Annotated in this window: 117 protein-coding genes and 3 tRNA genes (2 of these 120 only partly in view); 94 read left to right on the forward strand and 26 right to left on the reverse strand. The window is 63.8% G+C overall.

Going from position 1 to position 110,014, the window contains the following annotated elements:
• The 4 genes in view from rapZ to ACK8OU_RS05170 are tightly spaced (at most 23 nt apart) and all read left to right on the forward strand, a layout consistent with a single transcriptional unit that may run on beyond the window.
• A protein-coding gene (gene rapZ, locus ACK8OU_RS05155; RefSeq protein ID WP_410302316.1) for an RNase adapter RapZ crosses the window boundary here: on the forward strand, positions 1 to 503 show its 3' portion. 421 nt of this gene lie to the left of the window's left edge; 503 of the gene's 924 nt are visible here — the last part of the coding sequence; its start codon lies off the left edge, out of view; the stop codon is at positions 501 to 503.
• Positions 500 to 901 (forward strand): PTS sugar transporter subunit IIA, encoded by a 402-nt coding sequence (locus tag ACK8OU_RS05160; protein WP_250041494.1) that lies wholly within the window; start codon positions 500 to 502, stop codon positions 899 to 901. Before rapZ ends, ACK8OU_RS05160 begins: the two co-directional genes overlap by 4 nt.
• Complete coding sequence (locus ACK8OU_RS05165; protein ID WP_250041496.1) at positions 901 to 1,170, forward strand: HPr family phosphocarrier protein; 270 nt, start codon at positions 901 to 903, stop codon at positions 1,168 to 1,170. The genes ACK8OU_RS05160 and ACK8OU_RS05165 overlap by 1 nt, the downstream gene beginning before the upstream one ends.
• A gap of 23 nt (positions 1,171 to 1,193) precedes the next feature.
• Complete coding sequence (locus ACK8OU_RS05170) at positions 1,194 to 2,054, forward strand: lysophospholipid acyltransferase family protein (protein WP_410302317.1); 861 nt, start codon at positions 1,194 to 1,196, stop codon at positions 2,052 to 2,054.
• Positions 2,055 to 2,069: 15 nt separating this feature from the next.
• Here ACK8OU_RS05170 and ACK8OU_RS05175 read toward each other — a convergent pair whose 3' ends face one another.
• A complete protein-coding gene (locus ACK8OU_RS05175) occupies positions 2,070 to 2,945 on the reverse strand; it encodes a 3-hydroxybutyryl-CoA dehydrogenase (RefSeq protein WP_410302318.1) in 876 nt (291 codons plus the stop codon).
• A 154-nt stretch (positions 2,946 to 3,099) separates the two neighbouring features.
• Here ACK8OU_RS05175 and ACK8OU_RS05180 point away from each other — a divergent pair, with 154 nt between their 5' ends.
• The gene (locus ACK8OU_RS05180; RefSeq protein ID WP_410302319.1) at positions 3,100 to 3,939 is read left to right on the forward strand and encodes a DUF6473 family protein; all 840 of its coding nucleotides are present in this window, start codon (positions 3,100 to 3,102) and stop codon (positions 3,937 to 3,939) included.
• A 72-nt stretch (positions 3,940 to 4,011) separates the two neighbouring features.
• Here the strand turns inward: ACK8OU_RS05180 and ACK8OU_RS05185 are convergent, their stop codons facing one another.
• From ACK8OU_RS05185 to ACK8OU_RS05210, 6 genes are all read right to left on the reverse strand, one after another.
• A complete protein-coding gene (locus ACK8OU_RS05185) occupies positions 4,012 to 4,938 on the reverse strand; it encodes an electron transfer flavoprotein subunit alpha/FixB family protein (protein WP_410302320.1) in 927 nt (308 codons plus the stop codon).
• A complete protein-coding gene (locus ACK8OU_RS05190) occupies positions 4,938 to 5,696 on the reverse strand; it encodes an electron transfer flavoprotein subunit beta/FixA family protein (RefSeq protein WP_410302321.1) in 759 nt (252 codons plus the stop codon). The genes ACK8OU_RS05185 and ACK8OU_RS05190 overlap by 1 nt, the downstream gene beginning before the upstream one ends.
• A 170-nt stretch (positions 5,697 to 5,866) precedes the next feature.
• Positions 5,867 to 6,439 carry a cob(I)yrinic acid a,c-diamide adenosyltransferase gene (locus ACK8OU_RS05195; protein ID WP_410302322.1) on the reverse strand — a complete coding sequence of 191 codons (573 nt, stop codon included), beginning with the start codon at positions 6,437 to 6,439 and terminating at the stop codon, positions 5,867 to 5,869.
• 3 nt (positions 6,440 to 6,442) lie between these two features.
• Positions 6,443 to 6,646 (reverse strand): twin transmembrane helix small protein, encoded by a 204-nt coding sequence (locus ACK8OU_RS05200; protein ID WP_250041512.1) that lies wholly within the window; start codon positions 6,644 to 6,646, stop codon positions 6,443 to 6,445.
• Between the two features lie 63 nt (positions 6,647 to 6,709).
• Positions 6,710 to 7,537, reverse strand: coding sequence for an SDR family NAD(P)-dependent oxidoreductase (locus ACK8OU_RS05205; protein ID WP_410302323.1), 828 nt, complete (start codon positions 7,535 to 7,537; stop codon positions 6,710 to 6,712).
• Between the two features lie 75 nt (positions 7,538 to 7,612).
• The gene (locus tag ACK8OU_RS05210; protein ID WP_410302324.1) at positions 7,613 to 8,110 is read right to left on the reverse strand and encodes an SH3 domain-containing protein; all 498 of its coding nucleotides are present in this window, start codon (positions 8,108 to 8,110) and stop codon (positions 7,613 to 7,615) included.
• Between the two features lie 145 nt (positions 8,111 to 8,255).
• On the opposite strand from ACK8OU_RS05210, the gene parC reads away from it, so the two are divergent.
• A complete protein-coding gene (gene parC, locus ACK8OU_RS05215; RefSeq protein ID WP_410302325.1) occupies positions 8,256 to 10,514 on the forward strand; it encodes a DNA topoisomerase IV subunit A in 2,259 nt (752 codons plus the stop codon).
• Positions 10,515 to 10,518: 4 nt separating this feature from the next.
• On the opposite strand, the gene ACK8OU_RS05220 is transcribed toward parC, so the two are convergent.
• The gene (locus tag ACK8OU_RS05220) at positions 10,519 to 11,886 is read right to left on the reverse strand and encodes a cytochrome P450 (protein ID WP_410302326.1); all 1,368 of its coding nucleotides are present in this window, start codon (positions 11,884 to 11,886) and stop codon (positions 10,519 to 10,521) included.
• Positions 11,887 to 12,028: 142 nt separating this feature from the next.
• Here ACK8OU_RS05220 and tuf (ACK8OU_RS05225) point away from each other — a divergent pair, with 142 nt between their 5' ends.
• The 56 genes from tuf (ACK8OU_RS05225) (at position 12,029) to ACK8OU_RS05500 (ending at position 58,492) form a co-directional block, all read left to right on the forward strand.
• A complete protein-coding gene (tuf, locus tag ACK8OU_RS05225) occupies positions 12,029 to 13,204 on the forward strand; it encodes an elongation factor Tu (RefSeq protein WP_410302327.1) in 1,176 nt (391 codons plus the stop codon).
• A 195-nt stretch (positions 13,205 to 13,399) separates the two neighbouring features.
• A tRNA-Trp gene (locus tag ACK8OU_RS05230) sits at positions 13,400 to 13,475 on the forward strand.
• A 106-nt stretch (positions 13,476 to 13,581) separates the two neighbouring features.
• Entirely contained in the window at positions 13,582 to 13,764 is a 183-nt protein-coding gene (gene secE / locus ACK8OU_RS05235; RefSeq protein WP_250046514.1) for a preprotein translocase subunit SecE, read from the forward strand.
• A 208-nt stretch (positions 13,765 to 13,972) separates the two neighbouring features.
• Entirely contained in the window at positions 13,973 to 14,509 is a 537-nt protein-coding gene (gene nusG / locus ACK8OU_RS05240; RefSeq protein WP_410302328.1) for a transcription termination/antitermination protein NusG, read from the forward strand.
• Positions 14,510 to 14,598: 89 nt separating this feature from the next.
• Complete coding sequence (gene rplK, locus ACK8OU_RS05245) at positions 14,599 to 15,051, forward strand: 50S ribosomal protein L11 (protein WP_410302329.1); 453 nt, start codon at positions 14,599 to 14,601, stop codon at positions 15,049 to 15,051.
• A 3-nt stretch (positions 15,052 to 15,054) separates the two neighbouring features.
• The gene (rplA, locus tag ACK8OU_RS05250) at positions 15,055 to 15,753 is read left to right on the forward strand and encodes a 50S ribosomal protein L1 (protein WP_410302330.1); all 699 of its coding nucleotides are present in this window, start codon (positions 15,055 to 15,057) and stop codon (positions 15,751 to 15,753) included.
• 54 nt (positions 15,754 to 15,807) lie between these two features.
• Positions 15,808 to 16,740, forward strand: a complete 933-nt coding sequence (locus ACK8OU_RS05255) for a glycosyltransferase family 2 protein (protein ID WP_410302331.1) — start codon at positions 15,808 to 15,810, stop codon at positions 16,738 to 16,740.
• A gap of 277 nt (positions 16,741 to 17,017) precedes the next feature.
• Positions 17,018 to 17,533 (forward strand): 50S ribosomal protein L10, encoded by a 516-nt coding sequence (gene rplJ, locus ACK8OU_RS05260; RefSeq protein WP_410302332.1) that lies wholly within the window; start codon positions 17,018 to 17,020, stop codon positions 17,531 to 17,533.
• A 67-nt stretch (positions 17,534 to 17,600) separates the two neighbouring features.
• Positions 17,601 to 17,975: a 50S ribosomal protein L7/L12 gene (gene rplL / locus ACK8OU_RS05265; protein ID WP_250046519.1), complete on the forward strand. Its 375-nt coding sequence runs from the start codon at positions 17,601 to 17,603 to the stop codon at positions 17,973 to 17,975.
• Between the two features lie 242 nt (positions 17,976 to 18,217).
• Positions 18,218 to 22,354, forward strand: a complete 4,137-nt coding sequence (gene rpoB, locus ACK8OU_RS05270; RefSeq protein WP_410302333.1) for a DNA-directed RNA polymerase subunit beta — start codon at positions 18,218 to 18,220, stop codon at positions 22,352 to 22,354.
• Between the two features lie 50 nt (positions 22,355 to 22,404).
• Positions 22,405 to 26,643, forward strand: a complete 4,239-nt coding sequence (gene rpoC, locus ACK8OU_RS05275; RefSeq protein WP_410302334.1) for a DNA-directed RNA polymerase subunit beta' — start codon at positions 22,405 to 22,407, stop codon at positions 26,641 to 26,643.
• 63 nt (positions 26,644 to 26,706) lie between these two features.
• Entirely contained in the window at positions 26,707 to 27,579 is an 873-nt protein-coding gene (locus tag ACK8OU_RS05280) for a DMT family transporter (protein WP_410302335.1), read from the forward strand.
• A gap of 261 nt (positions 27,580 to 27,840) precedes the next feature.
• Positions 27,841 to 28,212, forward strand: a complete 372-nt coding sequence (gene rpsL, locus ACK8OU_RS05285; RefSeq protein WP_010399029.1) for a 30S ribosomal protein S12 — start codon at positions 27,841 to 27,843, stop codon at positions 28,210 to 28,212.
• Positions 28,213 to 28,224: 12 nt separating this feature from the next.
• Positions 28,225 to 28,695 carry a 30S ribosomal protein S7 gene (gene rpsG / locus ACK8OU_RS05290; protein ID WP_250046523.1) on the forward strand — a complete coding sequence of 157 codons (471 nt, stop codon included), beginning with the start codon at positions 28,225 to 28,227 and terminating at the stop codon, positions 28,693 to 28,695.
• Between the two features lie 9 nt (positions 28,696 to 28,704).
• Complete coding sequence (fusA, locus tag ACK8OU_RS05295; RefSeq protein ID WP_410302336.1) at positions 28,705 to 30,822, forward strand: elongation factor G; 2,118 nt, start codon at positions 28,705 to 28,707, stop codon at positions 30,820 to 30,822.
• Positions 30,823 to 30,900: 78 nt separating this feature from the next.
• Positions 30,901 to 32,076 carry an elongation factor Tu gene (gene tuf / locus ACK8OU_RS05300; RefSeq protein ID WP_410302327.1) on the forward strand — a complete coding sequence of 392 codons (1,176 nt, stop codon included), beginning with the start codon at positions 30,901 to 30,903 and terminating at the stop codon, positions 32,074 to 32,076.
• Positions 32,077 to 32,278: 202 nt separating this feature from the next.
• Positions 32,279 to 32,587, forward strand: coding sequence for a 30S ribosomal protein S10 (gene rpsJ / locus ACK8OU_RS05305; protein WP_036639457.1), 309 nt, complete (start codon positions 32,279 to 32,281; stop codon positions 32,585 to 32,587).
• Positions 32,588 to 32,597: 10 nt separating this feature from the next.
• Positions 32,598 to 33,323 (forward strand): 50S ribosomal protein L3, encoded by a 726-nt coding sequence (rplC, locus tag ACK8OU_RS05310; RefSeq protein ID WP_250042344.1) that lies wholly within the window; start codon positions 32,598 to 32,600, stop codon positions 33,321 to 33,323.
• The gene (gene rplD / locus ACK8OU_RS05315) at positions 33,320 to 33,940 is read left to right on the forward strand and encodes a 50S ribosomal protein L4 (protein WP_410302337.1); all 621 of its coding nucleotides are present in this window, start codon (positions 33,320 to 33,322) and stop codon (positions 33,938 to 33,940) included. Before rplC ends, rplD begins: the two co-directional genes overlap by 4 nt.
• Positions 33,937 to 34,233: a 50S ribosomal protein L23 gene (locus ACK8OU_RS05320; protein WP_410302338.1), complete on the forward strand. Its 297-nt coding sequence runs from the start codon at positions 33,937 to 33,939 to the stop codon at positions 34,231 to 34,233. The genes rplD and ACK8OU_RS05320 overlap by 4 nt, the downstream gene beginning before the upstream one ends.
• 143 nt (positions 34,234 to 34,376) lie before the next feature.
• Positions 34,377 to 35,213, forward strand: coding sequence for a 50S ribosomal protein L2 (gene rplB / locus ACK8OU_RS05325; RefSeq protein WP_410302339.1), 837 nt, complete (start codon positions 34,377 to 34,379; stop codon positions 35,211 to 35,213).
• A gap of 3 nt (positions 35,214 to 35,216) precedes the next feature.
• Positions 35,217 to 35,495 carry a 30S ribosomal protein S19 gene (rpsS, locus tag ACK8OU_RS05330; protein ID WP_250042336.1) on the forward strand — a complete coding sequence of 93 codons (279 nt, stop codon included), beginning with the start codon at positions 35,217 to 35,219 and terminating at the stop codon, positions 35,493 to 35,495.
• Between the two features lie 5 nt (positions 35,496 to 35,500).
• Positions 35,501 to 35,881, forward strand: coding sequence for a 50S ribosomal protein L22 (rplV, locus tag ACK8OU_RS05335; RefSeq protein ID WP_250042334.1), 381 nt, complete (start codon positions 35,501 to 35,503; stop codon positions 35,879 to 35,881).
• Positions 35,881 to 36,591 (forward strand): 30S ribosomal protein S3, encoded by a 711-nt coding sequence (rpsC, locus tag ACK8OU_RS05340; RefSeq protein ID WP_250042332.1) that lies wholly within the window; start codon positions 35,881 to 35,883, stop codon positions 36,589 to 36,591. The genes rplV and rpsC overlap by 1 nt, the downstream gene beginning before the upstream one ends.
• 13 nt (positions 36,592 to 36,604) lie before the next feature.
• Positions 36,605 to 37,018 carry a 50S ribosomal protein L16 gene (rplP, locus tag ACK8OU_RS05345; RefSeq protein ID WP_410302340.1) on the forward strand — a complete coding sequence of 138 codons (414 nt, stop codon included), beginning with the start codon at positions 36,605 to 36,607 and terminating at the stop codon, positions 37,016 to 37,018.
• Between the two features lie 182 nt (positions 37,019 to 37,200).
• Positions 37,201 to 37,401 carry a 50S ribosomal protein L29 gene (gene rpmC / locus ACK8OU_RS05350; protein ID WP_250042327.1) on the forward strand — a complete coding sequence of 67 codons (201 nt, stop codon included), beginning with the start codon at positions 37,201 to 37,203 and terminating at the stop codon, positions 37,399 to 37,401.
• A gap of 13 nt (positions 37,402 to 37,414) precedes the next feature.
• Positions 37,415 to 37,648: a 30S ribosomal protein S17 gene (rpsQ, locus tag ACK8OU_RS05355; RefSeq protein ID WP_410302341.1), complete on the forward strand. Its 234-nt coding sequence runs from the start codon at positions 37,415 to 37,417 to the stop codon at positions 37,646 to 37,648.
• An 80-nt stretch (positions 37,649 to 37,728) separates the two neighbouring features.
• Positions 37,729 to 38,097, forward strand: coding sequence for a 50S ribosomal protein L14 (rplN, locus tag ACK8OU_RS05360; RefSeq protein ID WP_035714274.1), 369 nt, complete (start codon positions 37,729 to 37,731; stop codon positions 38,095 to 38,097).
• Entirely contained in the window at positions 38,097 to 38,402 is a 306-nt protein-coding gene (rplX, locus tag ACK8OU_RS05365) for a 50S ribosomal protein L24 (protein ID WP_410302342.1), read from the forward strand. Before rplN ends, rplX begins: the two co-directional genes overlap by 1 nt.
• Positions 38,402 to 38,962, forward strand: a complete 561-nt coding sequence (gene rplE, locus ACK8OU_RS05370; RefSeq protein WP_410302343.1) for a 50S ribosomal protein L5 — start codon at positions 38,402 to 38,404, stop codon at positions 38,960 to 38,962. Before rplX ends, rplE begins: the two co-directional genes overlap by 1 nt.
• 16 nt (positions 38,963 to 38,978) lie before the next feature.
• Positions 38,979 to 39,284, forward strand: coding sequence for a 30S ribosomal protein S14 (gene rpsN, locus ACK8OU_RS05375; protein ID WP_250042320.1), 306 nt, complete (start codon positions 38,979 to 38,981; stop codon positions 39,282 to 39,284).
• A 12-nt stretch (positions 39,285 to 39,296) separates the two neighbouring features.
• A complete protein-coding gene (rpsH, locus tag ACK8OU_RS05380; protein ID WP_250042317.1) occupies positions 39,297 to 39,695 on the forward strand; it encodes a 30S ribosomal protein S8 in 399 nt (132 codons plus the stop codon).
• 10 nt (positions 39,696 to 39,705) lie between these two features.
• The gene (rplF, locus tag ACK8OU_RS05385) at positions 39,706 to 40,239 is read left to right on the forward strand and encodes a 50S ribosomal protein L6 (protein WP_410302344.1); all 534 of its coding nucleotides are present in this window, start codon (positions 39,706 to 39,708) and stop codon (positions 40,237 to 40,239) included.
• 11 nt (positions 40,240 to 40,250) lie between these two features.
• Positions 40,251 to 40,610, forward strand: a complete 360-nt coding sequence (gene rplR / locus ACK8OU_RS05390; RefSeq protein ID WP_410302345.1) for a 50S ribosomal protein L18 — start codon at positions 40,251 to 40,253, stop codon at positions 40,608 to 40,610.
• Positions 40,611 to 40,620: 10 nt separating this feature from the next.
• Positions 40,621 to 41,184 (forward strand): 30S ribosomal protein S5, encoded by a 564-nt coding sequence (rpsE, locus tag ACK8OU_RS05395; protein WP_250042310.1) that lies wholly within the window; start codon positions 40,621 to 40,623, stop codon positions 41,182 to 41,184.
• Positions 41,185 to 41,196: 12 nt separating this feature from the next.
• Entirely contained in the window at positions 41,197 to 41,388 is a 192-nt protein-coding gene (gene rpmD / locus ACK8OU_RS05400; RefSeq protein WP_250042308.1) for a 50S ribosomal protein L30, read from the forward strand.
• A 159-nt stretch (positions 41,389 to 41,547) separates the two neighbouring features.
• Positions 41,548 to 42,018, forward strand: coding sequence for a 50S ribosomal protein L15 (gene rplO / locus ACK8OU_RS05405; RefSeq protein WP_410302346.1), 471 nt, complete (start codon positions 41,548 to 41,550; stop codon positions 42,016 to 42,018).
• A 103-nt stretch (positions 42,019 to 42,121) separates the two neighbouring features.
• Entirely contained in the window at positions 42,122 to 43,483 is a 1,362-nt protein-coding gene (secY, locus tag ACK8OU_RS05410; protein WP_410302347.1) for a preprotein translocase subunit SecY, read from the forward strand.
• Positions 43,484 to 43,504: 21 nt separating this feature from the next.
• Positions 43,505 to 44,161 carry an adenylate kinase gene (locus tag ACK8OU_RS05415; protein ID WP_410302348.1) on the forward strand — a complete coding sequence of 219 codons (657 nt, stop codon included), beginning with the start codon at positions 43,505 to 43,507 and terminating at the stop codon, positions 44,159 to 44,161.
• 184 nt (positions 44,162 to 44,345) lie between these two features.
• Positions 44,346 to 44,714, forward strand: coding sequence for a 30S ribosomal protein S13 (rpsM, locus tag ACK8OU_RS05420; protein WP_410302349.1), 369 nt, complete (start codon positions 44,346 to 44,348; stop codon positions 44,712 to 44,714).
• A gap of 15 nt (positions 44,715 to 44,729) precedes the next feature.
• A complete protein-coding gene (gene rpsK, locus ACK8OU_RS05425) occupies positions 44,730 to 45,119 on the forward strand; it encodes a 30S ribosomal protein S11 (protein ID WP_410302350.1) in 390 nt (129 codons plus the stop codon).
• A 116-nt stretch (positions 45,120 to 45,235) separates the two neighbouring features.
• Positions 45,236 to 46,252: a DNA-directed RNA polymerase subunit alpha gene (locus tag ACK8OU_RS05430; protein ID WP_410302351.1), complete on the forward strand. Its 1,017-nt coding sequence runs from the start codon at positions 45,236 to 45,238 to the stop codon at positions 46,250 to 46,252.
• A gap of 136 nt (positions 46,253 to 46,388) precedes the next feature.
• Positions 46,389 to 46,805 carry a 50S ribosomal protein L17 gene (gene rplQ / locus ACK8OU_RS05435; RefSeq protein WP_250042298.1) on the forward strand — a complete coding sequence of 139 codons (417 nt, stop codon included), beginning with the start codon at positions 46,389 to 46,391 and terminating at the stop codon, positions 46,803 to 46,805.
• A gap of 133 nt (positions 46,806 to 46,938) precedes the next feature.
• Complete coding sequence (locus tag ACK8OU_RS05440; protein ID WP_410302352.1) at positions 46,939 to 47,550, forward strand: autoinducer binding domain-containing protein; 612 nt, start codon at positions 46,939 to 46,941, stop codon at positions 47,548 to 47,550.
• Between the two features lie 55 nt (positions 47,551 to 47,605).
• Positions 47,606 to 48,196: an acyl-homoserine-lactone synthase gene (locus ACK8OU_RS05445; protein WP_250042294.1), complete on the forward strand. Its 591-nt coding sequence runs from the start codon at positions 47,606 to 47,608 to the stop codon at positions 48,194 to 48,196.
• A complete protein-coding gene (locus tag ACK8OU_RS05450) occupies positions 48,193 to 48,906 on the forward strand; it encodes a helix-turn-helix transcriptional regulator (protein WP_410302353.1) in 714 nt (237 codons plus the stop codon). The genes ACK8OU_RS05445 and ACK8OU_RS05450 overlap by 4 nt, the downstream gene beginning before the upstream one ends.
• Positions 48,907 to 48,958: 52 nt before the next feature.
• Entirely contained in the window at positions 48,959 to 49,546 is a 588-nt protein-coding gene (locus tag ACK8OU_RS05455) for an acyl-homoserine-lactone synthase (RefSeq protein ID WP_410302354.1), read from the forward strand.
• A 44-nt stretch (positions 49,547 to 49,590) separates the two neighbouring features.
• Entirely contained in the window at positions 49,591 to 50,901 is a 1,311-nt protein-coding gene (locus ACK8OU_RS05460; protein ID WP_410302355.1) for a replication-associated recombination protein A, read from the forward strand.
• A gap of 31 nt (positions 50,902 to 50,932) precedes the next feature.
• Positions 50,933 to 51,310, forward strand: coding sequence for a fluoride efflux transporter CrcB (gene crcB, locus ACK8OU_RS05465; RefSeq protein ID WP_410302356.1), 378 nt, complete (start codon positions 50,933 to 50,935; stop codon positions 51,308 to 51,310).
• The gene (locus tag ACK8OU_RS05470) at positions 51,307 to 52,371 is read left to right on the forward strand and encodes an RluA family pseudouridine synthase (protein WP_410302357.1); all 1,065 of its coding nucleotides are present in this window, start codon (positions 51,307 to 51,309) and stop codon (positions 52,369 to 52,371) included. Before crcB ends, ACK8OU_RS05470 begins: the two co-directional genes overlap by 4 nt.
• Entirely contained in the window at positions 52,371 to 53,036 is a 666-nt protein-coding gene (locus ACK8OU_RS05475; RefSeq protein WP_410302358.1) for an HAD-IA family hydrolase, read from the forward strand. Before ACK8OU_RS05470 ends, ACK8OU_RS05475 begins: the two co-directional genes overlap by 1 nt.
• A complete protein-coding gene (locus tag ACK8OU_RS05480) occupies positions 53,033 to 53,743 on the forward strand; it encodes an ATP12 family chaperone protein (RefSeq protein ID WP_410302359.1) in 711 nt (236 codons plus the stop codon). Before ACK8OU_RS05475 ends, ACK8OU_RS05480 begins: the two co-directional genes overlap by 4 nt.
• A 214-nt stretch (positions 53,744 to 53,957) precedes the next feature.
• Entirely contained in the window at positions 53,958 to 54,974 is a 1,017-nt protein-coding gene (locus ACK8OU_RS05485) for an amino acid ABC transporter substrate-binding protein (RefSeq protein ID WP_410302360.1), read from the forward strand.
• A 135-nt stretch (positions 54,975 to 55,109) separates the two neighbouring features.
• Complete coding sequence (locus ACK8OU_RS05490; protein WP_410302361.1) at positions 55,110 to 56,372, forward strand: amino acid ABC transporter permease; 1,263 nt, start codon at positions 55,110 to 55,112, stop codon at positions 56,370 to 56,372.
• Between the two features lies 1 nt (position 56,373).
• Positions 56,374 to 57,690, forward strand: coding sequence for an amino acid ABC transporter permease (locus ACK8OU_RS05495; RefSeq protein ID WP_410302362.1), 1,317 nt, complete (start codon positions 56,374 to 56,376; stop codon positions 57,688 to 57,690).
• 10 nt (positions 57,691 to 57,700) lie between these two features.
• A complete protein-coding gene (locus tag ACK8OU_RS05500; protein ID WP_410302363.1) occupies positions 57,701 to 58,492 on the forward strand; it encodes an amino acid ABC transporter ATP-binding protein in 792 nt (263 codons plus the stop codon).
• A gap of 61 nt (positions 58,493 to 58,553) precedes the next feature.
• Here ACK8OU_RS05500 and ccrA read toward each other — a convergent pair whose 3' ends face one another.
• On the reverse strand, positions 58,554 to 59,846 hold the full coding sequence (gene ccrA, locus ACK8OU_RS05505) for a crotonyl-CoA carboxylase/reductase (RefSeq protein ID WP_410302364.1): 1,293 nt from the start codon (positions 59,844 to 59,846) through the stop codon (positions 58,554 to 58,556).
• A gap of 169 nt (positions 59,847 to 60,015) precedes the next feature.
• The gene (locus ACK8OU_RS05510; protein WP_410302365.1) at positions 60,016 to 60,306 is read right to left on the reverse strand and encodes a hypothetical protein; all 291 of its coding nucleotides are present in this window, start codon (positions 60,304 to 60,306) and stop codon (positions 60,016 to 60,018) included.
• 230 nt (positions 60,307 to 60,536) lie between these two features.
• Between ACK8OU_RS05510 and ACK8OU_RS05515 the strand changes: the two genes are divergently transcribed.
• From ACK8OU_RS05515 to ACK8OU_RS05580, 14 genes are all read left to right on the forward strand, one after another.
• Complete coding sequence (locus ACK8OU_RS05515) at positions 60,537 to 62,510, forward strand: protein meaA (RefSeq protein WP_410302366.1); 1,974 nt, start codon at positions 60,537 to 60,539, stop codon at positions 62,508 to 62,510.
• 148 nt (positions 62,511 to 62,658) lie between these two features.
• Positions 62,659 to 64,194, forward strand: a complete 1,536-nt coding sequence (locus tag ACK8OU_RS05520; protein WP_410302367.1) for an ATP-dependent DNA helicase — start codon at positions 62,659 to 62,661, stop codon at positions 64,192 to 64,194.
• Between the two features lie 105 nt (positions 64,195 to 64,299).
• The gene (locus ACK8OU_RS05525) at positions 64,300 to 65,166 is read left to right on the forward strand and encodes a branched-chain amino acid aminotransferase (RefSeq protein WP_410302368.1); all 867 of its coding nucleotides are present in this window, start codon (positions 64,300 to 64,302) and stop codon (positions 65,164 to 65,166) included.
• Between the two features lie 97 nt (positions 65,167 to 65,263).
• Positions 65,264 to 65,719, forward strand: a complete 456-nt coding sequence (locus tag ACK8OU_RS05530; RefSeq protein ID WP_410302369.1) for a universal stress protein — start codon at positions 65,264 to 65,266, stop codon at positions 65,717 to 65,719.
• Between the two features lie 81 nt (positions 65,720 to 65,800).
• On the forward strand, positions 65,801 to 66,364 hold the full coding sequence (locus ACK8OU_RS05535) for a NifU family protein (protein ID WP_410302370.1): 564 nt from the start codon (positions 65,801 to 65,803) through the stop codon (positions 66,362 to 66,364).
• Positions 66,354 to 67,007: a tRNA (adenosine(37)-N6)-threonylcarbamoyltransferase complex dimerization subunit type 1 TsaB gene (gene tsaB / locus ACK8OU_RS05540; RefSeq protein WP_410302371.1), complete on the forward strand. Its 654-nt coding sequence runs from the start codon at positions 66,354 to 66,356 to the stop codon at positions 67,005 to 67,007. The genes ACK8OU_RS05535 and tsaB overlap by 11 nt, the downstream gene beginning before the upstream one ends.
• Before the next feature lies 1 nt (position 67,008).
• The gene (locus ACK8OU_RS05545; protein WP_410302372.1) at positions 67,009 to 67,434 is read left to right on the forward strand and encodes a GNAT family N-acetyltransferase; all 426 of its coding nucleotides are present in this window, start codon (positions 67,009 to 67,011) and stop codon (positions 67,432 to 67,434) included.
• 153 nt (positions 67,435 to 67,587) lie between these two features.
• Entirely contained in the window at positions 67,588 to 68,577 is a 990-nt protein-coding gene (locus ACK8OU_RS05550; protein ID WP_410302373.1) for a BMP family lipoprotein, read from the forward strand.
• 7 nt (positions 68,578 to 68,584) lie between these two features.
• Positions 68,585 to 70,150: an ABC transporter ATP-binding protein gene (locus ACK8OU_RS05555; RefSeq protein ID WP_410302374.1), complete on the forward strand. Its 1,566-nt coding sequence runs from the start codon at positions 68,585 to 68,587 to the stop codon at positions 70,148 to 70,150.
• Positions 70,150 to 71,235 (forward strand): ABC transporter permease, encoded by a 1,086-nt coding sequence (locus tag ACK8OU_RS05560; RefSeq protein ID WP_410302375.1) that lies wholly within the window; start codon positions 70,150 to 70,152, stop codon positions 71,233 to 71,235. The genes ACK8OU_RS05555 and ACK8OU_RS05560 overlap by 1 nt, the downstream gene beginning before the upstream one ends.
• A complete protein-coding gene (locus ACK8OU_RS05565; RefSeq protein WP_410302376.1) occupies positions 71,235 to 72,200 on the forward strand; it encodes an ABC transporter permease in 966 nt (321 codons plus the stop codon). Before ACK8OU_RS05560 ends, ACK8OU_RS05565 begins: the two co-directional genes overlap by 1 nt.
• On the forward strand, positions 72,184 to 72,984 hold the full coding sequence (locus ACK8OU_RS05570) for a purine-nucleoside phosphorylase (protein WP_410302377.1): 801 nt from the start codon (positions 72,184 to 72,186) through the stop codon (positions 72,982 to 72,984). The genes ACK8OU_RS05565 and ACK8OU_RS05570 overlap by 17 nt, the downstream gene beginning before the upstream one ends.
• A gap of 93 nt (positions 72,985 to 73,077) precedes the next feature.
• Positions 73,078 to 73,995 (forward strand): sulfite exporter TauE/SafE family protein, encoded by a 918-nt coding sequence (locus ACK8OU_RS05575; protein WP_410302378.1) that lies wholly within the window; start codon positions 73,078 to 73,080, stop codon positions 73,993 to 73,995.
• The gene (locus ACK8OU_RS05580; RefSeq protein WP_410302379.1) at positions 73,992 to 74,747 is read left to right on the forward strand and encodes a TIGR02186 family protein; all 756 of its coding nucleotides are present in this window, start codon (positions 73,992 to 73,994) and stop codon (positions 74,745 to 74,747) included. The genes ACK8OU_RS05575 and ACK8OU_RS05580 overlap by 4 nt, the downstream gene beginning before the upstream one ends.
• On the opposite strand, the gene ACK8OU_RS05585 is transcribed toward ACK8OU_RS05580, so the two are convergent.
• Both ACK8OU_RS05585 and ACK8OU_RS05590 read right to left on the reverse strand, forming a co-directional pair.
• On the reverse strand, positions 74,744 to 75,475 hold the full coding sequence (locus tag ACK8OU_RS05585) for an SDR family oxidoreductase (RefSeq protein WP_410302380.1): 732 nt from the start codon (positions 75,473 to 75,475) through the stop codon (positions 74,744 to 74,746). The two genes, ACK8OU_RS05580 and ACK8OU_RS05585, sit on opposite strands and share 4 nt — an antisense overlap.
• Before the next feature lie 13 nt (positions 75,476 to 75,488).
• Positions 75,489 to 75,725 carry an Lrp/AsnC family transcriptional regulator gene (locus ACK8OU_RS05590; protein ID WP_250042231.1) on the reverse strand — a complete coding sequence of 79 codons (237 nt, stop codon included), beginning with the start codon at positions 75,723 to 75,725 and terminating at the stop codon, positions 75,489 to 75,491.
• A 125-nt stretch (positions 75,726 to 75,850) separates the two neighbouring features.
• Here ACK8OU_RS05590 and ACK8OU_RS05595 point away from each other — a divergent pair, with 125 nt between their 5' ends.
• From ACK8OU_RS05595 to ACK8OU_RS05605, 3 genes are all read left to right on the forward strand, one after another.
• Entirely contained in the window at positions 75,851 to 76,762 is a 912-nt protein-coding gene (locus ACK8OU_RS05595; protein WP_410302381.1) for an NAD-dependent epimerase/dehydratase family protein, read from the forward strand.
• Complete coding sequence (locus ACK8OU_RS05600) at positions 76,759 to 77,364, forward strand: sugar transferase (RefSeq protein ID WP_410302382.1); 606 nt, start codon at positions 76,759 to 76,761, stop codon at positions 77,362 to 77,364. Before ACK8OU_RS05595 ends, ACK8OU_RS05600 begins: the two co-directional genes overlap by 4 nt.
• A gap of 113 nt (positions 77,365 to 77,477) precedes the next feature.
• Positions 77,478 to 79,433: a polysaccharide biosynthesis protein gene (locus ACK8OU_RS05605; protein WP_410302383.1), complete on the forward strand. Its 1,956-nt coding sequence runs from the start codon at positions 77,478 to 77,480 to the stop codon at positions 79,431 to 79,433.
• Here the strand turns inward: ACK8OU_RS05605 and truA are convergent.
• Entirely contained in the window at positions 79,397 to 80,176 is a 780-nt protein-coding gene (gene truA / locus ACK8OU_RS05610) for a tRNA pseudouridine(38-40) synthase TruA (RefSeq protein WP_410302384.1), read from the reverse strand. The genes ACK8OU_RS05605 and truA overlap by 37 nt on opposite strands.
• 146 nt (positions 80,177 to 80,322) lie before the next feature.
• Between truA and ACK8OU_RS05615 the strand changes: the two genes are divergently transcribed.
• Both ACK8OU_RS05615 and ACK8OU_RS05620 read left to right on the forward strand, forming a co-directional pair.
• Positions 80,323 to 81,732, forward strand: a complete 1,410-nt coding sequence (locus tag ACK8OU_RS05615) for a YcjX family GTP-binding protein (protein ID WP_410302385.1) — start codon at positions 80,323 to 80,325, stop codon at positions 81,730 to 81,732.
• Positions 81,729 to 82,739 (forward strand): YcjF family protein, encoded by a 1,011-nt coding sequence (locus tag ACK8OU_RS05620; protein WP_410302386.1) that lies wholly within the window; start codon positions 81,729 to 81,731, stop codon positions 82,737 to 82,739. Before ACK8OU_RS05615 ends, ACK8OU_RS05620 begins: the two co-directional genes overlap by 4 nt.
• A gap of 8 nt (positions 82,740 to 82,747) precedes the next feature.
• Here the strand turns inward: ACK8OU_RS05620 and ACK8OU_RS05625 are convergent, their stop codons facing one another.
• The 3 genes from ACK8OU_RS05625 to ACK8OU_RS05635 all read right to left on the reverse strand — a co-directional run bounded on the left by ACK8OU_RS05625 (position 82,748) and on the right by ACK8OU_RS05635 (position 85,806).
• On the reverse strand, positions 82,748 to 83,155 hold the full coding sequence (locus ACK8OU_RS05625; protein WP_410302387.1) for a group III truncated hemoglobin: 408 nt from the start codon (positions 83,153 to 83,155) through the stop codon (positions 82,748 to 82,750).
• A gap of 80 nt (positions 83,156 to 83,235) precedes the next feature.
• Positions 83,236 to 84,966, reverse strand: coding sequence for a methionine--tRNA ligase (gene metG, locus ACK8OU_RS05630; protein ID WP_410302388.1), 1,731 nt, complete (start codon positions 84,964 to 84,966; stop codon positions 83,236 to 83,238).
• An 84-nt stretch (positions 84,967 to 85,050) separates the two neighbouring features.
• Positions 85,051 to 85,806: an SDR family NAD(P)-dependent oxidoreductase gene (locus ACK8OU_RS05635; RefSeq protein ID WP_410302389.1), complete on the reverse strand. Its 756-nt coding sequence runs from the start codon at positions 85,804 to 85,806 to the stop codon at positions 85,051 to 85,053.
• A 120-nt stretch (positions 85,807 to 85,926) separates the two neighbouring features.
• Between ACK8OU_RS05635 and ACK8OU_RS05640 the strand changes: the two genes are divergently transcribed.
• From ACK8OU_RS05640 to ACK8OU_RS05655, 4 genes are all read left to right on the forward strand, one after another.
• Positions 85,927 to 86,012: transfer RNA gene (locus ACK8OU_RS05640), tRNA-Leu, on the forward strand.
• Between the two features lie 110 nt (positions 86,013 to 86,122).
• Positions 86,123 to 87,910 carry an ABC transporter transmembrane domain-containing protein gene (locus tag ACK8OU_RS05645; protein ID WP_410302390.1) on the forward strand — a complete coding sequence of 596 codons (1,788 nt, stop codon included), beginning with the start codon at positions 86,123 to 86,125 and terminating at the stop codon, positions 87,908 to 87,910.
• A gap of 173 nt (positions 87,911 to 88,083) precedes the next feature.
• A complete protein-coding gene (locus tag ACK8OU_RS05650) occupies positions 88,084 to 89,973 on the forward strand; it encodes an acyl-CoA synthetase (protein WP_410302391.1) in 1,890 nt (629 codons plus the stop codon).
• Between the two features lie 301 nt (positions 89,974 to 90,274).
• Complete coding sequence (locus ACK8OU_RS05655) at positions 90,275 to 90,445, forward strand: hypothetical protein (protein ID WP_250042187.1); 171 nt, start codon at positions 90,275 to 90,277, stop codon at positions 90,443 to 90,445.
• A gap of 57 nt (positions 90,446 to 90,502) precedes the next feature.
• Here the strand turns inward: ACK8OU_RS05655 and ettA are convergent, their stop codons facing one another.
• A complete protein-coding gene (gene ettA / locus ACK8OU_RS05660; protein WP_410302392.1) occupies positions 90,503 to 92,158 on the reverse strand; it encodes an energy-dependent translational throttle protein EttA in 1,656 nt (551 codons plus the stop codon).
• 144 nt (positions 92,159 to 92,302) lie between these two features.
• Positions 92,303 to 92,376, reverse strand: a tRNA-Cys gene (locus ACK8OU_RS05665).
• Positions 92,377 to 92,553: 177 nt separating this feature from the next.
• Here ACK8OU_RS05665 and ACK8OU_RS05670 point away from each other — a divergent pair.
• The 3 genes from ACK8OU_RS05670 to ACK8OU_RS05680 all read left to right on the forward strand — a co-directional run bounded on the left by ACK8OU_RS05670 (position 92,554) and on the right by ACK8OU_RS05680 (position 95,868).
• Positions 92,554 to 93,204: a protein-L-isoaspartate O-methyltransferase family protein gene (locus ACK8OU_RS05670; protein WP_410302393.1), complete on the forward strand. Its 651-nt coding sequence runs from the start codon at positions 92,554 to 92,556 to the stop codon at positions 93,202 to 93,204.
• Positions 93,205 to 93,313: 109 nt separating this feature from the next.
• On the forward strand, positions 93,314 to 94,693 hold the full coding sequence (locus ACK8OU_RS05675; RefSeq protein ID WP_410302394.1) for a TolC family outer membrane protein: 1,380 nt from the start codon (positions 93,314 to 93,316) through the stop codon (positions 94,691 to 94,693).
• 59 nt (positions 94,694 to 94,752) lie between these two features.
• Positions 94,753 to 95,868, forward strand: coding sequence for a hypothetical protein (locus ACK8OU_RS05680; protein ID WP_410302395.1), 1,116 nt, complete (start codon positions 94,753 to 94,755; stop codon positions 95,866 to 95,868).
• Between the two features lie 207 nt (positions 95,869 to 96,075).
• Here ACK8OU_RS05680 and ACK8OU_RS05685 read toward each other — a convergent pair whose 3' ends face one another.
• From ACK8OU_RS05685 to ACK8OU_RS05695, 3 genes are all read right to left on the reverse strand, one after another.
• On the reverse strand, positions 96,076 to 96,396 hold the full coding sequence (locus ACK8OU_RS05685; protein ID WP_096429996.1) for a DUF6280 family protein: 321 nt from the start codon (positions 96,394 to 96,396) through the stop codon (positions 96,076 to 96,078).
• A gap of 322 nt (positions 96,397 to 96,718) precedes the next feature.
• Positions 96,719 to 97,450 carry a CAF17-like 4Fe-4S cluster assembly/insertion protein YgfZ gene (gene ygfZ / locus ACK8OU_RS05690; protein WP_410302396.1) on the reverse strand — a complete coding sequence of 244 codons (732 nt, stop codon included), beginning with the start codon at positions 97,448 to 97,450 and terminating at the stop codon, positions 96,719 to 96,721.
• Positions 97,451 to 97,466: 16 nt separating this feature from the next.
• Positions 97,467 to 99,230, reverse strand: a complete 1,764-nt coding sequence (locus ACK8OU_RS05695; RefSeq protein WP_410302468.1) for an ABC transporter ATP-binding protein — start codon at positions 99,228 to 99,230, stop codon at positions 97,467 to 97,469.
• Between the two features lie 130 nt (positions 99,231 to 99,360).
• Between ACK8OU_RS05695 and ACK8OU_RS05700 the strand changes: the two genes are divergently transcribed.
• Positions 99,361 to 100,560, forward strand: coding sequence for a pyridoxal-phosphate-dependent aminotransferase family protein (locus ACK8OU_RS05700; protein ID WP_410302397.1), 1,200 nt, complete (start codon positions 99,361 to 99,363; stop codon positions 100,558 to 100,560).
• 5 nt (positions 100,561 to 100,565) lie between these two features.
• Here the strand turns inward: ACK8OU_RS05700 and ACK8OU_RS05705 are convergent, their stop codons facing one another.
• From ACK8OU_RS05705 to ACK8OU_RS05715, 3 genes are all read right to left on the reverse strand, one after another.
• Positions 100,566 to 101,672, reverse strand: coding sequence for a pyridoxal phosphate-dependent aminotransferase (locus ACK8OU_RS05705; protein ID WP_410302398.1), 1,107 nt, complete (start codon positions 101,670 to 101,672; stop codon positions 100,566 to 100,568).
• A gap of 118 nt (positions 101,673 to 101,790) precedes the next feature.
• Positions 101,791 to 104,838 (reverse strand): valine--tRNA ligase, encoded by a 3,048-nt coding sequence (locus ACK8OU_RS05710; protein ID WP_410302399.1) that lies wholly within the window; start codon positions 104,836 to 104,838, stop codon positions 101,791 to 101,793.
• Between the two features lie 132 nt (positions 104,839 to 104,970).
• A complete protein-coding gene (locus ACK8OU_RS05715; RefSeq protein ID WP_410302400.1) occupies positions 104,971 to 105,402 on the reverse strand; it encodes an Lrp/AsnC family transcriptional regulator in 432 nt (143 codons plus the stop codon).
• A gap of 223 nt (positions 105,403 to 105,625) precedes the next feature.
• Here ACK8OU_RS05715 and ACK8OU_RS05720 point away from each other — a divergent pair, with 223 nt between their 5' ends.
• Complete coding sequence (locus ACK8OU_RS05720; protein ID WP_410302401.1) at positions 105,626 to 106,771, forward strand: type III PLP-dependent enzyme; 1,146 nt, start codon at positions 105,626 to 105,628, stop codon at positions 106,769 to 106,771.
• A gap of 81 nt (positions 106,772 to 106,852) precedes the next feature.
• Positions 106,853 to 108,079 (forward strand): DUF2235 domain-containing protein, encoded by a 1,227-nt coding sequence (locus ACK8OU_RS05725; RefSeq protein WP_410302402.1) that lies wholly within the window; start codon positions 106,853 to 106,855, stop codon positions 108,077 to 108,079.
• A gap of 40 nt (positions 108,080 to 108,119) precedes the next feature.
• On the opposite strand, the gene ACK8OU_RS05730 is transcribed toward ACK8OU_RS05725, so the two are convergent.
• Entirely contained in the window at positions 108,120 to 108,272 is a 153-nt protein-coding gene (locus ACK8OU_RS05730) for an entericidin EcnAB (protein ID WP_410302403.1), read from the reverse strand.
• A 156-nt stretch (positions 108,273 to 108,428) separates the two neighbouring features.
• On the opposite strand from ACK8OU_RS05730, the gene ACK8OU_RS05735 reads away from it, so the two are divergent.
• The 3 genes from ACK8OU_RS05735 to ACK8OU_RS05745 all read left to right on the forward strand — a co-directional run bounded on the left by ACK8OU_RS05735 (position 108,429) and on the right by ACK8OU_RS05745 (position 109,573).
• Positions 108,429 to 108,749, forward strand: a complete 321-nt coding sequence (locus tag ACK8OU_RS05735) for a YajG family lipoprotein (RefSeq protein WP_410302404.1) — start codon at positions 108,429 to 108,431, stop codon at positions 108,747 to 108,749.
• An 80-nt stretch (positions 108,750 to 108,829) separates the two neighbouring features.
• Entirely contained in the window at positions 108,830 to 109,015 is a 186-nt protein-coding gene (locus ACK8OU_RS05740; RefSeq protein WP_410302405.1) for a hypothetical protein, read from the forward strand.
• Positions 109,016 to 109,081: 66 nt separating this feature from the next.
• A complete protein-coding gene (locus ACK8OU_RS05745) occupies positions 109,082 to 109,573 on the forward strand; it encodes a cytochrome b (RefSeq protein ID WP_410302406.1) in 492 nt (163 codons plus the stop codon).
• 18 nt (positions 109,574 to 109,591) lie between these two features.
• On the opposite strand, the gene ACK8OU_RS05750 is transcribed toward ACK8OU_RS05745, so the two are convergent.
• On the reverse strand, positions 109,592 to 110,014 hold the 3' portion of the coding sequence (locus tag ACK8OU_RS05750; RefSeq protein ID WP_410302407.1) for an alpha/beta fold hydrolase. It continues 339 nt past the right edge of the window; only the last 423 of its 762 coding nucleotides appear in the window; its start codon lies beyond the right edge, outside the window; the stop codon is at positions 109,592 to 109,594.

The raw sequence follows: 110,014 nt of genomic DNA on the forward strand, positions 1-110,014 counted from the left end.
GCGCCGACGTTCTGATCGATACATCCGGCATGACCCCGCATGACCTGCGCGCGGACCTGGCGCGGTGGTTCGATCCGGGCCGGGTCGCGCGGCTTACGGTGTCGCTGCACAGCTTTTCCTACAAGCGCGGGGTGCCGCGCGGGCTCGACATGATGTTTGACTGTCGTTTCCTGGCCAATCCGCATTGGGTCGATGGCTTGCGTGCGCTGGATGGCCGGGATGATGCCGTGGCCGCCTATGTGGCCGCCGATCCGCGTCATGACACCTTTTTCACCATGGTTCGCGATCTGCTGCTGTTCGTGTTGCCCGCGCATGTCGAAGAGGGCAAAAGCCATCTGTCCGTCGGTTTTGGCTGCACCGGGGGACAACACAGATCTGTTGCCGTGGCGGAAAACATGGCCAAAGCGCTTGCAGAGGCTGGGTGGCAGGTGTCTAAGCGGCATCGGGAACTTGAGCGTCGGGGGATCACCCCGACCGCTGTAAACACGGGAAGCACTGCGTGATCGGGATCGTGATCGTGGCACATGGGGGATTGGCGCGCGAATATCTCGCCGCGGTTGAACATGTGGTGGGGCCGCAGACCGGAATCCGCGCGATCACGATCGAGGATGATCACGACCGTGCCGCGAAGCAGGATGAAATCCGCGCTGCGGCCGATGCGGTGGATGTCGGCGATGGCGTGGTGGTGGTGACGGACATGTTCGGCGGCTCGCCCTCGAATCTCAGTCTGCTGGCCTGCGAATCGCGCGAACGCGAGATCATCTATGGCGCCAACCTGCCGTTGTTGATCAAGCTTGCGAAATCGCGGTCGCTTGGGGTTCATGCGGCGGTGGCCGCGGCGCTGGACGCGGGGCGCAAATACATAAACAGCTATTCCGTTTGCGGCACGGGTGGGAAATGATGGCGTCGTCCGTTCTGAAAATTGTCAATGAAAAAGGTCTGCATGCGCGCGCCTCGGCCCGCTTTGTCGAGGTGGTCGAGGCGCATGACGCCGAGGCCCAGGTCGAGAAGGACGGCATGCGGGTTTCGGGTGATTCGATCATGGGGTTGCTGATGCTGGCGGCCTCAAAGGGAACCTCGATCGCCGTCACCACAACCGGCGCCGAGGCCGAGAAGTTGGCCGAGGCGCTGGCGGCCCTGGTGGCGAACCGCTTTGGTGAGGATTATTGACCCAAACCAGGGGGGCGCTGCCCGTGGATACTGAACAGCATCCGGCAAGTCTGCATGCGCCCGCCAGGCCCTATGACAAGGCGCGCCTGTCCTATGCCGGAACCTTCACTGATCCGTGGAAGGCCAACACGATCCGGGCCATTGAATGGGCTACCGCCAAGATCACCCTGCTGCGGCTGATCCGTAAATTCGAACGCCGGGGTGCGCCCTTTGGTCAGCCGTTCTGGCCCCAGGCGCTTGAGGTGATGGGCATCAAGGTGCTGACACCGCCCGAACAGGTGGCGCGCATCCCGGCTACCGGACCTCTGGTTGTTGTGGCGAACCATCCTCATGGCCTGGTTGATGGCATGGTGCTGGCCGAACTGATTGGCCGGGTTCGGACGGACTATAAGATTCTGACCAGATCCTTGCTGACCGGTATTCCCGAAATTGCCGATTTCCTGATCCCCGTGCCATTTCCGCATGAACCGAACGCCCGCGAGGCTGGCCTTGCGATGCGTGAGACCAGCATGCGCCATCTGCGCGATGGTGGTACCATTGTGCTGTTTCCGGCTGGCCGGGTCGCCCATTCCGAAACCTGGTTCGGCCCCGCGATTGAGGGGGACTGGAACCCCTTCACCGCAAAAATGGTCGCGCGATCGGGGGCCACGATCCTTCCCGTGCGCTTCACCGGCCACAATACCCGGATCTATCAGATCGCCAACCAGGTTTCTGCAACGCTGCGGCAAGGGCTTTTGCTATATGAAATCAAGGCCGCGCTGCATAAACCGCAGGCACCCGTCATCGGGCATCCGATGACCCCCGATGAAATCCGGCAGAAGCTGCAGAATCCGCGCGACTTTCTGGACTGGTTGCGCAACCACACCCTGTCTTTGACCAGGTGATCAGACCCGTCCCTGTCAGCGCGTCGGCACCGGCGGTTCAACACGATAGTCGTAAAAGCCGCGGCCCGTCTTGCGGCCAAGCCAGCCTGCTTCGACATATTTCGTCAAAAGCGGACAGGGCCGGTATTTCGTATCGGCCAGCCCGTCGTGCAGAACGTTCATGATTGCAAGGCAGGTATCCAGACCGATGAAATCGGCCAGCTCCAGCGGCCCCATCGGATGGTTCGCGCCCAGTTTCATCGATTCATCGATGGACCGGACGTTGCCCACGCCTTCATAAAGCGTATAGACCGCCTCGTTGATCATTGGCATCAGGATGCGGTTTACGATGAAGGCCGGGAAATCCTCGGCCGAGGCGGCTGTCTTGCCGATCTTTTCCACCACCGCCAGAAGCGTGCGATAGGTTTCCTCATCCGTGGCGATGCCGCGAATCAGTTCCACCAGCTGCATCACCGGGACCGGGTTCATGAAATGGAAGCCCATGAACTTCTCTGGCCGATCGGTGCGGCTGGCCAGCCGCGTGATCGAGATCGATGAGGTGTTGGAGGTCAGGATCGTCGTTGGTTTCAGATGGGGCAGAAGATCCTCGAAGATCGCCTGTTTCACCGTTTCGCGTTCGGTCGCCGCTTCGATGATCAGGTCGCAGGGCCCCAGATCGGGCAGCTGGGTCGTGGTGCGAATACGCCCCATCGCCGCCGCCTTGTCCTCGGCCGGGATCTTGCCGCGTGCCACCTGACGTTCCAGATTGCGCCCGATCAGGGCGACCGCCTTGTCAAGGTTGTCCTGGCTGATGTCGTTAAGCACCACGTCATAGCCCGCCAGCGCGAACACATGCGCGATCCCGTTGCCCATCTGCCCCGCGCCAACAATGCCAACCGACTGGATCGTCATGGATTCATCTCCTGCTTTCGTCGTTGCGGAGCATAGGCGGCACACCGCGCCCCGGCAAGCGGTGCACTGATTTGGATCGAATTTTCCCTTTAGTGCTTTGGAAAGGGTCGGCGTGCATTCTCACTGCGGGTGAACCGAACATGAGGTGGGATGAATGGCTTTCGAAAACGCGGGGTGTGGAACCCTGGACTATCTTCCATGCCGCTACGGCAAATCAAAACTTCTGTTCCGGGGCCCCCGTCGCAGGCTGGATGGTGTTTTTTGTGCGGCCATGGGGGGAACCGAAACCTATGGCAAGTTCGTGCGGGATCCATGGCCTGCGTTGTTAGAGGCGCGGATCGGCCTGCCCGTGGTGAACTTTGGTTATCTGAACGCGGGGATAGATGTTTTCGCGCATGAACCGCAGGTGGCCGAGGTGTCGCGCAGGGCGTGCCTGTCGATTATTCAACTGATGGACGCGCATAACATGTCCAATCGGTTCTACGCGGTGCATCCGCGTCGCAATGACCGGCTTTTGCACGCCTCCAGCCTCATGCGCGGTATCTTTCCGGAAATCGACTTTACCGAGTTCAACTTTACTCGCCACATGCTCAACGCTTTGCGCCTGCGCGCGCCGGATCGTTATGACCTGCTGGTGGAAGAACTTCGCACTGCCTGGGTCGCCCGGATGGGTATGCTTCTGAACCGGGTTGAGGGGCGGAAAATCCTGTTATGGATTGGTGACTATACCCGCCCGTCAGTCGGGGTTGGGGCCGGGGCCGAGGGGGTGCCGCAGTTGCTCCTCACCAGGGATTTGGTTGAACAGGTCCGACCGAATGCGGATGACATCATCTTCGTTCAGCCCTCAGACAGCGCCCGTGCCACAGGCGTCGAAGGCATGTATTTCGGGCCGTTGGAGGCTGCCGCCGCGGCGGAAATGCCAGGGCCGTGGGTCCATGAGGAAATCGCGGCAGTGCTGGAACCCGCGGTGCGCGCAATGATTCCTGCAGCTTAGGAAAAAGCCCCACCGGTTGGCGGGGCTTTCCGATCTGTGTGCGTCGGCTGGGGGAAACCCCGGCCTGATAACTCACACCTTTGCGGTCATTTCCGGCACTGCTGCGAACAGATCGGCGACCAGGCCATAGTCGGCGACCTGGAAGATCGGGGCCTCTTCGTCCTTGTTGATCGCAACGATAACTTTGCTGTCCTTCATGCCGGCCAGGTGCTGGATCGCGCCGGAAATGCCGACCGCGATATACAGGTCCGGCGCCACGACCTTGCCGGTCTGGCCGACCTGCCAGTCGTTCGGGGCAAAGCCGGAATCCACCGCCGCGCGGGATGCGCCCACCGCCGCGCCCAGCTTGTCGGCCAGCGCGCCGATCAGGGCAAAATCCGCCTCGGACCCGACGCCGCGACCGCCCGACACGACGATCTTGGCGCTGGTCAGTTCGGGGCGGTCCGATGCCGCGACCCTGTCTTCGACCCAGGCCGACAGGCCCTTGTCGCCGGCCGTTGACACCGTCTCAACCGGGGCCGCGCCGCCGGTGCCCGCCGCCTCGAACGACGCGGTGCGCACCGTCAGAACCTTGACCGGGTCGGCCGATTTCACCGTCTGGATCGCGTTGCCGGCATAGATCGGGCGTTCGAACGTGTCGGCATCGACGACCCCGGTTACATCCGACAAAATCATCACATCGAGAAGTGCCGCGATCCGCGGCAGGGCATTTTTCGCCGCCGCGGTCGAGGGCGCGACGATATGCGTGACACCCCCGGCCAGCGACAGGACCAGATCGGCCAGCGGCTCGGCCAGGGCATGGGCATGGGCCGCGTCGTCGGCCACAAGCACCCTGGCCACGCCATCCAGACCGGCCGCCGCAGACGCCGCCGCATCCACGCCCGACCCCGCGACCAGAACCGTCACCGGACCCAGCGCCTTCGCCGCCGACAGCGCCTTGGCCGTCGCGTCCAGCGCCAGATCGCCGCCATTCACCTCTGCAATCAGAAGAACCGACATCAGATCACCCCCGCGTCTTTCAATTTGCCCACCAGCTCATCGACCGAGGCCACCCTGATCCCCGCCGACCGGCCCGCCGGTTCCGCCGTTTTCACGACGGTCAGCCGCGGCGAAACGTCCACGCCGTAATCGGCCGCGGTCTTTTCTTCGAGCGGTTTCTTCTTTGCCTTCATGATGTTGGGCAGGCTGGCATAGCGCGGCTCATTCAGCCGCAGGTCCGCCGTCACGATCGCCGGCAGCTTGACCGAAATGGTCTGCAGACCGCCATCCACCTCACGCGTCACCTTCGCCGCATCGCCCTCGACCATCAGTTCCGAGGCAAAGGTCGCCTGGCCCCAGCCCAGCAGCGCCGCCAGCATCTGGCCCGTCGCGTTCATGTCATTGTCGATCGCCTGCTTGCCCGCAATCACCAGGCCGGGCTGTTCCTCGGCCACGACCTTGGCCAGGATCCTGGCCACCGCCAGCGGTTCGATGTCCTGATGCACGTCATCGGCCGCAACCACCAGGATCGCCCGGTCCGCCCCCATCGCAAGCGCCGTGCGCAGCGTTTCCGCCGCCTGCTTCACGCCCACCGAAACCACCACGATTTCAGACGCCGCGCCCTTCTCCTTCAGACGGATCGCCTCTTCCACCGCAATCTCGTCGAACGGGTTCATCGACATTTTCACATTGGCAAGATCAACCCCGCTACCGTCCGCCTTCACACGAACCTTAACGTTGTAGTCAATCACGCGTTTGACCGGTACCAAGACCTTCATCGGCGAGTGTCTCCCTTTGTTCCAGATTCCGCCCCTTGGGGCGGGATGACCAGCTCTCGCAGGGTTGTTAGCGGGTTGGACGGATCAAGGACAGTCCAAAATCGCCCTCGCCACACCTTGCGACGTTACGTTGCGGCATCCGTTTGCGATAACGGTGCCGCGTTGCGGCGTCAGCGGTTCGCGCCGGGCACCCAGAGCACGTCGGCGCGGCCCTCATCATTGGCAATGCGTGCGGCGACGAAGAACCAGTCGGACAGGCGGTTGAGGAATTTCACCGCCGCATCGTTGACCGATTCCATCGTGGCCAGTTCAACCGCCTCGCGTTCGGCACGCCGGGCGACGGTGCGGCACAGGTGCAGATGCGCCGCGAGCGCCGAGCCGCCGGGCAGGATGAAGCTGCGCAGGGGTTCGAGCCGCGCGATCATGGCATCAATTTCGGTTTCGAGGCGGGCAACCTGGGTTTCGGCGATGCGCAGAACGGGATAGCCGGCCTCATGGTCGCGTTCCATGTCGGGGCGGGCCAGATCCGCCCCCAGATCGAACAGGTCATTCTGGATGCGGCCAAGGGCGGCGTCCATCTCGCCCGTGGCATGCAGGCGCGCAAGACCCAGCGTTGCGTTGGTTTCATCGACTGTGCCATAGGCGGTGACGCGCATCGAATGTTTGGCGACCCGCGACCCGTTGGCAAGCGCGGTTTCCCCGGCATCGCCGGTTTTGGTATAGATCCGGTTCAGAACGACCATGTATCAGCCCCCTTGACGCAGCCAGACGAACAGAACGATCAGCGCGATGGCGACGGCCTGTGCGATGACGCGCAGCCGCATGATGCGGTTCGCGTGCTTGCGGTTGAAATCGCCGCCCCTGGCAAAGCCGCCGATGCCGATCATCAGAATGACCAGAACCGCCAGCGTTGCCGCCGCGACGATGTAAAATAGCGGATCGTTGCGCATCATGCCCCCTCGGTTCGCCTGCTAGACATAGCGGGGCGGTCTGGAAAAGCGAATGGAAAATGCTCAACCCCTGGCGGCCAGCCAATCAAGCGCGCGGCCCGGCAGAATGCGCCGGGCGATGCCCATCAGATAGGTGGGCGCAGTGACGTAATAGCGCGGCCGGGGGGTCGCACTTTCCAGTGCGCGCAGGATTTTGGCTGTAACGGCAGACGGCGGAAGTTCCCAGCGATCAGGTCCGCGCTTTTCGTAAAGCCGCTTCAGCAGGCTGGCTTCGTATTGCGCCCGGCGGGCGGAATTGCGCCAGTCGATCCAGCGTTCGAAATGCGGGATCGAATTGGCCCGGATCTTCGAGGTCACGGGGCCAGGTTCGATCAGCACCACCTTGATCGGCGTGTCGGCCAGTTCCAGCCGCAGTACGTCGGTCAGCCCTTCCAGCGCGAATTTCGTGGCGACATAGGCGCCGCGCCACTTGATGCCCACCAGGCCAAGCACCGAGGAGCATTGGATGATCCGCCCGTGGCCCTGCGCGCGCATCACCGTGATCGCGCGGCAGGTCAGGTCATGCAGGCCAAAGAGGTTGGTTTCAAAGATTTCGCGCAGGGCGCCGGGGGGGATGTCTTCGACCGCGCCGGGGCAGGCGAAGGCGGCGTTGTTGTAAAGCGCGTCCAGCGTGCCGCCGGTGCGGGCCATGGCCTCGGCAAAGCCCGCCGCGATCGAGGCGGGGTCGGAAACATCCAGGGGAAAGCTTTCCAGCCCCTCGGCCTGCAGGCGCGCGCAGTCGGCAGGGCTGCGGCAGGTGGCCAGAACGCGCCAGCCTGCGGCGGCAAGGCGATGGGCGGCATCATGGCCGATGCCTGATGAACAGCCGGTGATCAGGATCGTTTTCGCCATGCCATGCCCTGCCCTTGAAACCCAGTGGCGGGGATAGGGGCGACCGTGCGAAAGCGCAAGGCATGGGATCCGCGTTCAGCGCGCGGGCCGCAGCAGGCTGCGCGCGACCCAGCCTTCGATGCCGTCGCCTTCCACACGGATGCGCACCCAGGCAGCGGCCGGGTCAGACAGGACCAGCACATCCTCGCCGCGGGTGATCTGGCCAAGGATGCCGTCCCCCGTCGAGGGGCCTGCGCGCACGTTCAGCCGGTTCGCGGTCACGGTAAAGAGCGCGCCGGTGCCGATGGCCTGCATCTGGGCCGGTGCGCGATGTTCGGGCGAAGGACGCAGCGCGGGGCCGGGCATGCGGGGTTGCGGGGCAGGCGTGGCCGCGGGCACGGGCTGATCGGACAGGGGCGCAGCGGCGGGGATGATCCGGGTATCCGGGGCCTGCGCCGTGGCGGGTTCAGTCAGGGGCAGGGCGGTGGCAATGGCCGCGCTGTCCTGCGGCGCCGGGGCATTCGTATCGGGCCGTCCGGCGATCAACATCGTCAGGAAAATGACAATCAGCGTGTTCAAAACAAGTTTTGACATCAAAAAGCCTCCCGCGGGGGCGTGATCAAAGCCTAGCACATTTTTGTGCCCCTGCGTGGACGAATGTCGCTGGCGGGCATCCGGTTCCCTGGCAGGCCGCGTTTCGTGCTGGACCGGGGCGGGCCGTGGCTTTACATGCCAAAGGATGAGCGAGAATGACGAACCCGAGCCCCTGAACACCGTGTCCGAGCCCCTCAGCCGCGCGATCGGCGAGCGGTATCTGACCTACGCGCTGTCCACGATCATGCACCGCGCGCTGCCCGATGCGCGTGATGGGCTGAAGCCCGTGCACCGGCGCATCCTGTTCGCGATGCGCGAACTGAAACTGTCGCCCACGGGGGGGTTCCGCAAATCGGCCAAGATCTCGGGCGATGTGATGGGGAACTATCACCCGCACGGTGATGCCGCGATCTATGACGCGATGGCGCGATTGGCGCAGGATTTCGCGATGCGCTATCCGTTGGTGGACGGGCAGGGCAATTATGGCAACATCGACGGCGACGGTCCCGCCGCCAGCCGCTATACCGAGGCCCGCCTGGCCTTTCCGTCCGACGCGTTGCTGGAGGGTCTGGCCGAAAACGCGGTCGATTTCCGTCCGAACTATGACGGCACGCTGGAAGAGCCCGTGGTGCTGCCCGCGGCTTTCCCGAACCTGCTGGCCAATGGGTCCAGCGGTATCGCCGTGGGCATGGCCACGAACATTCCGCCGCATAACCTGCACGAACTGGTGGATGCCTGTCAGGCGATGATCCGCCAGCCCGACATTTCCGACGAGGCGCTGGTTAATCTGGTTCCCGGCCCCGATTTCCCCACCGGCGGCATTCTGGTCGAGCCGCGCGAGAATATCCTTGATGCCTATCGCACCGGGCGCGGGGCCTTCCGGTTGCGGGCGCGCTGGGAAAAAGAGGATCTGGGCCGGGGCGGCTGGCAGATCGTTGTGACCGAGATTCCCTATCAGGTCGCCAAATCCAAGCTGATCGAACGGCTGGCCGAACTGATCCAGACCAAGAAAATCCCCGCGCTGGCAGATGTGCGCGACGAATCGGCCGATGACGTCCGCATCGTGCTGGAGCCGAAGTCGCGGACCGTCGAGCCAGAGATGCTGATGGGGATGCTGTTCCGCAACTCGGACCTGGAAATCCGGTTCAGTCTGAACATGAACGTGCTGATCGACGGCAAGGTGCCGAAGGTCTGTTCGCTCAAGGAGGTGCTGCGCGCCTTTCTGGACCACCGTCGGGACGTGCTGTGCCGCCGCGCGGGCCACCGGCTGGAAAAGATCGCGCACCGGCTTGAGGTGCTGAACGGCTACATCATCGCCTACCTCAACCTGGACCGGGTGATCGAGATCATCCGCACCGAGGATGAGCCGAAGGCCGCCCTGATGGCGGAAAACTGGGCGGTGATGGATGGCGACCGCGCCTTCCTGACCGATGTTCAGGCCGAGGCGATCCTGAACATGCGCCTGCGCAGCCTGCGCAAGCTTGAGGAAATGGAGCTGCGCGCCGAGCGGGACCAGCTGCTGGCCGAACGCGAGGATCTGACCGGGCTTCTGGCCTCGGACAAGGAACAGTGGAAGCGGATATCGGCCCAGCTGAAGGACATTCAGAAGCAGTTTGGCAAGGCCGCGCCGGGTGGCGCGCGCCGCACCGGCTTTGCCGAGGCCGGTGAGGTCGAGGATGTGCCGATCGAGGCCATGATCGAGCGTGAGCCGATCACCGTGATCCTGTCGAAAATGGGCTGGGTGCGCGCGATGAAGGGCCATCAGCCGCTGGACGCCGAGGTCAAGTTCAAGGATGGCGACGGCCCGCAGTTTACGCTGCATGCCGAAACCACCGACCGGATCGTTCTGATGGGATCGAACGGGCGGGCCTATACGCTTCTGGGTGCCAACCTGCCCGGCGGGCGCGGCATGGGCGAACCCGTGCGTCTGATGGTCGATTTGCCGAATGAGGCCGAGGTGACGCATCTGCTGATCCCCAGGGCGGGCGAGAAATTCCTGATTGCTTCGTCCGACGGCGACGGCTTTGTCGTCCCGGCCGAGGAACTGGTGGCCCAGACCCGCGCGGGCAAGCAGGTGCTGAACCTGCGCGAAGGCGCGCGCACGCAGGTTTGCCGGATCGTCTCGGGCGATCACGTTGCCTGTGTCGGCGAAAACCGCAAGCTTCTGGTCTTTGCGCTGGAAGAACTGCCCGAAATGGCGCGCGGCAAAGGGGTGCGGCTGCAGAAATACAAGGATGGCGGGCTGTCCGATGCGATCACCTTCAGGTTGGCTGACGGCCTGACCTGGAAGGATCCGGCCGGGCGCACCCGAAGCGAACCCGACCTGTCCGAATGGCTGGCCAAGCGCGCCAGCGCGGGCCGCATGGCCCCACGCGGCTTCCCGCGCGACAACTGCTTTACCTGATCCGTCAGGCGGGGGTGATGGTCAGCCACACCCCGCCCGCCGGGCGCAGGGTCAGGATCATCTCAGGCCGCGGATCGCGGCCCCGGATTGCCGTGAACCGATGGCGCGCCAGCAGCGTGGCAAGGATGATCACCGCCTCTTGCAGGGCAAAGCCCGCGCCGATGCAGATCCGCGGCCCCGCGCCGAAAGGCAGGAATGCAAAGCGGTCGATGGTTTCGGGGGGCAGGAACCGGTCCGGGTCAAAGCGGTCGGGCGCCTGCCACAGGGCATGATGACGGTGCAGTGCATAGATCGGCAGCATGACCGTGTCGCCCGCACGGATTTCGCGGCCCAGAATCGTATCGGGTCGACGTGCGGTGCGCGACAATAACCCCGCCGGGGGATAGAGGCGCAGCGATTCCTCGATGATGCGGCGGTTCAGGCGCAGGGCGGGCAGATCCTGCGCCGTTGCGGCGCGTGTGCCCAGGGTGGCCTGCGCCTCGGCCCGGGCGCGGTCCTGGACAGAGGGGTCGAAGGCGCAAAGATACAAGGCCCAGGCCAGCGTCAGCGCCGTGGTTTCGTGCCCTGCCACGATAAAGGTCAGCAGGTTGTCGCGTAGTTCCGCAGGGGTCATCCGGCGGCCGGTTTCGGGGTCTTGCGCCGCGGCCAGCAGGTCCAGAAGATCCGGCAGGGGGCGGGCCCCGGCCCGCATCCGCGCCGCGATCGCGGCATCGGCATGCTGCTTTAATCCGCGCACCACCGGCCCTGACACGATCCGCGACGGCCGCGGCACCCAACCTGGCAGGCCGAACAGGTCCAGCAGCGACAGCTTGGCCGATTGCGCTATATAAGCGTCGATGGCGCGGTGGATCGCGGTGCGGTCAAGCCCCTCATCGCCTGAAAAGGTGACCTCGGAAATCACCTCGAAGGTGGCAGCGACCATCGCATCATGCAGGTCGACCGCACGCCCGGTCGCCGCCGACAGCCGCGCGCTGGCCGTCTCGGCGGTGGCGGTCATCACAGGGGCCAGCGCCTCGACATGGCGCGGGGCAAAGACGGGGGCCGCGGCGCGGCGCTGCCAGCGCCAGTCGGCGCCTTCGGCCACGAACAGCCCCTTGCCCACGGCGGGGCCCAGGATCAGCTTGGTCACTTCGGACTTGGGGTAATCATCGACCCGGTCCTTCAGGATGCGCCGCAGCGCATCGGGGTCCATCACCATGTGCCAGCGCGCGCCGGTCCAGCCCGAGATCATCGGCGCATGGGTGGCGATTTCGGGAATGAGGCGCAGCAGATTCTGCCGCGCGACCCGCAGCGACCCCAGCACCCCCAGCGGGCGCGTCGCCAGCGGCACGCGGGCAGGCAGCGGGGCATCAGGGCGCGCGGTGTGATCCATGCCCCAAGTTTAGCGCGCCGCGGGGGCGGTCCAAGGGTCTTGCGCGCAAAGCGGGCTTGATTTTTTGCAGCCGACCCAATAGGGAACCCGCGAAGTTGACTCGGGCCTTGACACGGCCCCCCAAATCAGAGGCGCCCGCATCATGGCAAAGGCAAAGTTTGAACGGACGAAACCGCACGTCAACATCGGGACCATTGGTCACGTTGACCACGGCAAGACGACGCTGACGGCTGCGATCACGAAGTATTTTGGCGAATTCAAGGCCTACGACGCGATTGACGGTGCGCCGGAAGAGCGTGCGCGCGGGATCACGATCTCGACGGCGCATGTGGAATATGAATCCGAGAGCCGCCACTACGCGCACGTCGACTGCCCCGGCCACGCGGACTATGTGAAGAACATGATCACGGGTGCTGCGCAGATGGACGGCGCGATCCTTGTGGTGAACGCGGCCGACGGCCCGATGCCGCAGACGCGCGAGCACATTCTGCTCGGCCGTCAGGTGGGCATCCCCTACATGGTCGTCTACATGAACAAGGTCGACCAGGTTGACGACCCGGAACTGCTGGAACTGGTCGAGATGGAAGTGCGTGAACTTCTGTCGTCCTACGACTACCCCGGCGACGACATTCCGATCGTCAAGGGCTCGGCGCTGGCGGCGCTGGAAGGCCGTGACCCGGAGATCGGCGAGAATTCGATCCGCGAACTGATCAAGGCGGTTGACGACTACATCCCGACGCCGGCGCGTGCGGTTGACCAGCCGTTCCTGATGCCGATCGAAGACGTTTTCTCGATCTCGGGGCGCGGCACGGTTGTGACCGGCCGTGTGGAACGTGGCGTGATCAACGTGGGCGACGAAGTCGAGATCGTGGGCATCCGCGACACGAAGAAGTCGGTCTGCACCGGCGTTGAAATGTTCCGCAAGCTGCTGGACCGCGGCGAGGCGGGCGACAACATCGGCGCGCTGCTGCGCGGCGTGGACCGTGACGGCGTGGAACGTGGTCAGGTGCTGTGCAAGCCGGGTTCGGTGAAGCCGCACACCCAGTTCGAGGCCGAGGCCTACATCCTGACCAAGGAAGAAGGCGGCCGCCACACGCCGTTCTTCGCGAACTATCGCCCGCAGTTCTACTTCCGCACCACCGACGTGACCGGCACCGTGAAGCTGCCGGAAGGCACCGAGATGGTGATGCCGGGCGACAACCTGAAGTTCGAGGTCGAGCTGATCGCCCCGATCGCGATGGAAGAAAAACTGCGCTTCGCCATCCGTGAAGGCGGCCGCACCGTCGGCGCAGGCGTCGTGTCGAAAATCATCAAGTGATGGCATTCGCATCCTGATGGAAGGGCCGCCTTTGGGCGGCCCTTTTCATTTGTGGCGCCGGGTTTGGGGCGTGCGGTGCCATTCGGCGCAGATGCCTGGTGCGCCACTTTGCACGGCACGGCCGCAGAACATCACGCCCATGCGAAAAGCCCCTTGATTTCACCCGAAAGGTGCCGTAGCACCCGCGCACGGCCTAGGGGTATAGCTCAGTTGGTAGAGCATCGGTCTCCAAAACCGAGGGTCGGGGGTTCGAGTCCCTCTGCCCCTGCCAGGCCGTTCCCGAACACAGACGTGTAGCGACGCTCGGCGCTTGAAATCGGCGCCGGATGCGCGTATCTGACCCCCGGCGCAATCGGCGCGAGGAAAGAGGACGGACGATGGCAAACCCCCTTCAGTTCATGCAGCAGGTGCGCTCGGAAGTGGCGAAGGTCGTCTGGCCGACGCGGCGCGAGGTGATGCTGACCACGGCGATGGTCTTTGTGATGGCGGCCCTGACGGCGGCGTTCTTCGCGCTGGTGGACTGGGTCATCCGCTTCGGGGTCGGCGCAATCATCGGCTGACGGGGGGGCGGCCCCGCCGGGGTGATTTCTGGCCGGTTGGACTTGAAATCAAAGACCTTGGGCGCTAAAGGGGCGGGACTTTCCAGAGGTCGGCGCGCATCGATTCGGGTCATGCGCGCTGTTTTGTGTTCTGGGCTGGCGGGGAAACCTGCCGAACATGCGGAATTTTCGACGGTTATCCGTCGGTGGAAAAGAGGCACGGGCAAGCATGGCGAAGCGGTGGTATTCGGTTAGCGTCCTCTCGAACTTTGAGAAGAAGGTTGCCGAGCAGATCAAGCAGGCCGTTGCGGAACAGGGCCTTGAGGATCAGATCGAGGAAGTTCTGGTCCCCACCGAAGAGGTGATCGAGATCCGCCGCGGTAAAAAGGTCACTTCGGAACGGCGCTTCATGCCCGGCTATGTGCTGGTGCGCATGGACATGTCGGACAAGGGCTATCACCTGATCAACTCGATCAATCGCGTGACCGGGTTCCTGGGGCCGCAGGGCAAGCCGCAGCCGATGCGCGATGCCGAGGTCAATCAGATGCTCAAGCGCACCGGCGAGGGCCAGGAGGCGCAGCCGCGCAACCTGATCCGCTTTGAGGTGGGCGAGAATGTCAGCGTGACCGATGGCCCGTTCGAAGGCTTTTCCGGCATGGTCGAGGAAGTGGATGATATCTCGGGCCGCCTGAAGGTGACCGTGTCGATCTTTGGCCGGCCCACGCCGGTCGAACTGGAATTCACCCAGGTGTCGAAAGTCGCCTGACGTGAGAGCCGTGGAAGGCGAGGGGCTGGCCCCGGACCATACCACTAAACTTCGCCCCAAGGGGTGACAGTGATGAAGGAGAAGGCCAGATGGCCAAGAAAGTCGTCGGGCAGCTGAAGCTGCAAGTCAAGGCGGGGCAGGCGAACCCCTCTCCGCCGATCGGTCCTGCGCTGGGTCAGCGCGGCATCAACATCATGGAATTCTGCAAGGCGTTCAACGCCAAGACGCAGGAAATGGAAGCCGGCTCGCCGGTTCCGGTGATCATCACCTATTATGCCGACAAGTCGTTCACGTTTGAAACGAAGACGCCGCCGGCCTCGTTCCTGCTGAAGAAGGCCGCGGGCCTGAAGCCGGTGGGCAAGCGTAACCGCCCGAAGGGGTCGACCAAGCCGGGCCGCGAAGTCGCTGGAACCGTGACCGTGGCGCAGGTGCGCGCGATTGCGGAACAGAAGATGAAAGACCTGTCCGCGAACGACATCGAAGCCGCGATGCAGATCATCCTCGGCTCCGCCAAGTCGGTCGGTATCGAGGTGAAAGGGTAAGCCATGGCCAAGATCGGTAAACGTTCGGTCGCCGCGCGCGCCGCTTTCGAAGGCAAGGACAATCTCTCGGTTGAAGAGGCTGTCAAGCTGATCAAGTCCGCTGCTTCGGCGAAGTTCGACGAGACGCTGGAAATCGCGATGAACCTGGGCGTCGACCCGCGTCACGCCGACCAGATGGTCCGCGGCGTGGTGCAGCTGCCCAACGGCACGGGCAAGACCGTGCGCGTGGCCGTGTTCGCCCGCGGCGCCAAGGCTGACGAAGCCAAGGCCGCCGGTGCCGATATTGTCGGCGCCGAGGACCTGATGGAAACCATCCAGTCCGGCAAGATCGAATTTGATCGCTGCATCGCCACCCCGGACATGATGCCGCTGGTCGGTCGTCTGGGCAAGATCCTGGGCCCGCGCAACCTGATGCCGAACCCGAAGGTCGGCACCGTGACGATGGACGTGAAGGCGGCTGTCGACGCTGCGAAGGGCGGCGAAGTCCAGTTCAAAGTGGAAAAGGCCGGCGTGATTCACGGCGGTATCGGTAAGGTATCGTTCACCGAGGAAGCACTGGCGCAGAACGTCCGCGCCTTTGTGGACGCCGTGTCGCGTGCCAAGCCCTCGGGGGCCAAGGGTGCCTACCTCAAGAAGGTGTCGCTCTCTTCGACGATGGGGCCGGGCGTCTCGGTCGACATCACCTCGGCGACAGCGAACTGATGAAAAGCAAAACCGCCGGGTCATCTCCGGCGGTTTTGTCATGGGGCGTGCAGCATGAGTACAGATCCGGGCACGTTGACGATTGCGACGATCTGCCGGGAACCTGTCTTGAACGTCCTGCGCTTTGTCGCGTGGCACCGACAGCATGGGGCTGATCGGATTGTCATTTATTTCGATGATCCCGCAGATCCCGCGATTGCGCATATTACAAAGCTCGACTTTGTTGAGGCGATACCGTGTTGCCCTGATTTCTGGCGTGATTTGGGTGTTGATCCAGAGGTCCGCTTTGTCACGCGCCAGAATGCGGCGATGACGGCGGCCTACCGTCGCGCCGCGACCGGATGGGTCGGGGTTCTGGACGGCGATGAATTGTTTTATGCGCCCGAAGGGCTTAAGCCGGTGCTGCGACGACTGGGGCCAGACATCCGGTCGATCCGCATCCAGACATCCGAGAAAATTTCCGCGCCTGATGGTCCTTGGTTTCGTGATCCAATCGACAAACACGGCCTGCGGGCGCTGTATGGTGATCTGACACCGCTGATGCGGCGCAATCGGGGTTTGGTAGGGCATGCTATCGGCAAATCCTTGACGCGCAGCGGTCTGGATTTGCGCCTGATCCGTCAACACTTTCCGGTAGGTTCTGACAGAAAAGAGCTGACCGATCTTGTTCTTGGTCCTGCCGACGGTCTTCGGCTGCTCCATTTTTTTGAACAGGGCTGGGAAAGCTGGCGCCGCAAGCTTGACTGGCGGCTTGGAAGCTGGGGCTTTGCGCCACGTATGGCGGCGCATTTGCAAAACCTTGCGGCGCAGGCAGATGACCCGGAAGCGGTCTGGCGATGGGTATACGCGTTGCTCCACGAATTTGACGAGCTTCGCCTGGACAAGCTTGCCCAATTCGGCGGCTTGTTTCGGCCTGAACTTGATTTGCTTGCCCCGGCGCGCGCGATGTTCGGGGCCGATCTTGTTGATGCCCTTGCCGCCACATGAGGCCAGTACCCGTGTGCGCCTGACAGATTTTCTCTTGGCAAGGCCGGTCGCACCGCCTATACCCGCGGCCTGTATCGGGCTTGCGATTCTCGCGGGCTGGATGCGTCGTCCGAGATAGCGGGTGCCTTCTGGCTTAATTTCCTGCTTGAGATGGGAAACGAGACGAATTCCGGGGTAGGCCTCGGGCGATCTTCTCGGGAACCGATCGGACCCGAACCCCGGCGCAAGCCGGGGCCAATGAGAGCCGGGGGGAAACCCCCACACTTGGAGTGAAACCGTGGATAGAGCCCAAAAAGAGAAGGTGGTCGAGGAACTCGGCCAGATCTTCGAAAGCTCTGGCGTTGTGGTGGTTGCCCACTACGAAGGCATGACGGTTGCACAGATGCAGGACCTTCGGGCGCGCATGCGCGAAACCGGTGGGTCCGTCCGCGTTGCCAAGAACACGCTCGCCAAGATCGCCCTGGAAGGCAAACCCTGCGAAAGCATGGCCAAACTTCTCACGGGCATGACCGTTCTTGCCTATTCCGAAGATCCTGTCGCTGCAGCGAAGGTCGCGGATGCCTATGCCAAGACGAACGACAAGTTCGTGATTCTTGGCGGCGCCATGGGCAAGGACGCTCTGGACCCCGCCGGTGTCAAAGCCGTGGCCCAGATGCCGTCGCGCGAAGAGCTTATCGCTCAGATCGCGTCCTGCATCGGTGCCCCGGCCTCCAACATCGCCGGTGCCATTGGCGCGCCTGCTTCCAACATCGCGGGCATCCTCAAGACGCTTGAGGAGCGGGAAGCCGCCTGACGCAATCTTTGCCTTCGTCGGGACAGACCTGACGTTGGAAAACCCTATATGAGAATGGAACGGAAAAATGGCCGATCTTAAAGCACTCGCCGAGCAAATCGTGAACCTCACGCTGCTGCAGGCGCAAGAACTGAAGCAAATCCTGAAAGACGACTACGGCATCGAGCCGGCCGCCGGTGGCGCCGTCATGATGGCTGGCCCGGCTGCTGGCCCGGCTGAAGCCGCGGAAGAAAAGACCGAATTCGACGTGGTTCTGGTCGACGCTGGCGCGAACAAGATCAACGTGATCAAGGAAGTCCGCGCGATCACCGGTCTGGGCCTGAAAGAAGCCAAGGACCTGGTCGAAGCCGGTGGCAAGGTCAAGGAAGGCGCCGCCAAGGGCGAAGCCGAAGAAATGAAGAAAAAGCTCGAAGAAGCCGGCGCGAAGGTCGAGCTGAAGTAATCGGGCCGGATGCCTTTGCATCCGATCATGTGATTGGGCTGGGTCCGGGGCAATCCCGGGCCCAGCCGAACCTGTCTTGGCGAGGGCTTCGCGCGTAAGCCTTCCCCAAGGCGGTGTTCCCGGTTCGGGAGCCTTCCGGTGGGACGGGGGGCATGAATGGAACCGGCCCCCTTCATTCGCATGCGGCGCGTGCCGGGCCCCGACGGCGCGCACCCGCGAAGAGACGAAAGGTCACGACGAGCATGGCTCAAGCTTACGTTGGTCAGAAGCGCATCCGCCGCTACTACGGCAAAATCCGCGAAGTCCTCGAAATGCCGAACCTCATTGAGGTTCAGAAATCCTCCTACGACCTGTTCCTGCGCTCGGGCGATGCTGACAAGCCGCTTGATGGCGAGGGGATTCAGGGGGTTTTCCAGTCGGTTTTCCCGATCAAGGATTTCAACGACAACGCCACCCTCGAATTCGTCAAGTATGAGCTGGAAAAGCCGAAATACGACGTCGAGGAATGCCAGCAGCGCGACATGACCTATTCGGCCCCGCTGAAGGTGACGCTGCGCCTGATCGTATTTGATGTCGATGAAACCACCGGGGCGCGTTCGGTCAAGGACATCAAGGAACAGGACGTATTCATGGGCGACATGCCGCTCATGACCTCAAACGGTACGTTCATCGTGAACGGGACCGAGCGTGTCATCGTGAGCCAGATGCACCGCTCGCCCGGCGTGTTCTTTGACCATGACCGCGGCAAGACCCATTCCTCGGGGAAACTGCTGTTCGCCTGCCGCATCATCCCCTACCGCGGCAGCTGGCTGGACTTTGAGTTCGACGCCAAGGACCTGGTTTTCGCGCGCATCGACCGCCGCCGCAAGCTGCCGGTGACCACGTTGCTTTACGCGATGGGGCTGGATCAGGAAGGCATCATGGATGCCTATTACAACACGGTAACCTTCCGCGCCGAGGGCAAGCGCGGCTGGGTCAGCAAGTTCTTCCCCGAACGTGTGCGTGGCACCCGCCCGACCTATGATCTGGTCGATGCGGCCACCGGCGAAGTCATCCTGAAGGCGGGTGACAAGGCCACCCCGCGCATGGTCAAGAAGTGGATCGACGACGGCAAGATCACCGATCTTCTGCTGCCGTTCGAGCATATCCTTGGCCGCTTCGTCGCCAAGGACATCATCAACGAGGATACCGGCTACATCTATGTCGAGGCGGGCGATGAACTGACCGCCGAATACGACCGCGACGGCCAGCTGGTGGGCGGCACGGTCAAGGCGTTGCTGGACAATGGCATCACCGACATTCCGGTGCTGGACATCGACAACATCAACGTCGGCCCCTACATCCGCAACACCATGGCCGCGGACAAGAACATGAACCGCGATCAGGCGTTGATGGACATCTATCGCGTCATGCGCCCGGGTGAGCCGCCGACGGTCGAGGCCGCCTCGTCCCTGTTCGACAGCCTGTTCTTTGATTCCGAACGCTACGATCTGAGCGCGGTGGGCCGCGTCAAGATGAACATGCGCCTTGATCTGGACGCCCCCGATACCCAGCGTACGCTGCGCCGTGAAGACATCATCGCCTGTATCAAGGGTCTGGTGGAACTGCGCGACGGCAAGGGCGAGATCGACGATATCGACCATCTTGGCAACCGCCGCGTGCGGTCCGTCGGCGAGCTGATGGAAAACCAGTATCGCGTGGGTCTGCTGCGGATGGAACGCGCGATCAAAGAGCGCATGTCCAGCGTCGAGATCGACACGGTCATGCCGCAGGACCTGATCAACGCCAAGCCGGCCGCGGCTGCGGTGCGCGAATTCTTTGGCTCCAGCCAGCTGTCGCAGTTCATGGACCAGACCAACCCGCTGTCCGAAGTGACGCACAAGCGCCGCCTGTCGGCGCTTGGCCCGGGTGGCCTGACCCGCGAACGCGCCGGCTTTGAAGTGCGCGACGTTCACCCGACGCACTATGGCCGGATGTGCCCGATTGAAACGCCCGAAGGCCAGAACATCGGCCTGATCAACTCGTTGGCCACCTTCGCCCGTGTCAACAAATACGGCTTTATCGAGACCCCGTACCGCAAGGTCGAGGATGGCAAGGTGACCGACGATGTCGTTTACCTGTCGGCCACCGAGGAAATGCGCCACACCGTGGCGCAGGCCAACGCCCAGCTGGACGCCGAGGGCCGGTTCGTCAACGATCTGGTCTCGACCCGTCAGGGCGGCGAATTCATGCTGAATCCGTCCGAGGCCGTGGATCTGATCGACGTGTCGCCGAAACAGCTGGTCTCGGTTGCTGCGGCGCTGATCCCCTTCCTGGAAAATGACGACGCCAACCGCGCGCTGATGGGGTCTAACATGCAGCGGCAGGCCGTGCCGCTGCTGCGGTCCGAAGCGCCGTTCGTCGGCACCGGCATGGAAGCCGTGGTGGCCCGCGATTCCGGCGCGGCGATCATGGCCAGGCGCGGCGGCGTCATTGACCAGGTCGATGCGCAGCGGATCGTTATCCGCGCCAACGAAGACCTGGGCATGGGCGATGCGGGCGTCGATATCTATCGCCTGCGCAAGTTCAAGCGGTCGAACCAGTCCTCGACCATCAACCAGCGCCCGCTGGTCAAGGTGGGGGATGTGGTGTCCAAGGGTCAGGTCATCGCAGATGGTCCCTCGACCGATCAGGGCGAACTGGCTATCGGCCGGAACGTGATCGTGGCCTTCATGCCGTGGAACGGCTATAATTACGAAGACTCGATCCTGATCTCGGAACGTATCCACCGCGACGACGTGTTCACCTCGATCCACATCGATGAATACGAAGTGGCGGCCCGCGATACCAAGCTCGGCCCCGAGGAAATCACCCGCGACATCCCGAACGTCGGCGAGGAAGCGTTGCGCAACCTTGACGAGGCCGGGATCGTCTATATCGGCGCCGAAGTGGGGCCGGGCGATATTCTGGTGGGCAAGATCACCCCCAAGGGTGAAAGCCCGATGACGCCGGAAGAGAAACTTCTGCGTGCCATCTTCGGCGAAAAGGCATCCGACGTGCGCGATACCTCGCTGCGTCTGCCGCCGGGGGCCTATGGCACGATCGTCGAAGTGCGCGTGTTCAACCGCCACGGCGTCGACAAGGACGAACGCGCCCTGCAGATCGAGCGCGAGGAAGTCGAGCGTCTGGCCCGCGACCGTGACGACGAGCTGGCGATTCTGGAACGCAACATCTATGCGCGCCTGAAGACCCTGATCCTGGGCAAGATCGCCGTGAAAGGCCCGAAAACCGTCAAGGCCGGGTCCGAGATCACCGAAGAACTGCTGGGCACGCTGAGCCGTGGCCAGTGGTGGCAGCTTGCCCTTGAAAACGAGAACGATGCCAAGGAAGTCGAGGCGCTGAACGACCAGTTCGACGCGCAGAAGCGTGCCCTGGATCATCGTTTCGAGGACAAGGTTGAAAAGGTCCGTCAGGGCGACGATCTGCCCCCGGGCGTGATGAAGATGGTCAAGGTGTTCGTGGCGGTGAAGCGCAAGCTTCAGGCCGGGGACAAGATGGCCGGTCGTCACGGCAACAAGGGTGTTGTGTCGAAGGTTGTCCCGATGGAGGACATGCCCTTCCTGGCCGATGGCACCCCGGTTGACCTGGTGCTGAACCCGCTGGGCGTGCCCTCGCGGATGAACGTCGGGCAGATCCTGGAAACGCACATGGGCTGGGCCGCGCGCGGCCTGGGCCTGCGGATCGACGAGGCGCTGCGCGACTATCGCCGTTCGGGCGACATGACCCCGGTGCGCGAGGCGATGCGTCATGGCTATGGCGATGACACCTATGAAGAAGCCTTCGCCAATGTTTCGGACGATCAGCTGGTCGAACATGCGGAAACCGTCCGTGGTGGCGTTCCGATTGCGACGCCGGTGTTCGACGGGGCGAAAGGGGCCGATGTGAACGACGCGCTGCGCCGTGCGGGCTTTGATACCTCGGGGCAGTCGATCGTGTTCGACGGCCGCACCGGCGAGCAGTTTGCCCGCCCGGTTACCGTGGGGGTCAAATACGTTCTGAAGCTGCACCACCTGGTCGACGACAAGATGCACGCGCGTTCGACCGGGCCGTACTCGCTTGTGACCCAGCAGCCGCTGGGGGGCAAGGCGCAGTTCGGTGGCCAGCGTCTTGGGGAGATGGAGGTCTGGGCACTGGAAGCCTATGGCGCCGCCTACACCCTTCAGGAAATGCTGACCGTGAAGTCGGACGACGTGGCGGGCCGCACCAAGGTCTATGAGTCGATCGTCAAGGGCGAGGACAATTTCGAAGCCGGCGTGCCGGAATCGTTCAACGTTCTCGTCAAAGAGGTCCGGGGCCTCGGCCTCAACATGGAACTCCTGGATGCGGAGGACGAGGAGTGAGGGGCTGACCCCTCACGCCATCCCCTCTGCCCGTATTCAAGGAATATCAGATGAACCAGGAACTCACCCAGAACCCGTTCAACCCGCTGGCCGCGCCCAAGCAGTTCGACGAGATCAAGATCTCGCTGGCCTCGCCCGAGCGCATCCTGTCGTGGTCCTACGGGGAAATCAAAAAGCCCGAGACCATCAACTATCGCACGTTCAAGCCCGAACGTGACGGGCTGTTCTGTGCGCGTATCTTTGGCCCGATCAAGGATTACGAATGCCTGTGCGGCAAGTACAAGCGCATGAAATATCGCGGCGTCGTCTGCGAAAAGTGCGGCGTCGAAGTCACCCTGCAGAAGGTCCGGCGCGAGCGTATGGGCCATATCGAACTGGCCTCGCCGGTTGCGCATATCTGGTTCCTCAAGTCGCTGCCGTCGCGCATCGGCCTGATGCTGGACATGACCCTGCGCGATCTGGAACGCATCCTTTACTTTGAAAACTATGTCGTGATCGAGCCGGGTCTGACGGACCTTTCCTATGGCCAGCTGCTGACCGAGGAAGAATATCTCGACGCGCAGGATCAGTATGGCGCCGATGCCTTCACCGCCAATATCGGCGCCGAGGCGATCCGCGAAATGCTGTCGGCGATCGACCTGGAGGCCACAGCCGAACAGCTGCGCGACGAGCTGAAGGAAGCCACCGGCGAGCTGAAGCCGAAGAAGATCATCAAGCGGCTGAAGATCGTGGAATCGTTCCTGGAATCGGGCAACCGGCCGGAATGGATGGTGCTGACCGTGCTGCCGGTGATCCCGCCGGAACTGCGCCCGCTGGTGCCGCTGGATGGTGGCCGGTTTGCGACCTCGGACCTGAACGACCTGTATCGCCGGGTCATCAACCGGAACAACCGTCTCAAGCGACTGATCGAACTGCGCGCGCCCGACATCATTGTGCGCAACGAAAAGCGGATGCTGCAGGAATCGGTTGATGCGCTCTTTGACAACGGCCGCCGCGGTCGCGTGATCACGGGCACCAACAAGCGCCCGCTGAAATCGCTGTCCGACATGCTCAAGGGCAAGCAGGGCCGGTTCCGCCAGAACCTTCTGGGCAAGCGGGTCGACTTCTCGGGCCGTTCGGTTATCGTGACCGGCCCGGAACTGAAACTGCACCAGTGCGGCCTGCCGAAGAAGATGGCGTTGGAACTGTTCAAGCCGTTCATCTATTCGCGGCTGGAAGCCAAGGGCCTGTCCAGCACCGTGAAGCAGGCGAAGAAGCTGGTGGAAAAGGAACGTCCCGAGGTCTGGGATATTCTGGACGAGGTGATCCGCGAGCATCCGGTTCTGCTGAACCGTGCGCCCACGCTGCACCGTCTGGGCATCCAGGCGTTCGAGCCGATCCTGATCGAAGGCAAGGCGATCCAGTTGCACCCGCTGGTCTGCTCGGCGTTCAACGCCGACTTCGACGGCGACCAGATGGCCGTTCACGTTCCGCTGAGCCTTGAGGCGCAGCTGGAAGCCCGCGTGTTGATGATGTCGACGAACAACGTTCTGTCGCCGGCCAACGGCGCGCCGATCATCGTTCCGTCGCAGGACATGGTTCTGGGGCTTTATTACACCACGATGGAACGCAAGGGCATGCCGGGCGAAGGCATGGTCTTTGGTTCGGTCGAGGAAGTCGAACATGCGCTGAACGCCGGTGCGGTGCACCTGCATTCCAGGATCCAGTGCCGCGTGAAGCAGATCGACGATGAGGGCAACGAAGTCCTCAAGCGGTTTGAAACCACCCCCGGCCGGGTCCGTCTGGGGGCGCTGCTGCCGCTGAACACCAAGGCGCCGTTCGAGCTTGTGAACCGCCTGCTGCGCAAGAAGGACGTGCAGCATGTGATCGACACCGTCTACCGCTACTGCGGCCAGAAGGAATCGGTCATCTTCTGCGACCAGATCATGGGCATGGGCTTCCGCGAGGCGTTCAAGGCCGGCATTTCCTTCGGCAAGGACGACATGGTCATCCCCGATACCAAGTGGGATATCGTGAATGGTGTCCGCGATCAGGTAAAGGAATTCGAACAGCAATACATGGACGGCCTGATCACTCAGGGTGAAAAGTACAACAAGGTCGTCGATGCCTGGTCGAAATGTTCCGATGCCGTCGCAGCCGAGATGATGAAGGAAATTTCGGCGGTTCGCGTAGATGACGCGGGCGCCGAAATGGAACCGAATTCGGTCTACATGATGTCGCATTCCGGGGCGCGGGGGTCGCCGGCCCAGATGAAGCAGCTGGGCGGGATGCGCGGCCTGATGGCCAAGCCGTCGGGCGAGATCATCGAGACGCCGATCATCTCGAACTTCAAGGAAGGCCTGACCGTTCTTGAATACTTCAACTCGACCCACGGTGCCCGGAAGGGTCTGGCCGATACCGCGTTGAAAACGGCGAACTCGGGTTATCTGACCCGCCGTCTGGTCGACGTGGCGCAGGATTGCATCGTGCGCAGCCATGACTGCGGCACCGAACGTGCGATCACCGCAACCGCGGCGGTCAACGATGGTGAGGTGGTCGCGCCGCTGTCCGAACGTGTGCTGGGCCGTGTCGCCGCCGATGACATTCTTGTTCCCGGCACCGAAGAGGTGCTGGTGCGCAAGAACGAACTGATCGACGAACGCAAGGCCGATGCGATCGAGGGGGCGGGCATCCAGTCGGTGCGTATCCGTTCGGCGCTGACCTGCGAGGCCGAGGAAGGCGTCTGCGCGCTGTGCTACGGTCGCGATCTTGCGCGCGGCACGCTGGTCAACATCGGTGAAGCTGTCGGCATCATCGCCGCGCAGTCGATCGGGGAGCCGGGCACGCAGCTGACGATGCGGACCTTCCACATTGGCGGTATCGCGCAGGGTGGCCAGCAATCCTTCCTTGAGGCAAGCCAGGAAGGCCGGATCGAGTTCCGCAACGCTTCGTTGCTGAAAAACGCTTCGGGCGATCAGATCGTCATGGGCCGGAACATGCAGGTCCTGATCGTTGACGATCAGGGCGAAGAGCGGGCCAGCCACAAGCTGTCCTACGGCTCGAAGCTGTTCGTCAAGGAAGGCGATGCGGTCAAACGCGGCACCAAGCTGTTCGAATGGGATCCCTATACCCTGCCGATCATCGCCGAAAAGGCGGGTGTGGCGCGGTTTGTGGACCTGGTTTCGGGCATCTCGGTGCGGGACGAAACCGACGATGCCACCGGCATGACCCAGAAGATCGTGACCGATTGGCGCAACGCGCCGAAAGGCAACGACCTGAAGCCCGAGATCATCCTGGTGAGCGCCGATGGCGAGCCGGTACGCAATGAGGCCGGTAACCCGATCACCTACCCGATGTCGGTCGACGCGATTCTGTCGATCGAGGAGGGGCAAGAGATCAAGGCCGGTGACGTGGTCGCCCGGATCCCGCGCGAAGGTGCCAAGACCAAGGACATCACCGGGGGTCTGCCCCGCGTGGCGGAACTGTTCGAGGCCCGTCGTCCCAAGGATCACGCCATCATCGCCGAGATCGACGGCTATGTGCGCTTTGGCAAAGACTACAAGAACAAGCGCCGCATCGCCATCGAACCGACGCAGGAAGGGCTGGAACCTGTCGAATACATGGTGCCGAAAGGCAAGCACATCCCGGTGCAGGAAGGCGACTTCGTGCAGAAGGGTGACTACATCATGGACGGCAATCCGGCCCCGCATGACATCCTGCGGATCATGGGGATCGAGGCCCTGACCGACTACCTGATCGACGAGGTGCAGGACGTCTACCGACTGCAGGGCGTGAAGATCAACGACAAGCACATCGAGGTGATCGTTCGCCAGATGCTGCAGAAGATCGAGATCCTCGATTCGGGCGATACGACGCTGCTCAAGGGTGAGCATGTCGACAAGGCCGAATTCGACGAGGAGAATGCCAAGGTCGAAGCGCGTGGCGGTCGGCCCGCGCATGGTGAGCCGGTGCTGCTGGGCATCACCAAGGCAAGCCTGCAGACCCGCTCGTTCATCTCGGCGGCATCCTTCCAGGAAACCACCCGCGTGCTGACCGAGTCCTCGGTTCAGGGCAAGCGCGACAAGCTGGTGGGGCTGAAGGAAAACGTCATCGTCGGCCGCCTGATCCCGGCGGGCACGGGCGGGGCAACGACCCGTGTGCGCAAGATCGCGGCCGAACGCGACCACACGGTCATCGAAGCCCGTCGGGCCGAGGCCGAAGCCGCGGCCGCGCTGGTTGCGCCGTTGGATGTGGCCGAAGCCACCGAGCCGGACTTTGGCCCGGTGGAAACCCCGGAAAGCCGAGACTGATCCGAAGACCAGATGGAAAGGCCCCGCATCCAGCGGGGCCTTTTTTCACGGGATGGGCAAGGCATGACCAACAATCTGCGTGGAATAATCCTGATGACGCTGGCGGCGGCCGGATTCGTCTGCAACGACGCGATCATGAAATACCTCAGCCAGCAGATGCCTTTGGCGCAGGCGATCTTTCTGCGCGGGGTTCCGACGACGGTGGCGCTTGCGGCGCTGGCCGCCCATCAGCGGGTGCTTGGTTTCTGCCCCGACCTGCGTGACCTGCGCCTGATTGGCTGGCGCACCTTTGGCGAGGTGGCAGCCAGTATCACCTTTCTGGTCGCGTTGGTCACGATGCCGTTGGCCACGCTGACGGCAATCATGCAATCCGTGCCGCTTGCGGTGACGCTGGCAGCGGCCTTGTTCCTGCGTGCCCCGATCGGCGTGCGCCGGTTGGCCGCCATCATCATCGGCTTCGCCGGGGTGATGCTGATCGTCAGGCCCGGTGCTGGTGCCTTCGGGGTCGAGTCGATCCTTGGACTGCTGACCGTTGGCTTTGTGGTGGTGCGGGACCTGACCACGCGCCAGCTGGACCGCGCGGTTCCTTCGGTCATTGTCGCGCTTGTTGCATCGGTCGCGGTGATGGGGATGGGGGCGATCTGGATGGGCTTCGTCGGGGGCTGGGTGCCTGTCTCGGCGGGGCAGTGGGCGCTGGTCTGTCTTTGCGCGGCCTTCCTGATCACGGGTTATCTGGGCGTGATCGCGGCGATGCGGGTCGGGGATGTGGACGTGGTCGCGCCGCTGCGCTATGTCGGCCTGATCTTTGCCCTGGTTCTGGGCTGGGTCGTGTTCGGCGACTGGCCGGATCTTGCGACCTTTGCCGGCGCGGCCATTGTTGTCGCCACCGGCATCTACACCTTCCACCGTGAACGCAAGCTGGCGCGGGCGCGATAAGGGCCAGTGTTGACAAGCATCCCGACTCCCCCTATACGCCGCGCTACCCGACGGGCGCAGTCTGTCTGGCGGGCCCCATATTCTATGTGGTCAAGATCCGGGCCTGGCCCCGATCCTCTGAAACTGGGCCGCACCGTCCCCGCAAGGGGGCGTTTGCGGTTATGGCGATTTGCGGACGCGCAAGGCGCCGATGATGTGAAATGCCCCCGAAAGTCGCTGACGGGCGATGATTAAACGGGTTGCAAATATAGGGCGAACCTAATGCCGACGATCCAACAGCTGATCCGCAAACCGCGGCAGCCCAAGGTGCAGCGTTCAAAGTCGCAGCACCTCCAGTCCTGCCCGCAAAAGCGTGGCGTTTGCACGCGCGTCTACACGACGACGCCGAAAAAGCCGAACTCCGCCATGCGGAAAGTTGCCAAGGTCCGTCTGACCAACGGCTTTGAAGTGATCAGCTACATCCCCGGTGAAAAGCACAACCTTCAGGAACACTCGGTGGTTCTGATCCGTGGCGGCCGGGTGAAGGACCTTCCGGGCGTTCGTTACCACATCCTGCGCGGTGTTCTCGATACGCAGGGCGTCAAAGACCGTCGTCAGCGTCGTTCGAAATACGGCGCGAAGCGTCCGAAGTAAGGAGATCTACAGATGTCTCGTCGTCACGCCGCTGAGAAGCGCGAAGTTCTGCCGGACGCCAAGTATGGTGACCGCGTTCTGACCAAATTCATGAATAACCTGATGATCGACGGCAAGAAATCCGTTGCCGAACGTATCGTCTATTCCGCGCTGGAGCGGGTCGAGGGCAAGCTGAAGCGCGAGCCGATCGAAGTGTTCCACGAAGCGCTGGACAATGTGAAACCCTCCGTCGAGGTGCGTTCGCGCCGCGTCGGTGGTGCGACCTACCAGGTCCCGGTCGAGGTCCGTCCGACCCGCCGTGAGGCCCTGGCGATCCGCTGGCTGATTACCGCCGCGAAGAACCGTAACGAAAACACCATGGAAGAGCGCCTTGCCGGCGAACTTCTGGATGCGGTGAATTCGCGTGGTTCGGCCGTGAAGAAGCGTGAAGACACCCACAAGATGGCCGACGCGAACAAAGCGTTCAGCCATTATCGCTGGTAAGGGGGCATCATGGCACGCGAATATCCGCTGAACCTTTACCGCAACTTCGGGATCATGGCCCACATCGACGCGGGCAAGACCACCACGACCGAGCGGATCCTGTTCTACACCGGCAAGTCCCACAAGATGGGCGAGACGCACGATGGCGCCTCGACCATGGACTGGATGGAGCAGGAACAGGAACGCGGGATCACCATCACCTCGGCCGCGACCACGACGTTCTGGGAAAAGACCTACGACGGTCAAAGCCCGGATTCGCCCAAGCACCGCTTCAACATCATCGACACCCCCGGCCACGTGGACTTTACCATCGAGGTGGAACGTTCGCTGGCGGTTCTGGACGGTGCCGTCTGCCTGCTGGACGGCAACGCCGGCGTGGAACCGCAGACTGAAACGGTGTGGCGTCAGGCTGACCGCTACGGTGTGCCGCGGATTGTGTTCGTCAACAAGATGGACAAGATCGGCGCCGACTTCCAGAAGTGCCTGCACATGATCAAGGACCGCACCGGCGCCACCCCGGCCCCGATCGCGTTCCCGATCGGCGCGGAAGACAAGCTGGAAGGCATCGTTGATCTGGTCACCATGGAAGAATGGGTCTGGGAAGGCGATGACGTCGGCGCCACTTGGGTCCACCGTCCGATCCGTGACGATCTGAAGGGCGAAGCCGAAGAGCGGCGCGCGACCCTGATCGAGCTTGCCGTTGAGCAGGACGATGCCGCGATGGAAGCCTACCTGGAGGGCACCGAGCCCGACGTGGACACGCTGCGCGCGCTGATCCGCAAGGGCACGCTGGCGATGGCCTTCGTTCCGGTTCTGGGCGGCTCGGCCTTCAAGAACAAGGGTGTGCAGGCGCTGCTGAACGCGGTTGTCGACTATCTGCCCAGCCCGCTGGACATCCCGCCCTACATGGGCTTTGCCCCGGGTGACGAGACCGAAACGCGCAACATCGCGCGCAAGCCCGAAGATACCGAACCCTTCTCGGGTCTGGCGTTCAAGATCATGAACGACCCCTTCGTCGGCTCGCTGACCTTCACGCGGATTTATTCGGGCGTCCTCAAGAAGGGCGACCAGATGCTGAACGCGACCAAGGGCAAGCGGGAACGCGTCGGCCGCATGATGATGATGCACGCCGTCCAGCGTGAGGAAATCGACGAAGCCTTCGCGGGCGACATCATCGCGCTGGCCGGTCTGAAAGAGACCACCACCGGTGACACCCTGTGCGATCCGACGAAGCCGGTTGTTCTGGAAACGATGACCTTCCCCGAGCCGGTGATCGAGATCGCCGTGGAACCGAAGTCGAAGGCCGACCAGGAAAAAATGGGCCTTGCGCTGGCCCGTCTGGCCGCCGAAGACCCGTCGTTCCGCGTCGAGACCGATTTCGAATCGGGTCAGACCATCATGAAGGGCATGGGTGAACTTCACCTCGACATCCTCGTCGACCGCATGCGGCGCGAGTTCAAGGTCGAGGCGAATATCGGTGCCCCGCAGGTGGCCTATCGCGAAACCATCTCGCGCGAAGCCGAGATCGACTATACGCACAAGAAGCAGACCGGCGGTACCGGCCAGTTCGCGCGCATCAAGCTGGTGATCACCCCGACCGAACCGGGCGAAGGCTACTCCTTCGAATCGAAGATCGTTGGTGGTTCGGTGCCGAAGGAATATATTCCCGGCGTCGAAAAGGGCATCAAGTCGGTCATGGACTCCGGTCCGCTGGCGGGTTTCCCGGTGATCGACTTCAAGGTGGCGCTGATCGACGGTGCTTTCCACGATGTCGACTCGTCCGTGCTGGCGTTCGAAATCGCGTCCCGCGCGGCGATGCGCGAAGGCCTGAAGAAGGCCGGTGCGAAGCTGCTTGAACCGATCATGAAAGTCGAAGTGGTGACCCCGGAAGAATATACCGGCGGCATTATCGGCGACCTGACCTCGCGTCGGGGCATGGTCCAGGGGCAGGACAGCCGCGGCAACGCCAACGTGATCACCGCGATGGTGCCGCTGGCGAACATGTTCGGCTACATCAACAACCTGCGCTCGATGTCCTCGGGTCGTGCGGTGTTCACGATGATCTTCGATCACTACGACGCCGTGCCGCAGAACATCTCGGACGAAATCCAGAAGAAATACGCATAAGAGCGGTGGGCAGACCTGCCCACCCTACCCCCGTAGGGTGCGCCAACGTGCGCACCGCCATCGAACCAGGAGGCCATCATGGCAAAGGCAAAGTTTGAACGGACGAAACCGCACGTCAACATCGGGACCATTGGTCACGTTGACCACGGCAAGACGACGCTGACGGCTGCGATCACGAAGTATTTTGGCGAATTCAAGGCCTACGACGCGATTGACGGTGCGCCGGAAGAGCGTGCGCGCGGGATCACGATCTCGACGGCGCATGTGGAATATGAATCCGAGAGCCGCCACTACGCGCACGTCGACTGCCCCGGCCACGCGGACTATGTGAAGAACATGATCACGGGTGCTGCGCAGATGGACGGCGCGATCCTTGTGGTGAACGCGGCCGACGGCCCGATGCCGCAGACGCGCGAGCACATTCTGCTTGGCCGTCAGGTGGGCATCCCCTACATGGTCGTCTACATGAACAAGGTCGACCAGGTTGACGACCCGGAACTGCTGGAACTGGTCGAGATGGAAGTGCGTGAACTTCTGTCGTCCTACGACTACCCCGGCGACGACATTCCGATCGTCAAGGGCTCGGCGCTGGCGGCGCTGGAAGGCCGTGACCCGGAGATCGGCGAGAATTCGATCCGCGAACTGATCAAGGCGGTTGACGACTACATCCCGACGCCGGCGCGTGCGGTTGACCAGCCGTTCCTGATGCCGATCGAAGACGTTTTCTCGATCTCGGGGCGCGGCACGGTTGTGACCGGCCGTGTGGAACGTGGCGTGATCAACGTGGGCGACGAAGTCGAGATCGTGGGCATCCGCGACACGAAGAAGTCGGTCTGCACCGGCGTTGAAATGTTCCGCAAGCTGCTGGACCGCGGCGAGGCGGGCGACAACATCGGCGCGCTGCTGCGCGGCGTGGACCGTGACGGCGTGGAACGTGGTCAGGTGCTGTGCAAGCCGGGTTCGGTGAAGCCGCACACCCAGTTCGAGGCCGAGGCCTACATCCTGACCAAGGAAGAAGGCGGCCGCCACACGCCGTTCTTCGCGAACTATCGCCCGCAGTTCTATTTCCGCACCACCGACGTGACCGGCACCGTGAAGCTGCCGGAAGGCACCGAGATGGTGATGCCGGGCGACAACCTGAAGTTCGAGGTCGAGCTGATCGCCCCGATCGCGATGGAAGAAAAATTGCGCTTCGCCATCCGTGAAGGCGGCCGCACCGTCGGCGCAGGCGTCGTGTCGAAAATCATCAAGTGATGGCGCGGACGGGCCATGTGGCCCGTTCCGTCCTTGCTAGGAAATGGATTGGTGCGCCGAAAGGCGCGCCAATTGCTCTTGACAGACCGGGCAATGCGCCGTAGGACGCGCGCCTGATCTCCAAGAGATTGCGGTTCGAAGCAGGCGTCGCATGCGGCGGTGTCTGCCTCTCAACCTGAAAGCCCTGCGAAAAGGGAATACCATGACTGGTCAAAACATTCGCATCCGGCTCAAGGCGTTCGATTACCGCGTGCTGGACGCCAGCACCCAGGAAATCGTGAACACCGCCAAGCGCACCGGTGCACAGGTTCGCGGCCCGATTCCGCTGCCGAACAAGATTGAGAAATTCACTGTTCTGCGTGGCCCGCACATCGACAAGAAGTCGCGCGACCAGTGGGAGATCCGCACGCACAAGCGTCTTCTCGACATCGTCGATCCGACCCCGCAAACCGTGGACGCGCTGATGAAGCTCGACCTGGCCGCCGGTGTCGACGTCGAGATCAAGGTCTGAGGAGGGGCTCATGCGTTCTGGTGTTATCGCCAAGAAGCTGGGCATGACCCGGCTGTTCCTTGAAGACGGCAAGCAGGTTCCTGTGACCGTTCTTCAGCTCGACAATCTGCAGGTCGTCGCGCAGCGCACCGCCGACAAGGATGGCTACACCGCCGTTCAGCTGGGCGCGGGCAATGCCAAGGCCAAGCGCACCACCGCCGCACTGCGCGGCCATTTCGCCAAGGCGAACGTGGCCCCGAAGCGCAAGGTTGCGGAGTTCCGTGTGTCGCCGGAAAACCTGATCGAAGTGGGCGCCGAAATCTCGGCCGAACACTACAATGCCGGTCAGTTCGTCGACATCGCCGGCACCTCGATCGGTAAAGGCTTCGCGGGCGTCATGAAGCGGCACAACTTCGGCGGTCTGCGGGCCTCGCACGGCGTGTCGATTTCGCACCGTTCGCACGGTTCGACCGGCCAGTGCCAGGACCCGGGCAAGGTGTTCAAGGGTAAGAAGATGGCCGGCCATCTGGGCGCGGTGCGTGTCACCACCCAGAACATCCAGGTTGTCAAGACGGATGCCGACCGCGGCCTGATCCTGGTCAAGGGCTCGGTTCCGGGCGCCAAGGGCGGCTGGGTCACGATCAAGGATGCGGTCAAGAAGCCGCTGCCGAAGGACGTTCCGATGCCTGCGGCCCTGAAGGGTTCGGCCTCGGCTGCTCCGGCGGAAGAAGTTGCCGCCGAAGGGGGTGAAGCATGAAACTCGATGTGATCAAGCTCGACGCCGGCAAGGCCGGTTCGATCGAACTGTCCGATGACATCTTCGGGCTGGAGCCGCGTGCGGACATCCTGCACCGCGTCGTGCGCTGGCAGCGTGCAAAGGCGCAGCAGGGCACCCACTCGGTTCTGACCAAGTCGGAAGTGTCCTACTCGACCAAGAAGATCTACCGCCAGAAGGGTACCGGTGGCGCACGTCACGGGTCCAAGAAGGCACCGATCTTCCGTCACGGTGGTGTCTACAAGGGCCCGACCCCGCGCAGCCACGCCCACGACCTGCCCAAGAAGTTCCGGGCGCTGGGTCTGAAGCACGCGCTGTCGTCGAAGGCCGCGACCGGCAATCTGGTCGTTCTGGAAGATGTCGTGATGCCCGAAGCCAAGACCGCGATTCTGGCCAAAGCCGCGAAGGAACTGGGCTGGAAGCGCGTCCTGATCATCGACGGGGCCGACGTGAACGAGAATTTTGCCCGCGCCGCGCGCAACATCGAAGGCATCGATATCCTGCCGTCGATGGGCGCCAACGTCTATGACATCCTGAAGCGTGACACGCTGGTGATCACGAAGGCGGGTGTCGAAGCTCTGGAGGCTCGTCTGAAATGAGCGCGAAAGCTGAACATTACGACGTGATCGTCAAGCCGATCATCACCGAGAAAGCCACGATGGCGTCCGAAAACGGCGCCGTGGTGTTCCAGGTGGCGAAGGATGCCAACAAGCCGCAGATCAAGGAAGCGGTCGAGGCCCTGTTTGGCGTCAAGGTGAAGGCGGTCAACACCACCATCACCAAGGGCAAGGTCAAGCGCTTCCGCGGCCAGCTGGGTTCGCGCAGCGACGTGAAAAAGGCCTATGTCACGCTGGAAGACGGAAACACTATCGACGTCTCCACCGGCCTCTGATAGAAGCCAGACGAATCTCGCGGCCCCGGGTTCCGGGGCCGTTGAGTTTTATGTTTCCGGGCGACCGGAGGACATGAGCGGGGCCGTGCACGCGACCCCATACGAAACGGACCTATGGTCCAAAGCAACGGAAGACAGAGAGCATGGCACTCAAGTCGTATAAGCCGACGACGCCTGGCCAGCGTGGGCTGGTTCTGATCGACCGTTCGGAGCTTTGGAAAGGCCGCCCCGTCAAAGCCCTCACCGAGGGTCTGACCAAGACGGGTGGCCGGAACAATACCGGGCGCGTCACCATGTGGCACAAGGGCGGTGGGGCGAAGCGCCTGTACCGCATCGTTGATTTCAAACGCCGCAAGTTCGATGTGGCCGCGACGGTCGAGCGGATTGAATACGATCCCAACCGCACCGCGTTCATCGCGCTGGTCAAATACGAAGATGGCGAGCAGGCCTATGTCCTGGCGCCCCAGCGCCTTGCGGTGGGTGACAAGATCATTGCCGGCGCCAAGTGCGACATCAAGCCGGGCAACGCGATGCCGTTTTCGGGCATGCCGATCGGTACGATCGTCCACAACGTCGAGCTGAAACCCGGCAAGGGTGGCCAGCTGGCGCGTGCCGCGGGGACCTATGCCCAGTTCGTCGGCCGCGATGGTGGCTATGCCCAGATCCGCCTGTCTTCGGGCGAGCTGCGCATGGTGCGCCAGGAATGCATGGCGACCGTGGGTGCGGTGTCGAATGCCGATCACTCGAACCAGAACCTCGGCAAGGCCGGCCGCAAGCGGCACATGGGCGTACGCCCGACCGTTCGTGGTGTTGCCATGAACCCGATTGACCACCCGCACGGCGGTGGTGAGGGCCGGACCTCGGGTGGTCGTCACCCGGTGACGCCCTGGGGCAAGGGCACCAAGGGCAATCGGACCCGCAAGAACAAGTCGACGGACAAATACATCGTCCGCTCGCGTCACGCTAAGAAGGGTCGTTAAGATATGGCACGTTCTGTTTGGAAAGGCCCTTTCGTTGACGCCTATCTGCTGAAGAAAGCGGAAAAAGCGCGCGCGTCGGGCAAAAGCGAAGTGATCAAGATCTGGTCGCGCCGTTCCACCATCCTGCCGCAGTTCGTCGGCCTCACCTTCGGGGTCTACAACGGTCAGAAGCACATCCCGGTCAACGTGACCGAAGAGATGATCGGTCAGAAGTTCGGTGAATATTCGCCGACCCGGACCTATTACGGTCACGCTGCCGACAAGAAAGCCAAGAGGAAGTAAGCGCCATGGGTAAGGAACAGAATCCGCGCCGCGTGGCGGATAACGAGGCGATGGCGAAGACGCGCATGCTTCGCACCTCGCCGCAGAAACTCAACCTCGTCGCCGCGCTGATCCGCGGCAAGAAGGTGGACAAGGCTCTGGCCGATCTGACCTTCTCGAAGAAGCGGATCGCGGGCGACGTGAAGAAGTGCCTGCAGTCGGCGATCGCCAATGCGGAAAACAACCACGGTCTGGATGTCGACAACCTGGTGGTTGCGGAAGCCTGGGTCGGCAAGAACCTGGTGATGAAGCGCGGCCGTCCGCGGGCGCGTGGCCGGTTCGGCAAGATCATGAAGCCGTTTTCGGAAATCACCATCAAGGTGCGTCAAGTCGAGGAGCGTGCGTAATGGGACAGAAGGTTAACCCCATTGGGATGCGTCTCCAGGTCAACCGCACCTGGGACAGTCGCTGGTTCGCCGAATCGAAAGACTACGGCAACCTGCTGCTTGAAGACCTCAAGATGCGTGATTTCATTCACGAAGAGGCCAAGCAGGCGGGTATCAGCCGCGTGATCATCGAGCGTCCGCACAAGAAGTGCCGCGTGACCATTCATGCCGCGCGCCCGGGTGTGATCATCGGCAAGAAAGGCGCCGATATCGAAACCCTGCGCAAGAAGCTGGCGAACTTCACCAAGTCGGAACTGCACCTTAACATCGTTGAGGTTCGCAAGCCCGAACTGGACGCCCAGCTGGTCGCCGAATCGATCGCACAGCAGCTTGAGCGCCGCGTGTCCTTCCGTCGTGCGATGAAGCGCGCGGTTCAGAACGCGATGCGCATGGGTGCCCTTGGCATCCGTGTCAATGTCGCGGGTCGTCTGGGTGGTGCGGAAATCGCGCGGACCGAATGGTATCGTGAAGGTCGTGTGCCGCTGCATACGCTGCGCGCCGACATCGATTACGCGCTGGACGAAGCCTCGACCCCTTATGGGATCATCGGGGTGAAAGTCTGGATCTTCAAAGGCGAGATCATGGAACATGATCCGCAAGCGCGCGACCGCAAGGCTGCCGAGGCCCAGGAAGGCCCGGCTCCGCGTGGCCCGCGCCGTGACGCCCGCTGAGGAGTAACACAAGATGCTGCAACCGAAACGGACCAAGTTCCGCAAACAGCACAAGGGCCGGATTCACGGCGAAGCCAAAGGTGGTTTCAACCTGAACTTCGGGTCCTTTGCACTCAAGGCGACCGAGCCTGAGCGCGTCACCGCGCGGCAGATCGAAGCGGCCCGCCGCGCGATCACCCGTCATATGAAGCGTCAGGGCCGGGTCTGGATCCGCGTGTTCCCGGACGTGCCGGTCTCCTCGAAGCCCACCGAAGTTCGGATGGGTAAGGGTAAGGGCTCTGTCGATTATTGGGCGGCCAAGGTGAAACCGGGTCGAATCATGTTCGAAATCGACGGTGTGGCCGAATCCATTGCGCGTGAGGCGCTGCGCCTTGGTGCGAACAAGCTGCCGGTCATGACGCGTATTGTCGCGCGCGAAGACTGGTAAGCAGACGCAAATGAACGCGGTCCCCCGGGAATATCCCCGGGGGACCGCTTTTTCTTTCGGCTTGCCATTGCCAGTTGGGAAAGCCGGTGATATATCGCGCCGATCCTGGAGACGGGATGGACATAACCCATCAGATGCAGGGTCACCCGCCAGGGGCCCTCTGATGCAAGAAAGGACCTGGGATGAACGCCCAAGAACTCAAGGCGAAGACGCCTGACCAGCTTCGTGACGAACTGGTCGCCCTGAAGAAGGAAGCCTTCAACCTTCGCTTCCAGCAGGCCACCGGTCAGCTTGAGAACACCGCCCGCATGCGTGCCGTTCGTCGTGACGTCGCCCGCATCAAGACGGTGCTGAACCAAAAAGCCGCTGAAGCCGCGAACTGAGGAGTTTCCGAGAATGCCCAAACGTATCCTGCAAGGCACCGTGACCTCGGACAAGAACGATCAGACGATCACGGTTCTTGTCGAACGCCGCTTCAAGCACCCGCTGCTGCAGAAAACCGTTCGTAAGTCCAAGAAATACCGGGCTCACGACGCCAACAACCAATTCAAGGTCGGCGATACCGTTCGTATTGAGGAATGCGCGCCGATTTCGAAGACGAAACGCTGGACGGTTGTCGTCGAGGCCTGAGGCCCCGCGTCATCCGACAGTTTGTCGAAACCCTGGGGCCCTGACTGCATCAGGCGTCCCCAAAGGTCGGGAGAAACCAAATGATCCAGATGCAGACCAATCTGGATGTTGCTGACAACTCCGGCGCTCGCCGGGTGCAGTGCATCAAGGTCCTGGGTGGTTCGCACCGTCGCTATGCGTCGGTGGGCGACATCATTGTCGTTTCCGTTAAGGAAGCCATCCCGCGCGGCCGCGTGAAGAAAGGTGACGTCCGCAAGGCCGTCGTCGTGCGCACCGCCAAAGAAGTCCGTCGTGAAGACGGCACGTCGATTCGCTTCGACCGCAACGCCGCCGTCATCCTGAACAACCAGGGTGAGCCGGTCGGTACCCGTATCTTCGGGCCGGTCGTGCGCGAGCTGCGCGCCAAGAACTTCATGAAGATCATCTCGCTCGCTCCGGAGGTGCTGTGATGGCTGCGAAGCTTCGCAAGGGCGACAAGGTCGTCGTGCTCGCCGGCAAGGACAAGGGCAAGCAGGGTGAGATCACCACGGTTCTTCCGAAAGAGAACAAGGCGATCGTTGATGGCGTGAACATGGCCATCCGTCACCAGCGTCAGACGCAGACCGCACAGGGCGGCCGCGTGGCGAAAGCCATGCCGATCGACCTGTCGAACCTTGCGCTGATGGACAAGGAAGGCAAGGCCACCCGCGTCGGCTTCCGTATGGAAGACGGCAAGAAGGTGCGTTTCGCCAAGACCACCGGGGAGGCCATCTGATGCTGGACCAAGCCACCTATACGCCGCGCCTGAAGACGGTCTACAAGGATCAGATCCGGGCCGCGATGAAGGAAGAATTCGGCTACAAGAACGACATGCAGATCCCGCGTCTGGACAAGATCGTCCTGAACATGGGTGTCGGCGAAGCCGTGAAAGACACCAAGAAGGTCAAGCAGGCCGCCGAGGAGCTTTCGCAGATCGCCGGCCAGAAGGCTGTCATCACCAAGGCCAAGAAGTCGATCGCCGGCTTCCGCGTCCGTGAGGAGATGCCGCTGGGCTGCAAGGTCACGCTGCGCGGTGACCGGATGTATGAATTCCTCGATCGCCTGATCAACATCGCGCTGCCGCGCGTCCGCGACTTCCGCGGCGTCAAGGGCACCTCGTTCGATGGTCGTGGCAACTACGCGATGGGCCTGAAAGAGCAGATCGTGTTCCCGGAAATCGACTTCGACAAGGTCGATGAGGTTCTGGGCATGGACATCATCATCTGCACCACCGCTTCGCAAGACGCGGAAGCGAAGGCGCTGTTGAAGCATTTCAACATGCCGTTCAACAGCTGATCGCGGGAGAGAAGATATGGCAAAAGTCTCTATGGTCGAGCGCGAGAAAAAGCGCGCCAAACTGGTCAAGCAATACGCTGCCAAGCGCGCCGCGCTGAAGGAAGTGGTCGCCGATCAGTCCCGCCCGATGGAAGAGCGTTTCAAGGCGTCTCTGAAGCTCGCGGAACTTCCCCGTAATTCGTCGGCGACCCGGCTGCACAACCGTTGCCAGCTGACCGGCCGTCCCCATGCTTACTACCGTAAGCTCAAACTCTCGCGGATCATGCTGCGCGAACTGGCCTCGTTCGGCCAGATCCCGGGCATGGTGAAGTCGAGCTGGTAAGGAGATCGGGATATGTCGATGAACGATCCTCTCGGCGATATGCTGACCCGCATCCGCAACGCGCAGATGCGCGGCAAGTCCACGGTTCGCACGCCGGCGTCCAAGCTGCGTGCCTGGGTCCTGGATGTGCTGGCTTCGGAAGGTTATATCCGCGGGTATGAAAAAGTGACCGGGGCTGACGGCCATCCGGCGCTGGAAATCAGCCTGAAGTATTTCGAGGGCACCCCGGTGATCCGCGAACTCAAGCGCGTTTCGACCCCTGGTCGTCGTGTTTATGCTTCGGTCAAGGAAATCCCCTCGGTCCGCAACGGCCTTGGCGTTTCCATCGTCTCCACGCCGAAAGGCGTCATGTCGGACGCGGCCGCACGCACAGCCAATGTCGGCGGTGAAGTGCTCTGCACCGTGTTCTAAGGAGGGCAGGATGTCTCGGATTGGGAAGAAGCCCGTTGAACTGCCGAAGGGCGTGACTGCCACGGTGTCCGGTCAGACGGTTGAAGTGAAGGGCCCGAAGGGGACCCGTTCGTTCACCGCGACCGACGACGTGACCATCGCACTGGATGGCAATGCGGTCACCGTCACGCCGCGCGGCACCTCGAAGCGGGCCCGCCAGCAGTGGGGCATGACCCGCTCGATGGTTGAAAATCTGGCAACCGGCGTTTCGCAGGGTTTCAAGAAAGAGCTTGAGATCCAGGGCGTTGGTTACCGTGCCGCGATGCAGGGCAACGTTCTGAAACTGTCGCTGGGCTATAGCCACGAAGTGAACTTCGAGGTTCCGGCCGGTGTGACCGTTTCGGCACCGAAGCAGACCGAAATCGTTGTGGAAGGGATCGACCAGCAGCTTGTTGGCCAGGTCGCCGCGAACATCCGCGATTGGAAGCGTCCCGAGCCCTACAAGGGCAAAGGGATCCGCTACAAGGGCGAGTTCGTCTTCCGCAAGGAAGGCAAGAAGAAGTAAGGGGCGCAAAAATGGCGAACAACAAACGAGAGCTGTTCCTCAAGCGCCGCCTGCGCGTACGGAACAAACTGCGGGCGATGGCCAATGGCCGTCTGCGCCTGTCGGTTCACCGGTCTTCGAAGAATATCAGCGTGCAGCTGATCGACGACGTCAAGGGCGTGACCCTTGCCGCGGCCTCGACCCTCGAAAAGGATCTTGGCGTCGTGGGCAAGAACAACGTCGAAGCGGCGGCGAAGGTGGGCGCGGCAATTGCCGAGCGTGCCAAGAAGGCCGGCATCGAAGAGTGCTACTTTGACCGTGGCGGTTTCCTCTTTCATGGGAAGATCAAGGCTTTGGCCGATGCTGCCCGTGAAGGCGGCCTGAAGTTCTAAGGAGACGAACATGGCAGAACGTGAACAACGCCGGGATCGTCGCGAGGACCGTCGCGAACGTGAGGAAACCCCGGAATTCGCCGATCGTCTCGTGGCGATCAACCGCGTGTCGAAAACCGTGAAGGGCGGCAAACGCTTTGGCTTTGCGGCGCTTGTGGTTGTCGGCGACCAGCGCGGGCGTGTGGGCTTCGGCAAGGGCAAGGCGAAAGAAGTGCCCGAGGCGATCCGCAAGGCGACCGAACAGGCAAAGCGTAGCCTGGTGCGTGTACCGCTGCGCGATGGCCGCACGCTGCATCACGACATCGAGGGCCGTCATGGCGCTGGCAAGGTCGTGATGCGGACCGCGGTTCCCGGGACCGGGATCATCGCCGGTGGTCCGATGCGCGCTGTGTTCGAGATGCTGGGCGTTCAGGATGTCGTGGCGAAATCGCTCGGCTCGCAGAACCCCTACAACATGATCCGCGCCACCATCGATGGTCTGAAAAAGGAAGCCAGCCCCCGCAACGTCGCGCAGCGCCGCGGCAAGAAGGTGGCCGACATCCTGGGCAAGACCGCCGAAACGGCAGAAGCGTAAGGAGCTGTGGGCATGGCCAAGAAAACCATCGTCGTGAAGCAGATCGCTTCGCCCGCGCGCCGTCCCGCGGTGCAGGCCGCGACCCTGAAGGGTCTGGGTCTGGGCAAGATCAACCGCACCCGCGAGCTGGAGGATACGCCTTCGGTGCGCGGCATGGTCAACAAGATCCCGCATCTTGTCGCCATCGTGGAAGAGCGCGGCTGATCGCGTTGAACAATGATGGGGCGCGCGGGCTTGATCCGCGCGCCCTTTCCTTTTATTAGGCGCGGGTGGAATGCCATCGCGCGTTTCGAAACCAAGAAGAAATGCCGTGTTTGCCCCCTCCGTCGCTGGTGGGGCAGTTCCGGCCAAGGAGTAAGCGACATGAAACTGCATGAACTACGCGACAACGAAGGCGCCGCCCGCAAGAAAAAGCGCGTTGCGCGCGGCCCGGGTTCGGGCAAGGGTAAGACCGCCGGTCGCGGTATCAAGGGTCAGAAATCCCGTTCGGGTGTGGCTATCGGTGGCTACGAAGGTGGTCAGATGCCGCTGTATCGCCGCCTGCCGAAGCGCGGCTTCACCAAGCCGAACGCCAAGTCTTTCGCGGTGATCAACCTGGGCCTGATCGAGAAATTCATTTCCGAAGGCAAGCTGGACGCGAAGGCCGAGATCAATGAGGACGCGCTGGTCGCCTCGGGTCTGGTGCGCCGCAAGCTGGATGGCGTGCGCGTTCTGGCGAAGGGCGAAATCACCTCGAAAGTCACGCTGAATGTGACCGGTGCGTCGAAGGCGGCGATCGAAGCCGTTGAGAAGGCCGGTGGCAAACTGACGGTGGCTGCTGCCGCAGCTGAATAAGCGGTTGTGGGCGGCTCTCGCGCCGCTTACATAGGCAGAAGTTTTCCAAGCGCCGCCGACCGGGAAACGGTTCGGCGGCGCTGACATGAAAGAGACAGGGCAAATGGCATCTGCTGCAGAGCAAATGGCGGCGAACCTCAGCTGGGGCGCCCTTGGCAAGGCGACCGAGCTTCGCCAGCGAATCTTCTTCACGATCGGCTTGCTGATCATCTACCGGCTGGGGACCTATATCCCGGTGCCGGGGATCGATGCCGCCGCGTTGCGGGAATTCATGGATGGCGCCGCGGCGGGGTTGGGGGGCATCCTGTCGATGTTCACCGGCGGCGCGCTTGGCCGGATGGGCATCTTCGCGCTTGGCATCATGCCCTATATCTCGGCCTCGATCATCGTTCAGCTGCTGACGGCGATGGTTCCCGCGCTGGAACAGCTGAAGAAGGAAGGCGAACAAGGCCGCAAGAAGATCAACCAGATCACGCGCTACGGCACCGTGGCGCTGGCGCTGTTCCAGGCCTGGGGACTTGCTGTCAGCCTTGAAGCCGGCGATCTGGCGCATGATCCCGGCCTGTTCTTCAAGATGTCTGTGGTGATCACGCTGGTCGGCGGCACGATGTTCCTGATGTGGCTGGGTGAACAGATCACCGCCCGCGGTATCGGCAACGGGATTTCGCTGATCATCTTCGTGGGTATCGTCGCCGAAATTCCCGCCGCGCTGGCGCAGTTCTTTGCGCAGGGCCGGGCCGGTGCGATTTCGACGCCGGTGATTCTGGGCGTGATTGTCATGGTTGTCGCGGTGATCGGGTTTGTCGTGTTCATGGAACGCGCGCTCCGCAAGATCCACATCCAATATCCGCGCCGCCAGGTCGGGATGAAGATCTATGACGGCGGGTCAAGCCATCTGCCGATCAAGGTGAACCCCGCAGGCGTGATTCCGGCCATCTTTGCCTCATCGCTGCTGCTGCTGCCGACGACGATCTCGACCTTCTCGGGGGCGCAGACCGGGCCGGTGATGTCTACGATCCTGGCCTATTTCGGGCCGGGGCAGCCGCTTTACCTGTTGTTCTTCACGGCGATGATCGTGTTCTTCGCCTATTTCTACACGGCGAACGTGTCGTTCAAGTCCGATGAGGTTGCGGACAACCTCAAGAATCAGGGCGGGTTCATTCCGGGTATCCGGCCCGGCAAGAAGACCGAGGATTACCTTGATTATGTCGTTGCCCGTATTCTGGTTCTGGGGTCGGCCTATCTTGCCGCCGTCTGTCTGCTGCCCGAAATCCTGCGCGCGCAGCTGGCGATTCCGTTCTATTTCGGCGGCACGTCGGTGTTGATCGTGGTGTCGGTGACGATGGACACGATCAACCAGGTGCAATCGCATCTGCTGGCGCATCAATACGAAGGGCTGATCGAGAAATCGCAACTTCGCGGCAAGAAGAAGTCGGGGGCAAAGAAAGCCCCGGCGCGTCGCTGATTCCGAAGGAAAGGGTCGTCGATGACCAACATCATTCTTCTGGGGCCGCCCGGCGCCGGCAAGGGCACGCAGGCGCGCAAACTGGTGGAAGAACGGGGAATGACCCAACTGTCCACCGGCGACATGCTGCGCGAGGCGATGGCCGCAGGAACCGAGATGGGCAAGCGCGTCGCCGATGTCATGAGCCGGGGGGAGCTTGTGACCGATGACATCGTGATCGGTCTGATCGAAGAAAAGATGGCTGGCGCCGATGGGGCCGGGTTCATCTTCGATGGCTTTCCCCGGACGCTGCCGCAGGCGGACGCCCTTGGGAAGCTTCTGGTGCGCAAGGGGCAAAAGCTGGATGCCGTGATCGAGATGCGGGTGGATGATGCGGCGCTTGTCGCGCGGATCACCGGCCGCTTCACCTGCGGCAATTGCGGTGAGGTGTATCACGATGTCACCAAGCCCACCGCCAGGCCCGGCGTCTGTGATTGCTGTGGGTCCACCGATCTGAAACGGCGGGCCGATGACAATGAAGACAGCCTGAAGCAGCGGTTGATGGAATATTACAAGAAGACCTCGCCGCTGATCGGTTATTACTATGCCTTGGGTGACCTTTTCACGATCGACGGCCTGGCCGAGATCGATGAGGTCGCGGGGGAGATTTCGCGAATCCTGGATCAGGGCGACGCGTAAGCCGGGATGGTATTGACCTTGGGGGGAAATCCCTCTAGGTCACGGCGTCTCGGAAGAGAATCGTGTTGGATCACGGGTTTTCCCGCCCGCCCGCACGATGAGCGGCCCGAAGCCATGCTGTCGGGCCTTCTGTTGTGAAAAAAGGTTCTGGGGTTACGGAACCGCAACGAAAAGGAACATACGCGTGGCACGTATTGCTGGCGTCAACATCCCGACGGGGAAACGCGTCCCCATCGCCCTGACCTACATCACCGGGATCGGGTCCCACATCGCTGAACAAATCTGCGAGGCCGTGGGCATCGACCGTACCCGTCGCGTGAATGAGCTTTCGGATGCCGAAGTGCTTGCGATCCGCGAACATATCGACGCCAACTACACCGTCGAAGGCGACCTGCGCCGTGAAACGCAGATGAACATCAAGCGCCTGATGGACCTTGGCTGCTACCGTGGCCTGCGTCACCGTCGCAACCTGCCCGTCCGCGGTCAGCGGACCCACACCAACGCCCGCACCCGCAAGGGCCCGGCGAAGCCGATCGCCGGCAAGAAGAAGTAAGGGGAGGGTTGAGATATGGCTCGTGACAAGACCCGCATGAAGCGTAAGGAACGCAAGAATATCGCCGCCGGCGTCGTTCATGTGAACTCTTCCTTCAACAACACCAAGATCCTGATTTCGGACGTTCAGGGCAACGCCATTTCCTGGTCGTCCTCGGGCACCATGGGCTTCAAGGGTTCGCGCAAGTCGACCCCTTATGCCGCGCAGATGGCGGCCGAGGATGCTGCCCGCAAGGCGCAGGAACACGGCATGAAGACCGTCGAGGTTGAGGTTCAGGGCCCCGGTTCGGGCCGCGAAAGCGCGCTGCGCGCGCTGGCGGCTGTCGGGCTCAGCATCACCTCGATCCGTGACGTGACGCCGATCGCCCACAACGGCTGCCGGCCGCCCAAGCGCCGCCGCGTCTGACAAACCGTTTCAACCCCGGGCCGCGCCCTTCGCGCGGCCCGGGGTCTATTGGCATTTTTCCCTCGGGCGTCCCCGGCTTACGGACATGGGCTTGGGACAAGAATGGAGGCGAACGCATGATCCACAAGAATTGGTCCGAACTGATCAAGCCGGCGCAGCTTGACGTCAAGCCGGGCGCAGACGCGCACCGCCAGGCCACCGTCGTCGCCGAACCGCTGGAACGCGGTTTTGGTCTGACGCTGGGCAACGCGCTGCGCCGCGTGCTGATGAGCTCGCTGCAAGGCGCGGCCATCACCTCGGTGCAGATCGACAACGTGCTGCATGAATTTTCAAGCGTCGCCGGCGTGCGTGAGGATGTCACCGACATCGTCCTGAACCTCAAGGGCGTTGCGCTGAAAATGGAAGTCGAAGGGCCCAAGCGGCTGTCGATCTCGGCCAAGGGGCCGGGCGTTGTCACGGCGGGCGACATCTCCGAATCGAACGGGATCGAGGTTCTGAACAAGGACCATGTGATCTGTCACCTGGACGAAGGCGCCGATTTCTTCTGTGAACTGACGGTCAACACCGGCAAGGGCTATGTCGCCGCCGACAAGAACCGCCCCGAAGATGCGCCAATCGGCCTGATTCCGATCGATGCGATCTATTCGCCGGTGAAAAAGGTCAGCTACGAAGTGCAGCCCACCCGCGAAGGCCAGGTGCTGGACTATGACAAGCTGACGATGAAGGTGGAAACCGACGGCAGCCTGACGCCCGAGGATGCCGTGGCTTATGCCGCGCGTATCCTGCAGGACCAGTTGTCGATCTTCGTCAACTTCGATGAGCCTGAAGCCGCCGGCAAGGGCGAGGCCGAAGAGGGGCTGGAGTTCAATCCGCTGCTGCTCAAGAAGGTTGATGAGCTTGAACTGTCGGTCCGTTCGGCCAACTGCCTCAAGAACGACAACATCGTCTATATCGGTGACCTCATCCAGAAGACCGAGGCCGAGATGCTGCGCACGCCGAACTTCGGCCGCAAGTCGCTCAACGAGATCAAGGAAGTGCTCTCGGGCATGGGGCTGCACCTTGGCATGGAAGTCGAGGATTGGCCGCCAGAGAACATCGAAGATCTGGCCAAGCGTTTCGAAGACCAGTTCTGATTGACAATTCCGGGGGCGGTCGGTTAGACGGCCCCCGAAATGCCCGGAATGCCGGGGAACCCTGGGCATGGTGCCCCAACGACGCAGGCCCAACGCAGGCCCGCAACACAAAGCAAAACGCGACTAGGAGATTCCCATGCGTCACGCTCGCGGTTACCGCCGTCTGAACCGTACCCACGAACACCGCAAGGCGCTGTTCGCCAACATGTCTGGCTCGCTCATCGAGCATGAGCAGATCAAGACCACCCTGCCCAAGGCCAAGGAACTGCGCCCGATCATCGAAAAGCTGATCACGCTTGCCAAGCGCGGCGACCTGCATGCCCGCCGCCAGGCAGCAGCCCAGCTGAAGCAGGATCAGTATGTGGCCAAGCTGTTCGAAATTCTCGGTCCGCGCTACAAGGAACGCCAGGGCGGCTACGTTCGCATCCTGAAGGCCGGCTTCCGCTATGGCGACATGGCCCCGATGGCGATCATCGAATTCGTCGATCGTGACCGTGATGCCAAGGGTGCCGCCGACAAGGCCCGCCTTGAGGCCGAAGCTGCCGCCGAATAATCCCGGCGACTTCAGGTGCCTTGGAAACCCGCCCTTAGGGCGGGTTTTTTCTTTGGACCCGGGCAGGAAGCTGCCCTAGCGTCAGCCAAATCTTTCAGATTGACGGGTTTCATGCGAACCTGTCTAAAAAGATATGTCCATTCAAAGCAGAATCGATTTGAAGCTGAAGGAACTGGCCCAACTCGCACCGCGCGGGTATTCCGTAGGGCTTCACATCCGTTTCACAGCACCCTTGATGATGTTCCAGACCTATGACCGGGCCTGGCTCGACCATTATACCGAAAATGGCTATGTTCTGCGTGATCCGATGGTGGCCTGGGGTTTTTCCAGCACGGGCGCCTGCCGCTGGGACAATTCCGCCCTGCCGGACCCGTTCCATCTGTTCCGCGAGGCACGGAAATACGGTCTGTATTATGGCGTCACGATTTCCTGCGGGCCGATCCGGTCGCGCACGATCGCAAGCTTTGCGCATGGCGAACGGAATTTTACCGATGCCGAGATCGAACGCCTGTCCGCGATCGTGTGGGAATTGCACACCATGACCGAACCGCCGGATGAACTTACGCCCGCACAGGTCGAGGCGTTGAAATGTATCGCGGGGGGCGACCGCCACGCGGCGGCGGCGGCGAAGCTGGGCATCTCCGAAAGTGCGCTGAAGGCGCGGCTGATTTCGGCCCGCGAACGGCTGATGGCGCGCACGACGGCAGAAGCGATCCAGCGCGCCAAGGATTACAGGCTGCTCTGAAACCCGGTTCCCTCCGCCAGGATTGACTTGACCACCAACCCTGCAGGAGGCTGACATGCAGACCACTACCCTTGCTTTCGACAACATTCACAACCACGGGGAGCTTTTCGCAAACATGCTTCGCGCGCGGCGCGAGCTGTTTATCGTTCACAACAAATGGAACCTGCCCGAGGCCCTGGGCATGGAATATGATCAATACGATACGCCGGCCAGCCGCTGGGTCGTGGTGCACGATGAATTCGGGCGCGTTCTGGCCGGAAACCGGTTGACGCCCACCACCACGAAATGCGGGATCTATACCTACATGATTCGTGACGCGCAGCGCGGCCTGCTGGAGACGATTCCGTCGAACCTTCTTTATGACGAAGCGCCGGTTGCCGAACATGTCTGGGAAAGCTCGCGTCTGTTCGTGGCCCATGATGTTCCCGCCGCGTTGCGCCGCCGGGTTCACGCCAAGCTGGTGATGGAACTGGGAAATGCCGCGCGCCGCCTGGGGGCAACCTCATGCCTGACGCTGCTGAATGCCAACTGGCCGCGTTGGGCCGGGCGCGTGGGGGTTCACATGACCGCAATGGGGCCGGTCATGAACATCGACGGCATTGACAATCAAGTTGTGTCCATGGACTTTTCCCAGAACCTGCATTGAGGACAAGCGCCTTTGGCGCCACCGGTTTTTCGGTGGCGCCAAAGGTATTTGCTCAATTCAAGGTTGACGCGTCCAGAAGCAAACAGTCTAAAAGTATAATGATGGTGAGCAAAGAGATCGGCGCGCTCCTGGAGGAGTTGGATGCGATGGCGCCCTGCGGCTATTCCGCAGGGCTGCATATCCGTTTTGCCACACCGCTTCTGTTCCAGAGCTCTTATCCACAGGCCTGGCAGAAGCACTACAGCGACAACGCCTATTATCTGCGCGATCCGGTGGTGTTCTGGGGGATCGGCATCGCGGGCACCACCCGCTGGAGCGCGATCCCCATGCCCGACCCCTTCAGTGTGATGAAGCAGGCGGCGGGGTTCGGTTTGAAATACGGGGCCACCTGTTCCTATGGGCCGATCACGTCGCGTTCGATCGTCGGCATCGCCCGGTCCGACCGCGAATTCACGGATGAGGAACTGGAAAAGCTGACGGATATCACTGTGCGGCTGCATATCGCGGCCAAGCCGCCGTCCGAACTGACGGAGGCGCAGATCGAGGCTTTGAAATGTATTGCGAACGGGGATCGTCACACCGCTGCCGCCGCCAAGCTTGGGATTTCTGAAAGTGCTTTCAAGGCTAGATTGAAGTCTGCCCGCATCCGCCTGGAAGCGCGCACCACGTCCGAAGCGGTGCGGAAGGCGCGGGAATACCGGATGCTTTAGCGGTGTGGCGCCTCGTCTGAACGGTTTTCAACCCCCAGAAGGAGGCACTACGATGGAAGTCACAACCCTTTCCTACACCAATCTTCACAACCACGGCGAGCTGTTCGCGAACATGTTTCGCGCGCGTCACCGTACCTTTATCCAGCAGGCGAAATGGGACCTGCCCGAAGCTGACGGGATGGAGTTCGATCAGTATGACACCCCTGCAAGCCGCTGGGTTGCGGTGCATGACCGGGGCGAGGTTCTGGCCGGCGTGCGCCTGACGCCCACCACACACCGCTGCGGGATCTATTCCTACATGATCCGCGATGCGCAACGCGGGCTTCTGGCGTCGATCCCCTCGAACCTGCTGTTTGATGAGGCCCCGGTTGCGCCCCATGTCTGGGAAAGTTCACGGGTCTTCGTGTCCGACAATGTGCCCGCAAACATGCGGCTGCGGGTGCAGATGCAGCTGATCCATGAAATGGTGATCTCGGCGCGCAGCTTTGGCGCCAGCATGGTGCTGGGGCTGATCCCGGAACATTCGCCGCGGCTGGCCCGGCGCGTGGGGCTGGATTGCGTGGCGGCCGGGCCGGTGCTGGACATCGACGGTTCACGCAGCATCTGCGTCAACATCAACATGGCCACCAAGATGCATTGACGCGGGGGGCTTCCCCGGCGGGGGCGGCGGGGGTAGGAAGGGGCATGCCGGATCTGTTCGACACCCCCGCGGCCGCGCCGCACCCCGAGGCACCGCGCCCCCTGGCGGATCGTATCCGCCCGCAACGCCTGTCCGAGGTGATTGGGCAGGCGCATGTCCTTGGCCCGGAAGGCCCGCTGGGCGCGATGCTGGCCGCCGGTTCGCTGTCGTCGTTGATCCTGTGGGGGCCGCCGGGCGTGGGTAAAACCACGATCGCCCGGCTTCTGGCGCAGGAAAGCGACCGCGCCTTCGTGCAGATCAGCGCAATCTTTACCGGCGTGCCGGACCTGCGCAAGGTCTTTGACGCAGCCCGCCTGCGCCATGCGCAAGGCCGCGGCACGTTGCTGTTCGTGGATGAAATCCATCGTTTCAACAAGGCCCAGCAGGACAGCTTTCTGCCGCATATGGAGGATGGCACCATCCTTCTGGTCGGGGCGACCACCGAAAACCCCAGCTTTGAGCTGAACGCCGCGCTATTGTCGCGCGCGCAGGTGATCGTGCTGGAACGGCTGACACTGGCCGATCTGGAACGGCTGGCGCAGCGGGCCGAACAGGCGCTTGGCCGGGCGCTGCCGTTGCAAGCCCCCGCGCGCGAGGCATTGCTGGAAATGGCCGATGGCGATGGCCGCGCGCTTTTGAACCTGATCGAACAGGTCATGGCGTGGAAACTGACCGCGCCCCTGACGACCGGGGCGCTGGGCCAGCGTCTGATGCGCCGTGCCGCGAAATACGACAAGTCGGGTGATGAACATTACAACCTGATTTCAGCCCTGCACAAATCGGTGCGCGGATCGGACCCCGATGCCGCGCTGTATTGGTTCGCCCGGATGCTGGAAGGGGGCGAGGATCCGCGCTTTCTGGCGCGTCGCCTGACCCGGATGGCGGTCGAGGACATCGGCCTTGCCGATCCGCAGGCGCAGACCCAATGCCTGCACGCCTGGGAAACCTATGAACGGCTTGGCAGCCCCGAGGGCGAACTGGCCCTGGCGCAAGCGGTGATCTATCTTGCGCTCGCCCCCAAATCGAACGCGGGCTACATCGCCTACAAGGCCGCGCGGGCCGAAGCGCGCCGCACCGGTTCGGAACCGCCGCCCAAGCATATCCTGAACGCGCCTACAAAGCTGATGGCAGAACAGGGCTATGGCGAAGGTTATGCCTATGATCACGATGCCGAAGACGGCTTTTCGGGGCAGAACTATTTTCCCGAAACGATGCGCCGCCCGGTGCTGTATCAGCCTGTCGAACGCGGATTTGAGCGCGAGTTGAAAAAGCGCGTCGAATGGTTCGCACGCTTGCGTGACAAGCGCGGCGGTTGACTTTGCCGGCATGGCGGGCAAGAGAGGCGCGATGATCCAGACCCTTTTGTCCGTGGCCCTTGGTGGCGCTTTGGGCGCCAGCGCGCGCTATCTTGTGAACATCTCCGCACCGCGGGTGCTGGGGCAGGGGTTTCCCTACGCCACGATGGTTGTGAACGTGCTGGGCTCGGCGCTGATGGGGGGGCTGGTGGTGGTGTTGGCGCAAAAGGCGGGCACGCGGTTCGCGCCTTTCCTGCTGACGGGCGTTCTGGGGGGCTTTACGACCTTTTCAGCCTTTTCGCTGGATGCGGTCAGCCTGTGGGAACGGGGCGCGGGCGGTCTGGCCGCGGCCTATGTCGCGGGGTCGGTGATCTTGTCGCTGGCCGCGCTTTTCGCCGGCATGGCGCTGGCACGGGGGTGGTTTGCATGAGCGGCGTTCAGATCCTGACAGTGACCGAGGCCGAGGGCGAACAGCGCCTTGACCGCTGGTTGAAGCGGCGCTTTCCGCAGGTAACCCAAGGGGCGGTGGAAAAGATGTGCCGCACGGGCCAGCTGCGCGTGGATGGCGGGCGGGTCAAGGCTTCGACCCGTGTCGCGCCGGGGCAGGAAGTGCGCGTGCCGCCGCTGCCCAAGGCCGATCCTGCACCCGGCCCCGGCAACGGTGCTGCCGCGCCCCGCACACCCGGCATAAGCGCCGCGGATGAAAAGATGATCCAGGCCTGCGTGTTGTGGAAGGATGAACATATCATCGCCCTGAACAAGCCGCCGGGCCTGCCGTCACAGGGCGGTTCGGGGCAGGGGGACCGGCATGTGGACGGGCTGACTGCCGCGTTGATGTTCGGCTACAAGGAACGTCCCAAGCTGGTGCACCGGCTGGACAAGGATACCTCGGGCGTGCTGCTTTTGGCGCGGACCGATCGGGTCGCGCGCGCGCTGTCCGAGGCGTTCCGGCTGAAAACCACGCGCAAGATCTATTGGGCCGCGGTGGCCGGTGTGCCGAACCCCAAAATGGGCACGGTGCGCTTTGGCCTGGTGAAGGCCCCGGGGCATGGGCGCGGCGGCGAGGGCGAAAAGATGATCTGCATCCACCCCGCCAGGATCGACCAGACCGAGGGCGCCAAGCGCGCCACCACCGATTATGCCGTGCTGGATGCGCTGGGTACGCGGGTCGCCTGGGTGGCGCTGGTGCCGATCACCGGGCGCACGCATCAGCTGCGCGCACATATGGCCGAACTGGGCCATCCGATTGTGGGCGATGGAAAATACGGCGGATCAGGGCAGGAAAACCTGGGCGATGGCTGGGGCGCGCAACTGGGCGGGGAAATCAGCCGCAAGCTGCATCTGCATGCCCGCTCGATCAGCTTTGACCACCCGATCACGAAAAAGCGCATCACCCTGATCGCACCCCTGCCGGACCACATGGCGCGCACCTGGAAAACGCTGGGCTGGTCCGCCGCCGATGTGCCCGCCGACCCTTTCGAGGATCTTTGATGAAGCTGTTTGTTTTTGACGTTGATGGCACCATTTCGGACAGCCAGGCGCATATCCTGCATGCGATGACGCTGGGGTTCGAAGCCGTTGGCCTGCCCGCGCCAAACCGTGAGGCGGTGCTGTCCATCGTCGGGCTGTCGCTGCCCGTGGCCGTGGCCGAACTGGCCCCCGGCCTGCCGGTGGCGGATCAGGACCGCATCGTCGAGGGCTACAAGCAAAGCTATTTCACCAGCCGTGCCGCCCAGCCGGCGCCGCTTTATCCCGGCGCGCGCGATCTGCTTGTGCGGCTGGCCGGGCGCGGTGATGTGTTGCTGGGGGTGGCGACAGGCAAATCCCGGCGGGGACTGGACGCGCTGATCAGGGCCCACGCGCTGGAGGGTGTCTTTGATACGCTGCAGGTGGCCGATGACCACCCGTCGAAGCCGCATCCCGAAATGTTGATGGCGGCGCTTGCCGAAACCGGGGTGGGCGCGCGCGATGCGGTGATGATCGGTGATACCAGTTTCGACATTGAAATGGGCCGTGCCGCAGGCACCGGCACCATTGGCGTACGCTGGGGCTATCACCCCGTGGATCGGTTGCTGGCTGCTGGCGCGGACCGCATCGTGGACACGTTCGAGGCGCTGGAAGGCGCACTGGATGCGATGCTTGAGGTGCTGGCATGAGCGGCTGGCGCGCCAAACGGTTCTGGAAGGCGGCCTCGGTCGAAGGGGGCGGGGATGGTTTTGCCGTGCAGTTGGATGGCCGGCCGTTGCGCACACCGGCCAAGGCCGCACTGGTGGTGCCGACGCGTGCCATGGCCACGGCGATCGCCGTCGAATGGGATGCCCAGGGCGATGATGTCGATCCGCGCACCATGCCCGTTACCCGCAGCGCGAATGCCGCGATTGACAAGGTCCGTCCGCAACATGCCGAGGTCGCAGCCCTGATTGCGGATTATGGCGGCACCGATCTTTTGTGCTACCGCGCCGATGCACCGCCCGCGTTGATCGCGCGTCAGGCGGCGGCCTGGGATCCGCTGCTGGATTGGGCCGCCGGGGCGCTGGGCGCGCGTCTGGTGGTGACGCAGGGCGTGATCCCGGTGGCGCAGCCGGGGGCGGCGCTGGACGCGTTGATGGATCAGGTCACGGCGCTGAGCGCATTCGAACTGGCGGCGCTGCACGATCTGGTGTCGATCACCGGTTCGCTGGTGCTGGGGCTTGCGGTGGCCCGTGGGCGGATATCGGGGCAGGAGGCCTGGGATATCGCCCGAATCGACGAAACCTGGCAGATCGAACAATGGGGCGCCGATGAGGAAGCCGCTGAAGAGGCCGCGTTGAAGCGCGCGGCGCTGCTGGACGCGGAACGATTCTGGCATCTGGCCCGGGGTTGACGTAACAAAGTTTCGTGTCGTCCGCCCTTCATGCAAAACACGGGGTCCCGACCTGTGTTGACGCCGCGCAACCTGTTAGCGCCTGAAAGTTCACTTGACGCGGACTTTCCAAATGTCCCAAAGTTTCACCATTGGGGGTCAACCTCACAACACCGTCGGCCGGATGGGCCGACAGAACCACCCGTCAGGGGTGGCAACTCAGGAAGAGGTAAACATGAAAACATCGGTATTCCTCGGCACGCTGACCGCAGCCGGTCTGGCGGCCGGCATCGCATCCGCGGCCACGCTTGATGACGTGAAGGCGCGGGGCGAATTGAACTGTGGCGTGAACACCGGGCTTGTCGGCTTTGCCGCGCCGGATGCGAATGGCAACTGGTCGGGCTTTGATGTCGCGGTCTGCAAGGCGGTGGCCGCTGCCGTTCTGGGCGATGCGTCCAAGGTGAAATATGTGCCGACCACCGGGCAGACGCGCTTTACCGCGCTGGCCTCGGGCGAGGTTGACATGCTGGCGCGCAATTCCACCTGGACCTTCTCGCGCGACACCGACCTGAAGCTGGATTTCATCGGGGTCAACTATTACGACGGCCAGGGCTTCATGGTCCGCAAGGATCTGGGCGTGTCCTCGGCCAAGGAACTGGACGGCGCCTCGATCTGCATCCAGACCGGAACCACGACGGAACTGAACCTGGCCGACTATTTCAAGGCCAACAACATGAGCTATCAGCCCATCGCGATCGATTCCAACGCCGAGGGCGAACAACAGTATATCGCGGGCGCCTGTGACGCCTACACCACCGATGCATCGGGGCTGGCAGCGACGCGGGCGGCCTTTGCCGACCCGGACAACCACATCATCCTGCCCGAGATCATCTCGAAAGAGCCGCTTGGGCCGGCAGTGCGGCATGGCGACAGCGAATGGGGCGACATCGTGCGCTGGACGCTGAACGCGCTGATCGCGGCTGAAGAATACGGCGTGACCTCGGCCAATATCGAGGAACTGTCCAAGGGCACCCAGAACCCCGAAATCAACCGCCTGCTGGGCGTCGAGGGCGATCTGGGCAAGATGATCGGGCTGGATAACGACTGGGCCAAGCGCGCGATCCTGGCCGGCGGCAACTATGGCGAGATTTATGCCGCGACCATCGGCGAATCCACCCCGATCGGTCTGGCCCGCGGTCTGAACGCGCAATGGACCCAGGGCGGGCTGCTTTACGCGCCGCCGTTCCGCTAAGCGCATGAACCGGGCGCGCGGCATTGCCTGCGCGCCCGAAACCGACAAGCCCCGAAGGGGCACCCCGAAGCGCAGGGCGCAAGTGCCCGAACGATACGGCCTAAGCCGAAGGCGCCCGGGATCAGGGGATGTAGAATGACGATCGCTTCCGAGCCGCCGAAAGCGGGCTTTCGGCTCAGCCAGCTTGTCTATGACACACGCTACAGATCACTGACCATTCAGGTCATCGTCTTCATGTTGTTCATGGCAGGCGCTGCCTGGCTGGTGGACAATACGGTGCGCAATCTTCAGGTGCTGGGCAAGGATTTCAACTTCGGCTTCCTGTCGAACCGTGCGGGTTATGACATCGGGCAGATGCTGATACCCTATACCAATGACAGCACGCATGGGCGCGCGCTGCTGGTGGGGCTGACCAACACGCTGTGGATTTCGTTTCTGGGCTGCATCGCGGCCACGGTCATCGGGGTTTTCGTGGGGGTGCTGCGGCTGTCGCGCAACTGGCTGATCGCGCGGTTGATGACGGTCTATGTGGAAACCTTCCGCAATGTGCCGCTGCTGTTGTGGATTCTGGTGATCCTGGCGATCTTTACCGAAACCATGCCGGCGCCGAATGCCTACAGGGTCGCCCCCGATACCGGCGTGGCCGGGCAAGAGATGCTGTTTGGCATGATCGCGCCGACCAACCGCTACACCGCGATCCCGGCTGTGGAATTCACCAATTCACTGGGCGCGATCGCCACGCCGCTGGCGCCGGTGTCGATTGATTTCCTGCTGATCGTCGCGGTTCTGATCGGATCGGTGCTGGTCAACCGCAGGCTTCTGGCCCGCGCCCGCCGCATTCAGGAAGCCACCGGCGTGCGGCCCGTGACCTGGTGGCAATCGCTTCTGGTGCTGGTCGTGCCGGCCGCGACGGTTCTGGTCGCGCTGGGCTTCCGGCTTGGTGTGCCGGAATTGCGCGGGTTCAACTTTGTCGGCGGCACGAATGTGTCCAATTCCTTTGTTGTGCTTTGGTTGGCGCTGTCGCTTTACACCGGCGCCTTCATCGCGGAAATCGTGCGGGCGGGCATCATGGCGATTTCGCGCGGCCAGACCGAGGCGGCCTTTGCCCTGGGGCTGCGCCCGCGCCGTACCATGAGCCTGGTGATCTTGCCGCAGGCGTTGCGGGTGATCGTGCCGCCGCTGATCTCGCAATTCCTGAACCTGACCAAGAATTCCTCGCTGGCCATCGCGGTGGGCTACATGGACCTGCGCGGTACGCTGGGGGGGATCACGCTGAACCAAACGGGGCGCGAGCTGGAGGCGATCTTGCTGATGATGCTGATCTATCTGGCGATCTCGCTGACGATTTCGGGGGTGATGAATGTCTACAACGCCCGCGTGAAGCTGAAGGAGCGGTGAGATGAGCGAGACCCACGCCCAGACCGTCGCCTATGTCCGCGACACGATGCTGCCCGAACAGCCCCCGCCCGCGTCCCAGGCCGGGGTGATCCGGTGGCTGCGGGAAAACCTGTTCTCGGGTCCGCTGAATACGGTGCTGACGCTGGCGGGCGTTGCCGTCATCTACTGGCTGGTCAGCCATTATTACGGCTGGTTCGCCCGATCCGTCTGGACTGCCGGGTCGCTGGCTGAATGCCGCCAGATCATTGCCGCCACCTGGGGCGAGGGGCTTTCGGGCGCCTGCTGGGCGGTGATCCGTGAACGCTGGCATCAGTATCTGTTCGGCTTCTACCCGCCTGAACTGTATTGGCGCCCGGTGCTTGTCTTCGTACTGTTGTTCGTGGCGCTGGCCCCGGTGTTGTTTTCTGCCTTTCCACGCAGGATGCTGCTGTTTTCTGCGATCTACCCGGTGCTGGCGATCTGGCTTTTGTGGGGCGGGTCGCTCTGGCCCGAGGTGATGATCGTGCTGGGGGTCGTGTTGGGCTATCTGGCCCTGCGTCTGCTGGAACCGCGCATGCCGGGCTTTGCCATCTTTGGCGCCATCGGCGTGGCGCTGGCGTTCTGGGCCTGGGGGGCGGGACCGCTGGCCGATGCGCTGCGCGCGCTGGCGCCGGTGTCGCTGACGCCGGTGGCGTCGGATCGGTTCGGCGGGTTCCTTCTGGCGGTGACGCTGGGGGTGGGGGGCATCGTGATGTCGTTGCCGCTGGGCATCATGCTGGCACTGGGGCGGCAATCAGACATGTTCCTGGTCAAAACCTTGTCGGTCTGCTTCATCGAGTTCATCCGGGGGGTGCCGCTGATCACGCTGCTGTTCGTGGCATCCTTGTTGCTGAATTATTTCCTGCCGCCGGGCACCAATTTCGACATCATCCTGCGGGTGATGATCCTGGTGACGCTGTTCGCCGCCGCCTATATCGCCGAGGTGGTGCGCGGCGGTCTGGCCGCCCTGCCGCGCGGCCAGTATGAGGCCGCGGATGCGCTGGGGCTGGATTACTGGAAGGCACAGCGGCTGATCATTCTGCCGCAGGCGCTCAAGATCTCGATCCCGGGCATCGTGTCGACCTTCATCGGCATGTTCAAGGATACGACACTGGTGGTGTTCGTGGGCCTGTTCGACCCGCTGAAGGGTATTTCCGATTTCGTCCGCGCCGATTTTGCCTGGAAGGGGATCTACTGGGAACCCTACATCTTTGTCGGCGTCATCTTCTTCCTCTTCAACTTCAGCATGTCCCGATACTCGATGTATCTGGAAAACAGGCTGAAGCGCGATCATCGATAAGGAGTCCGCCATGACGGAACCGCAATTCGCCCGCGCCATCGACCGCAGCCAGATGACGGTCAGCGATGAGGTGGCGATCCAGATCACCAACATGAACAAATGGTACGGCACCTTCCATGTGCTGCGCGACATCAACCTGACGGTGAACCGCGGCGAACGGATCGTCATCGCAGGGCCGTCGGGGTCGGGCAAATCGACGCTGATCCGCTGCATCAACCGACTTGAGGAACATCAGGCCGGCCAGATCATCGTGGATGGAACCGAGCTGACCTCGGATCTGAAGAACATCGACAAGGTCCGGTCCGAGGTCGGGATGGTGTTTCAGCATTTCAACCTGTTTCCGCATCTGACGATCCTGGAAAACTGCACGCTGGCACCGATCTGGGTGCGCAAGGTGCCCAGGCGTGAGGCCGAGGAAACGGCGATGCATTTCCTGGAAAAGGTGAAGATCCCCGAACAGGCGCACAAATACCCCGGCCAGCTGTCGGGCGGCCAGCAGCAGCGCGTGGCGATTGCGCGGTCCTTGTGCATGAAGCCGCGGATCATGCTGTTTGACGAACCGACCAGCGCGCTGGACCCGGAAATGATCAAGGAAGTGCTCGACACCATGATCGAGCTGGCCGAGGAAGGCATGACGATGCTGTGCGTCACCCATGAGATGGGCTTTGCCCAGGCGGTGGCAAACCGTGTGATCTTTATGGACCAGGGCCAGATTGTCGAACAGAACGAGCCCAGGGAATTCTTCAACAACCCGAAATCCGAACGCACCAAGCTGTTCCTGAGCCAGATCCTGGGTCACTGACCCCGGGAACGAAAAAACCCGCGCCTTCCGGCGCGGGTTCCGTCGCTGAAGACCAGGCGGGTTATGCCTTGGGGCCAGCCTCCAGCGCATCTTCAAAGGTTCGCAGGCCGGTGCGCGGGGCCTGGACCAGAACCGCCATGTTGCCCGGCTTGTGCTGGTTGCGCAGCATCAGCATGTGCGCCTGGGGAATTTCCGCCCAGGGAAAGACTTCGGACATGCAGGGGTCGATGCGACGCTCGATCATCATGCGGTTGGCGGACGCGGCCTGTTTCAGGTGCGCAAAGTGCGACCCTTGCAGGCGTTTCTGGTGCATCCACATATAGCGCACGTCAAAGGTGCAGTTGAACCCGCTGGTGCCGGCGCAGATCACGACCATGCCGCCCTTCTTGCACACCAGCGCGGACACCGGGAAGGTCGCTTCGCCGGGGTGTTCAAAGACCATGTCCACCGACACGCCCTTGCCGGTGATGTCCCAGATCGCCTTGCCGAACTTGCGGGCCTCTTTCAGCCATTCGTTGTATTCGGGGCTGTTGACCCTGGGCAGCTGGCCCCAGCATTTGAATTCGTTGCGGTTGATGACGCCCTTGGCGCCCAGGCTCATGACAAAGTCGCGCTTGGTTTCGTCGGAAATCACGCCGATCGCATTCGCCCCCGCCGCATTGATCAGCTGGATCGCGAAGGATCCCAGCCCCCCGGACGCGCCCCAGACCAGCACGTTCTGGCCGGGCTTCAGGTCGTGGGGTTCATGGCCGAACAGCATCCGGTAGGCGGTGGCCAGCGTCAGCGTATAGCAGGCGCTTTCCTCCCAGGTCAGGTGCCTGGGCCGCGGCATCAGCTGCTGGGCCTGCACGCGGGTGAATTGCGCGAATGACCCGTCGGGGGTTTCATAGCCCCAGATCCGCTGCGTGGGCGAAAACATCGGATCGCCGCCGTTGCATTCCTCGTCGTCGCCATCGTCCTGATTGCAATGGATCACGACCTCATCGCCGACCTTCCAGCGTTTGACCTTGTCGCCCACCTTCCACACGATGCCCGAGGCGTCCGAGCCCGCGATGTGATAAGGCTGTTTGTGCCCGTCGAACGGGCTGATCGGCACACCAAGGCCCGCCCAGACGCCGTTATAATTGACGCCCGCGGCCATCACCAGAACCAGCACCTCATGGCTGTCGATTTCCCAGGTGTCGACGACTTCGACCTGAAAGGATGTGTCCGGCTCGCCGTGGCGGTCGCGGCGGATCGCCCAAGCGTACATCTTCTTGGGCACATGGCCCAGCGGCGGCATCTCGCCAATTTCGTAAAGGTCTTTTTCCGGCGCATCGTAGGGCGCGATTCCGGTGTTTTGGTCCAGTGCCATGGTCCAGTCTCCTTTGCAGTCGCCGCAGCGCAGAATCGGCGCTGGTCTGAGACCGAGATACTAACGGTCGCGCAATAATGCAATGGAGGAGGTTCTGGTTTTGTAATTTTATGACTTTGCGACCGCAGAAAACCGGGACATCGTCCCGGTTCCCGTCGTCAGCTGCAGATTATTCGAGAGTAAAGCTCTCGGTGGTGCAGGTATCGAGCCCTTCTTCGATCAGCTCGTCGCCATCCTCGAACACGATCCTCATGTCGAACATGCAATAGTCCGAGCCGTCGTTGAAATCGATCACGACCGAATCGCCGGGCGGCAGGACATCGACGCCCAGAATGTCTTCTTCCCAGTTCGTGGTGCCGGTGTTCGATCCGTAAAATTCCACGATCGTGTAGCCGGTGTTGTTGATCACCTCGACCCGGCGATCCTTGGCCGAAGCCGGCAGTGCAAATGTGACAGCCATTACCGCTGCGGTCAGGGCCGTCATCATACCAAAACGCATCTTTCACAGTCCTACAAAAAAACCCGGCACAGCGCCGGGCAGATTATTTTCCCTTGGGTGGCGTGCCAAGGCAAGAGCGGATCGGATGGGGCTGCCTGTGCCGCGGTGCAGCGAATTGACAGCGACACATTCTTTCACCTAAATGCCAGTCAACCGCAATATTGTTGCGATTTCAGGATTCGGAGGCCGCGATGACCGACACCAACATGCCTGCCAAGGAAAAGCCCTGGCTGTTCCGTACCTATGCCGGCCATTCCACCGCGGCCAAGTCGAACGAACTTTACCGGACGAACCTGTCCAAGGGGCAGACGGGACTGTCCGTGGCCTTCGACCTGCCGACCCAGACCGGCTATGACAGCGACCATGTCCTGGCGCGGGGCGAGGTCGGCAAGGTTGGCGTGCCGGTTTGCCATCTGGGCGATATGCGCACCCTGTTCCGCGATATTCCGCTGGAACAGATGAACACCTCGATGACGATCAACGCCACCGCGCCGTGGCTTTTGTCGCTGTATATCGCCGTGGCCGAGGAACAGGGCGCCGATGTGTCCCGGCTGCAGGGCACCGTGCAGAACGACATCATCAAGGAATATCTCTCGCGCGGGACCTATATTTGCCCGCCCAAACCCAGCCTGCGGATGATTACCGACGTGGCGGCCTTTACCGCGCAAAGCCTGCCGAAATGGAACCCGATGAACGTCTGTTCCTATCACCTGCAAGAGGCAGGGGCGACCCCGGAACAGGAACTGGCCTTCGCGCTGGCGACCGCCATTGCCGTGCTGGATGACCTGAAAACCAAGGTCGCCCCCGAGGGCTTTCCCGCGATGGTGGGCCGGATCAGCTTTTTCGTGAACGCCGGCATCCGCTTCGTCACCGAGATGTGCAAGATGCGCGCCTTCACCGAGCTGTGGGATGAAGTTTGCCGCGACCGCTATGGCATCGCTGAGGAAAAATACCGTCGTTTCCGCTATGGCGTACAGGTCAACAGCCTTGGCCTGACCGAACAGCAGCCGGAAAACAACGTCTACCGCATCCTGATCGAGATGCTGGCGGTGACCTTGTCCAGGAACGCCCGCGCCCGCGCCGTGCAGCTGCCCGCCTGGAACGAGGCGCTGGGCCTGCCGCGCCCCTGGGATCAGCAATGGTCGCTGCGGATGCAGCAGATCATGGCCTATGAAACCGACCTGCTGGAATATGGCGATCTGTTTGACGGCAATCCCGCCGTAACCGCCAGGGTCGAGGATCTGAAGCAGGGCGCGCGCCAGGAACTGGCAACGCTCGATTCCATGGGCGGCGCGATCGCGGCGATCGATTACATGAAATCGCGCCTGGTGGAATCGAATGCCGAGCGGATCAACCGGATCGAGGCGAATGAAACCATCGTCGTCGGCGTGAACCGCTGGACCGGGGGCGAAGCCTCGCCCCTGACCGCCGGCGATGGCGGGATCATGGTGGTGGATCCCGCCGTCGAGGCCGACCAGATCGACCGCCTGCGGGCCTGGCGCGAGACCCGCGACCAGCGGGCCGTCGAGGCCGCGCTGGCCGCGCTGCGCAAGGCCGCGCAGTCGGGCGCCAATATCATGCCGCCATCCATCGCTGCGGCCAGGGCGGGTGTGACCACAGGCGAATGGGCGGGCGTGATGCGTCAGGTCCATGGCGAATACCGCGGGCCCACCGGCGTCAGCCGCGCGCCGTCGAACAAGACCGAAGGGCTCGACGACATCCGCGCCGCGGTCGATACCGTCTCGGCCCGGTTGGGGCGGCGGCTCAAGTTCGTGGTCGGCAAGCCCGGGCTCGATGGCCATTCGAACGGCGCCGAACAGATCGCCTTCCGCGCGCGCGATTGCGGCATGGACATCACCTACGAAGGCATCCGCCTGACCCCTGAACAGATCGTGGCGCAGGCCCTGGATGATGAGGCTCATGTCGTCGGGCTGTCGATCCTGTCGGGCAGTCACCTGCCGCTGATTGAAGAGGTGATGGACCGGATGCGCTGCGCCGGGTTGGGGCATGTGCCGGTCGTCGTCGGCGGAATCATCCCTGATGAAGATGCAGCCAAGCTTCTGGGTTTTGGCGTTGCCCGCGTCTACACGCCCAAGGATTTTGAACTCAACCGCATCATGATGGATATCGTGGCGCTGGTCGACGCCGCGCCGCTTGCAGCCTGAACCGTCGGATCCGAGTATTTGAGCCAAGAAGAAGCCCCCTGTTCTTCTTGGCCCCAAATACTCCCGCCGGAGGCTTCCGCACGACCCATCGGCGCGGCGCCGCCTGCGGGCCCTTTCGCCCGTCACGGCCCGCCTGTAAGGTCACGCCATGACCACCGCCCTAACCTTTTCCGATGATCAGGCCGAAGCCTGGGACCGTGTTGCCGAGGCACTTTCGCAGGCCGGTGTCGACCTGCTGGAGGGGACACTTGGCCCGGATGTCGGCGGCAATCGTGTGCTGGCGGTGATCGGCAAGGCGGGGTCGGGCAAGACCATGCTGCTGGCCGCCCTGTTCAAGGCGCTTGAGGCTGCCGGGGTGGACATCGTTTCGGGTGATTTTGAAGGCCGAAAGCGCAAGGACCGCCGCACGCTTGCGATTCTTGCGCCGACGAACAAGGCCGCCTCGGTGCTGCGCGGGCGTGGCGTGCCGGCCACGACGATCCACCGCATTCTCTATACCCCGCTTTACGATCCCGAATACGAACGCATTGCCGAATGGCTTGCAGGGCAGGGCGAGCGGCCCAAGGTCGATCTGCTGGGCATTCAGGGCCTGACAGAAGAAGCGCTGGACCGGGCCCGCGCCTTTTATGAACAGGTCAAGTCGATCCCGGCCGCGCTGGCCTCGGCGGGGTTGCGCGGGTCGGATTTCATCCGTGGCTGGAAGCGGCGCGAAGACCCGCTTGACATCGGCTTCATCGACGAAGCCTCAATGCTGGATGAACGCCAGTTCGATGACCTGCGCGAGATTTTCTCGACGCTGATCCTGTTCGGCGATCCTGCGCAGCTGGCCCCGGTGAACCAGTCAGGGCAGATGATGTTCGAACGCCTGCCCGGGAAAAGCAAGCTGGTGCTGCATCGCATCCACCGCCAGGCCGAGGACAACCCGATCCTTGATCTGGCCCATGCCCTGGCCGATGAAAGCCTGACCTATGAGGCCTTTGAGCGGATGATCGAACAGGCCGCACGCCGCGATCCGCGCGTGATCTGGGCCGAACGGGTCGAAAGTGATCTGATGGCGCGCAGCCCCGTTCTGGTCTGGCGCAACGCGACCCGCATCCGGCTGATCCAGGCATTCCGCGCCGCCCATCATGCGCCCGCCGATCAGTTGCTGCCCGGCGAGCCCCTGATCTGCGACGGGATCGAACTGCCGGTGAAGCATCGCAAGAAGCGCATCGACCTTGAGGCCCGTGGCCTGATCAAGGGGGCGCAGGTGATCTATCTGGGGCCTGGCAAGAAGCCCGGGTTTTCGCGCCTGCATGTCATGGGCGGGGAAGATCCGCGTTTGTCGGCTGCCTCGATCATCAAGATCGAACTGCCCGATGAGGAAGAGCCCTTCATCCCCTATGCCGCGCGCATGGGTGCGGCCTTCCTGCATGGCGCGGCGGTGACCATTCACAAGGCGCAGGGGTCGCAATGGGAAAACGTGCAGGTCTTTGCCCCCGACATCTATGCCGCTTTCCGCGCCGGGCGCAGCGAGGCCGGCATCCCGCTGTGGAAGCGTCTGGCCTATGTGGCGATCACGCGGGCCGAACATCGCTTGTTCTGGGTCACCCGCGCGCGGTTGGCGCGGCCCTCGGCGCCGCTCTCGACGGACGATCTGTCGGGGGGGGCCGCGCCGCTTCGGCTGGAGGCCGGGGAAGACTGAACCTTCGGCTTTGCCAAAATATCCCCGCCGGAGGCTTCCCCGGAGGTCGCTTGCGCCCCGCTTCGGGCTGCGCTTAGGATGGCGCAACTTTGAAAGGCAGGCATCATGGCTTTTGGCAAGAATATCCGCACCTGGTTCGACGGCAACTGGCATGAAGGCGACATCCCTGTGATGCGTGCGGCGGATCATGGCATCTGGCAGGGATCTTCGGTCTTTGACGGGGCGCGGATGTTTGATGGCCTGGTGCCTGATCTTGCCGCCCATTGCGCCCGCGTGAACCGCTCGGCCGAGGCGCTGATGATCACCCCGACGGTGGACCTCGCGACGATGGTCGAGATCGCCCGCGAAGGCTTGCGCCGCTATGATAAAGGCGCGGCGGTTTATGTGCGCCCGATGTATTGGGCGATCCACGGATCGGATCTGGGCGTGGCACCGCTGGAAGGGGTGACGGGATTTGCTCTGTGCCTGGAAGAGGTCGCCATGCCCGCGCCAGATGCGGCGACAACGCTGACCACGACACAGTTCCGCCGTCCTGTGCTGGCCGACAATGTCTGCAACGCCAAGGCCGGCTGCCTTTACCCCAACAACGCACGGATGCTGGTCGAGGCGCGGCACAAGGGGTTCGGCAATGCCCTGGTGCAGGATGCGATGGGCAATGTCGCCGAAACCGCGACGGCCAATGTCTTCATGGTCAAGGACGGTGTCGTCTTTACCCCGATCGCCAACGGCACCTTTCTGGCGGGCCTCACCCGCGCGCGCCATATCGCCAACCTGCGCGCCGATGGTGTCGAGGTGCATGAGACGGTCCTGACGCTGCAGGATTTCCGCACTGCGGATGAGGTCTTCCTGTCGGGCAATTTCGCCAAGGTCACGCCGGTGCAGGCCTTTGATGACGTGCGCTATGCCCAGGGGCCGATGACCGCGCGCGTGCGCCGGCTTTACTGGGATTGGGCGGCGTCCGAACAGTTGTGACCGGCGTCATGGCACGGGTCTTGCCGGGGTGCCCATGCGGAATGGTTGCCAAACCCCGGCCCCTTCGGCCATGATCGCGCGGTCAAGGGGGGATAGGATGCGCAAGTTTCTGGTGGTGCTGGATGACACCCGCGAATGCCTGAACGCGATGCGCTTTGCGGCGATGCGCGCGGCTCATACCGGCGGGGGGGTTACGATCCTGTCGGTGATCCCGCCCGAGGAATTTCAGCACTGGATCGGTGTGGCCGAAATCATGCGTGCCGAAGCCCGCGAGCGGATTGAGGCGCATTTCGAGGTCTTTGCCAAATGGATGCGCGACAAGCAGGGCGTGGACCCGGATCTGATCATCCGTGAGGGCGAGCCTGTGACTGAAATCCTGGACGTGATTCGCGCCAATCCTGAAATCGGCGTTCTGGTGCTTGGGGCGGGCATCGACAAATCGGGCCCCGGGCCGCTGGTCACCCAGCTTAGCCGCAATTCGGGCAATCTGCCCTGTCCGGTCACCATCGTTCCGGGTGAAATGTCGAAAGAGCGGCTGGAGGCGATCACCTGATCGTCACAAATTTAGAATTGTTCCAAACTTGACTATGGGGGGAGGCAGGCGCATATCTGTGCCTTGATCAAGGAGCGCGCCATGTTCATCCAGACCGAGTCCACGCCGAACCCCGCCACGCTGAAATTCCTGCCCGGCCAGACCGTGCTTGATGCGGCTACCGCCGATTTCCCTTCGGCCGAGGCGGCGACGAAATCGCCCCTGGCGCGGCGTATCTTTGCGGTTCCGGGGGTGACGGGGGTATTCTTCGGGTCCGATTTCGTGACGGTGACCAAGGATGCCGCGACCGAATGGGACCATGCCAAGCCCGCAATTCTGGGCGCGATCATGGAACATTACCAATCCGGTGCCCCGGTGATGGAAGACGAGGGCAAGGCCGCGGGTGGCCATGCCGAACATTCCGGCCCCGATGCGGCGATTGTCGCGCAGATCAAGGAACTGCTGGACACCCGCGTCCGCCCTGCCGTTGCACAGGATGGCGGCGACATCACCTTCCACGGCTTTGAACGCGGTGTGGTCTATCTGCACATGCAGGGCGCCTGCGCGGGTTGTCCGTCCTCGACCCTGACCCTGAAGATGGGGATCGAGAACCTGCTGCGCCACTACATCCCCGAGGTGACCGAGGTTCGCCCCGTTGCCGGCTGAACCGCTGATCCTGGGCTTTGACACATCGGCCGCGCATTGCGCGGCCGCTTTGCTTGCCGGTGACCGCGTGGTCGCGGCGCGACAGGAAGAAATGGCCAAGGGGCAGGCCGAACGCCTGATGCCGATGATGGAACAGATGCTGGCCGATGCCGGGATCGGCTGGCGCGGCCTTGCGGCGCTGGGCGTGGGGATTGGGCCGGGCAATTTCACCGGGGTGCGCATCGCGGTGGCCGCGGCGCGGGGGCTTGCGCTGTCGTTGGGCATTCCCGCAGTGGGCGTCAGCACGCTGGAGGCGCGGGCGCTGGGTCAGCCGCGCCCCATCGCGGTGACCGAGGATGCCCGGCGCGACATGGTTTATTGGCAGCACTTCACCGATGACGGCGCCAGCCCGCCCGCGCTGGCCGCACTGGCAGATCTGCCCGCAGTCCTGCAAGGGCAGGCGGTGACGGGGACAGCGGCGGCGATCGCCGCGGCGCATCTGCGCGGCGCGCATGTTCTGGGCCCGGTCATGCCCCTGGCCGAGGCGATCGCCCGCATCGCCCTTTTGCGGCGGGGCCTACCCGGGGCCCGGCCCGCGCCGCTGTATCTGCGCGGGGCGGATGCCGCGCCGCCGTCTGACCCGCCCCCGGTGATTCTTGGCTAGGATGACCCCCGACGATCTTGCCGCGCTGCATGCGCGCTGCTTTGTCACGCCACGGCCCTGGACGGCGGCGGAATTCGCCGGCCTGCTGGCCGCACCCGGAACCTTTCTGCTGACCGAAACGTCCGGGTTTCTTCTGGGGCGGGTGATCGCGGGCGAGGCCGAGTTGCTGACCGTCGCGGTTGATCCGCGGGCCCGCCGTCAGGGCAGCGGTCGCGCGCTTGTATCGCAGTTTGCCGCAATCGCGCGGTCAAGGGGCGCCCGGACCGCGTTCCTGGAGGTGGCCGAGGGCAATGCCCCGGCCCGTGCGCTTTACGCCGCCTGCGGCTGGCACGCGGCCGGGCGGCGCCGCGGCTATTACCGCCAACCTGACGGCCGGGCCGAGGATGCGCTGGTGCTGACGCTGACGCTTGACGGCGCGGGCGCCTGACCGGCTGGACAAATTTCGCCTAACAAGCGGGTGGCGCGGAAAAAATCGCGCTTGACCGTCTGGCCCGTCTCGGCCCTAATTCCAATGGTCTGCGGGTCTTTTGCCCGCCAACGGGCGCCCGCAAGGGGGCCCCACATCGACCGGGAGTAAGCGATGACCCTGATGAAACAATTTCTTGGCGCGGCAGCCACGCTGGCACTTTGCAGTGGCGCGGCCTTGGCCGATCCGGCGCTTGTCTATGATCTTGGCGGCAAATTCGACAAATCTTTCAATGAGGCGGCCTATAACGGTGCGCTGCGCTGGGTGCAGGAAACCGGCGGTTCCTACAAGGAACTGGAAATGCAATCCGAGGCGCAGCGCGAACAGGCCCTGCGCAGGCTGGCGGAATCGGGTTCGAATCCGATCGTGATGACCGGCTTTGCCTTTGGCGATGTTCTTAACACCGTCGCGCCGGATTACCCGGATACCAAATTCGCGATCATCGATATGGTCGTGGATCAGCCCAACGTGAAATCGGTCGTTTTCACCGAGGAACAGGGGTCCTATCTGGTCGGCATGATGGCGGCGATGGCGTCGAAATCCGGCACGGTGGGCTTTATCGGCGGGATGGATATTCCGTTGATCCGCAAATTCGCCTGCGGCTATGTGCAGGGCGTCAAGGCCGCCAATCCCGATGCCAGGGTCATCCAGAACATGACCGGCACCACGCCTGCCGCGTGGAATGACCCGGTGAAGGGCGCCGAACTGACCAAGGCGCAGATCAGCCAGGGGGCCGATGTGGTCTATGCCGCCGCCGGTGGCACCGGCATCGGCGTGCTGCAGGCCGCCGCGGATGAGGGGATCCTGTCGATCGGCGTGGACAGCAACCAGAACCACCTGCACCCGGGCAAGGTGCTGACCTCTATGGTCAAGCGTGTCGACAATTCCGTCTATGAGGCCTTCATGGCCGGCCCCGAGATGTCGCTGGGCCTTGAGGTGATGGACCTTGCCAAGGAAGGCGTCGGCTATGCGCTGGATGACAACAATGCGGCGCTTGTGACCGAAGACATGAAGGCCGCGCTGGACGAAGCCACCGCCCGGATCGTTTCGGGCGAGATCAAGGTTCATGACTACATGACCGACAACACCTGCCCGGTCGAGTGATCGCGGCATGGTCGTGACGCAATCCCAGGGGCGGCAGGCGACTGCCGCCCCCAGTGCCCCCGCGATCGAGTTGCGCGGGATTTCCAAGTCTTTCGGCCCGGTTCAGGCCAACAAGAACATCTCGATCCGGGTCATGCCGGGTACGATCCACGGCATCATCGGCGAAAACGGCGCGGGCAAATCCACGCTGATGTCGATCCTTTACGGGTTCTACAAGGCCGACGCGGGCGAAATCGTGATCCACGGCCGTCCCGTATCGATCCCCGACAGCCAGGCCGCGATCCGCGCCGGGATCGGCATGGTGTTCCAGCATTTCAAGCTGGTGCAGAATTTCACCGTTCTGGAAAACGTCATCCTTGGCGTGGAAGAGGGTGCGATGCTGCGCCCGTCACTGGCCAAGGCGCGCAAGGTTCTGGCGCAACTGGCCGAGGAATATGAACTGGATGTCGATCCCGACGCGGTGGTCGAGGAATTGTCGGTCGGCCATCAGCAGCGCGTGGAAATCCTCAAGGCGTTGTACCGGCAGGCGGATATCCTGATTCTGGATGAACCGACCGGCGTGTTGACCCCGGCCGAGGCGGCCCATCTGTTCCGCATCCTTGCCAATCTGCGCGAACAGGGCAAGACGATCATCCTGATCACCCACAAGCTGCGCGAGATCATGGAAATCACCGATACCGTCAGCGTCATGCGCCGGGGTGAGATGACAGCGACAGTCAAGACTGCCGAAACCAACCCCGAACAGCTGGCCGAGCTTATGGTGGGCCGCAAGGTGTTGTTGCATGTGCCCAAGGGTCCGGCGAACCCCGGCCAGACCGTGCTTGAGGTGGCAAACCTGCGCGTCGTGGACGAAGACGGTGTCGAACGGCTGCGCGGCATCAACCTGACCATCCGCGCGGGCGAGGTGCTGGGCATCGCGGGCGTGGCCGGCAATGGTCAGTCGGACCTGCTGCGGGTGTTGGGCGGCTATGGCACGGCGACCGGCACGGTGCGCCTGAACGGGCAGGACATCGACCTGACCGGCAAGCATTCCAACGGCCAGACCCGGCGCGCGCGCGGCATCGCCCACGTCCCCGAGGATCGTCAGTCGCTGGGCCTGATCATGGATTTCACGGCCTGGGAAAACGTGGCCTTCGGCTATCACAACGCACCCGAATACCAAAAAAACGCGTTTCTGATGGACAATGCCGCGCTGCTGGCCGAAACGCAGGGCAAGATGGAACGCTTTGACGTGCGCCCGCCGATCCCGACACTGCCCGCCAAGTCGTTTTCCGGTGGCAACCAGCAAAAAATCGTCCTCGCGCGTGAGATCGAGCGCAACCCCGACCTGCTGCTGGTCGGACAGCCCACGCGCGGCGTGGACATCGGCGCGATCGAATTCATTCATCGCCGCATCGTGGAACTGCGCGACGCAGGCAAGGCGGTGCTGCTGGTTTCGGTCGAGCTGGATGAGATCCTGGGCCTGTCGGACCGGATTGCGGTGATGTTCGATGGCCGCATCATGGGTGAACGGCTGCCCGACCAGACCGACGAACGCGAACTGGGCCTGATGATGGCCGGGGTGGTCGACTGATGGACAAGATGCCGAAATGGGCCGATCTGGCCCTGATCCCGCTGATCAATCTGGTGATCGCCTTCGTCATCTCGGGCCTGGTGATCCTGGCGATCGGCGAAGACCCGCTGCGCGCGCTGGACGTGATGGTCACCGGCGCGCTGGGGTCGGCCTATGGCTGGGGCTATACGCTGTATTACGCCACCAATTTCATCTTTACCGGGTTGGCCGTTGCGGTTGCCTTCCACGCCAGCCAGTTCAACATCGGCGGCGAGGGGCAGGCGACGCTGGGGGGGCTTGGGGTGGCGCTGGTCTGTCTTGCGCTGCCCTGGCCGCACTGGACGGTGGCGCTTCTGGCGGCAACGCTGGGCGCGGCGGTCTTTGGCGCGGCCTGGGCGGCGATACCGGCCTGGCTTCAGGCCCGGCGCGGCAGCCATATCGTGATCACCACGATCATGTTCAACTTCATCGGTGCCTCGGCGCTGAACTATATCCTGGTCAACGTGCTGCGCCCCGTGGGCAGCATGGATCCGGCCTCGGCCCGTTTTCCCGAAGGGGCGAAACTGCCCTCGTTCCACGACCTGCCGCTGATTGGGGGCATGTTCCTGCGGTCCACCCCCGCCAACGTCACGTTCTTCATCGCGCTGGCGGCCTGTGTATTCGTCTGGCTGCTGATCTGGCGCACGCGACTGGGTTATGAGATCCGGGCCTTTGGCAAGTCGGAACCGGCGGCGCGCTATGCCGGGATTTCGCCCTACAAGATCATCATGGTGTCCATGCTGATTTCCGGCGCGCTGGCGGGGATGATGGCGATCAACAACGTCATGGGCGAGGCGGAACGCCTGGTCCTGAACGCGGTCGAAGGGGCGGGTTTTATCGGTATCGCGGTGGCGCTGATGGGGCGCAACCATCCGGTGGGGGTGCTGCTGGCCGCGATCCTGTTCGGGTTTCTCTATCAGGGTGGGGCGGAACTGGCGCTGGAAACCTCGATCCCGCGTGAACTGATCACCGTCATCCAGGCGCTGGTGATCCTGTTCACCGGGGCGCTGGACAACATGGTCCGCCGCCCGGTGGCGCGGCTTTTCGTGAAGCAGGGGGCGAAGTGATGGATTTCGCGACGCTGATCCAGATCCTCGATTCCACCGTGCGGCTGGGTGTGCCCTTGTTGCTGGCCTGTCTGGCGGGGCTTTATTCGGAACGCGCGGGGATCTTCGACATCGGCCTGGAAGGCAAGATGCTGATGTCGGCCTTCTTTTCCGGGGCGGTGGCTGCGGTTACCGGATCGGTCTGGCTGGGGCTGGTGGCGGGTGTTGGCGGCGCGATGGCGCTGGCGGCGGTGCATGGGCTGGCCTCGATCACCTTCCGCGGCAATCAGCTGATTTCCGGGGTCGCGGTGAATTTCCTGGCCTCGGGGTTCACGGTGCTGATCGCGCAAAGCTGGTTTCAGCAGGGCGGTCGCACGCCGCAGCTGATGGGCGGTGGCCGGTTCGAACCGATCCACCTGCCGGGTGCCGAGGCGCTGCGCGATGTGCCGATCCTGGGCCCGATCTATTACGAACTGATCTCGGGGCACACGATTCTGGTCTATGTGGCCTTTGCGATGGTGCCGCTGACCTGGTGGGTGCTTTACCGCACGCGCTTTGGGCTGCGGCTGCGGGCGGTGGGGGAAAACCCGGCCGCCGTGGATACCGCAGGTATTTCCGTGGTTCGGCTGCGCTATACGGCCGTGGCGATCACCGGCTTTCTGACCGGGCTTGCGGGGGCCTATCTGGCCACTGGGCTTTCCGCCGGATTTGTGAAGGAAATGACCGCAGGGCGCGGCTTTATCGCGCTGGCGGCGTTGATTTTCGCCAAGTGGAAGCCCTTGCCCGCGCTGGGCGCCACGATGCTGTTCGGCTTTCTGGAGGCGATCGCGAACCGCTATCAGAACGTCGATCTGGGCATCATCACCCTGCCGGTGCAGTTCATGCAGGCGCTGCCCTATATCCTGACCGTCGTCATCCTTGCCGGCTTTATCGGCAAGGCGATCCCGCCGCGCGCGGGCGGAGAGCCCTATGTCAAAGAACGCTGAGCTTGCCCGTATGATCCAGTCCCGCGCGGGGGGCGAACCGCCCCGGCTGGGGCTGGTCCTGGGATCGGGGCTGGGCCATCTGGCCGATCAGGTGCAGGGCATTGCCATCCCCTATGCCGACCTGCCGGGTTTTCCGCAGGCGGGGGTGTCGGGGCACAATCCGCAGTTGGTGATCGGCAATCTGGAAGGCGTGCGCGTGGCCGTCTTTGGCGGGCGGGCGCATTACTATGAACACGGCAACCCCGCCGAGATGCGCCTGCCGCTGGAAATCCTGCGCGATCTGGGTTGCGACAGCCTGTTGCTGACCAATGCCGCCGGATCGCTGCGCGCCGATATCCCGCCCGGCGGGCTGATGATGCTGAACGATCACATCGCATTCGCCGGCACCAACCCCCTGATCGGCGAGCCGACCGATGCGCGTTTTGTGCCGATGACTGCGGCGCATGACGCGGGGCTGCGCGCGGGCCTGGCCGCCGCCGCCCGGGCCGAGGGCGTGGACCTGCCCGAAGGTGTTTATTGCTGGTTTTCGGGTCCTTCGTTCGAAACCCCGGCGGAAATTCGTGCGGCACGCATTCTGGGCGCCGATGCCGTCGGCATGTCCACCGTGCCCGAGGTGATCCTGGCGCGCTTTCTGGGCCTGCGGGTCGCGGCGGTGTCGGTGATCACCAACATGGGCGCAGGCATGGCGGAGGAACAGATCAGCCATGAACAGACCAAGGCGGTGGCCCCTTTGGGCGCAGCGAAGCTGGAAACCGTGCTGCGGCGCTATCTGCGCGATCTGTGATCGCTGATGGGCCCGGGGTTTGGCGGCGGGGGGTTTGACTCTGCCCCCCCCTGCGGGCATGACTGAACCAACACCACCCGCGCCGGACCTGCCATGCAGATCTATCTTCCCATCGCCGAGGTCGCCGTCAATGCCTTCACCGTGCTGGGGCTGGGCGGGATTGTCGGGCTTTTGTCCGGCCTGTTCGGCGTGGGGGGCGGTTTCCTGATCACCCCGCTTCTGTTCTTTATCGGGATTCCGCCCATGGTGGCGGTGGCTACGGGGGCCAATCAGGTGGTGGCCTCATCCGTTTCGGGGGTTCTGGCGCAGTTCAAGCGCAAGGCGGTGGATGTGCCGATGGGCCTTGTGCTGCTGGTGGGGGGGCTTCTGGGATCTGCGCTGGGGGTCTGGGTGTTCAACATTCTGGCGCGGCTGGGGCAGATCGACCTGGCGGTGCAGCTGGCCTATGTGCTGCTGCTGGGGTCGATCGGGGTGCTGATGCTCCAGGAATCGCTGCGTGCGATGAACCGGGCGCGCAAGGCGACCAAACCCGTGAAGCGCCATCAGCATATCTGGGTGCACCGGCTTCCGTTCAAGGTCAAGTTCCGGGCCTCGGGGCTGTATATCTCGGTCATCCCGCCGATCCTGGTCGGGCTGGTGGTGGGGGTGCTGGCCGCGATCATGGGGGTGGGCGGCGGCTTCATCATGGTGCCCGCGATGATTTACCTGCTGGGGATGCCCACCAAGGTGGTGATCGGTACATCCCTGTTCCAGATCATCTTTACCGCGGCCTTCACCACGCTGTTGCATGCGGTCACCAACCAGTCGGTCGATGTCATGCTGGCGCTGGTGCTGATCATCGGCGGGGTGGTGGGCGCGCAGATCGGGTCGCGCATGGGCGCGCGGCTGAAGGCGGAACAGTTGCGTATCCTGCTGGCGCTTCTGGTGCTGGCGGTGGCGGGCAAGATCGCGCTGGATTTGTTGCTGCGCCCGGCGGAACTTTATTCCCTGACGGCGGGGATCGGGGCATGATCCGCGCGCTCGCCCTGTTGCTGTGCCTGGCGCTTCCCGCCCGCGGCGAAGAGGTGGTGGCCGGCCTCAGCCGCGACAATATCGGCATCACGGCAAGCTTTGACGGGTCCGAGATCCTGATCTATGGCGCCGTCAAACGCTTTGAGGCGCTGCCCGAAGGTCCGCCCCTTGAGGTGATCGTAACGCTGGAAGGGCCGTCCGCCGGGGTGACGATCCGGCGCAAATCGCGCGAGGCGGGGATCTGGGTCAATACCGAATCCGTGGGCATCGCCGCTGCCCCCACTTTTTATGCGGTGGCGACCTCGGGCCCGATTGGCCAGATCCTGACCCCGGAAGAGGATGTGACCCAGCGCATTTCCGTGCCGCTGGCGGTGCGCGCCTTCGCCGGTCCGCTGGAGGTTGAGGATACGCGTCCCTTTACCGAGGCGCTGGTCCGCATCCGTGAGGCCGAGGGGCTTTACAGTCTGGCCGAAGGCCATGTGACCCTGGTCGAGGATACTTTGTTCCGGGCCGACTTCCGCCTGCCCGCCAACCTGATCGAGGGTGATTACAAGACCCGCATCTTCCTGCTGCGCGGCGGTCGTGTCGTCGATCAGCACCGCGCGGCGATCTATGTGCGAAAGGTCGGGCTGGAACGCTGGCTTTATGTCACATCGCGTAATCAGCCCGCGCTTTACGGGCTGATTGCGCTGGTGCTGGCGGTATTCGCCGGATGGGCGGCGGCGGCGGTGTTTCGGCTGATCCGGCCCTAGCCGCGCCCGACATAGGGCATGTTGGTGGCCATCACCGTCATCTGCAGCACATTCGCGCCGACCGGCAGGCTGGCCATGTGCAGCACCGATCGCGCGACATCCAGGGTTTCCATCATCGGTTCGGTGCGGATGGCGCCATCGGCCTGCAAGACGCCGGTTTCCATCCGTGCGGCCAGTTCGGTGCGCGCATTGCCCACGTCGATCTGGCCCGCGGCGATGTTGAAGGGCCGCCCGTCCAGCGCCAGTGTCCGGGTCAGCCCGGTGATCGCATGTTTGGTCGTGCTGTAGCACACCGATCCGGGCCGCGGCGCGGTGGCCGCGATCGAGCCGTTGTTGATGATCCGCCCGCCCTGCGGCGCCTGCCGGCGCATCTGGGCAAAGGCCGCGCGGGCGCACAGGAACATGCCGGTCAGGTTGACCGCGACCGAATTGGTCCAGTCTTCCAGCGGGATTTCATCGATCAGCCCGCCCTTGGGGAAAACGCCTGCATTGTTGAACAGAACGTCGATCCGGCCAAAGCGCGCGACCGTGGCCGCAAAGGCCGCCTCGACGCTGACTGCATCGGTCACGTCGCAGCCATGCGCCAGCGCGTCCCGGCCTGCCACGATTTCCTCCAGCAGGGATTGGCGCCGCGCCAGAAGCGCCACTTGCCATCCCGCGCCCAGTGCCGCCTCGGCCACCGCCCGCCCGATACCCGAGCTTGCGCCCGTAATAACCATCACCGTCATCGCGCCGCCCCTTTCAGAATGCCTTGAAGGTCATCGTGGTCAGGGTTCGGTTGATCCCCGGAATGTCGAACAGCTTTTCGGTCAGGTAATGGCCGACATCGGCCTCTTCGGGGATATAGACCTTGGCCAGCAGGTCATATTCCCCGCTGGTGGAATACAGTTCGCTGACCACTTCGCGGTCATAGATATCATTGGCAACCTGATAGGTCTTGCCGGGCTGGCAGCGGAACTGAACGAAAACGCAACGCATCGGGGCCTCCATCGAATTTGGCGACAGACTAGGCCGGGGCGCGTGCGGGCGAAAGGGTCTTGTGCAGTGGTGCGCGGCGCCGGGTGATGATAAGGCTGGCACATCGCAGCAAACCGATCGTATTCATGCCGATCCTTATGCCCATTCCGGCCCCGACTGTTCCGCGCCTTCTGGTGGTGGGGGGAACGGGGCGTCTGGGCGGGCTGCTGCGCCGGGCCTGGATGGCGCCCGGGGGGGCAGGGGCCCTGCGCGCGCTGCACACGGTCTGGCAGGCCCGGGACGAGGGGCAGGGCGGCGATATCCTGTTTGACCCGCTGACCGCGCCGCAGGCTTTTGCCTGTGCGGCGGCGGCGGCGGATGTGGTGTTAAACCTTGCAGGCGTGGTCAGCGGGACGCCCGATCACCTTGCCGACAACCGGCGCCTTGCGCTGGCGGCGGCGGCGGCGGCGGGCGCGGCGGGGGTTCCCCTGGTGCAGGCATCGTCCGCAGCGGTCTATGGCGCGCAGGCTGGGCCCTTGTCCGAGGATGCCCCGACCAGCCCCGCGGCCCCCTATGGCCAGGCCAAGCTTGCCGCCGAAGCGGCGCTTGATGCGCTGGCGCCCGCGGATCGGGGCCCGGCCATCGTGCAGCTGCGCATCGGCAATGTCGCGGGCGCCGATGCCCTGCTGGGCAGGCCCGCGCCGGCCGGGGGCCGCGTTCTGGACATCTTCGCCGACGGCCGCGCGCCCCGGCGCAGTTATATTGGCCCGCAGGCGCTGGCCGAGGCGCTGGCGCGATTGGTGCGGCTGCTGGCGGCGGGTATCGCGGTGCCGGGGCGGATCAACCTGGCGTTGCCCGGCGCGGTCGGCATGGATGCCCTGCTGCGCGCGGCGGGCCAGCCCTGGGTCCAGCGGCCCGCCCCCGCCGGGGCGATCCCCGAGGTGACGCTGGACGTGGCGCGCGCCCTGGCGCTTGACCTGATCCCCGAAACCCCGGCGCAGGCCACCGCGATCCTGGCCGATCTTGTCGCGCTTTCCCCGATGCAGGCCCCCGGATGACCATCGGCAAACGCGCCTTTGACCTTGTGTTTGCCCTGCTGCTGCTGCCGGTCCTGGCGCCGGTGATCGCGGCGGTGGGCCTGTGGATCCTGCTGGCCGACGGGCGCCCGGTCTTTTACCTGGCCGAACGCATGAAGGCGCCGGGCGAACCGTTCCTGTTGTGGAAGTTCCGCACGATGACCACGGTTGCCGCCGATGCGGGCGTGTCCGGCGGGGACAAATCGGCCCGGGTCACGCGGACGGGCCGGCTGCTGCGCCGCTATCGGCTGGATGAGCTGCCGCAGATCTGGAACATCCTGAAAGGGGACATGAGCTTTGTCGGTCCGCGCCCGCCCCTGCGCCAGTATGTCGAGCGGTTCCCAATGCTTTATGCCCAGGTGCTGCAAAGCCGTCCGGGCGTGACGGGGTTGGCCTCGCTGGTCTATCACCGGCATGAGGAACGTATTCTGGCGGCCTGCGCCACCGCGCAGGAAACCGACGCCGCCTATTGCCGGCGCTGCGTTCCGGCGAAGGCACGGCTGGACCTGATCTATCAGAAACATCGGTCGATCTGCTTCGATCTTGTGTTGATCGGCCGCACCGTGGCGCGCGTGCTGCGCTAAGTTCCGCCGTATATTTGACAACATTCTTTTGCTGTCGGCGCCATTTGTGTAAACATTTTGTTAAGGATGTTTGGCTTTGTTCCAGTCAGGTCACAGCGGTGCGCCGGATGGGCATGATAAAGACAGTGATATCCCTCAATCGGGTTCAGAAGAACGCGATCCTTCTGGTCCTTGATCTTTGTCTGGTGCCTGTGGCGCTGCTGCTGGCGCTTGCGCTGCAGTATTCGACGGTCTTTCCCGTGTCGCGGCTGATGGCCAACTGGCTGTTCATGCCGCTGCTGATGCTGGCGGCGCTGGCGCTGACGCAGGTGCTGGGCCTGCGCAAGGTGCGGCTGAAGGATTATCACATCGGCATGGTGCTGCGCACGGGCCTGCTGGCGGGGGCGATGGGGCTGTGTTCGGCGGCGCTGGCGGCGCTGGGGGGCAATCCGTTTCCGATGGCGCTGCATGTCATTTTCGCGCTGGTCTATTTCGCCTTGTTTTCGGGCGCGCGCCTGGCGCTTTTGCAGGTGCTGTTGTCGATCTATCGACGGTCGCGCGCGGTGACGCGGGTGGCGATCTATGGCGCCGGGCGCACCGGCATGGCGCTGGCATCGGCGCTGAAGGCCAAGCCCGACATCGTTGCCTATGCCTTCCTGGATGACAATGCGACCCTGCGCGGGTTGAACGTCTGTGGCCTGCCGGTTCATGCCGGGGTGCATGCCGAACGGGTGAAGGATCTGTACAAGCTGAACCGCGTGATCCTTGCGATGCCGTCGTTGTCGGAACACAAGCAGACCTATCTGTCGAAAAAGCTGGAAAGCCTGGGCCTTGAGGTGCAGACCCTGCCCGCCTTTGCCCAGCTGGTCGGCGGTGAGGCGCTGGTGGACAAGCTGTTGCCGGCGGGGCCGTCGGCGCTGCTGGCACGCGATCCGCTGCATGACCTGATCGACATGGGCTGTGGTGAATACCGCGGTGCCTCGGTGCTGATTTCGGGGGCGGGGGGCTCAATCGGGCTGGAACTGTGCCGCCAGATCATCCGCTGTCGCCCGGCGCATCTGGTGCTGCTGGAACTGTCCGAACTGGCGCTTTACAACGCCGAGGCCGAAATGCGCGTTCTGGCCGAACAGGCGGGGGTCGAGATTGTGCCGGTGCTGGGGTCGATCGCCGATCCGCTGCTGGTGGACAGCGTCCTGCGCGCCCACAAGGTGCAGGTGGTGCTGCATGCCGCTGCCTACAAGCATGTGCCCCTGGTCGAGGCGAACCCCCGGGCGGGGCTGGCCAACAACGTTCTGGGCACCGCGGTCCTGGCGCAAAAGGCGCGCGATGCCGGGGTGCGCCGGTTCGTTCTGGTGTCATCCGACAAGGCGGTTCGGCCGGGCAATGTGATGGGCGCGTCGAAACGGCTGGCTGAACTGATCGTGCAGGATCTGGCGCAGCGGTCGCGCGGCACGATCTTTTCCATCGTGCGGTTCGGCAATGTGCTGGGGTCCTCCGGGTCGGTGATCCCGCTGTTTCAGGAACAGATCGCCCGCGGCGGCCCGGTCACCCTGACCGATGAGGGGGTGACGCGCTATTTCATGACGATCATGGAGGCTGCGCGCCTGGTGCTTCTGGCCGGTTCCTTTGCCGAAGGCGGCGAGGTCTTTGTGCTGGATATGGGCAATCCGGTCTTCATCTGCGATCTGGCACGCCAGTTGATCGAGGCCGCCGGCTACAGTGTGCGCGATGCGGCCAATCCCGATGGCGATATCGAGATTGTCACCACCGGCCTGCGCCCGGGCGAAAAGCTGCATGAAGAGCTGATGGTCCGCAAGGGGGCCCAGACCACGGCGCACCCCAAGATCATCCGCGTGCGCGAAGATCGGCTGTCGGAACTGAAAATGGCCGCGGCCTTGCGCGATCTGCGCGAGGCGATCGATACCGGTGACGAAGGCGCGGTTCTGTCCGCGCTGGCGCGCGCCGTGCCCGATTACATGCCCCAAAGCCAGCCTGCCAGCGCCCTTGCGGTGCAGGTGGTCGACAGGTTGAAAGCCGCTGCCGTGCCGTCGCTTCAGGCCGCGGGTGTGGCAAAGGGATCGCCCGGATAGCCCACACCGCACAGGTAAAGCCCCTGCGGCGGGCAGACCGGCCCACAGGCGGCCCGGTCGCGGGCGTTCAGCGCGGTTTTCACATCCTCGGGCGTCCAGGCCCCGGCGCCTACGCGTTCCAGTGTGCCCACGATCGAGCGCACCTGATTGTGCAGGAACGACCGCGCCCGCAGGTGAAATCGGAACTCGCGCCCGTGGGGGATGTCCAGTTCCTCGATGCGGATTTCGTCCAGCGTCTTCAACGGCGAGGCCGCCTGACAGATCGACGACCGGAAGGTGGTGAAATCGTGGTGGCCCACCAGATGGGCGGCGCCTGCGCGCATCGCTTCGGCGGAAAGCGGGTTCAGGACCTGCCAGACCAGGCCGCGGTCATGGGTGACGGGCGCGCGGCGCTGCAGCAGCCGGAACAGATAGCGCCGTTCCGTTGCCGAAAACCGGGCGTGAAAATCATCCCCGACCCGGGCACAGGCCAGGATTGCCACGGGGGCGGGCTTCAGATGAAAGTTCAGCGCCTCGGACAGGCGAAACGGGTCCCAGTCCCGCGTCAGATCGGCATGGGCCACTTGCGCTGTGGCATGCACGCCCGCATCCGTGCGCCCGGCGGCGGCGATGGTATGGGGTCCGGGTTCCAGCCGGGCAAGCGCGGCCTCAACCGCGCCCTGAACCGAAGGCTGCACCGCCTGGCGCTGCCAGCCGGAAAAGGGGCCCCCGTCATATTCGATCCTGAACGCATATCTTGGCATGATCCGCCCATAGCGCGACCGCGCGGCTGGCTGCAATCCCCCGTGACGCGATGCCGGTGCCTTTGCGCGCATGGCGGGCCAGACGGGCCCTTTTCCCGGCGCCTCGGGCCGCCTATCTTGGATCAAGGGCAGAAAAGGCGGATACCTTGGGCATTGGCGATATTGCAGACGGGCTGGCGCGCGGGATCGAGGGGCTTGGCGCCACCGTGTCCGAGGCCCTGTTCGAGCCGGTTATCCGGCTGGGTGTGACCGGCCTGTCGCGGGCGGGCAAGACCGTCTTCATCACATCCCTGGTTGCCAATCTGCTGGACCGGGGGCGGATGCCGGCGCTGACGGCCGCGGCCAATGGGGCAATCCGCGCTGCCTATCTGCAGCCCCAGCCCGATGATACGGTGCCCCGGTTCGACTATGAATCACATCTTGCCGCGCTGACAGGCCCCGACCCGCACTGGCCCGAAGGCACCCGCGCGATTTCCGAACTGCGCGTGTCGTTCCGGGTGCAGCCGTCGGGCATGATGGGTAATCTGCGCGGGGCGCGGACGGTGCATCTGGATATTGTCGATTACCCTGGCGAATGGCTGCTGGATCTGTCGTTGATGGACCGGTCCTATGACGACTGGTCGGCCGATGTGTTGGCGCGCATGGCGGGGCGTCCGGGGGCCGAGGCGTTTCTGGCACGGCTGGACGGGGTTGATCGCAGCGCGGCGCATGACGAAACCGTCGCCCGGGCGCTGGCCGATGCTTTCGCCGCCCATCTTCAGGCGGCGCGCGCGGCGGGGTATTCGGATTGCTCGCCCGGTCGCTTTCTGCTGCCCGGTGAACTGGCCGGGTCGCCGGTACTGACCTTTGCGCCCCTGCCACCCGGCGAAAGCCCGCGCGGATCGCTGGGCCGCGAGATGGGCCGCCGGTTCGCGGCCTACAAGGCCCAGGTCGTGCGCCCCTTCTTTCGCGATCATTTCGCGCGGATCGACCGCCAGATCGTGCTGGTGGATGTGCTGGGCGCGATCCACGCAGGCCCCGCCGCGCTTGAGGACCTGCGTCGTTCCATGGCCGGGGTGCTGCGGGCCTTTCGCCCCGGAACCGCGGGCTGGCTGACAAGCCTTCTGGGCGGGCGCCGGGTGGAACGCATCCTGTTCGCGGCCACCAAGGCCGATCATCTGCATCACGCCCAGCATGCCCGGCTGACCGCGATCACCGGCGCGTTGTTGCGCGAGGCGAAGGATCGCGCCGATTTCGCCGGCGCGCGCACGACGGCGATGTCGATCGCCGCGTTGCGTGCCACGACCGAGGACAGGCTGCCCCATCAGGGCCGCAGCTTGGATGCGGTGCGGGGCACGCTTCTGGATGGGCGTCAGGCCGCCTTCTACCCCGGGGAATTGCCCGCCGATCCGGCGCAGCTTCTGGCGCCGGCGCGCGCCGGCGCCGACCGCTGGCTGGATGCGGATTACGCCATCATGTCTTTTGCCCCCGCGCGGCTGCAGCTGAAACCCGGCGAGGGGCCGCCGCATATCCGGCTGGACCGGGCCGCCGAATTCCTGATCGGGGACAGATTATGACCGACAAGACCGCGCCCGTCCTGATTGAGCTGGATACGCCCCCGCCCAGCCCCGCCGAGGCGCCGCCCCTGGATGAGCCGCCCTTGCACGATCCGCGCCCCGAGGGGCGGGCGATGCAGATCGCGGCGCGTCTGGCCGCGCGCCCGGCATCGCGCATCACGCGGTTTTTCTGGCGCGCGGCGGGGGCGTTGGTGGCCTTTGTCGCCTCGGTCGCGGCGTGGAATTTCGTGCTGGGTCTGTTTGTGGCGAATCCGGTTTTGGGCTGGGTCGGGACGGTTCTGATCGGGGCCTTCCTGCTGGCGGCTGCGCTGTTGGCGGGGCGGGAACTGGCGGCCTTTGCCCGGTTGCGGCGGCTGGATCAGGTGCATCGGGCGGTTTCGGCGGCGGCGGCGGCGGGCGATCTGGCGCAGGCGCGCCGTGTGGTGGCGGACCTGTCCGCGCTTTATGCCGCCCGCCCGGAACTGGATTGGTCGCGCGCGCGCCTGGCGGACCGTGCCGCCGAGGCCGTCGATGCCGACGCCCTTTTGCACAGCGCCGAGCGCGAGCTGATGGGCCCGCTGGATACCGCCGCCCGGCTGGAGGTCGAGGCCGCGGCGCGCACGGTGGCCACCGTCACCGCGTTGGTGCCGCTGGCCCTTGCCGATGTCTTTGCCGCGCTGGCGGCGAACCTGCGCATGATCCGGCGCATCGCGGAAATTTACGGCGGGCGGGCGGGCAGCTTTGGCAGCTGGCGGCTGGCGCGCACGGTGCTGACGCATCTTGTGGCCACGGGCGCGGTCGCGGCGGGCGATGACCTGATCGAAACCATGGCCGGCGGTGGCCTGTTATCCAAGATTTCACGCCGCTTCGGCGAGGGCGTGGTGAATGGTGCGCTGACTGCCCGCGTCGGTATCGCCGCGATCGAGGTGTGCCGCCCGATGCCTTTTGCCGCGCTGGAAAAACCGCGCGTGACGAACCTGATCGGTCGGGCGCTGGCGGGACTGTTCCCGAAGGCAAAGGCGGAATGACGCGCCTACTAACGCAGGACCGGGGCGGCACCGGGCGTGCGGCCCATGTCTTCCACGCCCAGACGCAGGCCCTTGCCGATGCGATGGGCCAGCGCCGACCAGCTGGCGGCGGCCAGCGGGTCCAGTTCACGCCGAAGGGTGTCGTCGAACAGGCCCAGCCAGATCGGAAAGTGGCCGCCCTTCACATCGCCGGCCCGGCGGTGCGCCATCATCGGGCTGCCATCATAGCCGGGCATGAACAGGATCGCCCCTTTCCAGAACCGGGCGATCCGGGCCTCATGCGCGGGCCAGTCGGTCACATGGGCCGCAAAGACCGGGCCCAGCAGGTGATGGCTGCGCACGCGGGCATAAAAGGCGGCGACGACGGCCTCGATCTGGCCTTCGGTGATCTCGAAACGGGGCGGCGGGGCGGTCATGGCAGATCCTTTCATCCCCCAGATAGGCCCGCGACCGTGCGACGACAAGCGCCGCGCGGTCACAGCCCCGGCGCGCAGGCCTAGCTGCGCACCCCGGCAAAGCGTTGCTGCCATTCTTCCCGCTCTTCATCCGCGATCTTGCGGAACAGGACGTCGGGCGTTTCGAATGCGTGGCCTGCGGGCAGGGCAGAAAGTGCCGCAGGCACATCCACCGGCCAGCTGTTGTCGTCGGTCTTCAGCGCGGCCAGCATCGTGGCGGCGGCGTCGGGGATGAAGGGTTCGGACAACACCGCATAGATGCGGATCAGGTTCAGCGCCAGGCGGGTCTGCGCCGCGGCCTGCGCCGGGTCGGTCTTGAACACGGTCCAGGGCGCGGCCGATTGCAGATATTCGTTGCCCGCTACCCAGATTGCGCGCAACTCGGCCGCGGATTTGCGAACCTCCATCGCCTCCATATGCGCTTCGTAGGCGCGGATGCGGGTGGTCAGTTCGGCGACCAGCGCCTGTTCGCGGTCGCCCATCGCGCCGCCTTCGGGCAGCGCCTCGCCGAATTTCGAGCGGCAGAACTTGGTGATGCGGCTGACGAAGTTGCCCAGCACGTCGGCCAGGTCCTTGTTGACCGAGGTCTGGAAGTTTTCCCAGGTGAATTCGCTGTCGCTGCTTTCGGGCGCGTGGGACAAAAGCCACCAGCGCCAGTAATCGGCGGGCAGGATCGACAGCGCCTGGTCCATGAAGACACCGCGTCCCTGGCTGGTTGAAAACTGGCCGCCGTCATAGTTCAGATAGTTAAAGGACTTGATGTAATCGACCAGCTTCCACTGCGCCCCGCCGGCGCGATTGGCGCCGATGATCGTGGCGGGGAAGGACAGCGTGTGGAAAGGCACGTTATCCTTGCCCATGAATTCGGTATAGGTCACATCCGCCGCGCCCGCATCGCCGCGCCACCAACGCTGCCAGGCCGCGTCGCCCAGACCGTTCTTGTCGGCCCATTCTGCCGTGGCGGCCAGATATTCGATCGGAGCGTCGAACCAGACGTAAAAGACCTTGCCTTCCATGCCCGACCAGGGCGCGCCCGGAAACTGGGCGGGCACGCCCCATTCCAGATCGCGGGTGATGCCCCGGTCCTGCAGCCCTTCGCCGTCGTTCAGCCATTTCTTTGCGATCGAGGTGGTCAACACCGGCCAGTCGGTCTTGCCGTCGATCCAGGCCTCCAGGTCGCCTTTCAGGCTGCGCTGTTTCAGGTAAAGGTGCTTGGTTTCGCGCACCTCAAGCCGGGTGGACCCGGAAATCGCCGAACGCGGGTTGATCAGATCGGTGGGGTCCAGCTGTTTGGTGCAGTTTTCGCATTGATCCCCGCGGGCCTTTTCATAGCCGCAGTTGGGGCAGGTGCCCTCGATGTAGCGGTCGGGCAGGAAACGGTTGTCATCGACGGAAAACACCTGGGATTCGGTGACTTCCTCGATCAGGCCCTGTTCGCCCAGCGTCTTGGCGAAATATTGCGTCAGTTCATGGTTGCGCGATGATGACGACCGGCCGAAGTGATCGAACGACAGCCGGAAGCCGCGCGCGATTTCGGCCTGCACATCGTGCATTTCGGCGCAGTATTCGGCCACCGGCTTGCCGGCCTTGGCGGCGGCCAGTTCGGCGGGCGTGCCGTGTTCGTCGGTGGCGCAGATGAACATCACCTCATGGCCGCGCGCGCGCTGATAGCGGGCGAACAGATCGGCGGGCAGCTGTGAGCCGACAAGGTTGCCCAGATGCTTGATGCCGTTGATGTAGGGAATCGCCGATGTGATGAGGTGCCGCGCCATGAGCCTACCTTTCGTCCCGTTTGGCGCGCGGTTTACAAGGGTTCCGGGGGCAAGGCCAGAGGGTTTGCCCCTCTGGCCGCGCGTTCATTTCGCCGTATAGCCGCCATCGACCAGATGATAGGACCCGGTGATGAAGCTGGCGCGGTCCGACAGCAGGAACAGCACCAGCGCGGACACCTCTTCGGGGGTGCCCAGACGATTCAGCGCGTGCTGGCCTTCAAGGAATTTCAGGGTGTCGGCGTCAAGGCCGCCTTCGACCATCGGTGTGCGGATAAAGCCCGGTCCCACCGCATTCACCCGCACACCCCCGGCAGCATGTTCCATCGCGGCGTTCTTGGTCATGCCGACGACACCGTGCTTGGCCGCGACATAGGCGGGCGATCCGGCAAAGCCGACCATGCCCAGGATCGAGGCGATGTTGACCACCGCGCCGCCCCCGGCCTGTTCGATCGCCGGGATGCCAAAGCGCATGCCATGGAAGACGCCGTTCAGGTTGATGTCGATCACCTTTTTCCAGCCATCCAGCGGATAGTCCCCGGTGTTGCCAAACGGGCCGCCAATGCCGGCATTGTTGACCATCAGGTGCAGCGCGCCGGTCTTTTCCACCGCCAGGTGCACCAGCGCCTCGACCGCGGCGGGGTCGGCTACGTCGCAGGCATGGGCAAAGGCCGTGCCGCCCGCCGCTGTGATCTGGTCAGCCACCTGGCCTGCATGGTCCTTGTTCAGATCGGATACGATCACGCGGGCGCCACCTTCGGCCAGTTCGCGTGCGATGGCCGCGCCGATGCCGGACCCGGCACCTGTCACGATTGCGGTCTTGCCGTCAAAGCGGATGTCCATTCGCCCCTCCTGTCGTTTCATCGGGTTCAGTCTGGCGTGGAATGGACACTGGCGCAACGACATGTCTGAAATGTGACTGCCCTTGCCGCAGCCGGGCGCTTGGGCTAGCCAAGGGGGCGTGCGGGCGTGGCGAAATGGTAGACGCATGGGACTTAAACTCCCTCGGGCGCAAGCCCATGCCGGTTCGAGTCCGGCCGCCCGCACCAATCGCGCCGCATCGCATGGCGCGCGCTTTGCCACAGGATGCTTGCCCCCCGGGGCCACAGCCAATAAACCCTTGCCCGGACCGGAACGGCCGGGACCGTAAGGGGAAGACATGGCACGCAGGGCAGACAGCGCGGTCGCGGACCGCCCGACAACCAAACGCATCGGTGCGCTGAAGGGGCTTGGCCCGTTCATCCTGCCCTACCGGGGCATCGCGCTGGCGGCGTTGGGGGCGCTGGTCCTGACCGCCTCGATCAGCCTGATCCTGCCGCTGGCGGTGCGCCGGGTGGTCGATGGCTTTGGTCAGGGCGCCGAGCTGCTGGATCAGTATTTCCTGGCGGCGCTGATCATCGCGGGGCTTTTGGCGCTGGGCACGGGGCTGCGCTATTATCTTGTCACGCGGTTGGGCGAACGGGTCGTGGCCGATATCCGCAAGGCTGTCTTCGATCGCGTCCTGGGCATGAGTCCCGCGTTCTTTGAGCGCATCCTGACGGGTGAGATCATCAGCCGGATCACCACCGATACCACGCTGATCCTGTCGGTGATCGGGTCATCCGTTTCGGTGGCGCTGCGCAACCTGCTGATCCTGATCGGGGGCATGGTGATGCTTCTGGCCACATCGGCCAAGTTGACGGGGCTTGTGCTGCTGGTGGTGCCTGCGGTGGTGGTGCCGATCGTCGTTCTGGGGCGGCGGTTGCGGGCGCTTTCGCGCGAGAACCAGGACTGGATCGCCAGTTCCTCGGGCTCGGCCTCGGAGGCGCTGTTGTCGGCGCAGACCGTTCAGGCATTTACCCATGAGGCCGAGACGCGGCACGCCTTTGCCGATGTGACCGAGAAATCCTTTGTCGCGGCGAAAAAACGCATTACGACGCGCGCGGTGATGACCGTGATCGTGATCTTCCTGGTCTTTGCCGGGGTGGTCGGCGTGCTGTGGGTCGGCGCACGGGACGTGCGGCTGGGCCATATGAGCGTGGGTGAACTGGTGCAGTTCGTGATCTACGCGGTCATGGTTGCCGGATCGGTCGGTGCCCTGTCCGAAATCTGGGGTGAGCTGCAGCGCGCTGCAGGGGCGACCGAACGTCTGGTCGAGCTGCTGGGGGCCGGGGATACGGTGCGCGATCCGGCCCATCCGCTGCCCCTGCCGATGCCGGCCAAGGGCGCCATCGGCTTTGAGGATGTGACCTTCCACTATCCGTCGCGCCCCGATGTTTCGGCGCTGGATCATGTCAGCCTGTCGATCGCGCCGGGCGAGACGGTGGCGCTGGTCGGGCCCTCGGGCGCGGGCAAGACCACGGTGATCCAGCTGATCCAGCGATTCTGGGACCCCGAGACAGGCCGCGTTACCATCGATGGCCACGATCTGCGCGACATGGCGCGGGCCGATTTCCGCCGCGCCATCGCGCTGGTGCCGCAGGATCCGGTGATCTTTGCCGCCTCGGCGCGCGACAACATCCGTTTCGGTCGCCCCGGCGCCAGCGACCGCGAGGTTGAAGAGGCCGCCCGCGCCGCCCATGCGCATGATTTCCTGACCGCCCTGCCGCAGGGCTATGACACCTATGTCGGTGAACGCGGGGTCATGCTGTCGGGCGGGCAGAAGCAGCGCATCGCCATCGCCCGCGCAATTCTGCGCGATGCGCCGATCCTGCTGCTGGATGAGGCGACAAGCGCGCTGGATGCCGAATCCGAACGTGAGGTGCAGGCCGCGGTGGAACGTCTGGCGGTGGGGCGCACGACGGTGATCGTGGCGCACCGGCTGGCCACGGTGAAGAAGGCCGACCGCATCGTTGTCTTTGACGAAGGGGGCATTGTTGCGCAGGGCACGCATGATGCGCTGGTCGCCGAAGATGGCCTTTACGCCCGGCTGGCGCGGCTGCAATTCACCCACGGCGCGGGCGGCTGAACTTTCGGCCCGGGGCGCGCGCGTTTCGGCATGGGTGCACCCGGGCTTTTCCCTTGCGTCAGAAACTGTCGTGACGTGACGTTTTGCGTCGTACGGTCCCTTGCCCGCGCGGCGGGTTTAGGCCCATTCTGGTCTGGAAGCCCGCAGAGGAACGGGCGACAGGGGAGGGCCTGATGCCGACTTTTGCATCCATCGCAGACCGTGACGCCGTTGAACGCGAAATGCCGTGGGAGGCGCGCGAACGCCCCGCGACGATCTATCAGTTCCTGACCCGCGCGAAGGACACCTATGGCAATCGCCCCGCGCTGTCGTTCCAGATCCTGTCCGGGCCGGCCGACAAGGCCGAAACCCTGACCTGGCAGGCGCTGCATGGCCGGGTGACGCAGGCCGCGAACCTGCTGCGCAAGCTGGGCGTGGGGCCGGACGACACGGTTGCCTATCTGCTGCCCAACTGCCTTGAAACCGCGGTCGTGTTGCTGGCGGGGGCGACGGCGGGGATCGTCAATCCGATCAACCCGCTGCTGGAAGCGGAACAGATCAGCGCGATCCTGCGGGAAACCAACGCCAAGGTGCTGGTGACGCTGCGCGCCTTCCCCAAGACCGATGTGGCGCAAAAGGCCGCCGAGGCGGTGAAACTCGCGCCCAACGTCAAGACCGTGCTTGAGGTGGACCTGAACCGCTATCTGACCCCGCCCAAAAGCTGGATCGTGCCGCTGGTCCGCCCGAAGAATCCGGTGGACCACAAGGCCGATGTGTTCGGTTTCAACGCCGAGGCGGCACGCATGCCTGCCGACCGGCTGGCCTTTGACGACCCCGCCGTGGATCGGGTCGCGGCCTTCTTTCACACCGGGGGCACCACCGGCATGCCCAAGGTCGCGCAGCACAAATATTCCGGCATGATCTATAACGGCTGGCTGGGCGGCACGCTTTTGTTCACCAGGGAAGATGTGCTGATCTGTCCGCTGCCGTTGTTCCACGTCTTTGCGGCCTATCCGATCCTGATGTCGGCCATCGCCTCGGGGGCGCATGTGGTGTTCCCGACACCGGCGGGCTATCGCGGGGATGGCGTCTTCGACAACTTCTGGAAGCTGGTCGAACGCTGGAAGGTCACCTTCCTGATTTCCGTGCCGACGGCCATCGCCGCGCTGATGCAGCGCCCGGTGAATGCCGACATTTCCAGCCTGCGCACGGCGATTTCCGGGTCGGCGCCGCTGCCGATCGAACTTTATAACCGTTTCAAGGCCGCGACAGGGGTGGAAATCGCCGAAGGTTACGGACTGACCGAGGCGACCTGTCTGGTGTCGGTGAACCCGGTGGACGGGCTGAAGAAGGTGGGGTCGGTCGGCATCCCGCTGCCCTATACCCATGTGCGTATCCTGAAACGGACCAATGGCGATTTCATCGAATGCGGCGTCGATGAGGTGGGCGAGATCTGCGTGGCCAACCCCGGTGTCTTTGAAGGGTCCACCTATACCGAGGTCGACAAGAACCACGACCTGTTCGCCGAGGACCGGTTCCTGCGCACGGGCGATCTGGGACGGATGGACCCGGATGGCTATCTGTGGATTACCGGCCGCGCCAAGGATCTGATCATTCGGGGGGGGCACAACATCGACCCCGCCGAGATCGAGGAAGCGATGCTGGCCCATCCCGCCGTGGCCTTCGCCGGGGCGATCGGCCAGCCCGACAGCTTTGCCGGGGAACTGCCGTGTTGCTATGTCGAACTGGTCGGTGGGGCCAGCGCGACCGGGGACGAGCTGATGGACCATGCCCGCAAGCATATCCACGAACGCGCCGCGATCCCCAAGCATATCGAGGTTCTGCCGGAATTGCCCAAGACCGCGGTGGGCAAGATATTCAAACCAGATCTGCGCAAACGCGCGATCATGCGGGTCCTGAACGCAACCCTGGCCGAGGCGGGCCTTGCCGCGCATGTCATTTCCGTGGTCGAGGATCGCAAACGCGGGCTTGTGGCACAGGTGGCCGCGCGCGGCACGGTCGATGAGATGGCGCTGGCGCACAAGCTGGGTGAATTCACCGTGCCCTGGGACTGGGCGCGCTGACCGCGCGGCCCCGCGGATATGATTCGGCCGCGCCACCCGCGCGGCCGTTTCTTTTTCAGCCTGTGCGATGGATTGGCGCCATTTGGCAAACAATGAACCCTTGTGTGGGTGATTGTTTGGGTATCCGTGCGCGAATCTGCGGCGGCATAAATCAACCTTTGGTTGTCTAACTTTCTCCGCCAAAATGGCTTGGATTTGGCGCAGGGGCGCCATTTTTCCGACATTTCCGGGGTCAATCTTTGGCAACAGGTAGCGATTGTGGCGGTAAAGTTCGAAACCTCGTCAGCCAAGGACGCCCAGAATGACCAATTTCATCGAAAAAGCCCGCGCCGGTCGCATGAATGCGCTTGCAACCCTTGCCGCAACCCCGGTGGGCCATGCACAAACTGCCCGCAATCGGGCGCCCAGTCGCCACAACGTGGTCACCTTCGCCTCAAGTCGTGCGCGGCGGATGGACACGATCCTGACCTGATCCGTCCCGCAGGGGGCCTTGAAAAAGGGCGCGTGGCAGACCCACGCGCCCTTTTCCTTACCGCGAGAATTTCTTGTATTTCACCCGCTTGGGGTTCACGGAATCGGGACCAAGACGGCGGATCTTGTCCTGTTCGTAATCCTCGAAGTTGCCTTCGAAGAATTCCACATGCGCTTCGCCCTCGAATGCCAGGATGTGCGTGCACAGACGGTCCAGGAAGAAACGGTCGTGGCTGATGATGACCGCGCAGCCCGCGAAATCCTCGATCGCGGCTTCCAGGGCTTGCAGGGTTTCCACGTCCAGGTCGTTGGTCGGTTCGTCCAGCAGCAGCACGTTGCCGCCCGATTTCAGCAGCTTGGCCATGTGCACGCGGTTGCGTTCCCCGCCCGACAGCAGGCCCACCTTTTTCTGCTGGTCCGCGCCCTTGAAGTTGAACGCGCCCACATAGCTGCGGCTGTTCACCTGCGCGTCGCCCAGTTCGATCAGTTCGGCCCCGCCCGAGATTTCCTCCCAGACGTTCTTGTCGGGGTCCAGCGCGTCGCGCGACTGATCGACATAGGCCAGCTTCACCGTGTCGCCGACGGTGATCGCCCCCGAATCGGGGGTTTCGTAGCCGGTGATCATCTTCAGCAGGGTCGATTTGCCCGCGCCGTTCGGGCCGATCACGCCCAGAATGCCGCCCGGCGGCAACGAGAAGCTGAGGTTCTCGATCAGCAGCTTGTCGCCCATGTGCTTGGTCAGGTTCTCGACCTCGATCACCTTGCCGCCCAGGCGCGGGCCATTGGGGATGATGATCTGGGCCTTGCCCACGCGTTCCTTGACCCCTTCCTCGGCCATCTTTTCATAGGCCGAGATCCGGGCCTTGGATTTCGCCTGACGCGCCTTGGCGCCGGCGCGGATCCATTCCAGTTCCTTTTCCAGAACCTTCTGCTTGGCCTTGTCCTCGCGGGCTTCCTGTTCCATCCGCTTGGCCTTCTGTTCCAGCCAGCTGGAATAGTTGCCCTCATACGGAATGCCGCGGCCGCGTTCCAGTTCCAGGATCCAGCTGGTGATGTCGTCCAGGAAATAGCGGTCGTGGGTCACGCACAGGATGGTGCCCTTGTATTCGATCAGGTGCTTTTGCAGCCAGGCGATGGTTTCCGCATCCAGGTGGTTGGTCGGTTCGTCCAGCAGCAGCATGTCGGGCGCTTCCAGCAGCAGCTTGCACAGCGCGACGCGACGGCGTTCCCCGCCTGACAGGGTGCCGACATTGGCGTCATCGGGCGGGCAGCGCAGGGCTTCCATCGCGACATCGACCTGGCTGTCCAGATCCCACAGGTTCTCGGCGTCGATTTCGTCCTGCAGCTGGGCCATCTCTTCGGCGGTTTCGTCCGAATAGTTCATCGCCAGTTCGTTGTAGCGATCCAGCTTGGCCTGTTTTTCGGCCACGCCGAGCATGACGTTGCCGCGCACATCCAGGCTTTCATCCAGTTGCGGTTCCTGCGGCAGATAGCCCACCTTGGCGCCCTTGGCGGCCCAGGCCTCGCCCGAAAAATCCTTGTCGATGCCGGCCATGATGCGCAGCAGGGTCGATTTCCCCGCGCCGTTGACGCCGACCACCCCGATCTTGACGCCCGGAAGAAAGTTCAGGCGGATGTTTTCAAAGCACTTCTTGCCGCCCGGATAGGTCTTCGAAACACCATCCATGTGATAGACATACTGATAGGACGCCATTGGAAACCTCGCTCGGGCGGAAAGTCGTTTGCGCGCCTGTTTAGGGGATCAGGTCGCAAGAGGAAAGGGTTGCTCGAAGTCCGGCCGTGCCGAATCGCAGCCGATCTGCTGCCGTGGTTCTGGTCAAGTCCATATGCCGGATGTTGGAGGCGGGTACCGGAATCGAACCGGTCTTCACGGATTTGCAATCCGCTGCGTAACCTCTCCGCCAACCCGCCGTTCCTTCGAGGTGAACGTCAATTAGACCATCGCGCTGGATGCCGCAAGGGGGCCGGGCGTGGGTTTCGTGCATCACAGGCGGGCTGCGGCAGGCTGTCCCGGTGTGCGACGGTTGCCCCGGCAGGGGCGATGTGGCACAAGGATCAGACGGATAACCCAATTTCAAGAGCCCAGACATGACCGATTTCGCCGCGCGCCGCACCATGATGGTCGACACCCAGGTCCGACCCAATGACGTGACGAAATTCCCGATCATCGAGGCGATGCTGGCAATTCCGCGCGAAATTTTTGTTCCTGCGCCGCGCCGTGAGGCCGCCTATGTCGGTGAAAACCTGGACATCGCGCCCGGTCGCGTCATGCTGGAGCCGCGGACGCTGGCCAAGCTGCTGGATGCGCTGGATGTGACGTCGGGGGATCTTGTGCTCGATATCGGCTGTGGTCTGGGGTATTCGGCCGCAGTCATCGGGCGCATGGCCGAAGCCGTCGTCATGCTTGAGGAAGAGGGCCTTGCCGCACAGGCCGAGGCCGCCCTGGCGCAGCTGGGCGTGGATAATGTCGCGGTCGTGGCGGGCCCGCTTGCGGGCGGTGCGGCCAAACACGGTCCCTATGACGTGATCATCGTCGAAGGTGCGGCAGAACAGGTGCCGCAGGCAGTTCTGGATCAGCTGAAGGAAGGCGGCCGGATCGGCTGTCTGTTCATGGAAAAGGCGCTGGGTGTGGCGCGCATCGGCCGCAAGATCGATGGCCAGGTGACCTGGCGCTATTCATTCAACGCGGCGGCCCCGGTTTTGCCGGGCTTTGCCGCGGAAAGGGAATTCGCGCTCTGACAGGCGGGCGTGGGTGCAATGACGTCGTGATCACAGGGGGCGATCCCGCCCCCGGTCTTTGCCCTGCCAAAAGAAGCAGGGGAAGTTCATAGGAATGAGGAAGCCAGGCATGTTGCGCAAGACGCTGAAATCGATCACGCTCGCGGGCTTTGCCGCGCTGAGCTTTGCTGCGGCCCCCGGGGCGGCGCGTGCCGAAACGCTCGCGGATGCGCTGGTCGCGGCCTACCGCAATTCCAACCTGCTGGAACAGAACCGTGCCACGTTGCGCGCCGCCGATGAGGATGTGGCCGCCGCCATCGCAAGCCTGCGCCCCGTGGTGCAGTGGATCGCCGAGGCGACCTATACCGACAGCGATGTGCCGCCCCGCGATGTCGAAGATCTTAGTGCTTCGTTGTCGTTGTCGGCGTCGATGGTGCTGTTTGATTTCGGGCAAAGCCAACTGGGCGTCGACATTGCCAAGGAAAGCGTTCTGGCGACCCGCGAGGCGCTTGTGGGGGTGGAACAGGACGTTCTGCTGACCGCGATTGCCGCCTATACCGATGTGAAAAGCGCCTCGCAGCGTCTGGCGATCAACCAGAATTCCGTGCGCGTGATCGGCGAAGAACTGCGCGCAGCCCAGGACCGGTTCGAGGTGGGCGAGGTGACCCGCACGGATGTGTCGCTGGCCGAGGCGCGGCTGGCCGCCGCCCGCGCCGCGCAGGTGGCCGCGCAGGGCAGTCTGGAAGTCGCGCGCGAATCCTTCAAGGCTGCGACAGGGGCCTATCCGGTCAATCCGGCCGCCTTGCCAAAGCCCCCCGCACTGCCGAAATCGCTTGATGAGGCGCGGGCAACGGCGCTGCGCCTGCACCCGGCGATCAAGCGCGCGCAGCGCCAGGTGACCATCGCCGATCTGCAGGTGGCGCTGTCCGCCAAGCGGCGGATGCCGACGATCAGCGGTTCGGTAGGGGTGTCGGACCCAAGCGGCACGGGCGCTGGCCTGACGGCGGGGGTGCGGATGTCACAGACTATCTATTCCGGCGGTGCGCTGGCCTCGGCGCATCGCAAGGCGATCGCCAATCGCGATGCTGCCCGCGCCGGTCTGGCCCAGGTGGGTGTGCAGATCAGCGAGTCCGTGGCGAATGCCTGGTCCAGCATCGAGGTCGCCCGCGCGCAGATCCGTGCCATCAACCAGCAGATCGAGGCCGCGACGGTCGCCTACAACGGAGTCAAGGAAGAAGCGACCCTTGGCGCCCGCACGACCCTGGATGTGCTTGACGCGGAACAGGAATTGCTGAACGCGCAGGCCGACCGCATTGATGCCGAAGCCAATCTGCAGGTAGCGATCTATTCACTTCTTTCGTCTATGGGTCTTCTGACCGTTGAAAAATTGCAGCTTGGTATCCCGACCTATGATCCCGCGGCCTATTACAACGCGGTGCGTAACGCGCCCGTTACCAGCGTTCAGGGGGAAAGCCTTGATCGTGTGCTGCGTTCCATCGGCAAGAAGTGACGCGCCGGTGCCTGGCACGCGCGGCGCGGTGACACCGACCGAACGGGCAGGGGGACGGCATGTCTGATCCGATGAATTCGCCAGAGATCGAGGATGTCCTTGCCTCGATCCGCCGGCTTGTGTCGCTGGACCCGGTTCCGGTGCGATCCGCGCCGCAGGTGCATCCCGACCCTGCCCCCCTGCCGCAGGTTTCAGCGCTGGTTGAAGAACCGCCGACTGCCGCCCTGCAGCCTGATGATGCTGATCAAGGTGGTGAGAAAGCGGCCTTTGAAGACGACGGCTGCCTTGTGCTGACGCCCGCGCTGCGCGTTGAAGGCGAAGAAGAGCTTTCTGCCGAGGCGGTGCCCGCACCTGCTGCGCCAGATGATCTTGGGGCAGAACTTCAGCGGCTGGAACATACGATCGCCGAACTGGAGGCTGCCGTGGGGGATGTGATCCCGCCGGAAGAGTCGGCCTTGGCTGGCCCCGGGGAGGGGGATCTCGACACGGTGCCCAAGCCTGCTGAGCCGCATCTGGGTGATCAATCCGGTGCCGATCCTGATATGCTGTCGACGACAGCCCCCACCCCGGCCTGGCAGGCGGATGATGGGGTTCCCGTGATGGCCGCGGGCGATCTTGAGGAAGAGATTGCGGATGATCCGGGCGCGCCCATGTGGATTGACGCCGAAGATGCCCCGGATGGCCCATTTGAAGCCTTGGCCGACGCAGGGGGGCTGGCAGAGGCCTGGGCCGACGATCCCGCGGCGGCTGCGGATGTGGGTGACGTCGCAGACGCCAGCTGGCTGCCCGACGTTGATGGTATGCATGTCGTTGAAGACCCCGTGCCATCAGACTGGGCCGAGGGGCACGATGCGACGGAGGAAGGCGATGCGGGCGCGGCGGATGACGATACCCCCCGCCGGCTGCATTTGCATGAGACCCCGCCGGATCACCGCAGCGGCCCAAGGATCCTTCGGTCCCAGCCCGAAGCGCGGCGGGATGCGGATGATGATGAAGAAGAGAGTCTTTTCGCAGGGGCGGACGCGCTGATTGACGAAGAAACCCTGCGTATTCTGGTGGCGGATATCATCCGCAAGGAACTACAGGGTACGCTGGGCGAAAGGATCACGCGCAATGTGCGCAAACTTGTCCGGCGTGAAATCCAGCGGGCGCTGAGCAGTCAGGATTTCGACTGATCTGTGGCCTGCCGGGCCGATGGTCATTGCTGTGCAAACCTGCTGGCGCGGGTCGGGCCTTGGCAAGGTCAGCGCCCTTTATGACCATCACCGCCCCGATCCTGGGGCGGGGTTGAAAGCGGGGCCTGCGGCCCGTTCGTGTTCGTGACCCAGGCAAAACGAAACGCGCCCTTTCGGGCGCGTTTTCCAAAGGCGGGCTACCTTGTGTCAGGCCGCTTCGGCCTCTTCGGCGGCCAAACGGCGTTCACTTTCCTCGCGTGACAGCGCGACCGAGGTGCGCACGCCCTTCGACACGAATTCCATCAGCCCCTTGACCACGCGTTCGTTCGGATCGATCCCGGCACAGGACAACACTTCGCGCCCATCGCGCGACCGTGCCCAGCGGGCGATCTGTTCCGGCCCGTTGCCATATTTCTTGTCATCGGCGATCGCATCATCCAATGCGGCCAGCACCACGGCCGCGAAAAGCTTGCGTGCGCGTTGGCCCTGTTCGTAATTGAATGCGGAGCCGTCAACGAAATCGCGCATCATTCCGTCCTTTTTATTGCTCTTGCGTTTCCTGGCGTAGCGGCAAATATGGCTTTTCCCATACGATTCGATATGGCCTGCGCTACATGGCAGTCATGCGTTTGTTGCATGGCTATCTTGGTCGCGGTCAATATTTCGTCTGGGTGCCACAGTGCAGCCGCCCATATATAGGCGCGGGCGTTTTCAGATCAACCATTTTTGCCGTAATTCGCAGTTTCCCTGGCATATTGGCGCATTTTCGTCACCAGGGTCGCGCCGGGTCGGCGGCGCGGCGCTGGTGCCCTGGGCGGCCGGTGCGCGCGAATGTGAACCGCGCGCCCGGTCAGTCCAGGTTGACGGTGGCCGCGCCCGCCCGCATCGGGCCTTCGGCCCGGTCAAGCCGCAGATGCGCGATGCCGCGCCCGCCCGCCTGGGTGTAAAGCGTGCCCACGACGCGCCCGGCTGCCTCGACCGGGGTGCCGACCGGGGCGTTGCCCTGCACGCGCACACGCACCAGGCCCTTGCGCAATTCGGTCTTGTGCTTCATCCGCGCGGTTACCTCTTGCCCCACATAACAGCCCTTGCGGAAATCGACGCCGTTCAGGCGTTCAAAGCCCGCCTCCAGAATGTAGGTGTCGGGCGTCAGCTCGATCCCGGATTCGGGGATGCAATGGGCCACGCGGATCGCGTCCCAGTCGGTGCCGTCATCGCCGCCCTCGTGGTCATAAAGCCGCCAGCCAAGCGCGGGGTGGCGCGGGTCGGTGACCGCACCGGCAGGCGCGGGGCCCGTGCCGCGGCGAACCCGTAGCGCGGTCGGTTCAATCCGTACATCCGCGCGCAGACGATACATCGAAAGCCGCTTGGCCGTGGCCTCGGCCAGGGGTGCCGCGATGTCCAGCAACACCGTGTCGCCATCGGGAATCAGCAGGAAATCGGCCAGATACTTGCCCTGCGGGGCCAGCAGCGCGGCATAGACCGGGCCGGTCTCCAGTTTGCGCGCATCATTGCTGATCAGCCCCTGCAAAAAGCTGATCCGGTCCGCGCCGCTGATCCGGAAGATTGCGCGTTCGGCCATCCTGGCCCCCCCTTGTTCAGTCGGTCAATTGCATCCGGCACAGCGCGGCATATGTTCCGCCTTGTACCAGCAGCGTTTCATGCGTGCCTTCCTCGACAACCTGACCATCGACGATGACAACGATCTTGTCGGCATTGCGCACGGTGGACAGGCGATGGGCAATCACCAGCGTGGTGCGACCTTGCGACAGTTCGGCCAGCGCCTCGGCCACGCGCGCTTCGGACGCGGTATCCAGCGCGCTTGTCGCTTCATCCAGCAGCAGGATCGGCGCATCGCGCAGGATGGCGCGGGCAATGGCGACGCGCTGGCGCTGGCCCCCCGACAGCGATGATCCGCGGGGCCCTGCAGGCGTGTCGATCCCCTGCGGCAGGCTGTCGGTGAAATCGGTGACATGCGCGGCCTGCAGCGCGCGGGCCAGCGTGGGCGCGGGCACATCCGCGCATCCCAAAAGCACGTTTTCCCGGATCGTTTCGTCAAACAGCGCCGCTTCCTGCGCGACGGTCGAGAACAGGTCGCGCAGTGCGGGCAGGTTCAGCGCGCGGATATCCTGTCCGCCGATAGTGATGTGCCCGCTGTCGGGGTCGATCATCCGCGTCAACAGGGCAAAGACCGTGCTTTTCCCCGCCCCGGACGGCCCGACCAGCGCGGTCGTCTGGCCCGCCTCGGCGGTAAAGGACAGCCCGCGCAGCACCGGCGTTTCGCCATAGCGCAGCCGCACGTCTTCCAGCCGGATCGTTGTCTGCGCCGGGTCGGGGTGCAACCCGTCAACGGGGCTGGTGATGGCGGGCGGGGTGTCGAACAGGCGATACAGGCGTTCCAGGCTTGCCGCCGCCGTCTGCCAGGTGCCGGCCAGCCCGCCCAGACGGCGCAGCGGCTGAAACGCCAGCGCGATTGCCGTGAAGAATGACATGAATTCGCCCACGGTCCGCTGGCCCGCGGCAATCTCGCCGCCCGCGAGCAACAGGACGCCGAAAAAGCCAAGCCCGGTGACCACGTCGATCATCGCCGGGATCATTGTCTGTGACATGGTCATCTTGACCTGCCCACGCCGGATCGCATCGACGATCGTCGCGAACCGGCGCATCTGGTAATCTTCCATGCGGTTCAGCTTGACCGCAGCGATGCCGTGGAACACCTCATCCAGGCGGGTGGCGCGCTGCCCCGATTGCGACCGCATCTGTTCGGTTTTCTTGCGGATGTAGCGTTGCGCAACCGCAGTCGGCAGGATCAGCAGCGGCGCGCCGATCAGCGTGGTCGCGGTCCAGATCGGGTCGATCGAGATTGCCACCGCGAACAGCGCGATCAGCGACACCGCGTCGCGCCCCGCCCCGGTGATGAAGGTGGACCAGACGCCCTGCACGGCGATGGTGTCGCCTTGTACCCGCTCGATCAGCGCGCCGGGCGGGTTATGCTGGAAAAACGCCTGGTCAAGGCCAAGGATATGGCGGGTCAGATCCACCTGCATCGCGCTGGAACTGGTCAGCGATATCCGCGACAGCAGCGTGCGTGACACCACCAGCGTTACGGCGCGGATCACGAACAGCCCCAGGATCGCCAGACCAACCCACCAGATCATCCCGGATTCGCCACCCAGAAAGACCCGATCGAACAGCGGCTCCAGCATCCAGCTGAGCGCGCCCAGCGTCGATCCCTCGATCACCATCACCGCCAATGCCAGCGTCATCAGCGGCCAATGCTGGCGCAGATAATCACGCCAGAGCCGGGCGAACAGCCTGCCGGAGGAATATCGGGGATCGGGTCTGGCCAAGGTCCTGCCTATCGGATGCGCGGTTTCGGGCGCGGTCTGTGTCGGGTCTAGCGTGAACGGGGCGGCGCGCGCAAGCATGGCACGATTGACCGCGCCGCGCCGCGGGCGTACCGATTGCGCTATCACTGCAGGAGAAACCACCATGCCCCTGTCGCAGGGCCGCCCCTATCTGGCCATTCCCGGCCCCTCGACCATGCCCGACCGGGTGCTGTCGGCGATGCATCGCGCCGCCCCCAACATCTATGAGGGCGAATTGATCGACACGGTTACGCGTATCCTTCCCGATCTGCGCCGAGTGGCGCTGACCTCGGGTCATGTGGCGATCTACATCGCCAACGGCCATGGCGCATGGGAGGCCGCGAATGCCAACATGTTCTCACGCGGGGATCGGGCCCTGGTGCTGGCGACGGGGGGCTTTGGCATCGGCTGGGCGGATCATGCCCGCGCGATGGGGGTCGAGGTTGATCTGATCGACTTCGGCAAATCGACCCCCGCCGATCCGTCCCGGCTGGAAGCGGCGCTGCGCGCCGACCGCGATCATCGGATCAAGGCGGTGTTGGTGACCCATGTGGATACCTCCAGCTCGGTCAGGAATGACATTCCCGCGATCCGGGGGGCGATCGATGCGGTGGGGCATCCCGCGCTTCTGGCGGTGGATTGCATCGCCTCGCTGGGGTGCGATGAATTCCGCATGGACGATTGGGGCGTGGATGTGATGGTCGCGGCCAGCCAGAAGGGGCTGATGGTGCCCCCGGGGCTGGGCTTTGTGTGGTTTTCCGACCGTGCGGCCGAGGCGGGGCGCGCGGCCGATCTGGCAACGCCCTACTGGAACTGGCGCCCGCGTGCCTTCGCCGAACAGTTCTATCAGCATTTTGGCGGCACCGCGCCCACGCATCACCTGTTCGGCCTGGCCGAGGCACTGCGGATGATCCTGGACGAAGAGGGCCTTCACCATGCCTGGGCACGCCATGCCACGCTTGCGCGCGCCGTCTGGGCCGCGTTTGATGCCTGGGGGCTGGGCGGCGACATCTCGCTGAACGTGGTTGATCCGGCGCATCGGGGCCATTCGGTCACCGCGGCGCGAATCGGCGGGGGCGGCGCGGGCCGTCTGCGCCGCTGGTGCGAATCGCAGGCAGGCGTGACGCTGGGTGTCGGTCTGGGCATGGCCGATCCGGGCAGCCCGGCCTATGACGATTTCCTGCGCGTGGCGCATATGGGCCACGTCAACGCCCATATGACGCTGGGCGCCCTGTCGGTGATGGAGTCCGGGATGACCGCGCTTGACATCGCCTTTCGTCCCGGCGGGATCGCCGCCGCGGCACAGGTGGTGGCAGGCCGCTAGCGGCCTCAGTCCCCCGCCGCTGCGATCGCCCGGGGCAGGGCGCGTGCAAAGGCCGCCATCGCCGCCTCGGGCCCGCAGGATACGCGGATGCAGCGGTCCTGCGGCGCGACAAAAGGCATGCGCGCGAAGATGTCGCTCTCGATCAGCCCGGCCAGGACCGCTCGGGCAAAGGCGCCATCGCGGCCACAGTCGATGGTGACAAAGTTCGTCGCCGAAGGCAGGGCAGTCAGCCCGTTTCCGGCAGCGATCTGGCCAAGCCGTGCCCGTGACGCGGCGACCTTGGCGCGAATCCCGGCCAGCCAGTCCTGATCCTCCAGCGCGGCCAGCGCGCCCGCCTGACTGATCCGGCACATGCCGAAATGGTTGCGGATCTTGTTGAAGGCGGTGATCAGGGGCGCTGCGCCTATGGCATAGCCCACCCGCGCGCCGGCCATGCCATAGCCCTTGGAAAATGTTCGCATCCGGATCACGCGCGGATCTTCGGGGTCTATCGCGGGGGCGGTGCCTTCGGGGGCCAGGTCAACATAGGCCTCATCCAGTACCATCAGCGTGCCATCAGGCACCCGCGTGACCATGTCGGCGATCACCCTGCCCGGGTGGTGCGAGCCCATCGGATTATCGGGATTGGCGATGTACATCAGCTTGGCGCGTGTGGCCGCGGCCAGCGTCAGCAGCGCCTCGGGGTCTTCGTGATCGCCCTTGTAGGGAACCTTGTGCAGCACCCCGCCAAAGCCCGTGACATGATAGTTGAAGGTCGGATAGCCCCCTTCCGAGGTCACCACCGGGTCGCCCGGTCCCACGACCAGCCGCACCAGATAGCCCAGAAGCCCGTCAATCCCCTCGCCCACCACGATATTCTCGGGCCGGCAGCCATGATGCGCGGCCAGCGCCGCCCGCAGATCATGGTTTTCCGGATCGCCATACATCCAGACATCGGATGCGACGCGGGTCATGGCCTCGACTGCGCGGGGTGACGGACCAAAGCCGTTTTCATTCGCCCCAAGCCGCGCCACAAAGGGGCGGTCACGCGCGCGCTCCTGCGTTTCCGGCCCGACGAAGGGGACCGAGGCGGGCAGACTGTCGATCAGCGGGGTATAGCAAGGTCCGGTCATGCCCCAGTGCTAAGACTATTCCCGCCGCCCCGCAAGACTGCGCGAACGCTGCTTCTTCTTGGTCCAAATACTCCCGCCGGAGGCTTCTGCAGATACCGCGAAAGCCCCCGGCAGGGGATCAGCCGATATCGGCCAGCCGTTTCACCGCAGCGGCGATCTTTGCCGCCTCTTCCTCGCCCTGGGCCAGCTTTTCGCGGGTCTCCTCGACGACATCCCCGGCGGCGCTTTCAATGAATTTCGGGTTGGCCAGACGCCCGCGCAATCCGCCCAGATCCTTGTCCAGCCTGGCCAACGCCTTTTCCAGCCGCGCCTTCTCGGCGGCCACGTCGATCACACCCTCCAGCGGCAGTGCAAACACCGCCCCCGGCGCCGCGATGGAAATCGCGCCCTTTGGCACCGCCGCCTCGGTCAGGCTGTCGATCCGTGCCAGCCGGAAGATCAGCGCCTCATTGCGCGCCAGCGCCGTGCGCGCGGCCGCATCCGCCCCGGCCAGCACCATCGGCAGCTTGAGGCCCACCGGAACCCCCATCTGCGTGCGGCTTGACCGGATGTCCTCGATCAGGGTGATCACCCAGTTCATTTCCCGATCCGCCTCGGCGTCGATCAGCTCGGCGCCATAGCCGGGCCAGTCGGCATGGGCCAGCATCTTCGCCCGGTCCCCGGTCAGCACCCACAGCTCTTCGGTGATGAAGGGCATGATCGGGTGCAGCAGGATGTAGCACTGGTCCAGCACCCAGCGCATCGTCGCCCGCGTTTCGGCGGCATGATCGCCATCGAACAGGGGCTTGGCGAATTCCACATACCAGTCGCAGACCTTGCCCCAGACAAAGGCATAAAGCGCATTGGCCGCATCGTTGAAGCGGTAATTGGCAAGCGCCTCATCCACCGCCTCGCGCACGCGGGCGGTTTCGCCGATGATCCAGCGGTTCACGGTATGGCTGGCCTCGGGCCGGCCCGACGCGGGGCCGTCAAAGACGCCGTTCATCTCGGCAAAGCGGGTAGCGTTCCATATCTTGGTGCCAAAGTTGCGATAGCCTGCGATCCGCGCGGTCGACAGCTTCAGATCGCGCCCCATCGCCGCCATCGCGGTCAGGGTAAAGCGCACAGCATCCGCGCCGAATTCATCGATCAGCTCCAGCGGGTCCAGCACGTTGCCCAGGGATTTGGACATCTTCTTGCCCTTCTCATCGCGGACAAGGGCGTGGACATAGACGGTGTGGAACGGCACCTGATCGACCACCGCCAGCTGCATCATCATCATCCGGGCGACCCAGAAAAAGATGATGTCGAACCCGGTGATCAGCACATCGGTGGGAAAGTATTTCGCCAGCTCGGGTGTATCCTCGGGCCAGCCCAGCGTCCCGATCGGCCACAGCCCCGACGAGAACCAGGTGTCCAGCACATCCGGGTCGCGCCAGACCGGATAGACCAGATGCGTCGGGTCCTGGCTCAGGTTGTAATCGGCAAGGTTCGCGGCCAGCATCTCCAGTGCCGCGGTACGGTCCGCCACCTCGACGATGCGGGCGTGGTTCAGAGGCGCGGGCAGGCCTGCGATGTCGTCGCGGAAGGCCTCGGCCACGCCGGCCAGATCGGCGGCGCAATGGTGGCGTGCGCCGGCATGAACCAGTCCGCCCTCGTTCAGCAGGCGGAACAGTTCGACCTCGTCCAGCGCGCTGTCACCCTCGTCATCGGCAAAGCCTTCGGCCCAAAGGTCCAGGCCATACCACACCGGGATCTGATGGCCCCACCACAGCTGGCGGCTGATGCACCAGGGTTCGATATTCTCAAGCCAGTGGAAATAGACCTTGGCGTCGCGTTCCGGCAGGATCGTGGTGCGGCCCTCGCGTACGGCGTCGATCGCGGGCTGCACGATTTTCGCGGTATCGACGAACCACTGGTCGGTCAGCATCGGCTCGATCACCACCTTGGATCGGTCGCCGAAGGGTTGCATGATCTTCTTCGCCTCGACATAGGGCACCATGTTGCCCTCGCCATCGGGGATCATCACGGCCAGCCCCTCGGCGGTGATCGCCTCGACCACGCGCTTGCGCGCCTCGAACCGGTCCAGGCCGCGCAATTCCTCGGGAACAAGGTTCACGCTGCTGACATCGCCCACCTCTTCCTCGCCGCGTGCGATCCGCCCCGCGATTTCGGCCGCATCGGCATAGGCCAGCCCGTCGGCCCGCATCCGCCCCTTGGTGTCCATCAGCGCATACAGGGGGATGTTGTTGCGCGTCGCCACCCCATAGTCGTTAAAGTCATGCGCCCCGGTGATCTTGACCGCGCCCGAGCCGAAATTCGGATCGGGATATTCGTCGGTGATGATCGGGATCAGGCGGCGGTGTTCCTTGGGACCCACCGGAATTTCGCACAGCTTGCCGACGATCGCCGCATAGCGATTGTCCGACGGATGCACCGCCACCGCGCCATCGCCCAGCATGGTTTCGGGGCGGGTCGTCGCGATGCTGATATAGTCGCGCACCTCGCGCAGCGTCACCTTGCCGTCGGCGTCGCGTTCGACATATTCATAGGTTTCGCCCCCGGCCAGCGGGTATTTGAAATGCCACATGTGGCCCGCAACCTCGATATTCTCGACCTCAAGGTCGGAAATCGCGGTCTCGAAATGGGGGTCCCAGTTCACCAGCCGCTTGCCGCGATAGATCAGCCCCTTGTGATACAGGTCGACAAAGACCTTGATCACCGCCTGCTGGAAATGCTCATCCATCGTGAAGGCGTTGCGCGACCAGTCGCAGGACGCGCCCAGCCGCTTCAGCTGGCTGATGATCGTGCCGCCCGACTGTTCCTTCCATTCCCAGACCTTCCCAAGGAAAGCCTCGCGGCCCATCTCGCGCCGGCCCGGCAGGCCCGCCCTGGCCAGCTCGCGTTCCACCACCATCTGGGTGGCGATGCCCGCATGATCCTGCCCCGGCTGCCACAGCGTGTCAAAGCCGCGCATCCGGTGCCAGCGCACCAGGATGTCCTGCAGCGTGTTGTTGAAGGCGTGCCCCATGTGCAGGCTGCCGGTCACGTTCGGCGGCGGGATCATGATGCAGAAGGTTTCGTCCCGGCTGGCATTGGCGCCCGCCGCGAAACAGTGGCGCGCCTCCCACAGGGCGGCGATCCGCGCTTCGGCTTCAGCGGCGTTGAAGGTCTTTTCCATCGTCATCGGCTGCATCCTTTCCGGCTTGTGCGCTCTTTACCGCCCGGCCCCCGCAAGGAAAAGCCTTCCCTTCGGCTTTGCCCAAATATCCCGGGGGGTGAGGGCGAAGCCCGAGGGGGGCAGCGCCCCCCTTCCTCTTCAGCTTGCGCGATCCAGCTTGGTCGACAGATGGATCAGGCTTTCCGACGATTTCACCCCCGTCAGCTCGCCGATCTGGTCCAGTACCGCATCCAGCTGTGCGGTCGAACTCGCTGCCAGCTGCAGCAGCAGATCGACCCGGCCCGATGTGGTGTGGATCTTTTCCACCTCGGCGATCGTCTTCAGCCGGGTCAGGATCGCGGCCTGCGATTTCGGCTCGATCGTCAGAAGAACCGTCGCGCGGATGCGGCCCTGACGCGCGGCCTCGCCCAGCTTTACCGTGTAGCCGGCGATGATGCCGCTGGTCTCCAGCCGTTCCAGACGGGCCTGTATCGTTGATCGCGCCACCTTCAGGCGCCGCGCCAGCGTTGCCACCGACATGCGCGCATCGCCCCCCAGAAGGCCCAGTATGCCCCGGTCCAGATCGTCCATTTCGCCACTCTTCCACATTGACGGCAGTTTCGTCGTTCTAACGAAGAAATCTGGCAAATCTAGTCTTTCGATTGATGAAAATCCGTCCCATATGCGCCGCCAGAGTTTTCAGGAAAAGGGCGGCTCATACGCACCTGGCCTGGTTGGTTGAAACGCGTAAGCGTCTCCCGACCCGTCAAGCCGGGGCAAGAGGTGGCTGCGTTCTGTTGGCGAGGGAAAGCCGATGGGACTGTCGAAGACTATATGGACCAATCCGTCCGAAATCATCCGTATCAAACGGCCCGATCATCCGGTGCTGGTGTTCGCCCCGACCGTGCTGCAGGCGGCCGCGCGGCGGTTTCTGCACGGCTTTCCCGGGCTTGTGACCTATGCGGTCAAGTCGAACCCCGACAAGATCGTGATCGAGAATCTGGTGGCCGCCGGTGTGCGCGGTTTCGATGTGGCCTCGCCGTTCGAGATTGATCTGATCCGCCGTCTCGCGCCCGGGGCGGCGCTGCATTACCACAATCCCGTGCGCGGCCGGGACGAGATCGCCCATGCCGTGGCTGCGGGGGTAAAGGTCTGGTCGGTCGATTCGGCGTCCGAGCTGGACAAGCTGATCGGGATGGTCCCGGCGGATGCGGCCGAGATCGCGGTCCGGTTCAAGCTGCCGGTGGCTGGCGCGGCCTACAACTTTGGCGCCAAGTTCGGCGCGACCGCGCAACTGGCCGTGCAATTGCTGCGCCGGGTGGCCGATGCGGGCTTCATCCCCTCGCTGACCTTTCATCCGGGAACGCAATGCACCGATCCGATGGCCTGGGATGCCTATATCCGCACCGCTGCCACGATCAGCGCCGCGGCGGGCGTGGCGGTCGCGCGGCTGAACGTGGGCGGCGGTTTTCCCAACCACCGCACCAAAGGCCCCGCGCCGGTGCTTGAGGACATCTTTGCCCTGATCGACCGTGTCGCGACCGAAGCCTTTGGCGATGCGCGGCCCGCCCTTGTCTGTGAACCGGGGCGTGGGCTGGTGGGGGATGCCTTTACCCACGTCACCCGCGTGAAGTCGCTGCGTGATGGCGAACATGTGTTCCTGAACGATGGCATCTATGGCGGTCTGGCCGAGCTGCCCCTGGTCGGTAATATCGACCGGATCGAGGTTTATTCCCCCGAAGGCCAACGCCGCACCGGTGCGCCGGCCGACCGCGTGGTCTTTGGCCCAACCTGCGATTCGGTGGACAGGCTGCCGGGCCATCTTTCGCTGCCTGCCGACATGGCCGAGGGCGATTTCGTCGCCTTCCTGGGCATGGGGGCCTATTCCTTGGCGACGAACACGCGCTTCAACGGCTTTGGCGCGCTGGAAATCGTCACCGCCCTGGCGCTGCGGGGCTGATCACGCGCCCTTTCGTCAATGACCCGTTCAGAACCTTGCCCTATACTTTGGGTAAGGTTTCGTTCGTGGGATAGGGGCAGGATGCGCGGGCAGTGGGCAAACCGGCTGCGGCTTGGCGGCGCGATCAGGGCGCTTTGGTCGCGTGTGGGCGCGCTCTTGCGCGGCCCCGCCGCCCCGGAACCCGGTGCTGCCCCGCCGGTCCGTCCGGTACGCGGTGCGCAGGACCATGTGATCTTGCTGGACGGCACCCGCGGCAGCCTGCGCGCGGGCGAAGAAACCTCGATCGGGATCCTGTATCATTATCTGCGTGCGACCAATCCGCGTGCTTCGGTCTATTATGGCAAGGGGTTGCAGTGGCGCGAATGGCGTGACCTGTCGGATGTGATGCTGGGCTGGGGCGTCAACCGCCAGATCCTGCGCGCCTATGGCTGGCTGGCCAGCCGCTACCGTCCGGGGGATCGCATCTTTCTGATCGGCTATTCACGCGGCGCCTTTGCGGCGCGGTCACTGGCGGGCATCATCGACCGCGTTGGCCTGTTGCGTCATCCGGACGCGACCGAACGCAACATCCGCCTTGCCTGGCGCTATTATGAGGCGGAAAAGCCGCCCCCCGTCGCCGCGATCTTTCGCCGCCGGTTCTGCCATGACGACACCCGGATTGAAATGGTGGGCGCGTTCGACACGGTCATGGCGATCGGGAACCGGCTGCCCTTTCTTTGGATGCTGCACGAACCGCGCTATCGCTTTCATGATCATCGGCTGGGGCCGTCGGTCAATCACGGCTATCAGGCGCTGGCACTGGACGAAAGCCGCTCTGTTCTGGAGCCGCTGATCTGGGACAGCGGCGCCACCGGGGCCGCGCGTATTGAACAGGTCTGGTTCAAGGGCTGCCATGGCGATATCGGCGGCCAGCTTCCGGGCTTTGAGACGGCCCGACCGCTGGCCAATATTCCGTTGGCCTGGATGCTGGAACGGGCCGAGGCGCTGGGCCTGGCGCTGCCACCCGGCTGGCGCGCGGATTTCCCCTGTGATCCGGCCGCGCCTGCGGCGGGCAGCTGGCGCGGTTGGGGCAAGTTTTACCTGCTGCGTGCCCCGCGCGTGGTCGGCCGCGACCGAAGCGAGCGTATTCATGAAAGCGCGATCGGTGGGCGGCGTGACTGGCGGATGATCCTGCGCCCCTGGATCGCCCGGCAGGATCGGCGGGCCGAACTGCTGCGTCTGGCCCGGCAACAGGCGGGGGAAGAGCCGGACCCGGGCGGGTCATCCGATCTGCGGGCGTCGGACCTGCCCGTGCAGGATACCGCCTGATGACACAGGCAGGGTGGTCATGTGCGGGTGCCTGCGCGCGCTACATTGCCGCCTGGGCCTTGCGCGCTTCGCTGGTGATGGTCTGCCCGGCGGTGTCGATATCGCGCGCGGCGCCCTTCACGGTTTCACAGGCGCTCAGCATCAGCAGGGCGAACAGGGCAATTGGCAGGGTTTTCATCGCAAGACGGTCCATGGGGTCAGGTCGAACATAGCAAGCCCGCCGCCGCCTGGCCAGCCCGCCCCGCATGGCTGTGCGCGGGGGCGTCCTCCGGCGTCCGTGGTGTTTCGCGCGGCAGGGTGACGGATGCGGCGTAACACATTGTTAACTTTATCGTGCGAAAAGTCGCGAATGCGTAGCCTTTTGCCCCTGGTCTTTGCCCTTATGCTTGCCGCCTGCGCCTCGCCCGCGCCGCAGTTTTTCGGCGCGGCGCGCCACGATGTGGTGCTTGAGGGGTATCGCTTCACCGTCTTTCTGAAAGACGACCGGGCCGAGGTCATCCGCCACGGCTATCTGACCCGTGCCCGCCGCGATGCCGTGCCCGCCCTGATGATCCGCGCCGCCGAACAGGTTTCAGGCTGCCATGTGGCGGGTCCGGCGGGCGGGCGGTTCCGCTCGCCATCCTTGCCCGGCGATACCGGTGAGGCGCGGTTTGATCTGGATTGCCCCTGACCGAACCTGACGCAGATCAAGGTGATGGCGGACGAAATCTGTTTCATGGGGTGTGAATGCCTGTAGCAAAGGAAATTGCCATGTTCCGTCTGTTTTCCCTTATCTACGCGCTGTCCGGCCCGACGCTTGCGGGCGTTCTGATCGTGGCCGCGCTGACGATGAACATGTTTGATACCAGATCGATCATCGCGGCGGCCGTGGCCGGTTTTGTTCTGGGCATTCCCGCTGCCTGGCTGGTCGCCCGCCAGATCAGTTCGAATGGCTGAGCCGCGACGGAAGCGCCGGGGCAGATCGTTACAGCCCTGGGGCGCGGTGCCCCGAAGGAGAGAGATATGACCCAACCCCGGGGCTATACGACCGTGCAGATTGGCCTGCACTGGATCGTCGCGGTGCTGATCGTCCTGCAATATGTGTTCAAGGATGCGATTTCGGCGGCCTGGCGCGCGTTGCGGCTTGGCCAGGAAACGGGCTTTGATCCGCTGGTCGCGCAGCATGTCTTTGGCGGCATTCTGATTATGGTACTGGTGGTGTGGCGGCTGGTGTTGCGTGCGCGCCACGGTGCGCCGCCGCCACCCGACCAGGAAGCGCCTGCGCTGAAGCTGCTGGCCAAGGCGACGCACGGGCTTTTGTATCTGCTGATGCTTGGCCTGCCGGTTTCGGGCGCGGTCGCCTGGTTCGGCGGTGTCGGACCCGCCGCTGGCACGCATGAGGTGATGAAGACCCTGTTGTTGCTGCTGGTTCTGTTGCACGTTGTGGGCGCGCTTTACCACCAGTTCGTGTTGAAGACGAACCTGATGGCGCGGATGAAGCGGTCGACGGCCTGATGCGGTGCCAGCGCCCGTTCAGGCGATGAAGTCGCGTACCACGGCCTCAAACTCGCGTGGGCGCTCGGCATGCAGCCAGTGCCCCGCCTCGCCGATTTCGGTGAAGCGGGCTGCGGGGAACTGGGCACGGATCGCGGCATGGTGTTCGGGCCTGACGTAATCGGACCGCGCGCCGGAAACGAACAGCGCGGGTCCGTCAAACCGGCCCGGGGTTCCGGGCCAGCCGGTGATGCCGTCCATTTCGTCGCGCAGCACGTTCAGGTTCAGTTTCCAGCGCGGCGGATCGGCTTTCAGGTCCAGCGATTGCAGAAGGAAGGCGCGCACGCCGGGATCGTCGACGGTTTCGGCCAGCCGCCGGTCCGCCTCGGACCGCAGGGTCAGCCCGGTCAGGTCCAGCGATTGCATCGCCTCAACCAGATGGTTCTGCGAATGGCCATAGGC

The organism is Pontitalea aquivivens, assembly GCF_046507575.1.
GTDB lineage: Bacteria > Pseudomonadota > Alphaproteobacteria > Rhodobacterales > Rhodobacteraceae > Pontitalea > Pontitalea aquivivens.

Excerpts from the sequence above, each read along its gene's own strand:
- ACK8OU_RS05470 (WP_410302357.1), top strand. The coding sequence starts at position 51,307 with ATGAGCGGCGTTCAGATCCTGACAGTGACCGAGGCCGAGGGCGAACAG.
- ACK8OU_RS05320 (WP_410302338.1), top strand. The coding sequence starts at position 33,937 with ATGAGCGCGAAAGCTGAACATTACGACGTGATCGTCAAGCCGATCATC.
- rpsJ (WP_036639457.1), top strand. The coding sequence starts at position 32,279 with ATGACTGGTCAAAACATTCGCATCCGGCTCAAGGCGTTCGATTACCGC.
- rplR (WP_410302345.1), top strand. The coding sequence starts at position 40,251 with ATGGCGAACAACAAACGAGAGCTGTTCCTCAAGCGCCGCCTGCGCGTA.
- rplK (WP_410302329.1), top strand. The coding sequence starts at position 14,599 with ATGGCCAAGAAAGTCGTCGGGCAGCTGAAGCTGCAAGTCAAGGCGGGG.
- ACK8OU_RS05710 (WP_410302399.1), bottom strand. The coding sequence starts at position 104,838 with ATGACGATGGAAAAGACCTTCAACGCCGCTGAAGCCGAAGCGCGGATC.
- rplD (WP_410302337.1), top strand. The coding sequence starts at position 33,320 with ATGAAACTCGATGTGATCAAGCTCGACGCCGGCAAGGCCGGTTCGATC.
- ACK8OU_RS05165 (WP_250041496.1), top strand. The coding sequence starts at position 901 with ATGGCGTCGTCCGTTCTGAAAATTGTCAATGAAAAAGGTCTGCATGCG.
- ACK8OU_RS05730 (WP_410302403.1), bottom strand. The coding sequence starts at position 108,272 with ATGGACCGTCTTGCGATGAAAACCCTGCCAATTGCCCTGTTCGCCCTG.
- ACK8OU_RS05525 (WP_410302368.1), top strand. The coding sequence starts at position 64,300 with ATGGCTTTTGGCAAGAATATCCGCACCTGGTTCGACGGCAACTGGCAT.
- ACK8OU_RS05490 (WP_410302361.1), top strand. The coding sequence starts at position 55,110 with ATGACGATCGCTTCCGAGCCGCCGAAAGCGGGCTTTCGGCTCAGCCAG.
- ACK8OU_RS05725 (WP_410302402.1), top strand. The coding sequence starts at position 106,853 with ATGCGCGGGCAGTGGGCAAACCGGCTGCGGCTTGGCGGCGCGATCAGG.
- ACK8OU_RS05475 (WP_410302358.1), top strand. The coding sequence starts at position 52,371 with ATGAAGCTGTTTGTTTTTGACGTTGATGGCACCATTTCGGACAGCCAG.
- rplQ (WP_250042298.1), top strand. The coding sequence starts at position 46,389 with ATGCGTCACGCTCGCGGTTACCGCCGTCTGAACCGTACCCACGAACAC.
- rplC (WP_250042344.1), top strand. The coding sequence starts at position 32,598 with ATGCGTTCTGGTGTTATCGCCAAGAAGCTGGGCATGACCCGGCTGTTC.
- rpsK (WP_410302350.1), top strand. The coding sequence starts at position 44,730 with ATGGCTCGTGACAAGACCCGCATGAAGCGTAAGGAACGCAAGAATATC.
- rpoB (WP_410302333.1), top strand. The coding sequence starts at position 18,218 with ATGGCTCAAGCTTACGTTGGTCAGAAGCGCATCCGCCGCTACTACGGC.
- ACK8OU_RS05455 (WP_410302354.1), top strand. The coding sequence starts at position 48,959 with ATGGAAGTCACAACCCTTTCCTACACCAATCTTCACAACCACGGCGAG.
- ACK8OU_RS05600 (WP_410302382.1), top strand. The coding sequence starts at position 76,759 with ATGACCATCGGCAAACGCGCCTTTGACCTTGTGTTTGCCCTGCTGCTG.
- ACK8OU_RS05500 (WP_410302363.1), top strand. The coding sequence starts at position 57,701 with ATGACGGAACCGCAATTCGCCCGCGCCATCGACCGCAGCCAGATGACG.
- parC (WP_410302325.1), top strand. The coding sequence starts at position 8,256 with ATGAGCGAGAATGACGAACCCGAGCCCCTGAACACCGTGTCCGAGCCC.
- ACK8OU_RS05740 (WP_410302405.1), top strand. The coding sequence starts at position 108,830 with ATGTTCCGTCTGTTTTCCCTTATCTACGCGCTGTCCGGCCCGACGCTT.
- rplE (WP_410302343.1), top strand. The coding sequence starts at position 38,402 with ATGCTGGACCAAGCCACCTATACGCCGCGCCTGAAGACGGTCTACAAG.
- ACK8OU_RS05415 (WP_410302348.1), top strand. The coding sequence starts at position 43,505 with ATGACCAACATCATTCTTCTGGGGCCGCCCGGCGCCGGCAAGGGCACG.
- crcB (WP_410302356.1), top strand. The coding sequence starts at position 50,933 with ATGATCCAGACCCTTTTGTCCGTGGCCCTTGGTGGCGCTTTGGGCGCC.
- ACK8OU_RS05440 (WP_410302352.1), top strand. The coding sequence starts at position 46,939 with ATGTCCATTCAAAGCAGAATCGATTTGAAGCTGAAGGAACTGGCCCAA.
- ACK8OU_RS05560 (WP_410302375.1), top strand. The coding sequence starts at position 70,150 with ATGGACAAGATGCCGAAATGGGCCGATCTGGCCCTGATCCCGCTGATC.
- ACK8OU_RS05605 (WP_410302383.1), top strand. The coding sequence starts at position 77,478 with ATGATAAAGACAGTGATATCCCTCAATCGGGTTCAGAAGAACGCGATC.
- ACK8OU_RS05570 (WP_410302377.1), top strand. The coding sequence starts at position 72,184 with ATGTCAAAGAACGCTGAGCTTGCCCGTATGATCCAGTCCCGCGCGGGG.
- ACK8OU_RS05195 (WP_410302322.1), bottom strand. The coding sequence starts at position 6,439 with ATGGTCGTTCTGAACCGGATCTATACCAAAACCGGCGATGCCGGGGAA.
- rpsN (WP_250042320.1), top strand. The coding sequence starts at position 38,979 with ATGGCAAAAGTCTCTATGGTCGAGCGCGAGAAAAAGCGCGCCAAACTG.
- ACK8OU_RS05185 (WP_410302320.1), bottom strand. The coding sequence starts at position 4,938 with ATGTCGGTTCTTCTGATTGCAGAGGTGAATGGCGGCGATCTGGCGCTG.
- ygfZ (WP_410302396.1), bottom strand. The coding sequence starts at position 97,450 with ATGGCCGAACGCGCAATCTTCCGGATCAGCGGCGCGGACCGGATCAGC.
- secE (WP_250046514.1), top strand. The coding sequence starts at position 13,582 with ATGGCAAACCCCCTTCAGTTCATGCAGCAGGTGCGCTCGGAAGTGGCG.
- ACK8OU_RS05180 (WP_410302319.1), top strand. The coding sequence starts at position 3,100 with ATGGCTTTCGAAAACGCGGGGTGTGGAACCCTGGACTATCTTCCATGC.
- ACK8OU_RS05255 (WP_410302331.1), top strand. The coding sequence starts at position 15,808 with ATGAGTACAGATCCGGGCACGTTGACGATTGCGACGATCTGCCGGGAA.
- rpsC (WP_250042332.1), top strand. The coding sequence starts at position 35,881 with ATGGGACAGAAGGTTAACCCCATTGGGATGCGTCTCCAGGTCAACCGC.
- ACK8OU_RS05460 (WP_410302355.1), top strand. The coding sequence starts at position 49,591 with ATGCCGGATCTGTTCGACACCCCCGCGGCCGCGCCGCACCCCGAGGCA.
- ACK8OU_RS05625 (WP_410302387.1), bottom strand. The coding sequence starts at position 83,155 with ATGACCGCCCCGCCGCCCCGTTTCGAGATCACCGAAGGCCAGATCGAG.
- ACK8OU_RS05530 (WP_410302369.1), top strand. The coding sequence starts at position 65,264 with ATGCGCAAGTTTCTGGTGGTGCTGGATGACACCCGCGAATGCCTGAAC.
- rpsH (WP_250042317.1), top strand. The coding sequence starts at position 39,297 with ATGTCGATGAACGATCCTCTCGGCGATATGCTGACCCGCATCCGCAAC.
- rpsE (WP_250042310.1), top strand. The coding sequence starts at position 40,621 with ATGGCAGAACGTGAACAACGCCGGGATCGTCGCGAGGACCGTCGCGAA.
- ACK8OU_RS05685 (WP_096429996.1), bottom strand. The coding sequence starts at position 96,396 with ATGCGCGATTTCGTTGACGGCTCCGCATTCAATTACGAACAGGGCCAA.
- ACK8OU_RS05580 (WP_410302379.1), top strand. The coding sequence starts at position 73,992 with ATGATCCGCGCGCTCGCCCTGTTGCTGTGCCTGGCGCTTCCCGCCCGC.
- rplO (WP_410302346.1), top strand. The coding sequence starts at position 41,548 with ATGAAACTGCATGAACTACGCGACAACGAAGGCGCCGCCCGCAAGAAA.
- nusG (WP_410302328.1), top strand. The coding sequence starts at position 13,973 with ATGGCGAAGCGGTGGTATTCGGTTAGCGTCCTCTCGAACTTTGAGAAG.
- ACK8OU_RS05200 (WP_250041512.1), bottom strand. The coding sequence starts at position 6,646 with ATGCGCAACGATCCGCTATTTTACATCGTCGCGGCGGCAACGCTGGCG.
- tuf (WP_410302327.1), top strand. The coding sequence starts at position 30,901 with ATGGCAAAGGCAAAGTTTGAACGGACGAAACCGCACGTCAACATCGGG.
- ACK8OU_RS05590 (WP_250042231.1), bottom strand. The coding sequence starts at position 75,725 with ATGCGTTGCGTTTTCGTTCAGTTCCGCTGCCAGCCCGGCAAGACCTAT.
- ACK8OU_RS05705 (WP_410302398.1), bottom strand. The coding sequence starts at position 101,672 with ATGACCGGACCTTGCTATACCCCGCTGATCGACAGTCTGCCCGCCTCG.
- ACK8OU_RS05595 (WP_410302381.1), top strand. The coding sequence starts at position 75,851 with ATGCCGATCCTTATGCCCATTCCGGCCCCGACTGTTCCGCGCCTTCTG.
- ACK8OU_RS05485 (WP_410302360.1), top strand. The coding sequence starts at position 53,958 with ATGAAAACATCGGTATTCCTCGGCACGCTGACCGCAGCCGGTCTGGCG.
- tuf (WP_410302327.1), top strand. The coding sequence starts at position 12,029 with ATGGCAAAGGCAAAGTTTGAACGGACGAAACCGCACGTCAACATCGGG.
- ACK8OU_RS05175 (WP_410302318.1), bottom strand. The coding sequence starts at position 2,945 with ATGACGATCCAGTCGGTTGGCATTGTTGGCGCGGGGCAGATGGGCAAC.
- ACK8OU_RS05445 (WP_250042294.1), top strand. The coding sequence starts at position 47,606 with ATGCAGACCACTACCCTTGCTTTCGACAACATTCACAACCACGGGGAG.
- ACK8OU_RS05535 (WP_410302370.1), top strand. The coding sequence starts at position 65,801 with ATGTTCATCCAGACCGAGTCCACGCCGAACCCCGCCACGCTGAAATTC.
- secY (WP_410302347.1), top strand. The coding sequence starts at position 42,122 with ATGGCATCTGCTGCAGAGCAAATGGCGGCGAACCTCAGCTGGGGCGCC.
- ACK8OU_RS05720 (WP_410302401.1), top strand. The coding sequence starts at position 105,626 with ATGGGACTGTCGAAGACTATATGGACCAATCCGTCCGAAATCATCCGT.
- rpsS (WP_250042336.1), top strand. The coding sequence starts at position 35,217 with ATGGCACGTTCTGTTTGGAAAGGCCCTTTCGTTGACGCCTATCTGCTG.
- ACK8OU_RS05745 (WP_410302406.1), top strand. The coding sequence starts at position 109,082 with ATGACCCAACCCCGGGGCTATACGACCGTGCAGATTGGCCTGCACTGG.
- ACK8OU_RS05550 (WP_410302373.1), top strand. The coding sequence starts at position 67,588 with ATGACCCTGATGAAACAATTTCTTGGCGCGGCAGCCACGCTGGCACTT.
- ACK8OU_RS05575 (WP_410302378.1), top strand. The coding sequence starts at position 73,078 with ATGCAGATCTATCTTCCCATCGCCGAGGTCGCCGTCAATGCCTTCACC.
- ACK8OU_RS05670 (WP_410302393.1), top strand. The coding sequence starts at position 92,554 with ATGACCGATTTCGCCGCGCGCCGCACCATGATGGTCGACACCCAGGTC.
- ACK8OU_RS05555 (WP_410302374.1), top strand. The coding sequence starts at position 68,585 with ATGGTCGTGACGCAATCCCAGGGGCGGCAGGCGACTGCCGCCCCCAGT.
- ACK8OU_RS05620 (WP_410302386.1), top strand. The coding sequence starts at position 81,729 with ATGACCGACAAGACCGCGCCCGTCCTGATTGAGCTGGATACGCCCCCG.
- rplP (WP_410302340.1), top strand. The coding sequence starts at position 36,605 with ATGCTGCAACCGAAACGGACCAAGTTCCGCAAACAGCACAAGGGCCGG.
- ettA (WP_410302392.1), bottom strand. The coding sequence starts at position 92,158 with ATGGCGTCCTATCAGTATGTCTATCACATGGATGGTGTTTCGAAGACC.
- rplN (WP_035714274.1), top strand. The coding sequence starts at position 37,729 with ATGATCCAGATGCAGACCAATCTGGATGTTGCTGACAACTCCGGCGCT.
- ACK8OU_RS05715 (WP_410302400.1), bottom strand. The coding sequence starts at position 105,402 with ATGGACGATCTGGACCGGGGCATACTGGGCCTTCTGGGGGGCGATGCG.
- rpmC (WP_250042327.1), top strand. The coding sequence starts at position 37,201 with ATGAACGCCCAAGAACTCAAGGCGAAGACGCCTGACCAGCTTCGTGAC.
- ACK8OU_RS05645 (WP_410302390.1), top strand. The coding sequence starts at position 86,123 with ATGGCACGCAGGGCAGACAGCGCGGTCGCGGACCGCCCGACAACCAAA.
- ACK8OU_RS05655 (WP_250042187.1), top strand. The coding sequence starts at position 90,275 with ATGACCAATTTCATCGAAAAAGCCCGCGCCGGTCGCATGAATGCGCTT.
- rplV (WP_250042334.1), top strand. The coding sequence starts at position 35,501 with ATGGGTAAGGAACAGAATCCGCGCCGCGTGGCGGATAACGAGGCGATG.
- rpsG (WP_250046523.1), top strand. The coding sequence starts at position 28,225 with ATGTCTCGTCGTCACGCCGCTGAGAAGCGCGAAGTTCTGCCGGACGCC.
- ACK8OU_RS05515 (WP_410302366.1), top strand. The coding sequence starts at position 60,537 with ATGACCGACACCAACATGCCTGCCAAGGAAAAGCCCTGGCTGTTCCGT.
- ACK8OU_RS05545 (WP_410302372.1), top strand. The coding sequence starts at position 67,009 with ATGACCCCCGACGATCTTGCCGCGCTGCATGCGCGCTGCTTTGTCACG.
- rpoC (WP_410302334.1), top strand. The coding sequence starts at position 22,405 with ATGAACCAGGAACTCACCCAGAACCCGTTCAACCCGCTGGCCGCGCCC.
- ACK8OU_RS05675 (WP_410302394.1), top strand. The coding sequence starts at position 93,314 with ATGTTGCGCAAGACGCTGAAATCGATCACGCTCGCGGGCTTTGCCGCG.
- rpsL (WP_010399029.1), top strand. The coding sequence starts at position 27,841 with ATGCCGACGATCCAACAGCTGATCCGCAAACCGCGGCAGCCCAAGGTG.
- ACK8OU_RS05210 (WP_410302324.1), bottom strand. The coding sequence starts at position 8,110 with ATGTCAAAACTTGTTTTGAACACGCTGATTGTCATTTTCCTGACGATG.
- truA (WP_410302384.1), bottom strand. The coding sequence starts at position 80,176 with ATGCCAAGATATGCGTTCAGGATCGAATATGACGGGGGCCCCTTTTCC.
- ACK8OU_RS05495 (WP_410302362.1), top strand. The coding sequence starts at position 56,374 with ATGAGCGAGACCCACGCCCAGACCGTCGCCTATGTCCGCGACACGATG.
- rplF (WP_410302344.1), top strand. The coding sequence starts at position 39,706 with ATGTCTCGGATTGGGAAGAAGCCCGTTGAACTGCCGAAGGGCGTGACT.
- rplX (WP_410302342.1), top strand. The coding sequence starts at position 38,097 with ATGGCTGCGAAGCTTCGCAAGGGCGACAAGGTCGTCGTGCTCGCCGGC.
- rpsQ (WP_410302341.1), top strand. The coding sequence starts at position 37,415 with ATGCCCAAACGTATCCTGCAAGGCACCGTGACCTCGGACAAGAACGAT.
- fusA (WP_410302336.1), top strand. The coding sequence starts at position 28,705 with ATGGCACGCGAATATCCGCTGAACCTTTACCGCAACTTCGGGATCATG.
- rplL (WP_250046519.1), top strand. The coding sequence starts at position 17,601 with ATGGCCGATCTTAAAGCACTCGCCGAGCAAATCGTGAACCTCACGCTG.
- ACK8OU_RS05480 (WP_410302359.1), top strand. The coding sequence starts at position 53,033 with ATGAGCGGCTGGCGCGCCAAACGGTTCTGGAAGGCGGCCTCGGTCGAA.
- ACK8OU_RS05280 (WP_410302335.1), top strand. The coding sequence starts at position 26,707 with ATGACCAACAATCTGCGTGGAATAATCCTGATGACGCTGGCGGCGGCC.
- ACK8OU_RS05585 (WP_410302380.1), bottom strand. The coding sequence starts at position 75,475 with ATGACGGTGATGGTTATTACGGGCGCAAGCTCGGGTATCGGGCGGGCG.
- ACK8OU_RS05565 (WP_410302376.1), top strand. The coding sequence starts at position 71,235 with ATGGATTTCGCGACGCTGATCCAGATCCTCGATTCCACCGTGCGGCTG.
- ACK8OU_RS05735 (WP_410302404.1), top strand. The coding sequence starts at position 108,429 with ATGCGTAGCCTTTTGCCCCTGGTCTTTGCCCTTATGCTTGCCGCCTGC.
- ccrA (WP_410302364.1), bottom strand. The coding sequence starts at position 59,846 with ATGGCACTGGACCAAAACACCGGAATCGCGCCCTACGATGCGCCGGAA.
- ACK8OU_RS05635 (WP_410302389.1), bottom strand. The coding sequence starts at position 85,806 with ATGGACATCCGCTTTGACGGCAAGACCGCAATCGTGACAGGTGCCGGG.
- ACK8OU_RS05520 (WP_410302367.1), top strand. The coding sequence starts at position 62,659 with ATGACCACCGCCCTAACCTTTTCCGATGATCAGGCCGAAGCCTGGGAC.
- ACK8OU_RS05700 (WP_410302397.1), top strand. The coding sequence starts at position 99,361 with ATGCCCCTGTCGCAGGGCCGCCCCTATCTGGCCATTCCCGGCCCCTCG.
- metG (WP_410302388.1), bottom strand. The coding sequence starts at position 84,966 with ATGGCGCGGCACCTCATCACATCGGCGATTCCCTACATCAACGGCATC.
- ACK8OU_RS05220 (WP_410302326.1), bottom strand. The coding sequence starts at position 11,886 with ATGGATCACACCGCGCGCCCTGATGCCCCGCTGCCTGCCCGCGTGCCG.
- rpmD (WP_250042308.1), top strand. The coding sequence starts at position 41,197 with ATGGCCAAGAAAACCATCGTCGTGAAGCAGATCGCTTCGCCCGCGCGC.
- ACK8OU_RS05190 (WP_410302321.1), bottom strand. The coding sequence starts at position 5,696 with ATGAAGGTCTTGGTACCGGTCAAACGCGTGATTGACTACAACGTTAAG.
- ACK8OU_RS05510 (WP_410302365.1), bottom strand. The coding sequence starts at position 60,306 with ATGGCTGTCACATTTGCACTGCCGGCTTCGGCCAAGGATCGCCGGGTC.
- ACK8OU_RS05430 (WP_410302351.1), top strand. The coding sequence starts at position 45,236 with ATGATCCACAAGAATTGGTCCGAACTGATCAAGCCGGCGCAGCTTGAC.
- ACK8OU_RS05650 (WP_410302391.1), top strand. The coding sequence starts at position 88,084 with ATGCCGACTTTTGCATCCATCGCAGACCGTGACGCCGTTGAACGCGAA.
- rplA (WP_410302330.1), top strand. The coding sequence starts at position 15,055 with ATGGCCAAGATCGGTAAACGTTCGGTCGCCGCGCGCGCCGCTTTCGAA.
- rplB (WP_410302339.1), top strand. The coding sequence starts at position 34,377 with ATGGCACTCAAGTCGTATAAGCCGACGACGCCTGGCCAGCGTGGGCTG.
- ACK8OU_RS05680 (WP_410302395.1), top strand. The coding sequence starts at position 94,753 with ATGTCTGATCCGATGAATTCGCCAGAGATCGAGGATGTCCTTGCCTCG.
- ACK8OU_RS05205 (WP_410302323.1), bottom strand. The coding sequence starts at position 7,537 with ATGGCGAAAACGATCCTGATCACCGGCTGTTCATCAGGCATCGGCCAT.